This window comes from Polaromonas sp. P1_F8, from assembly GCF_056405635.1.
Genome location: NZ_JBFUBS010000001.1, coordinates 1,799,923 through 1,882,436, shown reverse-complemented (window position 1 = coordinate 1,882,436; position 82,514 = coordinate 1,799,923). Strand labels below are relative to the sequence as shown.

Here is an 82,514-nt window from a genome sequence, read left to right as displayed (position 1 = left end):
TGCTTCGCCAAAAGAAAGTAAGCAAAGAAAAGGCGACCCTGGTTCCTGCGTCCCCTGCGCTTCGCTCCGGGGCAACCTGCGGTGCTCGGTCCAGCCGGGGTCAAAAACAACTCGCTTCGCTCAAACAAGTTTTTGCCCTGATCCGTCTGGCCCTGTGCTCCTCGGCGCATACACAAGGGGGTGGGGGAAGGAATGCCGAACAGCCAACAGCCGAATACCGGGACCCGAACACCTGAAGAAACAAGGACACGCCATGGCGTGTCCTTGTTGGTATTGGTTTCCTGATATTTCGGTATTCGGTTCCCGCACCCGGTTGCCCCTTCTGTCTGCGCCGAGGAGCGCAGGTTCAGGCGGATCAGGGATCGCGATTGTCTGAGCGAAGCGAGTTCGAGCGAGACCCGCCTGGACCGAGCACCGCAGGTTGCCCGTAGCGCAGCGAAGGGGCGCAGACAGCAGGGTCGCCTTTTCTTTTGGCGAAGCAAAAGAAAAGTGAGTAGCCGCCGGGCTACCCCCGGCCAGCAACACTCAGCAAAGAGCGCTAAGGCCGGAGCAAGAACCGTCAACTAAGCCGGTCCCTCGTAGCCGAGAGCATTAAGAAACTCCCTGCGCCACCAATGCACATCGCGTTCCCGGATGGTCTTGAGCAGCTTCTGGTGCCGGGCTTGGCGTTCTTCCAGAGGCATCTGCAATGCCCGCTGTACGGTGTCCGCAGTACCGTCGATGTCGTAGGGATTGACCAGCAACGCGTCTTCCAGTTGCTCAGCGGCCCCCGCAAAGCGGGACAGCACCAGCACCCCGGGGTCGGCCGGGTCTTGCGCGGCAATGAATTCCTTGGCCACCAGGTTCATGCCGTCGCGCAGCGGCGTGACCAGCGCCACCCGCGCCACGCGGTACAAGCCCGGCAGGCGCTTGCGCGCCACGTTGCGGTGGATGTAGCGAACGGGCATCCAGTCGAGCTCGCCGAAATTGCCGTTGATGGCGCCGCACAGGCTTTCCAGTTCCTGCAGCAGATCGGTGTAGGTGCCCATGTCTTCACGGCTGGGCGAGGCGATCTGGATCAGCGTGGCGCTGCGGAGATTTTCCGGGTACTTTTTCAGCAAGGTTTCAAACGTCCGCAGCCGCTGCGGCAAGCCTTTGGAATAGTCGAGCCGCTCTACACCCAGCAGAAGTTTGCGGCGTGAATACTCTTCCTTCATGCGTTCGTACATGTCGCGCGCATCCTGCGCGTGCGTGAGCGCCGCGAACTCGTCCACGTCTATGCCGATGGGAAAAGCGCCGGCGCGCACAGTCCGGTGAAAGGCCCTGAAGCGGTTGTCGCCCAGCGCCACCGCGCCGGCTTCGGCCTGCACATAGCGCGAGAAGTGCAGCAGGTCGTTTTCACTCTGGAAACCGACCAGGTCGTAGGCGAATAGCGCACGCATCAGCCATTCGTGCTGGGGAATGGCCGCCAGCACCTGCTGCGGCGGCAACGGAATGTGCAGGAAAAACCCGATGCGGTTGTTGCAACCCATGGCGCGCAATTCGGCCGCCATGGGGATCAGGTGGTAATCGTGGATCCAGATGATGTCGTCGGGCTGCAGCAGGCTCATGAGCTTGTGCGCAAACAGCCGGTTCACGCGGCGGTAGGCCTCGATGAAGCCCGCGTCAAAACGGGCCAGGTCCAGCCGGTAATGAAATACCGGCCAGAGCACGCCGTTGCTGTAGCCCAGGTAATAGCCCGCATGGTCTTCGGCCGACAGGTCCACCGTGGCCAGCTTGATGTTGCCCGCCTGCTGCACATGCAGCTCGCCTTCACCGGCGGCGCCGCCCTCAACGACCGTGCCGCTCCAGCCGAACCACAGCCCACCAGTAGCGTTCAGCGCGTCCCCGAGTGCCACAGCAAGCCCACCGGCGGCCGCCTTGCGCGGATCCGCCACGCGATTCGAAACAACAACAAGCCGGCTCATGACAAACAGTCCTCTTCACCAGCAGGGGCCGCGGAACCGGCTTCGCCGGGGCGCAGGCGCCGTCCCCTGGAATGGGGAAAGGGGCTATACGCAGTGAGCCACCGACGGGGGTGAGCCATCCTCATACTTGTGACTCCCAGGGGGTTGAGAGCCTTACCGCCGCGTTGATGATCCCCACCATCGAATACGTCTGCGGAAAATTCCCCCACATCTCGCCGGTCACGGGATGCGTGTCTTCCGAGAGCAGGCCCACATGGTTGCGCGCGGCCAGCATGGTGTTGAAAATTTCGCGGGCCTGCTCCTTGCGGCCTATGCGTGCCAGCGCGTCGATGCGCCAGAAGGTGCAGATGTTGAAGGCGGTTTCGGGCTTGCCGAAATCGTCCGGCGCCTCATAGCGGCGCATATAGGGGCCGTCGCACAAATGGGTTTCCAGCGCGTCTACAGTGGCCACAAAGCGCGGGTCTTTGGGGTCGATAAAACCTACCTCAATCATCAGCAGGACGCTGGCGTCGAGGTCGCGCCCGCCAAAGCTTTCGGCAAAGGCCTGGCGTTCTTCGCTCCAGGATTCGCGCAGGATACGTTCCTGCATCACTGCCGCGTGGCTGCGCCAGTAGTCGGCCCTATCCTGCAGCTTGAGCACCAGCGCAATCTTGGCCAGCCGGTCGCAGGCGGCCCAGCACATCAGGGCCGATGAGGTGTGGATGCGTGCACGCGTGCGCAGCTCCCACATGCCGGCATCTGGCTTGTCATAGCTGTGCACGGCCTGCTCGCCAACTTCCTCGAGCCGCTTGAACTCGGCAATGCCGGCGCGGTGCAGCAGGCGATGGTCGTGAAAGGCCTGGGCCGCGCCCAGCACCACATTGCCGTAGACGTCGTGCTGGAAGTGCTCTTGCGCCTGGTTGCCCACGCGCACCGGTCCCATGCCGCGGTACCCGCCCAGGTGCAACATGGTGGATTCGGGCAGCTCGCGCTCCAGGCCTATGCCATACAGCGGCTGGATGTGCCCGCCCTTGGACTGCACCACCACGTTGGCGAGCCAGCGCAGGTAGTCTTCCATGGTGCCGACTTCCGACAGGCTGTTGAGCGCGCGCACCACAAAAAAGGCGTCGCGCAGCCAGCAATAACGGTAGTCCCAGTTGCGCTGGCTGCCGGGTGCCTCGGGAATGCTGGTGGTCATGGCGGCGACGATGGCGCCGGTGTCTTCAAAGAGCGAAAGCTTGAGCGTGATGGCTGCGCGTATCACGGCCTCCTGCCATTCCAGCGGAATGTGCAGGCGCTGGCTCCATTTTTTCCAGTAGGAAATGGTTTCCTGTTCAAACAGGCGCGCCGTGTCGGCAATGCCATCGGGCAGTGACTCGTCGGCGCCGAGCAGAAAATTGTGCTCGCGTGTCAGCACAAAAGGCTGCTTTGACAGCAGGTGTGAAATCGACACGTCGGTGTTCAGGCGCAGCGTCAGCTCGTCGCCCACATAGCGCAGGTGGTTGCTGCCCTGGGTGATCAGCGGCTTGCGCCGGCCCCAGTCGAAGCGGATGTCCAGCGATACGCGGATGCGCGGCGCGCCATGGATGGGCTTGACGCGGCGCACCAGCGTCATGGGCCTGAAAAAGCGCGAGCGGCTGAAAAAACGCGGTGCGAAGTCGGTGATCTCGATGCCCTGGCCGCGTGTGTCAAACAGCTGGGTGCGCAGTACGGCGGTATTGGGCTCATACCACTGCTTGGCCTCGGCGAAATCCTCGATCTCGATGGCGAAGGCGCTGGACTGCGAGTCCTGGATGCCCGGGGCGGTCGCGTCGTCCTGCGCGGGCTGCGGCTCGAGAAGCGCATTAAATACAGGGTCGCCGTCAAACCGCGGCAGGCAACACCAGACGATGCGGCCGCGCACATCAATCAGCGCACTGAAGGCGCAGTTGCCGATGACGCCCATGGCCAGCGAAGGTTGGGCGGGCGGCGCGAAGTGAAGCGAGTCGGCGGCGACGTTCATGGGCGGCTTTCTGGCGCGGCGGCCGGTGCATCGTCGGTCTCCCGCGCCATGCCGCCGAAGGCCGCATGCAGCCATTGGTGCAGCGCCTCGGGCGATGCGCAGCGGTGGCGTGCCTGGGTGGCGCCTTCGCCGACCTTGATGCCTTCACCGCCCAGCAACTGCACGGCCGCGAAGCCGGCTTCGTCGGTGGTGTCGTCGCCGGCGAAAAGGGGCAGGCGGCCGGCAAACGGCGCCTCGGCCATAAAAGCCTTGATGGCCGAGCCCTTGCTGACGTTGGACGGCTTGACTTCAAAAACATACTTGCCGTGCAGCAGTTCGACACCGGGCGTGCGGTCGGCTGCCTCCTGCATGACCTGCTGGCATAGCGATTCCAGTTCGGGTGCGTGGCGATAGTGCAGGGCAACGGCCGCCTGTTTGATTTCCACGCGCAGCCCGTCATGGTGCGCGGCCAGGTCGGTGACGCGGTGGGTGAGCTCCCGCAGGTCCGGTTCTGCCAGGCTGACGACGCGGCCCAGCATATCGCGGCGCTGCGCGCCATGCTCGGTGGCCAGGGGTAGCCGCAAAGGCGCGAGAAAGCCATCGAGGTCGGCCAGCCTGCGGCCCGACACAATCGCCAGCGCGCCGCCCAACTGCGCTGAAAGCCTCGCCAAGGCTGGAATCACGCCTGAAACCAGCTGGACTGCGTCGGGCTCAGGCGCCAGGTCGGCCAACGTTCCGTCAAAGTCCAGAAAAAGGGCAGTCTGCGCGTTGATGGCCGGCAATGACCCGAAAGGCCCGTGAGGAAGTGCGTGCGAAGAGGGCCGGGGCGGCGATGAAGAAGGTGATAAATGCATCGCCATTCACCTTAGCAGAGCCCCTGTTGAATCACTGTAGGCCGGTTTCGCCTTTTTTCACATTTCAGCCAATGGCGGCTGCCCTGTAGCGGTACCGGGGAGGCTGTCCTGCACCGCTTTGACGCGTGCCCTGTGGATGGCCTCACCAATCTGTTTGCCGCCGCGTCCCGCCGCCTGGGCCTCCAGCGCCAGCGGCTGCGTCTGTACCGCCTGGGCTGCGGCCAGGGTATCCAGCAGGCGCGGGCGTTGCGGGTAGGGTGAATCCTGCAGGCCCAGGCGCCCGCGGGCGTCGCATTCGCAGGCCAGCAAAATATCGGCAAAACGCCGGGGCTTGCGAAACGCATCGCAGCGCTCCAGCAGCCGCACCAGGGCCGCGGCGCCCAGGCTTTCGCTGCGGTGCACGTTGCCGTGCTCGCGTGCCACCACGTCGGCAATCTCGCGGCAGTCCACCGGCACGCGCAGGCGCTCGCAGACGTCTTTCAGCAGTTGGGCGCTGCGCTCTTCGTGGCCGATGTGCCGCGGCAAAACATCGGCGGGTGTCGTGCCCTTTCCGAGGTCGTGGCACAGGCAGGCAAAGCGCACGGCCAGAGAGCCCTCAAGCTGCGCCGACATGTCCAGCACCATCATCAGGTGAACGCCGGTGTCGACTTCGGGGTGGTGGCTGGCGGGCTGGGGTACGCCCCAGAGGCGCGCAACCTCTGGCAACAACTTTTGCAGCGCGCCGCATTCGCGCAGTACCTCGAACATGCGTGAAGGCTTGCCCTCCATCAGCCCGCGTGCGAACTCCTGCCACACGCGTTCGGGTACCAGTGCATCGGCTTCGCCTTCGGCCACCATGTCCCGCATCAGCGCCATGGTTTCGGGCGCCACGGAAAAATCCGGAAAACGCGCGGCAAAGCGGGCCAGGCGAAGGATGCGGACGGGGTCCTCGCGGAAGGCATCCGTCACGTGGCGCAATACCTTGTCCCGGATGTCCTGCTGCCCACCGAACGGGTCGATCAGCGCCGAAAAATTGGGGTTAAAACTGGCTGAAGCTGTTTCTGGACGGGCGGGAGCAGCTATTGAATTGATAGTGAGGTCGCGCCGCGCCAGGTCCTGCTCCAGCGTGACGTCGGGCTCGGCGTGCACCACAAACCCGCGGTAGCCCGGCGCGGTTTTGCGTTCAGTGCGGGCCAGGGCGTATTCCTCACGGGTGTCCGGGTGCAGGAACACCGGGAAATCCTTGCCGACCGGCAGGTAGCCTTGTGCCACCAGCGCTTCGGGGGTGGCGCCCACGACGACCCAATCGTGGTCCTGCACGGGCAGGCCCAGCAAGGCATCGCGCACCGCGCCACCAACCATGAATATTTCCATCAGGCCAGTTTAGCGGTTCGCGCCAGCCCCAAAAGCCCGGTCGGCGCCGGATTTTCAGTTCAGGAAAAAACAGGCCGGAAGAAACTGCGCTCGTAGCTGATGATGCAGCCGGTCGTTTCGGCGTATTTGAAAGCCGCCAGGCATTCCTGGTCGGAAAAGGAGTTCTGGCGGTAAATCTCGTAGGCCGCCAGGCTCTCAAAGGTGAACAAGGCCAATGCAATGTTGTTGGCGCCTTCGCTGGGCATGAAGTAGCCATGGTGCGTGCCGCCGAATTTCTCGACCAGCGGAATCCACAGCTTGCCGTAGTGCTCGAACTCCTTGAGTTTGGCGGTGTTCAGCACGTAACGCAGATAGATCGTGACCATGATGTCTCCCGTTCAGCGCTTGACGCGGTAGGGCTCTTCGAATTCGCGGAAATCGTCTTCGGCCAGCGCGTCGTCGATCCAGGCTTTCACGCCGGGCAGCTCCGCAACGCGCTGGATGTAGGCGCCGATCTCTGCAGGCACCGGCAGGGCGTAGCGACTCAGGCGCATGCACACCGGTGCAAAAAAGGCGTCTGCAATGCCGAATTCGCCAAACAGCATGGCCCCTTTGTATTGCTGCAGCAGCTCGGTCCACATCTCGACCAGGCGCTGCACGTCGGCACGCACGGCCGATTTGTCGCGCCAGATCAGCTGGCCCATGTCCGACAGGTCGGCCTCGATGTTCATGGGGCAGGCCGAGCGCAGGGCTCCGAAGCCGCTGTGCATTTCAGCGCACACGCTGCGCGCCCGGGCGCGCGCTTTCACATCCTGCGGCCAGAGCTTTTTCTCGGGAAAGCGTTCCGCGAGATATTCGGCGATGGCCAGCGTGTCCCATACGACAAAGCCGCCGTCGTCCAGCGCCGGCACCCGGCCGGTCGGGTTCACGCCGCCGATTTTTTCCTTGAAGGTCGAGTTGGCATCGAACGAGTCAAAGCGCAGCTTGATTTCTTCAAAGGGAATGCCGGCCTGCTTGAGCAGCACCCAGGGGCGCATGGACCAGGAGGAATAGTTTTTATTGCCGATGTAGAGCTTGAGCATGGTGTCCCCGTATGCTGGTGATAAAGGTGGAAGTCAAAATGAAACGACTTGCGATGCTACAACTCCGCCAGCGCGTCATTGATGCAAAAAAACTCTGAAATTGATGCTACCCCCGCGGCGAATAAGAAGCGCGGAATTCCTCTTCAGGCCAGCTGGGGCCGCGGAACCGGCTTTGCCGGGCCGCAGGCGCAGTCCCCTGCAAGGGGAAAAGGGCTACACGCAGTGAGCCCGATAGGGGTGTGCCAATTTTCGGCTTTGCCGGGCCGCAGGCGGGCGGCCCCCTCGGGGGGCAGGGAGCTACACGAAGTGAGCGACCGTGGGGGCTTTTAGAACCGGCCTGCAGTTTTACGCTTGGCCGTCAGCCCGCTGCGCAAGCCCTGCGCTCCCAGATAAGAAGGCCCCACCGCATCCAGCGAGGCAGGGTGAACACCCAGTGCCTGCAGGCCGGGCAGCTTGCCGGTGGCCACGTTGTCGGTGGCCATGGCATCGAGGTTGTCGCGGCTCAGCAGCGGCTCTCCGGGCGCGAGCTCCATGAGGCGCGCCTGCAGGCGCCCCAGGGAATCCGGCAGGCTGATCACCGGGCGGCCTTTGCCACCGTTGATACCGGCGTAGCGGCCGGCCAGCCCGACCAGCTGGCGCAGCGTGAACACGTCGGGCCCGCAAACTTCATAAATCTGGCCGGCGGTGTCGGGGTCTTGCAGGCAGTGCACGATGGCGTCGGCGACGTCTTCCACCCAGACGGGCTGAAAGCGCGCATCGGCGGCTGCGAGCGGAACCACGGGAAAGATCTGCTGGAGCCGGGCAAAGGTGTTGAGGAATTTGTCTTCAGCGCCAAAGATCACGCTGGGCCGCAGCACAGTCACATCCAGCCCGGTGCTGAGCAGCACGGCTTCACCGCGCGCCTTGCTGCGCTGGTACATCGATGCCGAACCTGGCGAAGCGCCCAGGGCGCTGATGTGAACGATGCGCCTGAGGCCGCTGGCTTCACAGGCCCGGGCCAGCTCCAGCGGCAGTTGCACATGCGCCTTGTCGAACGCGGCCTCTGTGCCGTGAAGGATGGCAATCAGGTTGACCACGGCGTCGTGGCCGGCCAGCAGCGGTGCCAGCGAGGAAGCATCGTGGGCGTCGGCCTCAATCACGTCGACCAGCGGCAGCATTTGCAGGTGGCGGGCGCTGGCCTGCCGACGCGTGACCACGGTGACGCGGCATTGCAGCCGCGCCAGCTTTTCGCAGACGTGCGCGCCGACAAAGCCGGTGCCGCCAAGAAGAAGGATTTTTTTCATAACCCCTAATTTAGCGCTTTTACCGTGCCTTGCGCCCTGTTGGCCCATTCTTTGGCCATTCAGGCCTCCAGGCCATGCTGGATGGGCGAAAGCAGCTATCAAATTAATAGCGATTTTTGGCCTTGCAGGATCCGTCCTTGGCCTACACGCCAAGGCGTGCACCGTCCCCATAATGGTTGAATGAACATTTTTGAAGCACTGCGAACAAGCCATGTCACCCAGCGCGCCCTGGCGGACAACCTCATCAAAACGCAGGGCGACAGCAAGGAAAGAGCCACGCTGTTCAAGGAGCTCAAGCTCGAACTCGCGGCGCATGCCGCGGCGGAAGAGCGCTTTTTTTATGTGCCGCTGATCGCGCACGACATAACACAGGAACCCTCACGCCACGGCATTGCCGAGCACCACCAGATGGACAAACTGGTGGAAACGCTGGAAGCAACCGATTTCAGCTCGCCCGCCTGGCTGGCCACGGCCAAAGAGCTGCACCACAAGATTTATCACCACCTTGAAGACGAGGAGCAGGGTGTGTTCCAGCTGGCGGGCAAGGTGCTCACTGAAGCAGAGAAGCTGTCTCTGGCCAAGGGCTATGAAGGCGAATTCGTCTCGCAGCGCACGAAAAATTAAACCACCACGGCGCCCCTGGACGAGCTTATGAACCGTCCCCGCGCTTGTCGCCGTCAGGCTTGAGCAGCGGTTCGGGCTTTTCCAGAAAACGCACCAGGCGCGGCACCAGCGCCAGGATGCCGAGCGCCAGCAGGGTGCTGAGCACCGCAGTGCTTTCGCGGCCCATGCCGGCCGCCACGCCAATGGCCGCCGTCAGCCAGATGCCGGCGGCGGTGGTCAGGCCCTTGACCTGCTCTTCGTCAGGGTTGCCTTTGATGTGGCCCTTGAGGATGGTGCCCGCGCCCAGAAAGCCGATGCCGGCAATCACGCCCTGAATCACCCGGCTCAAGTCGGCGGTGATCATGCCGGACTGCTGCGACACCAGCACGAACATCGCAGAACCCATGGCCACCAGCATGTGCGTGCGCACGCCGGCGGCCTTGCCCTTTTGCTCGCGCTCTATGCCCAGCAGGCCGCCCAGCAACGCCGCCAGCGTCAGGCGAACCATGACGCGCGTGGCCTGCTCGGCATCGGGCAAATCTGAAAACTCCGAGGCGATGGTTTCACCGACTTGCTGCCACCAGGTGGACGCCATGCGGACTCCTTTTTACGGTTTCGGTTGAGGGATGGGCTCGCCCGATTGACTGTAGCGTGTCTGCCGTACGGCGTCACCGAAAAGGCCCTGTCCACTGTCAGGGATGGATTTTTTCACCCCGCTTGAGCATGTCGGCGAACTTCACCAGCCGGCGCTCGCGTGTTTCGCTCTTCTTGGCGGTTTGCAGCCTGAACAAAATCGCGAAGCGGTTGCGCGAATCCAGTGACTCGAAGAATGCCTTGGCCTTGGCGCTTTTTGCGAGCAATGCCACCAGATCATCCGGTACCGTCATCTTGCTCTGCGCGTCATAAGCCGCGTCCCAGCGGCCATCGGATTTGGCGCGTTCAACTTCGGCCAGGCCCGCCGGCTGCATGTCGCCGGATTCAATCAGTGCCAGGGCCTTGGCGCAGTTGACCTTGGACCAGGTGCTGCGTGCGCGGCGCGGGGTGAACTTTTGCAAAAAATACTGCGCGTCCATGGAATTCCTCTGGCCGTCTATCCAGCCGTGGCAGAGTGCAGCTTCCAGTGCTTCGGCGTGGGTGATGGAGGCGATTCCCGAATCCTTCTTCGCGATCTGCAGCCAGACGCCGGCGCTGTCGGTGTGGTGTTTGGCCAGCCACTTCGTGAAGGCCTGGGTGTCTTTGCAGCGCACGGTGGCAAGCGGGGCGGCGGGAGTCCTGGCAGGCGTTTTGGAAGCGGGTTTGGTGGAGGTGGGCATGACGCATTTTGCGTGACGCGCGGGGTTCAGGGCAAGCCATGGGGGCGATTGATGGAGGGTACGCGCTATTAATTCAGGAGCTGCTTGCGCCCGTATTTAAAGGGCTTCGGCCACCTTTTGCATAAAAAAACCACCCGGAGGTGGTTTTTCGGAGTCGCGGCTGGCTTCACTGCGTGATGTAGTCAGACACCACTTTCCAGCGCGCATCCTGCAACATCGACAGGCGCGACTGGTTGTTGCCCAGGCGCTTTTGCGGGCCAAACTTGCCTTCGGAGCTGCCGAAGATGTCGGCCGGGATCACCATGGTGTCCATGGCCTTGATGAAGCTCTCGGTCGTCAGGTTGGCGCCGGCTTTTTGCGACGCACGGATAAAGCTGTCGACCACCGTATAGCCGTAGACCGAGAACACCGTCGGGTCTTCATTGAAGGCGGTCTTGTACTTGTTGGCCCAGAAGCGGATGGGCTGCGAGGCTTCGTCCAGGTAAGGGTTTTGCACCGTCATGGTGGCGTAGAGGCCGTCCATGGCCTTGCCGCCCAGCTTGTGGATCAGGTCGGTGTAGGCCGCGCTGGAGCCCAGGAAGACCGGGTTATAGCCCAGCTTGCGCGCGGTGCCGATGCCGCCAATGGTTTCGCGGATGATGGTGCCCAGCACCACCAGGTCGCACTCAGAAGCCTTGAGCTTGGCGATCTGCGACGAGAAATCGGTTGCGCCGCGCTTGAAAGAGGTCTTCTCGACCATGGTCATGCCGATGGTCTTGAGACCGTCATCGGCGCCGCGCTGCACTTCGAGGCCAAACTCGTCGTCCTGGTACATCGAGCAGACCTTTTTGGCGTTCTTTTCTTTCACCAGCTTGGGCACGGCCGACTTCATCTGGTCGTAGTAAGTAGCGGCGAAGGAATACTTGAGCTTGTGGAAGGGCTCGTACATTTCGCGGGCGGCCGTCACCGGAAAGAAGTTGATGACATTTTTTTCGAACTGTACCGGCATGGCGGCCAGGTTTTGCGCCGTGCCCAGGTGGCCGACCATAGCGAAGATCTTGTCCTGGTTGACCAGTTTTTGCGCCGCCAGCACCGCCTTCTTCGGGTCGTAGCCCGAGTCTTCAACGATCAGCTTGACCTTGCGGCCGTTGATGCCACCCTGTTCATTCAGTTCGTTGACGCGCAGCGTCATGCCGTTGCGGATCTGCTTGCCGAAGCCCGCGAGCGGCCCCGACAGGTCCTGGATGGAACCCAGAGTGATTTCGGTTTTGCTGACGCCCTGGCTTTGCGCCTGGGCGAGGGGCAGGAAGGCTGCACAGGCCAGCGCGGAAAGAACGGCGGTTGACTTCAGTTTCATGGTTTTGTCTCCTGTAAAGGTTTTTGGCTCTTGTTGACTAGTACATGGCCTCTATTTGCGGGGCGTATTTTTTTTCTACGAGTTTGCGCTTGAGCTTCATGGTCGGCGTGAGTTCTTCGTCCTCCGCCGTGAGCTGCGTGTCGAGCAGGAAGAATTTCTTGATCTGCTCGACCCGCGCAAACTTCTTGTTGACCCGGTCGATCTCCGACTGAATCAATTCTTGCACTTCAGTGGCCCGCGTCAAGCTGGCGTAATTACTGAAGGGTATGTCCGCATCCTGGGCGAATTTCTCGACGTTTTCCTGGTCAATCATGATGATGACCGTGAGATAGGCGCGCTTGTCGCCGATGACCACCGCGTCGGTGACGTAAGGCGAGAACTTGAGTTCGTTTTCCAGCTCGCTGGGCGTCACGTTCTTGCCGCCGGCGGTGATGATGATGTCCTTCATCCGGTCGGTGATCCGGAAAAATCCCTGCTCGTCCATCACGCCCACGTCGCCGGTGTGCAGCCAGCCTTCGGCGTCCAGCGTTTCGGCGGTTTTCCCGGGCTGGTTCAGGTAGCCCATGAAGACATTGGTGCCGCGCACCAGGATTTCTCCGGTGGCCGGGTCCAGCCGCATCTCGTTGTAGCCGGCGGCCGGGCCGATGGAGCCGGGTTTCATGCAACTGGCCGGCACGCCGCTGGCCGCGCCGCAGGTCTCCGTCATGCCCCAGACCTCGAGCATGGGAACGCCCAGCGCCATGTACCACTTCACCAGGTCGGGCGAGATGGGCGCGGCACCGGTGACGCAAAACCGCGCCTTGTGAATGCCGATGAGCTTGCGTGTGTTGTTGAGCGCCAGCCAGCGCGCCAGCGCGAACCGGGCCTTGAGCGATGCGCTGACCGGCTGGCCGGCCAGCACGGTGTCGGTAATGCGCATGCCCACGCCGATGCTCCAGGCATAGGCGGCCTGCTGCAGCCAGCTGGCTTCCTTCAACGCGATCATCACGCCGGAGTAAAACTTTTCCCACACACGCGGTACGGCGGTAAACACCGTGGGTGCGATCTCCCGCACGTTCTCGGGAATGGTTTCGGGGTTTTCGACAAAGTTGAGTTTGGCGCCCGCATACATCGCAAAATATTCGCCGCCCATGCGCTCGGCGATGTGGCACAGCGGCAAAAAGCACATGCGCTCGTCGTCTTCGTTTTGCGCCACCAGCGTGTTGTAGCCGCGCGCGGTAAACACCAGACCCCGCTGGCTGTGCATCGCACCCTTGGGCTTGCCGGTGGTGCCAGAGGTGTAGACCAGGATGGCCAGGTCTTCGGGTTTGCAGGCGGCGGCGCTGTTCTTCACGGCATCGGGGTGGTCGGCCAGGTAGTCGCGGCCCAGCGCGCGAAGTTCGGCCAGGCCCATCACGCCGGCGTCATCCAGGTCGCGCAGGCCTTCGGTGTCAAACACAATGATCTTGCGCAGCAGGGGCAATTGCGGTCGCACTTCCAGCGCCTTGTCGAGCTGCTCGTCGTCTTCGACAAACAGCAGGATGGTGCGGGAGTCTTCACAAAGGTAGTGCACCTGCGATGCGGCGTCGGTGGGGTAGATGCCGCTGCAAACCCCGCCACTACTCAACACAGCCAGGTCGGCCAGCACCCATTCGATCACGGTATTGGAAAGGATGGAGGCGCACTCGCCGCGCGCAAAACCCAGGGCGAGCAGGCCGGCGGCGACTTCGCGCACGGCGTCGCCGGTTTGTGTCCACGTCCAGCTGCGCCAGATGCCGAGCTTTTTCTGCCGCATCCAGGTCTTGTTGGCGCGCTGCTCCACTGCATTCCAGAACACGGCGGGAATGGTTTCGCCCGGCATGACGATGGCATGCTCGGGCTGGATATGGCTTAAGTCCCAAAGATTAGACATAGGCCCCCACGCTTGTCACTTCGTGTACTACGCTGCCCCCCGAGGAGGCGCGAACTTGCTTGAAGCGGTTCTGCGCTGCGTTCATTCAGTCACCTCCAGGTCTTCTTTTTCTTCCAGCGGCGCTCGCCACGCACGCCGTCTTCTTTCATGCCCAGGTAGAACTCCTTGATATCGTCCTTCTCCCGCAGGCGGGCGCAGGTGTCTTCCATGACGATGCGGCCGTTTTCCAGCACATAGCCGTAGTCCGAAGCGTTGAGCGCCATGTTGGCGTTCTGCTCGACCAGCAGGATGGTGGTGCCGCGCTCGCGGTTGATGCGCACCACGATCTCGAAAATTTCCTTGGTGAGCTTGGGTGAAAGCCCCAGGCTGGGTTCGTCGAGCAGGATGAGGTCGGGCGAAGCCATGAGTGCGCGCGAGATCGCCAGCATCTGCTGCTGCCCGCCCGACAGCAGCCCGGCATCCTGCAGGGCCCGCTCTTTCAGGATGGGGAAGTAGCCGTACACCGACTCCATGTCGAGCGCCACGCCGTCGCGGTCCTTGCGGGTGTAGGCCCCCATCAATAGGTTGTCGCGCACGCTCAGCAAAGGAAATACCTCGCGTCCCTCGGGCACATGCGACAAGCCTTGCTGCACGATATGGGCCGGGTCCTGCGCCGTGATGTCCTCGCCCTTGAAGTCGATGGAGCCCTTGCGCGGATCGAGAATGCCCGAGATGGTCTTGAGGATGGTGGATTTGCCCGCGCCGTTGGAGCCCAGCACCGTGGCGATTTCGCTGCGGCGCACCTGCAGGCTGATGCCGCGTATGGCCTTGATCGGGCCGTACGAACTCTCGACGTTGAGGAGCTTCAGGACGGGTTGGTCACTCACCGGTGGGGGAACCGCGCTCATGCCGTTCTCCTTAAAGACGTGACCTCATCCACCGAGCCAAGATAAGCCTCAATCACACCGGGATCGTTCTGCACTTCGCGCGGCGTGCCCATGGCCAGGACTTCGCCCTGGTTCATGGCAAGAACCCGGTCAGACACGCGTGAGACCAGCGACATATCGTGCTCGACCATCAGTACCGTGATGCCCAGCTCATGCTGGATGTCCTGGATCCAGAAGGCCATGTCGCCGGTTTCCTCCACATTGAGGCCGGAAGAGGGTTCGTCAAGCAGCAGCAACTGCGGCTCGGTGCACAGCGCCCGCGCCAGCTCGACCACCTTGCGTACACCGTAGGGCAGGCCTGCGACCATCGAATCGCGGTGATGTTGCAGGTCGAGGAAGTCAATGACCTGCTCGGCTTTTTCGCGTGCCAGAAGTTCGGCCTCGCGCGCCTTGGCGGTGAAGAAAAGGTCGTGCAGCAAACCTGTCTGCCGGTGCGTGTGCCGGCCAATCAGCAGGTTGTGCAGCACGGTGGCGTGTTCAAACAGCTCGATGTTCTGGAAGGTGCGCGCAATGCCCAGTGAGGCAATCTTGTGGGGCGGCTGGTAGGTGAGTTTTTCGCCGCGGTATTCAATCTCGCCGGTGGTGGGCGTGTAGATACGGCTGATCAGATTGAATACCGTGGTCTTGCCCGCGCCGTTGGGGCCGATGAGTGTGAAGACCTCGCCCTGCTTGACGTCAAAGCTCACGTTGTTGACGGCCAGCACGCCGCCGAAGCGAACGCTGAGGTTTTTGGCGGAAAGGAGGGTCGTGCTCATTTCAGGCGATCTGACTTCTGGAATGATTTCTGCCGTTTAAAGAGCCCTTTTCTGTAGAAAGGAAAGAGCTGCAAATAGGTGCGAATCTTCAGCCAGCGGCCATACAGCCCCATCGGCTCAAACAACACAAAGGCAATCAGCACGATGCCGTAGACCGCTGCCTGCAGGCCCGGCGCCTGGCCTATGGTGGCGGGCAAATAGTCTTTGGTGAGGCCAATGATCTGCGGCATGGAGATCAGAAAGATGGCGCCCAGGAAAGCGCCGTGCACCGAACCCACGCCGCCGATCACGATCATCAACAGCAGGTCGATGGATTGCAGGATGTTGAACTGGTCGGGCGAGATGAACTGCAGCTTGTGCGCATAGAGCGCGCCGGCCACACCGGCAAGCGCGGCAGACAGCGCAAACGAAAGTGTCTTGTAACGCGCCAGGTGGATGCCCATGCTCTGCGCGGAAATCTCTGAATCGCGAATCGCCACAAAAGCGCGGCCCGTGGGTGAGCGCAACAGGTTGAGGATGCCCAGCGTGGCCGCCACGGTGATGATGAGGCAGAGGAAATAAAACGACTCACCGCTGGCCAGCTTCCAGCCGAACATGTCGGGCATCTTGATGTGGATGCCTGCATTGCCGCCGGTGACGCTTTCCCAGCGTGCAAACACCTCTTCAACAATGAAGCCGAAGGACAGCGTGGCCATGCCGAGGTAAATGCCCTTCACGCGCAGGGCGGGCAGGCCCACGACCAGGCCCACGGCGGCTGATAGCCCGGCGGCGCACAACAAGGCGATGGGAAAGGGCAGGCCGGCGTTGGTCATCACCGCCTGCGTGTAAGCGCCGACGCCCAGAAAGGCCGCATGCCCCAAAGAGAAGAGGCCGGTAAAGCCTGCCAGCAGCATCAGGCCCAGCCCGGCGATGGAATAAATCATCACGAAGGTGAGCTGCGCCAGCCAGTACTCGGGAAACAGCCAGGGCGCGGCGAGCAGCAGCAACATCAGCGCGCCGTACCAGAACACATGGCCGGCATGTTTGGCGAGTTTGATGTCCTGGCCGTAGTCAGTTTTAAAGATAAAACGCATGGGCAGTCAAACTTTCTTGCGCAGCTTTTCGCCGAACAGGCCGCTGGGTTTGACCATCAGCATGATGAGCACCACCACATAGGCGGCGATGTCCTTGAAGCCGTCGGGCAAATAAAAACCCGAGAACGATTCGACCAGGCCGATGACAAGGCCGCCCACAATTGCGCCTGGCAGGCTGCCGAAACCGCCTACCACCGCAGCCGGGAAAGCCTTGAGCCCGATAAAACCCATGTTGGCATGCACAAAGGTGATGGGCGCGAGCAAGAGCCCGGCAATCGCCGCGACGGCCGAGGCCAGCGCCCACACGAGGCCATTAAGGCGTTTCACGGGAATGCCCATGTAGTACGCAGCCAGCTGGTTTTGCGACGACGCCTGCATGGCGATGCCCAGCTTGCTGTACTTGAACATCGCAAACAGGACGAGGCACAGCGCTGCGGTGGTGACGATGATGGCAACCTGCTCGACATTGATGACCAGCGCGCCCAGGCTCCAAATCTGGTCTTTGTAGGGCACGGGCAGCACATAGGTTTCGGTGCCTATGCCGGGGATCATGGTGATAAGGCCGCGCGCCGTGTAGCCGACACCTATGGTCAGCATCACGATGGAAAACGCGGGCTGGCCGAGGATGGGGCGTATCACGAGGCGCTCCAGCACCATGCCGAAGAGCGCCATGCCGGCAATCGCGCTGATCACTGCCAGCCAGAAGGGAAAGCCCAGCAAGGTCATGCAGGCCAGGCCGCCGAAAGCGCCCAGCATCATCAGCTCGCCCTGCGCAAAGCTGACCGTTTCGGTGGCTTTGTAGATGAGTACGAAGCCCAGCGCGATCAACCCATAAATACAACCTTGGGCAATACCGCTGATGAGCAGCTGCAAGAATTGCACGTCGCGGTCTCCCTTTAGTGAGACTTGGTTATAGCTCTCGCCTATTGCTCTGTCGCTAGGGGTTGTTCCGAATACGTGTCGCCTTGGCGATCAAGCGTAATCCCTAGATGGAACGAAATGTTCGAATCGGCGCTGGCCTGGGCTTCTACGGCGACGCGTGGGAGCCTGTGGCCGCGAGCATCGAGCGCGGCGGTGTGCACTACATCGCAAGTGACCATCTGGCTGAGCTGACGCTGGCCATCTTGCAGAAAGACCGGCAGCGCGACCCTGCACTGGGCTATGCACGCGATGTGGTCCCCATGCTGATGAAGCTGTGGCCGCTGATGCAGGCGCGCGGCGTGAAGTTCATCTGCAACGCGGGCGGGCTCAATCCCGCCGGCGCTGGTGCTGCCTTGCGCGCAGCGTTTTCAGCCAGGGGCTGGAAGGCGCGCATCGCGGTGGTCACGGGTGATGAAGTACTGCCGCAACTGGGGGCGATTGCACCGCCGCACATGTTCAACGGCCAGGGCTTTGAATCCGTGCGCGAGCGCATGGTGTTTGCCAATGCCTATCTGGGCGCGCGGCCCATCGTGTCGGCGTTGCAGCAAGGCGCCGATATTGTGGTGACAGGGCGCGTCGCCGATGCGGCGCTGTTCCTGGCGCCGCTGGTGCATGAATTCAACTGGAAGCTGGAGGACGCAGAGGCGCAGGTAGATCTTGACCGGCTGGCGCAAGGGCTGGCGGTGGGGCACTTGCTCGAATGTTCGGGCCAGGGCAGCGGCGGCAACTTCGGCAGCCAGCAGGCGTGGAAGGCCATTCCCGATCTCGCCCATATCGGCTACCCGATCGCCGAAGTGAGAGAAGACGGCAGCGCGCTCATCACCAAGGCGCCGGGCACCGGCGGCCGCATCAACTTCGATACGGTGCGCCAGCAACTGCTGTATGAAGTGCACGACCCGGGGCACTATGCCTCGCCCGATGTGGTGATGGATTTATCGGCGGTGCGGCTCGAAGACCTGGGCAACGATGCCGTGCGCATGACGGGCGTGCGCGGCCACGCGCGGCCCGCGCAGCTCAAGGTGGTGGGCGGGTTTCGCGACGGCTACAAGGCCGAGGTCACCTGGGGCTTTAGCTGGCCTGATGCGCATGACAAGGCGCTTGCGGCGGTAGAGATGGTGAAGGCGCAACTGGCCGACAAGCGCATGGCACATGACGAACTCTTTGTCGAACTCCCGGGGCTCAACTCGGCACATGGCCCACTGGCGCCACTGCCTGCGCCTGCAGTGCTGGCGGAGCTCAACGAAGTCTGGGTCCGTATGGCGATCAGGACGCAGGACAAAGCGGTGGCCGAAGGTTTTGGCCGGCTCTTTCCGTGGATGGCCTTGAGCGGGCCGGCCTATACCTGCGGCTTTCACGGCCTGAACAACAGCAGTGAGTTGTTGGGCATCTGGCCTGCGCTGATTGACCGGCAAACGGTTGAGGCGGCGGTGCGTGTGGAGGTGTTGCAGTCATGAGGGTGCAATTGGTGAAGCTCGCGCATGCGCGCAGCGGCGACAAGGCCGACTGGGTGGACTTTGGCCTCTTTGCCTGGAACGAAGCGGGTTACCGGATCATGGAGCGCGAGGTGACGGCCGAACGCGTGCAGGCGCACTTTGCGCCCTGGCTGCCGGGCGCGGTGCAATGCTGGCGCTTGCCCAATATCCTGGCCCTCAAGCTGGTATTGCAAGGCGCGCTGCAAGGCGGCGGCGCGCGCAACCTGCGCCTGGACAACCTGGGCAAGGCCATGGCGGCAGCGCTGCTGCGCATGGAGATCGAAGTCAGCGAGGCGGAGCTGGAAGAAGCCCAGGCTGCCCCTCGTGTGGGCTGGTGGGGTGCCTGACGGGGATTGCGTGAAAATTTAAGCAAAAAAGGCCTGTAGGCCTTTTGTATCGGGCGCAAGCAGCTATCAAATAAATAGCATCCGGGTGGCAGGTGAAGGTGCCTGGCACCCGGGCGTCAGGCCTTGGGAATCTTGCGGGGCTTGCCGAAATCGTCAATGGCCACGTAAGTCAGGCTGGCTTCGGTGACCTTGATGTAGCGGCCCTGGGCGCGAAAGCGCTCGGCATAGACCTCAACCTGGACCGTGATGGACGTGGTGCCGATACGGGTCACGCAGGAGAAAAACGACAGGATGTCGCCGACCCGCACGGGCTGCTTGAAAATGAACTGGTTGACGGCCACGGTTGCCATGCGCCCGTCCACGTGGCGGGCCGGTACCACCGAGCCGGCCAGGTCGACCTGCGCCATGACCCAGCCGCCGAAGATGTCGCCGTTGGCATTGCAGTCGGCCGGCATGGGAATGACCTTGAGCACCAGTTCCTTGTCGGTGGGCAACTGGACGTTCAGGGCGTCCTCGGCGTGAATGTCCGTATGGGTGCTTGATTCGGTAGACATAGGCACAATCTGAAAAAGTTATTACAACAACCTACACGATTGTCCCTCATGCGCTCCCGAGCTTCCGCTGTTGATTCTTCCCTGGCTGTGCCTGCCGCCGCGTCAGCGCCGGGCGCCGGCAAGGCGCTCGCGTTCCAGCGCTCGGACCTTGGCACCCTCAAACGCCTTTTCCCCTACCTGTGGGATTACAAATGGCGCGTGCTGGCGGCCCTGAGCTTCATGGTGGGCGCCAAGATGGCCAACGTGGGCGTGCCGCTCTTGCTGAAGAACCTGGTCGACGCCATGAACTTCAAGCCGGGCGACACACAGGCCGTGCTGGTGGTGCCGGTGGCGCTGCTGCTGGCCTACGGCCTGCTGCGCCTGTCGACGACGCTTTTTACCGAACTGCGCGAATTGGTGTTTGCCAAAGCCACCGAAGGCGCGGCGCGGCGGATTTCGCTGGAAGTGTTCAGGCATCTGCATGCGCTCAGCCTGCGTTTTCACCTGGAGCGGCAGACCGGCGGCATGACGCGCGACATCGAGCGCGGAACGCGCGGCGTGCATTCGCTGATCTCGTACTCGCTCTACAGCATCATCCCGACGCTGATTGAAGTAACACTGGTGCTGACGCTGCTGGCCGTCAAGTTCGACGTCTGGTTTGCCGGCATCACGGGCATCGCGCTGGTGTTCTACATCTTCTTCACTGTCACGGTGACCGAGTGGCGCACACAGTTTCGCAAGGCCATGAATGAGCTCGACTCGTCGGCCCACAGCCGCGCCATCGACTCGCTGCTGAACTACGAGACCGTCAAGTACTTCAACAACGAAGAGTTTGAAGCCGCACGCTACGACGAAAACCTGCAGCGTTACCGGCGTGCCGCCATCAAGAGCCAGAACACGCTGAGCCTGCTCAACACCGGGCAGCAGCTCATCATCGCCTTCGGGCTGGTGGCCATGCTCTGGCGCGCGACTCAGGGCGTGGTGGACGGTCGCATGACGCTGGGCGACCTGGTGATGGTCAATGCCTTCATGATCCAGCTCTACATTCCGCTCGGTTTCCTGGGTGTGATTTACCGCGAGATCAAGCAAAGCCTGACCGACCTGGACAAGATGTTTGTGCTGATGGAGCGCGAGCGTGAAATCGCCGATGTGGCGGGTGCCCAGCCTATCGTCATCAAAGGCACGCCGGCGGTGCGTTTTGAGAATGTGAACTTCGCTTACGACCCGGCACGGCCCATCCTGCACAACGTGAGTTTTGAGATCCCGCCGGGCAAGACCGTCGCGGTGGTGGGCTCTTCGGGCGCCGGCAAATCCACGCTGGCGCGCCTGCTCTACCGCTTTTACGATGTCCAGCAGGGCCACATCACCATTGCCGGCCAGGACATCAAGCAGGTCACACAGTCCAGCGTGCGCCAGTCCATCGGCATCGTGCCGCAGGACACCGTGCTGTTCAACGACACGGTGGAATACAACATCGCCTACGGCAAGCCGGGCGCCAGCCATGCCGAGGTGGAAGAAGCCGCGCGCGCGGCCCGCATCCACGGTTTTATTGCCTCGACGCCGCTGGGCTACCAGACCATGGTGGGCGAGCGCGGCCTGAAGCTGTCGGGCGGGGAAAAACAGCGCGTGGCCATTGCCCGCACACTGCTGAAAAACCCGCCGGTGGTGATTTTTGACGAAGCCACTTCGGCGCTGGATTCTGCCAATGAGCGCGCCATCCAGGCCGAGCTGCGCACCGCCGCGCAAAACAAGACCACGCTGGTGATCGCGCACCGGTTGTCTACCGTGGTGGACGCGCATGAGATCCTGGTGATGGACGCCGGGCGCATTGTGGAGCGCGGCACACACGCACAGTTGCTGGCCATGGAGGGCGCTTATGCACGCATGTGGGCGCTTCAGCAGAGTTCGGCAGAGGCTTGAGATTTAAGTGAAATCCAGGTTTTAACCATAACTGACGGGCGCAAGCAGCTATAAAATTAATAGCAGGCTGATGCAGGCACGATTGGCCGGAATTTGCGGTTTCCAGGTAGCCATGGGATTCCCCGTAGGTAGAAAGACTGCCTGAGCTCGCATAATTGGTTCATGGAAACCAAATGGCTGGAAGATTTTGTGAGCCTGGCTGAAACCCGCAGTTTCAGCCGCTCCGCCCAATTGCGTCATGTCACCCAGCCCGCGTTTTCACGGCGTATCCAGGCGCTGGAAGCCTGGGCCGGCACCGACCTGGTGGACCGCAGCTCATATCCCACGCGACTCACCCCTGCCGGAGAAACCCTGTACAGCCAGTCGCTGGAGATGCTGCAGGGCCTGCAGTCGACCCGCGCCATGCTGCGCGGCCACACCTCGGCCGGGCAGGATGTCATCGAGTTTGCGGTGCCGCACACCTTGGCGTTCACCTTTTTCCCGGCCTGGGTCAGCAGCCTGCGCGAGAAGTTCGGCCCCATCAAGAGTCGGCTGATCGCCCTGAATGTGCACGATGCGGTACTGCGCCTTGTCGAGGGCAGTTGCGACCTGCTGATCGCCTATCACCACGACTCCCAGCCCTTCCAGCTGGATCCGGACCGCTATGAAATGGTGTCGCTGGGCCAGGAAGTGCTGGCGCCTTTTGTCAGGGCCAATTCCGCGGGCGAGCCCGAGTTCAGCCTGCCGGGCCGCGCTGGCCAGCCCTTGCCTTATCTGGGCTATGCGCCGGGCGCCTACCTGGGCCGCATGGTCGACATGATCCTCAAGCAGTCCAGCACGGCCATCCACCTGGACCGGGTGTACGAAACCGATATGGCCGAAGGCCTGAAGGCGATGGCGCTGGAAGGCCACGGCATCGCATTTTTGCCGCTCAGCGCCGTCAAGAAGGAATTGCGGGCCAAAAAACTGGTCAGCGCCGGCGGTAATCTGGAAATGACCATGGACGTGCGCGTGTACCGTGAGCGGCCCACCTCCAAGGAGTCTGCCAAAACCCATGCCCAGGCATTGTGGACTTACCTGCAGGCACAAACCGGCGGCAAGGAAAAGGCTGGCGGCCGCGGCGCGGGGACACCGGCATCGCGCTAGCCGACCGGCCGTTGCCGAAGCGGGCTGGCCTTGCGGTCAAATGCTGGCATCAGACTGACGACTAGTAGTAACCCTAAGTGGTTATAAGAAAAATGCATGGAAGATCGTCGAAACAGCATTGGTGTTTTGACACCTCCAAATTTACAGTTCGTGACGTTCAAATTTTGGTGCTTGCCCGTGCTTGTTGATTCATTTGCTGTCTGCGTTGCCTTCCTTACGGCCCTTTGTGCGGCATCGGTCTGCGCAAGGCACGGCGCCATTCGGGTGATCGCCCAGCCTGTGCGGCCACGGGTGCAGGCGGCCTGACGGTCCGCTGGCACAAAGACTGCTTACATCTGCCGTATAGTTCCGGACTTTTAATGCGTGCACCATTTTGGAAAACCCCAGAAATTGCTGTCAATGCTGCGGGTTTGCAAAACCATCAACCCTTTCACGCCGTCCGCTTTCCCCCATTTTTAGAGGCCGGGTAAACCTAGGCGTAGCCCGGGAACCAACTCTCTAGAATAGTTCGCTAATCGTTTCATTCATTACAGGAGATTCCATGAAACTCAAGCTAGTCGCTCTGTCTGTTGCATTGCTCGCCACCGGCGGTGCGTTTGCCGACACCCTTTCCAAAGTCAAGGCTTCAGGCGTTGTGACCATGGGCGTGCGTGACTCCTCCGGTGCACTGTCCTATACCCTCGGTGACGGCAAATACACCGGCTACCACGTCGAAATCTGCCAGCGCATCCTGGCCGGCCTCGAAAAAGCCGCCGAGCGCAAGCTGGAAGTCAAATACCAGCCCGTGACCTCGCAAAACCGCATTCCCCTCGTGCAAAACGGCACAGTCGACATCGAGTGCGGCTCCACCACCAACAACGCGACCCGTCAAAAAGACGTGGCCTTCGTCGTGACCACCTTCGTCGAAGAAGTCCGCATCGCGGTGAAAGCCACCTCCGGCATCACCTCCGTTGCCCAGCTCAGCGGCAAGACCGTGGCCACCACCACGGGTACCACTTCCGTGCAGACGCTGCGCAAGAACAAGCGCGCCACCGGCGTCGAGTTCAAGGAAATCTTCGGCAAGGACCACTCCGACAGCTTCCTGCTGCTCGAATCGGGCCGCGCCGATGCGTTCGTCATGGACGGTTCCATCCTGGCCGGCAACATCGCCACCGCCAAGAAGCCTTCGGACTTCAAGATCGTTGGTGAAGTGTTGAGCGTCGAGCCCATCGCCATCATGATCCGCAAGGATGACCCGCTGCTCAAGCGCCTGGCCGACGACACGGTCAAGGGCATGATCAAGTCGGGCGAGATGAACAAGCTGTGGACCAAATGGTTCCTGTCGCCGATTCCTCCGAAGAACACCAAGGTGGGCCTGGCACTGAGCGCCAGCACCAAGGCTGCCTGGGACAATCCGAACGACAAGCCCATGGAAGAGTACGCCCAGAAGTAATTCGGGTCAGGTAAATTGAGAACCCCGCCGGACATCATGCTCTGGCGGGGTTTCTCGTTTACCGTGGCATGGAAAAACAACACAACAACCCTTTGCTGGAGCCGTGATGACTTGGGATTGGCAGGTATTTCTAAATGACGACGGTAGTGGCCGAACCTACTTGCAATGGATGTTTGACGCATGGGGCTGGACGCTGTCCGTCGCCGGTGCATCCTGGGTGATCGCCATGCTGTTTGGCGCGCTGGTCGGCACACTGCGCACCTTGCCCAACAGCCCGTGGCTTGTCCGCTTTGCCAATGCCTGGGTCGAGCTGTTTCGCAATGTTCCCTTGCTGGTCCAGATTTTCATCTGGTACTTTGTGGTTCCCAAAATTTTCCCCGCCATGAAGGAGCTGCCCAGCTTCATCCTGGTGGTGTTCGCTCTCGGATTTTTCACCTCGGCGCGTATTGCCGAGCAGGTCAGGGCCGGCGTGCAGGCCTTGCCGCGCGGCCAGCGTTATGCCGGTATGGCCATGGGCTTTACCACCGTGCAGACGTACCGCTACGTGATCCTGCCTATGGCTTTTCGCATCATCATTCCGCCGCTCACCAGCGAGTCGATGAACCTCTTGAAAAATTCCTCCGTGGCTTTCGCGGTGTCGATCGCCGAGCTCACCATGTTCGCCATGCAGGCGCAGGAAGAAACTTCGCGCGGCATTGAGATCTACCTTGCGGTGACGGCCCTTTATGCAATCTCTGCCTTCGCGGTCAACCGTGTCATGGCCTTTGTTGAGAAGAAGGTCCAGATCCCCGGCTTCGTTGTAGCCGGCTCAACGGGCGGAGGGCACTGACATGCTTGGACTCGACATGAGCTTCCTGAACTGGGAGATGATTTCCCAGTTCGTCGTCAAGGGCTTTATCTTCAGCATCGAGCTGACCGTCATCGCCACCATAGGCGGCATTATTTTCGGCACCGTGCTTGCGCTGATGCGCCTGTCGGGCAAAAAATTCCTGACGGTTCCCGCGACCATCTACGTCAACGGCATGCGTTCCGTTCCGCTGGTCATGGTGATCCTGTGGTTCTTCCTGCTGGTGCCTGCGTCGTTCTACACGACCTTCGGCGCCTGGGGAGCCAACTACCGCGCCGAGATTTCGGCCATCATCACCTTCGTGGCCTTTGAGGCTGCGTACTTCAGCGAAATCATGCGTGCGGGCATCCAGTCCATCTCGCGTGGGCAGGTCAATGCGGGCCGTGCCCTGGGCATGACCTATTCGCAGAACATGAAGCTGATCATCCTGCCGCAGGCTTTCCGCAACATGGTGCCCATCCTGCTGACCCAGACCATCATCCTGTTCCAGGATACTTCGCTGGTTTACGCCATCGGCGCCTACGACCTGCTCAAGGGCTTCAGCACCGCCGGCAAGATCTTCGGCCGTCCTGAAGAGGCCTACCTGCTGGCCGCCGTGGTTTATTTCGTGATCTGCTTCGGGCTGTCCTTCATGGTCAAACGCCTGAACAGCAGAATCGCCATCATTCGCTGAGATCGCTGTTTCTTAAAACACCCCCTATCTCTCAAAGAGCACACTGGAGAAGAAGATGATTGAGTTGAAAGAAGTTTCCAAATGGTACGGTGAAGTGCAGGTTCTCAATAACTGCACCACCAGCATCAAGAAGGGTGAAGTTGTTGTGGTCTGCGGCCCATCGGGCTCAGGCAAATCCACCCTCATCAAGACCATCAACGCGCTGGAGCCTTTCCAGAAGGGCCAGATCTTTGTCGACGGCAAGGCTGTGCATGACCCCAAGACCGACCTGCCCAAGCTGCGCAGCCGCGTCGGCATGGTGTTCCAGAATTTCGAGCTGTTCCCGCACCTGAGCGTGACCGAGAACCTGACGCTGGCGCAGGTCAAGGTACTGGGCCGCAAGCCCGACGAAGCCAAAAAGCACGGCCTCAAATACCTGGATCGCGTGGGCCTGATGGCGCACAAGGATAAATTCCCCGGCCAGCTCTCCGGTGGCCAGCAGCAGCGTGTGGCGATCGCCCGCGCGCTCAGCATGGACCCGATCGCCATGCTGTTTGACGAACCCACCTCCGCGCTGGACCCGGAAATGGTGGGCGAGGTGCTGGACTGCATGATGGGCCTGGCTGTCGAAGGCATGACCATGATGGTGGTGACCCACGAAATGGGCTTTGCCAAAAAAGTGGGCAGCCGCGTGATTTTCATGGATGTCGGCGGCAAGATTCTGGAAGACTGCTCGAAGGACGAGTTTTTCAGTCACCCGGAAAACCGCCAGGCGCGCACCAAGGATTTCCTCAACAAGATCCTGGCGCACTGAAAGCCATGCGCCCCGGAAAAAAAGCCCCGAACCCCGGGGCTTTTTTCATGGCGGCTCATGATGGTCGGGTGGTGTGACCAGTGCGACAATTCAGGCCATGACTTCAGCCACCCGCACACCCGCCTCCACCCTGACCTCCGCTCTGACAATTACCCGGCCCGACGATTGGCACCTGCATGTGCGCGACGGCGAGGCCCTGCACACCGTGGTGCCGCACACGGCCGCACAGTTTGGCCGTGCCATCATCATGCCCAACCTGCGCCCGCCGGTGACCACGGCCGCCCAGGCGGCGGCGTATCGGGAACGCATCCAGGCCGCTGTGCCGGCCGGCGTGCAGTTCGAGCCATTGATGACGCTCTACCTCACCGACAACCTGCCACCCGATGAGATCAAGCGCGCGAAAGACGCCGGTGTTGTGGCGCTCAAGCTATACCCGGCCGGCGCCACCACCAACAGCGATGCCGGTGTGACCGACCTGCGCAAGACTTACAAGACACTCGAGGCCATGCAAAAGGAAGGGTTGCTGCTGCTGGTGCATGGCGAGGTGACGTCCTCCGACATCGACCTGTTCGACCGGGAAGCGGTATTCATTGACACCCAGTTGATTCCGCTGCGCCGCGATTTCCCTGAGCTCAAGATCGTGTTTGAGCACATCACCACCCGCGAAGCCGCCCATTACGTGCGCGATGCCGGCCAGTTCACGGGTGCGACCGTCACCGCGCACCACCTGCTCTACAACCGCAATGCCATTTTCACGGGCGGCATTCGCCCGCATTACTACTGCCTGCCGGTGCTCAAGCGCGAAACGCATCGTCTGGCATTGGTAGAAGCTGCCACCAGCGGCAACAACCGCTTTTTCCTGGGTACTGACAGCGCACCGCACCCTGCGCACCTCAAGGAGCACGCGACGGGCTGCGCAGGGTGCTACACCGCCCACGCCGCCATGGAGCTTTACGCCGAAGCCTTTGATGCGGCCGGCGCACTGGACAAGCTGGAGGCCTTTGCCAGCTTTAACGGTGCGGATTTTTACGGCCTGCCGCGCAATACCGGCCGCATCACGCTCAAGAAGGAAAGCTGGCACCCGCCCGAGAGCTTTGCCTTCGGCGAGGCCGAGCTCAAGCCTTTGCGCTCGGGTGAAAACCTGCCCTGGAAACTGCACACTTCAGAAAGCACCTGATGGACCACAAGCCGCGTGTTGCCCTGCTCATTGATGCCGACAACTCGCCGGCGTCCAAGATCGACCTGATCCTCAACGAGCTGTCGACCTTCGGCGAAACGAACATCCGCCGCGCCTACGGCAACTGGAAGAAGAATGAACTCAAGGGCTGGGAAGAGGTGTTGCACGAGCATGCCATCCGACCCATGCAGCAGTTCGACTACACCAAAGGCAAGAACGCCAGCGACATGGCCATGGTGATCGACGCGCTGGAGCTGCTCTATACCGACCGGCCCGACGCCTTTGGCATCGTCTCGTCGGACGCCGACTTCACGCCGCTGGTCATGCACCTGCGCGCCAAGGGCGCAGCGGTCTACGGCTTTGGCGCGCAGAAAACGCCGGAGCCTTTTGTCAATGCGTGTTCGAGATTCCTGTTCCTCGACAAGCTGCGCCCCATCGCCGTCAGTGATGCGGCGGGCGGTGCCCACGGAGACAGCCGTGACGATGGCGAGGCGGTTGCCGCCGCGCCCCTCAGGGCAACACCCGCCCAGCTCAAGCAGGACGCCAAGCTGGTCATGCTGCTGCGCAATGCCGTCCAGGCCGCAGCCGACGACGAGGGTTGGGCGCGCGTGGGTGCTGTGGGGACGCAAATCGCCAACCAGGCCTCGTTTGACCATCGCAACTACGGCTATGCCACGCTGACCAAGCTGCTGGTGGCCACCCAGCTGTTTGACATCGCCGACGAAGGCAAGTCGACCGTCGCAGTGCGCGACAGGCGACTGAACAAGTCGGCCCGGGCCTAGGGGGCCTGCAGGTGCGAGTCGCTGCAGCCCTGCAGCCAGCGCCGGCCATGCCGATGCCGGCATGGAACCAGCCCTGGCTGCAACCCTGGCAGGAGCCTGGCGAACGCGTCGCCCAGGCCATTGCGGCGGGCACTGCGCTGCATCAGGCCCTGAATGCCGGGCAGCGTGCCCCGGTGCGCTTTGTTCCCCAAAGTGCATTGCCCGCCGGCGAGGCTTACGAGAGCTTTATTTTCAGGACAGGTGAATGCCCCACGCGCGAAGGTGCCCATGATTTTTTCAATGGCCTGTGCTGGATGCAGTTCCCCGAAACCAAAAAAAGGCTCAATCAACTGCAGGCCGCCGAAATAGCGCAGGCCGGTGTGCAAAAGGTGCGCGGCCCGGTCCGTGACGCGCTGACCCTCTTTGACGAGAACGCTGCTTTCCTGTCGGCGCCGCAACCCTTGTGGGACGCGCTGGCGGCGCGGGACTGGCAGCAGCTCTTTGTGGGTTTGCGCCCACTCTGGCAGCAAGCCCGGCTGGTGCTGTTTGGCCATGCGCTGCTGGAGAAACTGATTTATCCACGAAAACCGATCACAGCCCATGTCTACCGGGCGCAACCAGCTATCAATTCAATAGCAGATCTGGACTGCTGGATTGCTGCCGACCTGAGCGCGGACAAGCTGGCCGGCAAGCCTTTTTCCCCTTTGCCGGTGCTGGGCGTGCCTGGCTGGTGGCCCGGGAACGAGAACTTTTCCTTTTATGATGACTCCCTTGTATTCCGACCGCCACGGCTGCAAAACAACAGATAGAGATCAGCCGTCAATGTGCCCCACAGCTTGAACTGGGCTGGCAAGCCCTCATATCCTGCGCAAGGCGGGCTTTTTTCACCGACCCCACGGAGAACCCATGAAACGTATTTTTCTGTTTGTCCTGACCAACCTTGCTGTCGTGGTGGTGCTGGGCATTGTCGCCAGCCTGCTCGGCGTCAACCGCTTCCTCACGGCCAACGGGCTGAACCTGACTGCGCTGCTCGGCTTTGCACTGATCATGGGCTTCGGCGGCGCCTTTATCTCGCTGCTGATCAGCAAGCCCGTCGCCAAATGGAGCGCCGGGGTGCGGGTGATTGAGTCGCCCCAAAATGCCGACGAGGCCTGGATCGTCGAAACTGTGCGCAAGCTGGCCGACAAGGCCCAGATCGGCATGCCCGAAGTCGGCATCTTTGAAGGCGCGCCCAATGCCTTTGCCACCGGCGCGTTCAAGAATTCGTCGCTGGTGGCCGTGTCCACCGGCCTGCTGCAAGGCATGACCAAGGAAGAAATCGAAGCCGTGCTGGGCCATGAGATTGCCCACGTGGCCAACGGCGACATGGTCACCATGACGCTGATCCAGGGCGTGATGAACACCTTTGTGGTTTTCCTCTCGCGTGTGATCGGCTACGCCGTCGACAGCTTCTTGCGCCGCGGCAGCGACAACAACTCCGGCCCCGGTATCGGCTACTACGTCAGCACCATCGTGCTGGACATCGTGCTGGGTTTTGCCGCCGCCATCGTCGTGGCCTGGTTCTCGCGCCAGCGCGAGTTTCGCGCCGACGCCGGCGCCGCGCAGCTGATGGGCCGCCGCCAGCCCATGATGAATGCGCTGGCCCGCCTGGGCGGCATGCAGCCGGGCGAATTGCCCAAAGCGGTGGAAGCCATGGGTATCACCGGCAGCATCGGCAAGCTGTTTGCCACGCACCCGCCGATTGAAGAGCGCATCGCAGCATTGCAGAACAGCCAGGCTTGAACCATCAAAGGGCGCCCCGCACAGGGCGCCCTTTTTTTCTTCCCATTTTCTTCACAGGAGTGCAGGCATGAAAAGCTGGATCAGGCAGAACCGCAGTTTTCTGGTGTTGCTGTTGTTGTTCGGGCTGTTCCGTACCGCAATCGCGGACTGGAACCCCATTCCCTCAGGTTCCATGCGGCCCAACCTGCTCGAAGGTGACGTGGTCTTCGTCAACCGGCTGGCCTACAACGTCAAGATTCCGCTGACCGATACCGTGCTGGCGCGCACCACCGATCCGCAGCGCGGCGACGTCGTCACTTTTTCCTCGCCGGTGGACGGCGTCCGCCTGATCAAGCGGCTGGTGGCTGTGCCGGGCGACGTCGTGGAAATGCGCGACAAGGTGCTCATCATCAACGGGCAGTCAGCCCGCTATGAGGCGCTGGACACGGTGCTGGAGCCGGCCGGGCCGGTTGGCGTACTGGTGGCCACGCACGTGAAAGAAGCCACTGCCCAGGAGCAACATGAAATCCAGTGGCTGGCCGGTGTGAAGGCCAAGGACAGCTGGGGGCCGATCACGATTCCCGCTGACCAGTACCTGATGCTGGGTGACAACCGCGACAACAGCGCAGATTCGCGCTACATAGGCCTGGTGCCGCGCAACCTGCTGATTGGGCGTGCGGAACGGATCCTGGTGTCGGCGGACATCCTGGAGAAGTGGCAGCCGCGCTTCGAGCGTTTTGGCCGCTCGCTCTACTGATCCATTGATCTGCTGATCGACTGAGGCTGCAGCGGGGAACCTCAGGCCTGGCGGCTTCGCTGTACCCGCTCTATGGCGTGTGTCACTTGCGCGGGGTCCAGTCCATACATCTCGGCAAATTCCGTAGCCGTTTTCCCGCTGGCCTCAAAGGCACGCATCAGTGCTTCGCGTTTGGCGGTTTGCACCGCCATCTCCACAAAAGCCTCGTCCAGCAAGGTGTTCGACACCTCATCCTGCGTGCGGGTGCGTTCTGCGTACTCTTCGCGGCTCAAGCCGGATGCTTCAATGGCCTCGATGAGGCGCATACGCACTTTGGGGCGCAGGTCTTCCTTTGAACGTGCCTGGCGCCGGCGGAACACCTCCATGATCGCGTGGTGCACGTGCTCGGGCGCTACCGGCTCGACGGGCTCGCCCTGCAGGTTGTGGCGCGGGTGGCCAGCCGCCACGCATTCGAGGTAACGCGTGGAACGGGCATGCAGGCCCAGCGCCACTTTCAGTTCGTCGCGCTTGAATGCTTCGGGGTTTTCCGCCAGCAGGTCCTGGAAAGCGCCCAGCTTGAGCGGCAGGAACTGTGCGCCGAACATTTTGGGGTAGAGCTCGAACAGCTTTTCCAGCACGGGATGGACTTCGCGAGAGCGCTGCTGCGGATTAGCCGGGCGCTGCGGGGGGCGGGGGCGTTTGGCACGCGGGGAGGGTGTGGTGGTTTCGGTCATGTGTGTGGGTGAAAAAGATGGTATGGCGGGGTGTTCAGAAAGCTCAGCGAGGTCTGAACATGCGAAAGAGGTTGTCGGGTGTGACGGCGAAGTAATCGGCCGGGCCGCCGCCGCGAAGAATGGGCTCGGCAGCCGCCGTGTCGTAAATGCCGTCTTTGAGCAGATGCCTTGCAATGTACACGCCGACGACTTCGCCCAGCACCAGCCAGGTGGGAACCGGCACGCCGTTGGCGCCTTGCAGCTGCAGGATTTGGGTCAGCTTGCACTCGAAGGAGACCGGGCTTTCCTGTACGCGCGGTACGGCAATGCGTTGCGAGGCCACGGGCGTGAGGCCGGCCAGCTCGAACTCGTTGACCTCGGGCGGCACCATCGCGCAGGAGCGGTTCATGGCCTCGGCCAGCGGCCGCGTCGCCAGGTTCCAGCCGAACTCGCCGGTTTCGCGGATGTTGTGCAGGCTGTCCTTGGCACCGATGCTGGCGAAACCGATGATGGGCGGCGTGTAGTTGAAGGCGTTGAAAAAGCTGTAGGGCGCCAGGTTCATTTGCCCCTTGGCGTCCTGCGAGGAAATCCAGCCAATGGGGCGTGGCCCCACCATGGCATTGAAGGGATCGTGCGGCAGGCCGTGGCCTTTGGCGGGCTCGTAGTAGTGAAAGTCCTGGCCCATCACGCGGCCATCCGCTGTTGTTCGGCGTCCTGCAGCACGCTGCGCGCCAGGGCCTCCGCAACCTTGATGCCATCCACGCCGGCCGACAAAATCCCGCCGGCGTAGCTGGCGCCTTCGCCGGCCGGGTAGAGGCCGCGCACGTTGACGCTTTGCAGGTCTTCGCCGCGGCTGATGCGGATCGGCGAGGAAGTGCGCGTTTCCACCCCGGTCAGCACCGCGTCGTGGGTGTCAAAGCCCTTGATCTTTTTGCCGAATACGGGAAAGGCCTCGCGCATGGCCTCGATCGCATACGCAGGCAGTGCCGACGACAGGTCGCCGATGGTCACGCCCGGCTTGTAGGACGGAGTGATGCTGCCCAGCGCGGTCGAGGGGCGGCCCGCCACGAAGTCACCCACCAGCTGCGCCGGCGCCTGGTAATTGCTGCCGCCCAATACAAACGCGTGTGATTCGAGCTGGCGCTGCAGCGCGATGCCGGCCAGCGCGTCGCCCGCTTCGAAGCCGGGGTAGTCGCGCGGGTCTATGCCCACCACGATGCCGGCATTGGCGTTGCGTTCGTTGCGCGAATACTGGCTCATGCCGTTGGTCACCACGCGGCCGGGCTCCGAGGTGGCGGCCACCACGGTGCCGCCCGGGCACATGCAAAAACTGTAGACCGAGCGGCCGTTGCTGGCGTGGTGCACCAGCTTGTATTCGGCCGCGCCCAGCGACGGGTGGCCGGCATGGCGGCCCCAGCGCGCGCGGTCGATGATGCCCTGCGGGTGTTCGACCCGAAAGCCGATGGAAAAGGGTTTTGCCTCGATGTACACACCGCGCGCATACAGCATGGCGAAGGTGTCGCGCGAGCTGTGGCCCAGCGCCATCACCACCTGGTCGGCACGCATCTCGTGGCTCTGGCCCGTGGCCTGGTCCAGTACCGTGAGGCCGCGCAGCTGTTTGCCTTGCGGGCCGTCCTCGATCAGCACGTCGGTCACGCGCTGCTCGAAGCGGATCTCGCCGCCCAGCGCGACGATTTGCGCGCGCATGTTTTCGACCACCTTCACCAGCTTGAAGGTGCCGATGTGCGGGTGCGCCTCGAACAGGATGTCGGCGGGCGCGCCGGCCTTCACGAACTCGTTCATCACCTTGCGGCCCAGGTGACGCGGGTCCTTGATCTGGCTGTAGAGCTTGCCGTCGGAAAAAGTGCCGGCGCCGCCTTCGCCGAACTGCACGTTGGACTCTGGGTTGAGCACGTTCTTGCGCCACAGGCCCCAGGTGTCCCGGGTGCGCTGGCGCACCGTCTTGCCGCGTTCCAGCACGATGGGCTTGAAGCCCATCTGCGCCAGCAGCAGGGCTGCGAACATGCCGCAAGGGCCAAAGCCGACGACTACCGGTCGCAACGGCAAGCCAGCGGGTGCCTGGCCCACCGTGCGGTAGGCCATGTCCGGTGTGGGAAGGATGTGCGGGTTGCCGGAAAGTTTCGCCAGCAATGCGCTTTCCTGGGTTGCATCGATGAGCGTGACATCGACGATGTAGACCTTGAGCAGGTCTGCCTTGCGGGCATCAAAGCTGCGCTTGTGGATGTGGACGTTCTGCAGGGCGGCCGCAGCGACACCCAGGGTCTGGGCCACCAGGGCGGGCAGGGCGCTTTCCGCGTGGTCCAGCGGAAGTTTGAGTTCGGTCAGGCGAATCATGAGAGGGGCTCGTGTTGATCAAGCAACCTGCATTTTAAAGGACTGGCGGATAATGGGCCCCGTGAAGCACGCCAGACCGCCGCTGGTGCAATCTGGGAAACCAGGCACTGGAGGAACGTCCGGACTGCACAGGACAGCGTAGGAGGTAATACCTCTCCACCGTGAGGTGAGGATCAGAGCAACAGAGACGAGTCGGCCCTGGGGCAACCCCGGGCCGGGTGAAACGGGCAATCTCTACGCGCAGCAATACCAAGTAGGCCAGCGTTGATGTGGTTCCGCAGAGCTGGCGGGTAGGTAGCATTGAGCCGTGGGGGCGACCCCCGGCCCAGATTAATGGCGGTCACGCCGGGCTTTCTCCAAGGGGGCCCGGTGCACAGAATCCGGCTTATCGGCGGGCTTCACACTAATAAAAAAAGCCCCGTTCAGCAATGAACGGGGCTTTGTCTTTTTGGGCCTTGCCGGCCCTGCCTGCGGCGCCTTACTTGGCGGGAGAGGCGGCGGCAGCCGGTGCCGATGCGGTGCCTGCAGCGGCGCTGGCGGCTGGTGCCTTACCAAAGTACTGGGCGAAAATCTTGTCGTAGGTGCCGTCGGCCTTGATGTCGGCCAGGCCCTTGTTCAGTTTTGCGAGCAGCTCGGCGTTGCCCTTTTTCACGGCCAGGCCGTATTGCTCGGGTGCAAAGCTGGCATCGGCGATGGTCTTGAACTTCGAGCCGGTGTTGTTGTTGACGTAGTGTTCCACCACGCCGTTGTCGGCGACCACGGCGTCCACGCCGCCGGCTTCCAGCTCTTTCAGTGCCAGTGGCGTGGCCTCAAAGCGCTTGATGTTGGCGCTGTCCTTGCCCTGCAGCTTGGTGATGACTTCGTCGCCCGTCGTGCCGTTCTGCACGCCGACCTTGAGCTTCTTGAGGTCGTTGAACTTGGCGATCTTCGAATCCTTCTTCACGGCGATCAGTTGCTGCGCGTCAAAGTAAGGGGACGAAAAATCCATGGTCTGCTTGCGCTCGGCCGTGATCGTGATGGCCGAGACCAGCAGGTCGCGGTCGCCCTGGTTCAGGGAGTTAAAGATGCCTTCCCATGGCGTGTTCAGGAACTTGACTTCGATGCCGGCTTTCTGTGCCACGGCCTTGACGACTTCGATGTCGAAACCGACGATCTCGCCTTTGTCGTTCTGGGACTCAAAAGGTACATACGCGGCGTCCGTGCCGACGACGTACACCTTGGCTGCGGGTGCGGGTGCCGAGGCGGCGGGAGCGGGTGCGCTGGCTGCGGGTGCCGGCGGCTCGGTCTTGCTGCAGGCGGCCAGAACGATACCGGCGACCAGGGTGCCGGCGGTTTGCAGGAAACGTCGCGTTGAGATGGAGTAGGAAGACATGAAGTCCCTCAAAAAGGTTGAAATGATGGTGATGCCCGTCAAGCCATGCGGTCAGGCACGGCCTCCGGCATACGAACAAAAAGTATAAACCGCGGCCCTGGGTCAAACACCCCCTTTCAGTAGCCTTGGTGACTGTTCAAGGCCTTAACGCCGGTATATACCCTTACGTACGGTCCAAGGTTTAGCAACTTTCACGCCACAGTAGTGCGGGTACTCAGTGGTGGCTTGCAAAACAATAGCGATGCATGGCGCGTGTGCAGAAATCGTTAATGGACAAGGCCCAGCTCACGCACGCGGTCCACGTGCGCCAGCAGCGAGCGTTTGGCCACCGGCCAGATGCGCGGGTCCACATCGTCGTAGGCGCCCGCGACCCAGTCGTCGATCGTGCCTTCCGGGTGGGCCTGCATCACCCGCATGATTTTGGCCTCGCGTTTGAGGCGATGGGCCTTGAGCCGGGCAATCGCATTCTTTGCGTCCGCCAGCACGTAGCCATGCGCCGGGGCGATGAAGCCGATTTGGTGTTCATCGCAGGCCGCGCTCAGCGCATCCAGGGAGTCCAGGTAGGCACTCATGTCACCGTCGGGCGGGTCAATGACCGTGGTGCTGCCGTTGAGGATGTGGTCGCCGCTGAACAGCAGGCCGTCTTCCACCAGCACCAGGCACACATGGTTGGCGGCATGGCCGGGTGTGTGCAGCACCTTCAGGGTATGGGTAATTTCGCCTTCCGGCCCTTTGCTGGTGAGCGCAAGCAGCTCCTGATTTGATAGCGATCGATCCGGCGAGAAGGCGCTGGCGGCGCGCGCGGTGGGTGCCGAGGGCAGGCCCAGAATCGGCGGCGCAACGCTGCACATGGCCTGCAGCGGTTTGGCGCCGGGTGAATGGTCGGGGTGCGAGTGGGTGCACACAATCATGCGGATGTCGCCGCCGGCCGCCCGCCAGAGGCGCTGCAGGTGCTCGTGATCAGCCGGGCCGGGGTCGATGGCGATGTAGCCGCTGCCAGGGTCGCCGACCAGGTAGCTGTTGGTGCCCGGCCCGGTCATCACGCCGGGGTTGGGCGCCGTCAGGCGCATCACGTTGTGGAGCAGCGCCACGGGCTGTGATGTCTGCCAGTCGAGTGCGTGCACGATCTGCCCGTCCGGGCAGGTCAGCGCCAGCTCACCATAGGGCGCTTCGTGTTCCATATAGCGCGCTTCCTTGCCGGCCAGCAGCCCGGCACGCGGGCAGGAGGTCCAGAGCGGGACTTCGGATGCGCAGGCCGCCAGCACCGAGGCCACGTCGGGATAGTGCTGCAGCCTTTCCAGTGTGCGTATGGTGGGAAAGATGATGAAGAATCCCCCTGCCGCGTGCCGCGCCAGCGCCTCGGCCGGCCGCACCCAGACCGGCTCAAACTGCTCTGCCTCGTCGGCCACCGGGCTTTGCCCTTCGGGCATGCGCGCAACGAGAAAAGGCACGTCAAAGCGGCGCGGCAGGTCGCGGTCGGTGACCCAGTGCGCCAGCACAAACACCTGGTCACCGGCCAGCGTCAAGCCGCGCTCCCGGCATTGCACGGCGAAGGACGCCTTGCGGTCCAGTGCTGCGATGTCGGCGGTCGTGGCATAACTGCCGTCGACGTGGCGCGCCAGCAGCACGCCGAGTTCCTCAAAACTTTCGCGGATAGCCGCGATGGCCTGTGTCAGGTGCAGGTCGCTTTGCGTGGCCCGCCGGGTGGACTGTGCGTGTGCCGCGGCATCCGCCGCGTCGATGCCGCCGCCGGGAAAGACATAAGCCCCCGGGGCGAAGCTGGCGGTCATGGAGCGCCGTGTCATCAGGACTTCGACGCCGTGCGGGGTGTCGCGCAGCAACAGCACGGTGGCCGCCGGACGTACAGGCGCGGGTTCGCGCGAAGGATGGAGCAGTTGGGAAGGACGTGGCATCCGCAAATTATGGCTTCGGGGCTGCGCGGGCGTTGCCGGCGGGATTTGGAGGGTTTTCTGCTGTGCAATGCCCAGGGCAAACCAAGCGTATTGCCCCGAATTCCTTCAAAACAACGGCCGGTGGGCGCGAAATGGCCGATTCACCTCTTTAAGCGCCGCCTTCGCACCGCAGATAATTCCCCCATGCGAATCCGATTCACCAAAATGCAGGGCGCGGGCAATGACTTTGTCATGCTCGACGAAACCCGCGCCCCGCTGGGCCTTTCCACCGCGCAATACCGCTTCCTGGCCGATCGTCACTTCGGCGTGGGCGCCGACCAGATTCTCTCGGTGCGGCCGCCGCCTGCGGATGCGGGGGAGGGCATCGACTTTGAGTACGTGATCCACAACGCCGACGGCGGCGAGGTTGAGCAGTGCGGCAACGGTGCGCGCTGCTTTGTGCGTTTTGTGCGCGAGCAGGGGCTGACGACAAAGGACGTCGTGAGGGTCAAGACCCTGAGCGGCATCATCGAGCCACGCATGCAGGCTGACGGGCGTGTCACGGTCGACATGGGCGCGCCGGTGTTTGACCCGGTGCGCATTCCCTTCGACGCTTCCGGACTCGCGCCTGTGACCCAGGGTTCATGGCAAAAATGGCCACTGGCGCTTGATGGACGGGCGCAAGCAGCTCCTCTTTTGATAGCGGCCTTGTCGATGGGTAACCCACACGCGGTGCAACTGGTGGATGACGTGGACGCTGCGCCGGTGCTGCAAACCGGTCCGCTGATTGAAAACCACGTGCGTTTTCCGCGCCGTGTGAACGCCGGCTTCATGCAGGTGGTTTCGCGCAGCCAGATCCGACTGCGGGTCTTTGAGCGCGGCGCGGGCGAGACGCTGGCCTGCGGCACGGGCGCCTGCGCGGCGGTGGTGGCGGGCATACGCTGGGGCCTGCTGGACACGCGGGTCGACGTGATGACGCGGGGCGGCCAGCTCACCATCGAATGGCCGGGGCGGCTCGATGCGCCTGTCATGATGACCGGGCCGGCTACGACGGTATTCGAGTCCGAGATTAATATCCCCGACGGGATCTGAAGACTGCCTTTCGACGAAAGCGGATGTAACGCGGGCACCCTGCGCCTTTGCGCCCGCCACAAAACTGAGGACAATGCCCGGATGAATCCAACTGAACACCCCATCACCGAAGACGACATCGCCAACTTCCTGGCCAACACGCCCGACTTCTTCGAGCGCCACGCCGAACTGCTGGCTTCGGTGCAACTGTCCAGCGGACACGGCAACCGTGCCGTCAGCCTGCAGGAGCGCCAGGCCTTGATGCTGCGCGAGAAGATCAAGGGGCTCGAAACCCGGATGGTCGACATGATCCGTCACGGGCAGGACAACGTGGCCATTGCCGACAAGATGCAGCGCTGGACACGCAAGCTGCTGCAGGCGACGCAGGCGCGCGACCTGCCGGGCGCCATCGTCGAGGGCATCACCGGCGAATTCCTGATCCCGCAGGCCGCCATCAAGGTCTGGGACGTGAACGGGATTTTTTCGGATGAAAGCTTTGCGACCGATGTGAGCGAGGACGCCAAAACTTTTGCATCGTCATTGAGCGCACCCTACTGCGGCGTCAATTCGGGCTTCGAAGCGGTTAACTGGCTGCCCGAGCCCGCGGTGGCGCTGTCGATCGCGCTGATACCGCTGCGCGCCGCAGCGGGGGCGGAAGTCTCGGGCCTGCTCGTGCTGGCCTCGCCCGACCCGGAACGCTTTCACAGCGGCATGGGCACGGATTTTCTGGAGCGTCTGGGTGAACTGGCCGGCGCGGCGCTGACCCGGCTGCGGCCCCAGCCGGTTGCTGCCGAATAAGCACCGGGGCCATGCACCACGGCCATGATGCAAACGCCGCCTTCAGCCTCTGAATCCGGCGGCGGGCAGCCAGTATTGACGCCTTCCGATCCGCTGGTCGAGCGTTACCTGGAGCATGTGCGCGTGGAAAAGCGCCTGGCCCAGCGCACCGTGGAGCTCTACGCGCTCGACCTGCAGAAGCTTGAAGCCAATGCGCACCAGGCCAGGGTGGCGCTGGTGGCGGTACAAAACGTTCACATGCGGCGCTGGGTGGCGCAAATGCATGGTGCGGGGCGCAGCGGCCGGGGCATTGCACTGATCCTCTCAGGCTGGCGCGGCTTTTACACCTGGCTGGGCCGCGAAGGCCTGATCAGCGGCAACCCCGTGCAGGACGTGCGGGCGCCCAAAGCCGCCAAGCCCCTGCCCAAGGCATTGAGCGTAGACGAAGCCGTGCAGCTCGCGGGCTACCAGGCCGACGCTTCGGATGGTGACCCGCTGCTGGAACTGCGCGACCAATGCATCACCGAGCTGCTGTACGGCTGCGGGCTGCGTATCGGCGAGCTGGTGGGCCTGGATGTGAAGGCCAGTGCGCAGGCGCGCGGCTGGATCGACACGGATGCGGCCGAAGCTTATGTGCTGGGCAAGGGTTCCAAAAGGCGCAGCGTGCCGGTCGGCCGGGCTGCGCTGCAATCACTGCAGCAGTGGCTTGCCGCGCGGGCCGGCTGGGCGCGTGAAGACCATGCGCTTTTTATCAACCAGCGCGGCACCCGCCTGACGCCGCAGCACATCCGGGTGCGGCTGAAGCAGCGCTCGCTGAAAGCGGGGCTGGCCACGCCGGTGCATCCCCACATGCTGCGCCACTCCTTTGCCAGCCATGTGCTGCAGTCGAGCGGTGATTTGCGGGCGGTTCAGGAGCTGCTGGGCCATGCCAACATCACGACCACGCAGGTCTATACCCGGCTGGATTTCCAGCACCTGGCCAAGGTGTATGACGCGGCGCACCCGCGGGCCCTGTCGAAAGCCGGAAAGGCCGGCGCGGGCGCGCCGGCATCGCCAGGAAGCCTGGCGAAGGCGGACAAAGACGCTAAAGACAAAGCCTGAGCCTGGCACCAGCACTGGTGCCGGGCGGCGCTCAGGCTGGACTGGGGCGGTCGCGCCTTGCCGGCCGTATCGGCGGCACTTCCCCGAGCATGAACACCGCCCGCTTGCTGTCAGCCGGGGCGGCGGCCAGGCGCTCTTCAAGTTGGGTCAGCAGGCCCTGGGCGTTGGAGCCCTGGTAGGGCACCAGGGCGTACGCGACATGCACCTGTGCGACGCAGTCCACATGCAGGCCTTTGTAGGGCATGAGGCAGCGCGCCACGATGCGCGGCCCGAGCGTGCCGGCGTCCTCGGCGCTGAAGGGGCCTTCTACCAGCATGCCGAAGCGCCGTTCCGACAGCCGTGCGGCGCTGTCGATTTCACGTGCGGTGGACAGGAGGCGCTCGGCCACGTGCAGCGGCAATTCCTCGGCGGCCTTGCGTCCGAAGTCGCGCTGGATCTGCTCGGAGTTGACCAGGTCGATGATCATCACCGCGCTTTGGTGGCGCAGCCGTTCGGAACGCGCAATCATGCGGATCAGGCGCTCGGCAAACACGTGGCCGTTGATCAGGCCCGTGGCCGGGTCCACCCGGTCCAGGCCCTGGATCCGGCGGATGTTCTCGCGCCGGTGCTGGCTGCGCAGCATCAATACCAGCATGACGATGGGCAGATGCAGCGCCACGCCCAGCTGCATGCCGTGCTGCGTGAAGAAGCCGATGGGCACCAGCTCGGCATTGCGGGCCATGGTCCATCCGGCGGCGGCCAGCACCGGCACATAGGCCAGCATCAGCCAGGGCGCAAACCGGTCGCCGCGGCGCCAGGCCCAGCCCATGACCAGCATGCTGCTGAATTCCAGCAGTGACACGATGGGAATGAACAGGCCCATGCGCGATGCAGATGGCACCAGCGCCAGCACCACAGCCGCCAGCACGCCCAGCGCGGCCTGGCCCGCCATCAGCCAGTGCAGGCGCAATGAGCGTTCGGGCAGGGCCACCACCGCGGAAATGAACAACAACGTGGCCGACACCGCCAGCATGGGCAGCACGGATGTCGAAATGTCGTTCCACCCCGGCCACGCCGGCCACAGGTGCAGCCCCGCGATGCCGGTGACGGTCGCCTGCGTCAGGCCCATCAGGGTCACGCAGAGGGCGTAGTAACCGTACGCGGTGTCGCGCAGTGAAATAGCGCCCAGCGCCGAGATCAGCGCCGCCAGCCCCGTCAGCCCGAAGAAGATACCCAGGATCAGGGAAACACGCTGTTCTGAGTGGCTCAGGCGCCCCTCACTGATGAACTGCAGGGGCGCGCTGAAAGCGTGGCCGTTCTCCAGGCGCAAAAGGTAATGGGTGGGTACCTCGGCCGACAGCGCGATGGGCAGCAGGGGATGGCGGTGCGGCACTGGCCACTTGTCTACCGCCACCAGGTCGCCGGCGCGCTGCTCGTTCCAGCGGCCGACACCGTCCAGGGTATACAGCGAAGCCCGGTCGATGGACGGGTAGGGAACCTCAAGGTACCAGCGCTCTGCGTCCGGCGCCGGCGGCACGTTAAAGCGCACCCACATGGCCTGGCCGCTGGTCACCGGGTAGATCGCATTGCCGTGTGTCGGCTTCCAGGGGAGGTCGGGGGTGGCGGCAACCTGCTCGGGGGTGAACTGGCCGGTTGTGTCTATCCAGTAGTCGCCCCAGTCCTGCAGTGCGACAGGTTCTGTCTGGGTGTCCAGGTCCAGTATGGTGCGTGATCGCGCATCCAGGCTGGTCAGCGCCAGCAACGAGCCCATGAACAGGCTGATAACCAGCCCCAGCAACAGGGTGCGGACGGGTGCGGGCGTGCGCATGGCCGGGCTTGCCAGCGGCCCGTGTTTCTTCCATCGCCGCGAAAATGAGGTCAAAAACATTAACCTGCGATTGTCGCAAAACTTTCACGAAAATTACACCGAGCTGTCAAACCGCTGTCAGCCAGCTCATTTAGCTCATTTGTCAGGGTGGACGCTCCGTGCTCAGGAGGGGTGATGCCACCAGCCGCGACAATAGCGGCATGAAAATAATTCGACTGCGGGACGGCAAGGAGCGCTCATTGCTGCGGCGCCATCCCTGGATTTTTGACGGCGCTATCGCCAAAGGGGGCGGTGACGCAGGCGAGACCCTGCGGGTGGAAAGCCACTCCGGCGAATTTTTGGGCTGGGCAGCGTTCAGCCCGGCCTCCAGGATCCGGGCCCGGGTCTGGAGCTTTGACGAAGCCCAACGCATCGACGCGGCCTTCTTTTCAGCGCGCATCGCCCAGGCCCTGAAAGCACGGGAGCTGTTTGACATCCAGAGCGACGGGCGGCGGCTCATTCACGGCGAATCCGACGGCCTGCCGGGCCTGGTGGTCGACCGCTATGCGGACACGCTGGTGGCGCAGTTTTCCAGCTGCGGCGCAGAAAAATGGAAGAGCGTGATCGTCGAAGCCCTGCTGGCCCAAACCGGCCTTACACGCCTGTATGAGCGCTCCGATGCGAGCTCCCGTGCCCTCGAAGGCCTGCCCGAAGTCACCGGCTGGCTGGCCGGCTCGGGGGAGACCGGCATCACCATCACCGAACACGGCTGGAAGCTCAGCCTGGACGTGGCCGAAGGCCATAAAACCGGCTTTTACCTGGACCAGCGCGACAGCCGGCAGAAGTTTGCCGCCTACACGCGCCGCCTGCAGTTCGGCCAGGTGCTCAACTGCTATTGCTATACCGGCGGCTTTACCGTGGCCGCGCTGGCCGGCGGCGCCGGGCACGTCACGTCGATTGATTCGTCCGGCCCGGCGATCGAGCGGGCCCGGGCCAATGTGGCACTGAACGGCTTTGACGCCAGCCGCACTACCTTGCTGGATGCCGATGTCAACGCCTCGCTGCGCCAGTACCAGAAGGAAGGCCGGATGTTCGACGCCATCGTGCTGGACCCGCCCAAATTCGCGCCCACGGTGACGCATGCCGAGCGTGCCGCCCGTGCCTACAAGGACATCAACCGGCTGGCGTTGTCGATTCTGGCGCCCGGCGGTGTGCTGTTTACCTACTCGTGTTCGGGCGGGGTCAGCGCCGACCTGTTCCACAAGATCGTAGCCTCGGCCGGCATCGATGCGGGGGTGGACGCTTTCATCTCCGAGCGCATGGGCGGCGCACCCGACCATCCCATGACGGTAGCCTTCCCGGAAGGCGAATACCTGAAGGGCCTGGTGCTGGTGAAACGGGTGGGCGGCTGATTTTTATATAAATAGTGGTTCCAGGCCAATAAGGACGAGCGCGAGCAGCTATTAAAAATATAGCAGATGCGAGGCCAAAATTACCAGCCTGCACTGGCTTTTGAGGCCCTGCGCTTGACACGACCTGTAAAGTAACTGCTGGCCAAGGTGGTATTCAGTCCGGCGGCGCGGCGGGCTTGAACCCGCCGCTAAACTCCCCCACCTGTGTGGCTGCGACCTGCTTCGCCCCTCGCGCTACCCCTGCAATTCCTGTTTTTAGGTAACACCATGAGCTTGATCCCCGTCACCATCCTCACCGGCTTCCTGGGCTCCGGCAAAACCACGCTGCTCAAGCGTGTGCTGACCGAGGCGCACGGCCAGAAAATCGCTGTTATCGAGAACGAGTTCGGTGAAGAAAACATCGACAACGAAATCCTGGTCAATGACACCGAAGAAAACATCATCCAGATGAACAACGGCTGCATCTGCTGCTCGATTCGCGAGGACCTGCGCGAAACACTGCAGTTGCTGGCCGCCAAAAAACGCAAAGGCCTGCTCGACTTTGAGCGCGTGGTCATTGAAACCACCGGGCTGGCCGACCCGGGACCGGTGGCGCAGACGTTTTTCATGGACGAAGAAATTGCCGAGCAGTATCTGCTCGATTCGATCCTGACCCTGGTTGACGCCAAACATGCCGCGACCCAGCTCAACGACCGCCAGGAGGCGCGCCGCCAGGTCGGGTTTGCCGACCAGATATTCATCAGCAAAACGGACCTGGTGGCCAAGGACGAAGTTGACGCGCTGATGCACCGCCTGAAGCACATGAACCCGCGCGCGCCCCAGAAAGCGGTGCATTTCGGGGAAGTCGCCATCAAGGACGTGTTTGACCTGCGCGGCTTCAACCTCAATGCCAAGCTGGACATCGACCCCGACTTCCTCAAGGAAGACGACCATGCCGGGCATGACCACGATCATGACCATGAGCACGGGGAGCACTGTGATCACCCTTCACATGCGCACGACGCCAAGGACGGGCATGAGGGCCATGGCCACCATCACCACCACGACGATGACGTCAAGAGCTTTGTGTTCCGGTCGGACAAGGCTTTCAGCCCCGCCAAGCTGGAGGATTTTCTGGGTGCGGTCGTCAATATTTACGGCCCGCGCATGTTGCGCTACAAGGGCGTGCTGAATATGGAAGGCACCGACCGTAAGGTGATTTTCCAGGGGGTGCACCAGCTCATGGGCAGCGACCTGGGGCCCGCCTGGGCCGAGGGTGAGAAGAAAAACAGCAAGATGGTCTTCATCGGCATCGATTTGCCCAAAGATATTTTTCTGCAGGGCCTGGAGCAATGCCTGGTTTGAGGTAGGCTGTCCGCCTGTGGCCTGTAAAAGGCGGAGGGCTTCATGTTTGTCTCGATTCTCCAACGATTTGTTCCAAGGGTGCTACGGCAGGCTGCGCAGCCGCTACAATCGCGCGCCGACCAAAATACCCGGAAAATCGATTCGGGAGGCCAGCCAGGCACAAAATCGGCTACAAAGCGGATTGAAACCCACCCAAGTGTGGTTTTCGAGGCTGGCAGGCGGCAGACAAACCAGGAAATCTGGCAACAGGTAGGGTTGAACTGCGCTGCAGCGGTTTGGCCAGGAAGCCGCCGCGGGGGGCCATGGGCCATTCCGGGGCTGCTTCCCAGAGGAGACACATTGTGAAAGCCCAAGCAAAAAAGACCAAGACACCTGCCAAACCGGCCGTCAAACCTGCATCGAAAGCCAAGCCGGCGCCAAAACCCGCCGCCAAAGCTGTGAAGAAAGCGGCCAAACCTGTTGCCAAAGCCAAGCCGGCACCCAAACCCGTTGCCAAAAAAGCCGCCAAGCCGGCTGTCAAGGCTGCTTCCACGAAAAAGCCTGCTACCGCAGCTGTCAAGAAAACCGCTGCCAAGCCCTTGCCCAAAGCAAAGGCCGTCGCCAAACCCGTCAAGCCCGTGCTCAAATCTCCCCCAAAACCTGCGGCAAAGCCTGTTGCAAAGTCAGCTGCCAAGTCCGTTGCAAAACCGGCCGTAAAACCTGCAAGCAGCGTCAAACCGGCCCCCGCCGCCGTGGTGGTACCCGCCCCGGCACCGGTCAGGGCCGGGCTGATGGCCCCGCCTCCACTGAAACCCGGCAGGCGCAGCTCCGCCCGCGTAGCCACCCAGTCACCCCCTCCCGCACCCATGGTGCCAACCCATGCGCCTGACGCAGCCAAAGCCAGTTACTCCACAATGACCGAACGCGTGATTGCGCCGCCACCCCAGGCGGCGGCCAAAAAAGACCCCAAGCTCGCCAACAACTGGAAGACCAAATCCGCCGAGCAGCTGACCGACGACGAAGTCAAGGCGATGCCGGACTCCGAGTACATGAACGAAAAGCAGCTGGCTTTCTTTCGCCACAAGCTGTCGGTGCTCAAGCAGGACATCCACAACAGCGCCGGTGAAACCACCGAGCATCTGCGGGAAGACACTGTTGTGGTGCCTGACCCGGCGGACCGCGCTACGATTGAGGAAGAACACGCCCTTGAATTGCGCACCCGTGACCGGGAACGCAAGCTGCTCAAGAAGATCGAACAGTCGATTGCCCGCATCGACTCCGGCGACTACGGTTATTGCGATGAAACCGGCGAACCCATCGGCGTAGGCCGGCTGATCGCCCGTCCCACGGCCAATTTGTCCCTGGAAGCGCAGCAACGCCGGGAACTCAAACAGAAGATGTTTGGCGATTGACCCCAGATTACCGGTTGAAGTTTATTTAATCGTCCTGCCATGTCCAAAGAAGATACCGCTTCAGGCTTGCTCTCCAAGATGGTGAAGTTCGTCCGGAATCCGGCCACGAACTGGTCGGATCTGGACGGCGCGCAAACAGACCGCGACGAAGCCATGAGCAAGCAATTGCTCAAGGAAATGATTGAGCGCAAGCGGCAAAACGACTTCGTGCGCAAGCGCGAATTCGACATGCTGCGCAAGATGCGCAAGCGTGAAGCCATGGTAGGTGTGGGCCAGGACCCAGGCGGCCGGCCTTCGTTCTTCCAGAGCAGCATGCCGTCCAAGCCCGACGACAGGGCCACCACGCTCAAGAAGATCGATGAGATCGAAGCGCAGATGTCCATGCAGTGGTGGAAAACCAAGAATGGCGGCATGCCGGACAATTCGGTGCACGCGCCCTTGCATAGCCCATCGACGCAGGCGCCCCCCATGCTGGACAATGCATTGCCCACCGCATACAGGGCCACGGCGCCGGCAGGTTTGCAGCAGCTGAACGCAGCCAGGTTGGCCGCCGAGCAGCAGGCGGCCCGGGAAGCCGCTCACGAGCCCTCCCAGACCCAGCCCGATTCCCTGTCTGTTGCGCTGGCCGCAGCCCGATCTACGCCTCCCGCCCAACCTCCTGCCAAACCTCCTGCAATCGGCGGCCTGGCGGGTATCGGCGGCAGTTACGACAGCGGCGGCGGTTCATCCGGCTTTTCCCCTTCCAAGCTCACTGCGGTGGACGTGGAGGAAGTGGTTGCCCATGACGCAGAGCTGGAGGAGGCCGCTATCCGGTTTGCCAATGGCGACGATGCGGGTGCCGAAGCCGGCCTGCTGGAGATTCTTGCCCCCGGTGCCGTACGCGCGGGCCACCCGGATACCTGGCTGACCTTGTTTGACCTGTACCGGGCCACGGCCCAGCAGGATAAGTTTGAAACGGCAGCCATCCAGTTTGTCGAGCGGTTTGACCGTTCGGCACCGCAGTGGTTCTCCATGCCTGACATGGTGAAAATGCTCAGTGTTCCGGCGGCGGGCAAGGCTGCCACCAATCCGAATGGTCCCGCTGTTGATTGGGTCTGTCCCTCTGTGCTGGGTATACAGACCGTGGCAGCCCTCAAGGCGGCCACCGCCAAGGCACCCATGCCATGGCGCCTGAACTGGAACAACCTCAAAACTATCGAGCCTGATGCTGTCGAGCCTTTGTACAAGGTCTTCAGCGGGTGGGCGACCCAGCCCGTTCAGCTGCGTTTCATGGGTGATACGCAGTTGCAGAAGGTGCTGCAGAACGCCACCCCTTCAGGCAGCCGCGATACCGCCCAGCAATGGTGGCTTTTGCGCATGGAGGCGCTGCGTGTAACGCATCGCCCCGACGACTTCGAATTGGCCGCACTCGACTTTTGCGTCACCTACGAGGTCTCCCCGCCAGCCTGGGACAGTGCACGTTGCGAATACAAGCCGATCGATGCGCAGGGCGGCGTCACGGATGGGCAGGCCATCATTGGCGACGTGTACCGTGATTCCGTGTCCTCCAGTCTGAGCGCCATTGATGGGGACACCCAAATGGATGCACCGAGTTCACAGATGAGCAATGTGCTGTCGGTCGAACTGTCAGGCCAGATCCAGGGTGATGCGATAGCGGTGCTGGACAAACTGGAAGTCAAGCTGATGGGTGCAGACATGATGCTGATCTCCTGTGCCAAGCTCATTCGCGTGGATTTTTCGGCTGCGGGAACGCTGCTGAACTGGGTGTCAGCCCGCGAAGAAGAAAACCGGTCAGTGCAGTTCACGGAAGTCAACCGCCTCGTTGCAGCGTTCTTCAATGTGATCGGCATCACTGAGCATGCAAGGGTCACAGTCCGCATCGACTAGCCTTTTCGGCCTTTCTACTGGCCGATTTGGGTAGTGTTGTCATGCCATTTGGCGTCTATGCCGGGATTGGCCCGTCAAGCCTTCCGGCGTCCTGTGCTTTCTGCACCGTATCCTTCAAAAAACACGCCATTTCTGCGGTCACGCCCACTCTTGTTATGTGGCGGCCGTTACCTGCTATATTTTTTATAGCTACACCATGCTTGCACTGTGCAACAACAGGTCGCTGAGCGTTCGAATGGACGGAAATAGTCCCTCTTTTTTCCGTTTTGGCTGGCGCCCAGTTGCTGGTGCTTAAAGCAATACTTTCAGTGCGCCGCCTAAGTGCTTAATTTAGAACGATTTTTAATATAGACGCTGGATCCGAAGATACTCCTAAGTCCTTGATTTCATTGAAAAAATTTGTTTCAAATCCCTTGTTTGCAAATGGTTTCCTGCTAAAGTGGGGAAAAGTGCAATTTAGTGGTGAAAAGTGTTTTTCAAGGGTTTGTAGCAGTGTTTCAAGGTGCTTCATCGTTAGTTCTCGATACCAAGGGTAGGCTCTCCGTGCCTACCAGGCATCGTGACGTGCTGAGCGCCACAGCTTCCGGCCAACTCACCATCACCAAGCACCCGCACGGTTGCCTCATGATTTTTCCCCGCAACGAGTGGGAAAAATTCCGCGACCGTATCGCTTCGTTGCCGATGCAGGCGCAGTGGTGGAAGCGCATCTTCCTCGGCAACGCAATGGACGTCGACATGGACGCTACCGGCCGTGTGCTGGTGTCGCCCGAATTGCGCGCGGCTGCCGGCATCAGCAAAGACACGGTGCTACTGGGCATGGGTGGCTATTTTGAGCTTTGGGACGCCGCCACCTACGCAGCTCAGGAGGCCGAGCAAATGAAGGGCGAGATGCCCGATGTCTTCAGAGACTTCTCGTTCTGAAAGAAGACGGTGAACGGCACATGGACACACCGCACCGTCTTGTTGAACGAAGCCATAGCGGCGCTTCTTGTCAACCCGGACGGCCACTACGTCGACGCGACCTTCGGGCGCGGCGGGCATTCGCGGTTGTTGCTGTCGCAGCTCTCACCCCAAGGACGGCTTACTGCCTTCGACAAGGATCTCGACGCCATTGCCGAGGCGCGCACCATCACCGACCCGCGGTTTTCCATCCGTCACGAGGGTTTCATGCATCTGGGTCTGTTGCCCGTCGCCAGTGCGGCCGGCGTACTGATGGATCTGGGTGTGAGCTCACCGCAGATCGACAACCCGGTGCGCGGTTTTTCTTTTCGGCAAGAGGGGCCTTTGGACATGCGCATGGACACCACGCGTGGCCAGAGCGTGGCCGAGTGGCTGGTGGATGCATCCATAGAAACCATGGCGGAGGTGATTCGTGAATATGGCGAAGAACGGTTTGCTCAACAGATTGCAAAGGCGATTGATCGTCGCCGACAGGAACGGGGCCCTCTTCGAACCACCGCTGAGCTGGCCGAAGTCGTGGCTGGCGCGGTCAAAACCCGCGAGCCGGGCAAGGACCCTGCAACGCGCACATTTCAGGCTCTTCGGATTTTCATCAACGCCGAGCTTGAAGAGCTGCAACAGGCGCTAGCTGCGTCGCTGAAAGTTCTCCAACCGGGAGGCCGTCTGGTGGTGATCAGTTTTCATTCGCTCGAAGACCGTATCGTCAAGCAGTTCATCGCCGCACATTCGCGCGAGGTGTTCGACCGTCGCGCGCCTTTCGCCGAACCCAAGGCCATGCAGCTCAAGGCGCTTGGCCGCACCAAGCCCAGCGCGGAAGAGGTCGAAGGCAATCCGCGCTCGCGCAGCGCCGTAATGCGCGTCGCCGAACGCACGGGGGTGGCGGCATGAACCCCGTAGTACGCGAAGCGACAAACGTGGGGGACCTACAAAGGGCGACAGGCATTTCATGCCAGCCGGGGCCGCGGAACCGGCTCTGCCGGGCCGCAGGCGCAGCGGCCCCCTCGGGGGGCAGCGCAGTACGCGAAGCGACAAGCGTGGGGGTCATATCATGGCCAGGCTGAACCTCGTGTTGCTTCTCGCCGTGTTGGCCAGCGCGCTTTACCTCGTGCGCACCCAGTACGAGTCGCGACGCCTCTATGTCGAGCTGGAAAAAGCGACGGCCGAAGCCCGCAAAATCGAAATGGACAACGAGCGTTTGCAGGTGGAAAAGCGCGCCCAGGCTACGCCGCTGAAGGTCGAGAAGCTTGCGAAGGACAAGCTGCAGATGCGCACGGTGACACCTGCCATCACGCAATATGTGAGCTACAAGGACGCTCCGGTAACGGCGGCTTCGGCGCCGGAAGGGCCCAGGCCATGAGCCGCAGCGTGCTTTATTCGTCCAGCCCCCTGCTGGCCAGCAAGACTCCGGTCTGGCGCAGCAAATTCATCGTGGCCGGTATCGCGTTGGCTTTTGCCGGGCTAGCGGGCCGTGCGGCCTATATCCAGATTTTTGGCAATGAATTTTTCCAGCGCCAGGGTGAGGTGCGCTTTGCCCGCACACTGGAGTTGCCCGCCAACCGCGGCCGCATCCTGGACCGCAATGGGTTGATCCTCGCATCCAGCGTACCGGCATCCAGCATCTGGGCCATTCCCGAAGACGTCGAAGCCAGCAAGTCGCAACTGGCCGAGCTGGCCGTGCTGCTGGAAATGCCGCTGGTCGAACTCAACAGGAAACTGGGCGAAGAGGACAAGACCTTTGTCTGGCTCAAGCGTCAGGTCGACGAGCCGGTGGCAAAAAAAATCCACGCCATGGGCATCAAGGGCATCTACCAGCGCAAGGAGTACAAGCGTCAATATCCCGAGGGCGAAACCGTGGCCCACGTGGTGGGCTTCACCAACGTTGAGGATCGCGGCCAGGAGGGCATTGAGCTGGCCTTCAACAAGGACCTGGCCGGCAAGGCCGGTTCACGCCGCGTGATCAAGGACCGCCTGGGTCGTGTCGTCGAGGATGTCGGCGAACAGATGCCGCCCGTCGAAGGCAAGGACATCCAGCTGAGCATAGACAGCAAGGTGCAGTTCTTCGCCTACCAGAAGCTGCGCGACGCGGTCATTGCGCGCAAAGCCCGGGCCGGCAGCGTCGTGGTGCTGGACTCCACCACCGGTGAGGTATTGGCACTGGCGAACTATCCCAGCTACGTGCCCGACAGGCGGAAAAATCTGACCGGCGAGCAGTTGCGTAATCGAGCCCTCACCGATACCTTCGAGCCGGGTTCCACGATGAAGCCGATCACGGTGGCCATGGCGCTGGAGGCCGGTCGCATCAAGCCGCAAACCGTCATCGAAACCGGACCCGGCCGTTACAGCATCGGCGGCTTCACCATCAGTGACACCCACAACTACGGCACGTTGACAGTGGAAGGCGTCATCCAGAAATCCAGTAACGTCGGCGCGCTGAAGATCGCACAAAAGATGAGTCCGCAGGAAATGTGGGAGACCTACATGGCACTGGGTTATGGGCAAAAGCCGCAGATCCAGTTCCCAGGCGCGGTCACCGGACGTGTGCGACCCTGGAAGACATGGCGCCCTGTCGAGCAGGCGACCATGGCTTATGGCTACGGGCTGTCGGCCTCGCTGTTCCAGATGGCGCACTCCTACACTGCGTTCGCGCATGACGGTCAGATCATTCCCATCACCATGCTCAGGAGCAGTGAGCCCGCGGTAGGCGTACAGGTCTTTTCGGCAGCGAACGCGCACGCCGTCCGCCGGATGCTGCAAATGGCCGCCGCGCCCGGCGGTACTGGCCCGTTGGCGCAAACGGTGGGTTATTCGGTAGGTGGCAAATCGGGAACGGCGCACAAGCAGGTTGGAAAAGGTTACGCCACCAACAAGTACCGAGCCTGGTTCACCGGCATGGCGCCCATTGAAGCACCGCGCATCGTCGTCGGTGTGATGATCGACGAGCCAAGCGATGGCAACTACTTCGGCGGCGTGGCCGCCGCGCCTGTGTTCAGCGAGGTGGTGCAGCAGACCCTGCGCATGATGGGCGTGCAGCCCGACATGAGCGTCAAGCCGCAAATCAACACCCAGGCCGTGGAGGAGTCGTTTTGAGCGCGCAGCTTCACTCGCCTGAACAAGCCGCCGGCTGGCTGCGCGAGCGCGTGACCGGCGGCCTGTGCACGGACAGCCGCAGGCTGACCCCGGGCGACGGCTTTATCGCCTGGCCCGGCACCGCGACCGACGGGCGCAAGTTTGTGGGCAGCGCGTTGAATGCGGGCGCCACTGCCTGTCTGGTCGAACAGGAAGGCGCGGCCGCCTTCGGTTTCCAGGACGAAAAGATCGCCGAATACGCCGGTCTCAAGGCTGCGACCGGGCCTATCGCCTCCGTCTACTTCAACCAGCCGAGCCGGCAGCTGCGGATATCCGCCGTCACCGGTACCAACGGCAAAACCTCCACCGCCTGGTGGCTGGCGCAGGCTCTGGGTCGGCTGGGTCGCAAATGCGGCGTCATTGGCACGCTGGGCATAGGTGAGCCTGGTGCCATGGTTTCCAACGGCCTGACGACGCCCGACCCGGTGCTGCTGCAACAGGAACTTCGGCGCTTCGCCGACCAGGGTTTCGTCGCCTGCGCGCTGGAGGCCTCCTCCATCGGCGTGGTCGAACACCGCCTGGACGCGACCGCCATTGAGGTCGCGATATTTACCAACTTCACGCAGGACCACCTCGACTACCACGCTTCCATGCAAGCCTATTGGGAGGCCAAGGCCGCGCTGTTCGCTTGGCCGGGCCTGAAGGCGGCGGTCATCAATATTGACGATGCCAAGGGTGCAGAACTGAAGGAGTCGCTCGCGGGGAGCGGCCTGGACCTCTGGACGGTATCCTGTGCGGAACCGGCACGCTTGCAGGCGCGCAAGATCGAGCACGGCACCGAAGCATTGAGTTTTGAGGTGACCGAGGGTGCCGAAAGCCACACGCTGGCTGCCCGGCTGGTGGGCCAGTACAACGTGTCCAACCTGCTCGGTGTGCTCGCAGCCCTGCGCGCCATGGGTGTGTCACTGGCCGATGCGGTGAATGCCTGCTCCGGCCTGCTGCCCGTGCCCGGCCGCACCGAGACGCTGGCCGTCCAGGGACGGCCACTGGTGGTGATTGATTACGCTCACACGCCCGACGCTCTTGAAAAGGTGTTGCTCGCGCTGCGGCCGGCAGCGGCACACCGCAATGGCCAGCTCTGGTGCGTGTTCGGCTGTGGTGGTGACCGCGACACCACCAAGCGTCCGCTGATGGCGGCTGTAGCTGAAAAAAATGCCGACCAGGTGGTAGTGACCAGTGACAACCCGCGTAGCGAAAACCCGCTGGCCATCATTTGTCAGGTCTTGCTTGGCCTGAGCCGCCGCGATGCTGTGCACGTTCAGACCGACCGGTCAGCCGCCATCACGCACGCCTTGAGCCTGGCCCGCCCCGAAGACATTGTGCTGCTGGCAGGCAAGGGCCACGAAAGTTTCCAGGAAGTGGGTGGTGCGAAGCTTCCCTTCTCCGATCGCGAGCATGCGCAGGCCGCGCTCGATGCCCTGGCTTCGCCAATACAGGGAGGCCAGTCATGATGCGCCTGCGGCAAGCCCTGGGCTGGTTGCCCGCCGCTCGTCTTGTGGGCGACGGCAGCGTGCAGGCCTTGCGGGTCAACACCGACACGCGCAGTCTGCAGGCGGGCGACCTCTTTGTGGCGCTCAAGGGCGAGCGCTTCGATGCCCATGATTTCCTCGCACAGGCCAAGGAGCAGGGCGCTGTCGCGGCCATTGCCCACAAAGGCCTGGCGCAAGCCGGCCTGCCGGGGCTGGAAGTGCCCGACACGCGCCTGGCGCTGGGTCAATTGGCCGCCGGTTGGCGCTCGCAGTTCCGTCTGCCGCTGGTGGCGGTGACGGGCAGCAACGGGAAAACCACCGTCACGCAAATGATCGCGGCCATCTTGCGCGCCTGGAAGGCTGACAAGGCCTTCGCCACTGAAGGCAACCTCAACAACGACATCGGTGTGCCGCTCACGCTGCTGCGCCTGTCGGCCGCGCACGAAGTAGGGGTGGTCGAGCTGGGCATGAACCACCCGGGTGAGATCGCCTATCTGGCCGAAATTGCCAGGCCTGCCGTCGCGCTGGTCAACAATGCGCAGCGCGAACATCTGGAATTCATGGCCACGGTGGAAGCGGTGGCGCGCGAAAACGGCTCGGTATTTTTGTCGCTGGATGCGGGCGGCACAGCGGTCTTTCCGGCCGACGACGACTACACCCCGCTGTGGCGTGAACTGGTCGGCACGCGCAAGGTACTGACCTTCGCGCTCTCGGGCGCCGCCGACATCACAGGCACCGCGCAATGGGATGACGGCTGCTGGAAGGTGGTAGCTACGACCCCAGTGGGCAACACTGATTTCTCTCTGCACATCGCGGGCCGGCACAACGTCAAAAACGCCTTGGCCGCCGCGGCCTGCGCGCTGGCGGCGGGCGTTCCCCTGGCATCCATCTCCGTGGGCCTCTCGGCTTTTGTGCCGGTCAAGGGTCGTTCCCGTGCCATCGCCGTGGCACTGCCAGGCCGGGTGTTGACGCTGGTCGACGACAGCTACAACGCCAATCCCGACTCCATGCGCGCCGCGCTGGAGGTCCTCGCCGAACTGCCCGGCCCGCGCCTGATGGTGATGGGCGACATGGGCGAGGTCGGCAACCAGGGGCCGCAGTTCCACGATGAAGCCGGCCGCCATGCGCGCGCGCTGGGTATAGAAAAATTGTTCACATTGGGCGAGCAGTCAAAGCAGGCAGCGGCCGGTTTCGGCGGTGCGCAAATTTTCGGCGGCATGGACGAACTCGCCGCCGCCGTGCTGGCCGAGCTGCCCCACACCGGCAGCATGCTGGTCAAGGGTTCGCGCTTCATGAAGATGGAGCGTGTGGTCCAGGCCATCATGGCCAATGCGCAAGATCAAACACAACATCAACAACATCAGAAGGAAGAGCCCCATGCTGCTTAGTCTGGCCCAGTGGCTCCAGTCAATCTCCCCTGAATTCGGGTCTTTCAGGGTGTTCCAGTACCTGACGTTCCGTGCAGTCATGGCCGCGCTCACAGCACTGCTGATCGGTCTGCTGGCTGGCCCCTTTGTGATCCGGCGGTTGATCTCGCTGAAGATCGGGCAGCCGATTCGGGAATACGCAATGCAGACCCATTTGAGCAAGAGCGGCACGCCCACCATGGGCGGTGTGCTGATTCTGCTGTCCATCGGAATTTCCACATTGCTGTGGTTTGATTTGTCCAACCGTTTCGTCTGGATCGTCCTTATCGTCACGTTGGGCTTTGGCGCCATAGGCTGGGCGGACGACTGGCGTAAGGTCGTACTCAAGGACCCGGAAGGTATGCGTTCACGCGAGAAATATCTGTGGCAGTCCATCATCGGCCTCATCGCGGCGCTGTACCTGGTGTTCAGCATTTCCGAGAGTTCCAACATGCGCGTGCTCGAACTGTTCTTCAGTTGGGTGCAGTCGGGCTTTGACGTGAACCTGCCGCCCAAGGCTGGCCTGCTGGTGCCCTTCGTCAAGGAAATCAGCTACCCGCTGGGCGTGTTCGGCTTCGTGATCCTGACTTACCTAGTGATCGTGGGCTCCAGCAATGCCGTCAACCTGACCGACGGGCTGGACGGCCTGGCCATCATGCCGGTCGTCATGGTGGGCTCGGCGCTCGGTGTGTTTGCCTACGTCACCGGCAGCTCGGTCTACTCCAAATACCTGTTCTTCCCGCACATTCCCGGCTCGGGTGAGCTGCTGATTTTCTGCTCGGCCATGGCAGGCGCTGGCCTGGCCTTTCTGTGGTTCAACACGCACCCGGCCCAGGTCTTCATGGGCGACGTGGGCGCGCTGGCGCTGGGCGCTGCGCTGGGCACCATCGCGGTCATCGTGCGCCAGGAAATCGTGCTGGCCATCATGGGCGGCATCTTTGTCGTCGAGGCGCTCTCCGTCATGATGCAGGTGACCTGGTTCAAGTACACCAAGAAGCGCTACGGCGAAGGCCGCCGCATCCTCAAGATGGCGCCGCTGCACCATCACTTCGAGAAAAGCGGCTGGAAAGAAACGCAGGTGGTCGTGCGTTTCTGGATCATCACCATGCTGCTGTGCCTCATCGGCCTTTCCACCTTGAAGCTCAGGTAACAGGCATGCGGCATTTACAAGACCAAACCGTGTTGATTCTGGGCCTGGGCGCGTCCGGCCTGGCCATGGCGCGCTGGTGCGCACGCCACGGAGCGCACGTGACGGTCGCCGACACGCGCGAAGCGCCACCCTTGCTCGCCACCTTGCGCGAAGAGCTTCCGGGTGTGAAATTTGTGGGCGGTGTCTTCACGCCCGAACTGGTGCAGGGCACGTCCGTACGCGCCGTCTATCGCTCGCCCGGTCTGACGCCCGAGACCATCGCGTCCGTGGCTGATGCCGCGCGCGCCATGGGATTGCCTGTGGGTGGAGAGCTGGATTTGTTCGCGCGGGCTTTGGCGGATCTGCGCGAGCCACCGACCATTGAGGTAGTCGAAGAATCCGACCAAGCTGTTGTAGCTCCCGAGCCAATGGCTGACGTGCCCTTGCCCGATGCGCCCGAAGCTGTTGACGAAGCCGCTGTAGCCGATGCCGCTGATTCACCCGAAGACCAGGCCGCTGTGGCGGCCGACACTTCAGGCGATCTGCAAGAGACGGTCATTGCCGCACCGGATGCCGCAGACGATGCGCCGGTTCCAGATGAAGCCGGTGAAGATGCCACACTGCCCGCGGCCCTGCTGGCCCTGGTGCAGGCCGAACCCGTGCCGGGCTACCGCCCCGCAGTGCTGGCCATCACTGGCACCAATGGCAAAACCACGGTGACCTCACTGCTGGGCCAACTGGTGCAGCGCGCCGGAAAAACCGTGGCCGTGGCCGGCAACATAGGCCCGACGCTGCTCGACACGCTGTCGGCCCATATGGACGCGCAAACCCTGCCGCAAGTCTGGGTGCTGGAGCTGTCCAGCTTCCAGCTGGCCGACGTGCAGGGCTTTGAACCGACGGCCGCGGTAGTGCTCAACATCACGCAGGATCACCTCGACTGGCACGGCGATATGGACGCCTATGCTGCGGCGAAAGCCAAGGTCTTCGGCGCTGCCACTTTCATGCTGCTCAACCGAGACGATGAGCGGGTGATGGCGATGCTGCCGCCGCCCGTCAAGGTGCGGCTGAAGCCGCCGCAAGTTCGTCCTCATGCCACCTTCGGGGCGGGCGAACCGCAACGCCCCGGTGATTACGGGATCGAAACCGTCAATGGCATGACCTGGCTGGTGCGCGCGGCCGAGGCCGACGAAACCATCAAGCGCCGCAAGGACGAAGAGGTAGAGCTGCACGTGCAGCGCCTGATGCCTATCGAAGCCCTGCGCATACGCGGGCGGCACAACGCCACCAACGCCCTGGCCGCGCTGGGTCTGGCTGTGGCTGCGGGCTGCAACCTCGCCCCCATGCTGCACGGCCTGCGCGAATACCGCGGTGAGCCCCATCGCGTGGAGTCGGTGGCTGTCGTCAATGACGTTGAATACTTCGACGACAGCAAAGGCACCAACGTGGGTGCCACCGTGGCGGCCCTGACAGGGTTGGGCCTGGAGCGCAAGCTGGTGCTCATTCTGGGCGGCGAAGGCAAGGGGCAGGACTTCTCACCGCTGGCCGACCCGGTGCAGCGCCACGTCCGGGCCGTGGTGCTGATAGGGCGCGACGCACCCCTCATCAAGGAGGTCTTGCCCCGCAATATTCCAGTGTTCGACGCCGTATCCATGGAGGAAGCGGTCACCCTGGCCGCGCAGCAGGCACAGACCGGTGACGCCGTCCTGATGTCGCCGGCCTGTGCCAGCTTCGACATGTTCGACAACTACGAGCACCGGGCCAAGGTCTTTTGCGAAGCCGTGCAGGCGCTGGCGCAAGAACAGGGGCATGTGCTGTGACGGCTGTCGTGCGCTTTTTCGGCTGGTTTTCCGGTTTCGGCAAGGCCGCGTCGGAAGTCCTTCCCGTGCGGCTTGGCGGACACAGCCGGCCACAGACGCTGGCCGCACCTCCTGTTCGCATGGCCGGTTTTGACCAGGCGCTGCTGTGGGTCACCGTGGCCTTGTTGATGTGGGGCCTTGTGATGGTGTATTCAGCTTCCGTCGCCATGCCTGACAACCCCAAATTCGCGCGCTATGCGCATACCCATTTCCTGCTGCGCCATGTGTTGTCGCTGGTGGTCGCTCTCATCGTCGCCGTCCTGGCATTCCAGGTGCCGCTGGCCACGTGGGAAAAACTGGCCCCCTGGCTGTTTGTCCTCTCCCTGCTGCTGCTGATATTGGTCCTGGTGCCCTTTATCGGAAAAGGTGTGAATGGCGCCCGCCGCTGGATTTCGCTGGGCATCATGAACTTTCAGCCTTCAGAGCTCGCGAAATTCGCGGTGCTTCTCTATGCGGCCGATTACATGGTCCGCAAGATGGAAGTGAAAGAGCGCTTCTTCCGCGCGGTGATGCCCATGGCTGTGGCCATAGCAATTGTCGGATTGTTATTGCTGGCCGAACCCGACATGGGCGCGTTCATGGTGATCTCGGTCATTGCGATGGGCATTCTCTTCCTGGGCGGTGTCAACGCCCGCATGTTCTTTGTCATCGCGGCTGTGGTGGTGGTTGCCTTCAGCTTGATGGTGATGCTCAGCGAATGGCGGCGTGAGCGCATCTTTGCCTACCTCGACCCGTGGAGCGACAAATACTCCATGGGCAAGGGCTACCAGCTCTCCCACTCCCTGATTGCCTTCGGCCGCGGCGAGATTTTCGGTGTGGGTCTGGGCGGCAGCATTGAGAAGCTGCATTGGCTGCCCGAAGCGCACACCGACTTCCTGATGGCCGTGATCGGTGAAGAGTTTGGCTTGGCTGGCGTGCTGGCGGTGATCGGCATGTTCATGTGGATGACCCGTCGCATCATGCACATCGGTCGCCAGTCGATTGCACTGGACCGTCTGTTTGCCGGCCTGGTGGCGCAAGGCGTGGGCATCTGGATAGGTTTCCAGACCTTCATCAACATTGGCGTGAACCTCGGTGCGCTGCCGACCAAGGGCCTCACGCTGCCGTTGATGAGTTATGGCGGTTCGGCGATTCTGATGAACCTGATTTCTTTGGCCGTGGTGCTGAGGATTGACTATGAGAATCGCCTGCTCATGAGAGGAGGCCGCGCATGAGCAAGCAACACTGTGCTTTGGTGATGGCCGGAGGAACGGGCGGGCACATTTTCCCGGGCCTGGCCGTGGCTGAGGCCCTGCGGGAGCGCGGCTGGCGGGTGCACTGGCTGGGCGGGCGTGGCAGCGCAGTCCGACCCAGCATGGAAAGCCAGCTGGTACCGCCACGCGGCTTCCCTTTCGAATCGATTGATTTTTCCGGTGTGCGGGGCAAAGGGCCGGTCACGCTGGCATTCTTGCCCCTGCGCCTGCTCAAGGCGTTTTGGCAAAGCATCCAGGTGGTACGCCGCGTCAAGCCCGATGTGGTGGTCGGCCTGGGCGGCTACATCAGTTTCCCGGCCGGGATGATGAGCGTGCTGTTGGGTAAGCCCCTGGTTCTGCACGAGCAGAATTCGGTGGCGGGTATGGTCAACAAGGTGCTGGCGAGTGTGGCTGACCGCGTCTTCACCGCATTTCCGGGCGTGTTGCCCAAAGCCGAATGGGTAGGCAATCCCCTGCGGCCAGCATTTACCCGGCAGCCCGGCCCGCAAGAGCGTTTTGCCGGACGCAGCGGTCCCCTGAAGCTGCTGGTGGTCGGTGGAAGCCTGGGCGCCCGGGGGTTGAACGAGCTGGTGCCCAAAGCCCTCGCGCTGATCCCTGAGGCAGAACGACCACAGGTTCTCCACCAAAGCGGCGCGCTGCAGATTGAAGAATTGCGCGCCAATTACGCAGCGGCTGGCGTGTCCGCCGAGCTCACGCCATTTATTGAAGACACCGCACAGGCCTTCGCCGACGCCGACCTGGTCATTTGCCGCGCTGGTGCCAGTACGGTCACGGAAATCGCGGCCGTGGGCGCTGCGGCACTGTTCGTGCCTTTTCCCGCTGCGGTCGACGACCACCAGACAGTCAACGCGAAGTTCCTGGTCGACCAGGGAGGCGGATGGTTGGTCCAGCAGCGCGACCTTAGTGTTGGCATGCTGGCAGAGATGCTACAAAAAACAGAGCGGCTTGCGCTCGTCCAGAGAGCCTTACAGGCCAAAACCATGCAAAAAACTGAAGCCACGGCCCGTGTGGTGGCCGCTTGCGAGGAGCTGGCGACATGAAACACGCCATCAAAAACATTCACTTCATCGGTCTGGGCGGCGCCGGCATGTCTGGCATTGCAGAGGTGCTGCACAACCTGGGATACGTCATTTCGGGGTCTGACCTGTCAGACAGCCCAACGCTGCGACGCCTGGGCAAGCTCGGCATCAAGACTTTCGTCGGCCACACCGCCGGCAACCTTGAGATGGTCGACGCCGTGGTGACATCCACCGCCGTACAGGCCGACAACCCCGAGGTGCTGGCGGCGCGTGACAAACGCATTCCCGTGGTGCCGCGCGCGCTGATGCTCGCCGAACTGATGCGCCTGAAGCAGGGCATCGCGATTGCCGGGACGCATGGCAAAACTACCACCACCAGCCTGGTCGCCAGCGTGCTGGCCGAAGGCGGTCTGGACCCGACCTTTGTGATCGGCGGGCGTCTCAACAGCGCCGGCGCCAACGCCAAGCTCGGCTCGGGCGACTACATCGTGGTCGAAGCTGACGAATCGGACGCTTCGTTCCTGAACCTGCTGCCCGTGATGGCGGTCGTCACCAACATCGACGCTGACCACATGGAGACTTACGGCCACGATTTCGGCAACCTCAAGAAAGCTTTTGTCGACTTCCTGCACCGCATGCCTTTTTACGGCACGGCGATCTTGTGCACCGACGACCCGGCTGTGCGCGACATCCTGCCGCAGGTTTCCTGCCCTATTACCAGCTATGGTTTCGGCGAAGATGCGCAGGTGCGCGCCGTCAATGTGCGGCCGGTGGGCGCACAAATGCATTTCACGGCACGGCGCCGCAATGGCGTGACCTTGCCCGACATGGACGTGGTGCTCAACCTGGCCGGCGAGCACAACGTGCTCAATGCCCTGTCGGCCATTGCCATTGCCGTTGAGCTCAACGTGCCCGACGCGGCAGTACAGAAAGCGCTGGCTGAATTCCGGGGCGTCGGACGGCGCTTCCAGAGTTACGGGGACATGCCGGCCAAGGGCGGCGGACATTTCACCGTGATCGAAGACTATGGCCATCACCCGGTGGAAATGGCCGCGACGCTGGCTGCCGCGCGCGGTGCCTTCCCCGGCCGGCGGCTGGTGCTGGCTTTCCAGCCGCACCGCTACACCCGCACGCGTGACTGTTTTGAAGATTTTGTCAAAGTCATCGGCCACGCTGATGCGGTGCTGCTGTCCGAGGTGTATGCCGCCGGTGAAGCGCCCATCGTGGCCGCAGACGGACGCTCGCTGGCGCGGGCTTTACGCGTGGCCGGCAAGGTAGAACCTGTCTTTGTGGATGAGATCGACGCCATGCCGCAGGCCATCCTCGACAACACGCTGGATGGTGACGTCGTGATGTGCATGGGTGCCGGATCCATCGGCATGGTGCCCGCAAGGGTTGCAGAAATGCTGGAGCCGGCAGGGCATGGCGGCACCAGGGAGGCCCGGGCATGAAAGCAGGCATGTTGAATTTTGGAAAAGTCGCCGTCCTGATGGGCGGGCTGTCGGCCGAGCGCGAAGTCTCGCTGATGTCTGGTAACGGGGTACTGAAAGCGCTTCGCTCGCGTGGCGTGGATGCCCACGCCTTCGATCCTGCCGAGCGCGACCTGAGCGAGCTGAAGGAGGACGGGTTCGAGCGTTGCTTCATCGCATTGCATGGACGCTTCGGCGAGGATGGCACGGTGCAAGGCGCGCTCGAATTGCTGGGCATTCCCTACACCGGCTCTGGCGTCATGGCTTCCAGCATGGCCATCGACAAGGTCATGACCAAGCGCGTGATGATCTCCGAAGGATTGCCGACGCCTCAGTACCGTCTGCTGCGCCGTGGCACTTACGGCGCTGCCGACATTGCCGCCCTGCCGGATGCGCTCGGCCTGCCGTTGATCGTCAAGCCGGCACGCGAAGGTTCATCGATCGGGCTGACCAAGGTGACAGAACGCTCCGCCATGGCCGGCGCCGTGGCACAGGCCGAAAAACTCGATGCCGATGTCCTGTGCGAGCAATTCATCAGCGGTGACGAGGTGACCTGCCCGGTGCTGGGTACCGGTTCCGGTGCGCGCGCGCTGCCGGTCATCCGCATAGTAGCGCCGGACGGTAACTACGACTACCAGAACAAATACTTCACCGACAGCACCCAGTACCTGGTCCCCTGCGGGCTGCCCGAGGGCGAAGAGGCGGTCATCCAGCAGCTTGTGCTGGACACCTTTCGCATTCTCAATTGCCGCGGCTGGGCCCGCGCCGACGTGATGATAGACAAGGCCACGCGCAAGCCCTACCTGCTGGAGATCAACACGTCGCCGGGAATGACCGGGCATTCGCTGGTGCCCATGTCCGCCCGTGCGGCCGGAATCTCGTATGAAGACCTTTGCATTGAAGTGCTGAAGACTGCTTCGCTCGACCACCAGAAACACGGAGGAGCCGCCACTTGAGCAGAGCCCTGCCACTGCCGCCTTCCTTGCCGCTGGACGTCAAGCTCATGAACACCTTCTCGGTGGTTCTGGGCCTGGCGTTTGCCGCCATGGTTGCGTCACTGGCCGTGGCGTGGCTCATGCGCCAGTCCCTGTTCAGCCTGAGCGCAATCCGTGTGGAGGGCGACCTTGCGCACAACAACGCGGTAACGCTGCGGGCCAATGTGGCGCCCAGGTTGTCCGGCAATTTTTTCACGGTGAACCTGGGCGCCACGCGCGCGGTGTTCGAGTCCGTTCCCTGGGTACGCAGGGCGCTGGTGCAGCGCGAATTTCCCAACCGGCTGAAGGTGGTGCTGCAGGAACACAAGCCGGTGGCATTCTGGGGGGCCGAGGGCGACGCCCGGCTCGTCAACAGTTTCGGTGAAGTGTTTGAGGCCAACCAGGGCGACGTCGAGGCGGAAGACCTGCCGGTGCTCAATGGGCCGCCGGGTCAGGCGGCGCAGGTACTGCAGGCCTACCAGGCGCTGGCGCCGATGTTCGATGAAACAGATGCCACGCTGGAGCAATTGCAGATGACCGGCCAGGGTGGCTGGCGTGCCCAGCTGGACAGCGGCGCCGTGATCGAGCTCGGGCACGGGTCGCTGGACGAAATACAGGCACGCACCCGCCGCTTTATTGCCACGGTGACGCAGGTGTCATCCCGGTACGGGCGGGACCTCGAGTCCGCCGACCTGCGTTACGGCAATGGTTATGCGATCAGGCTCAGGGGTGTCACCACGGGAAGCCCCGCTGACAAAGACGACGGAAAGAAAAAAAGGTAAACATATGGCCAAGGAATACAAAGATCTGGTGGTCGGGCTGGACATCGGAACCAGCAAGGTCATGGCGGTGGTGGCCGAGGTCATGCCTGGCGGGGAGCTCAAGCTTGCCGGTCTGGGCATCGCGGCGAGCAACGGGCTCAAACGCGGGGTGGTCGTCAATATTGACGCCACGGTGCAAAGCATCCAGCAGGCCCTGAAAGAGGCCGAACTGATGGCCGACTGCAAGATCGCCCGCGTCTACACCGGCATTACCGGCAGCCACATCCGCGGCATCAACTCCAGCGGCATGGTGGCGGTCAAGGACAAGGAAGTTACGCAGGCCGACGTGGCGCGCGTGATCGAGACGGCCAAGGCCATCAACATCTCGACCGACCAGCGTCTGCTGCTGGTGGAGCCGCAGGAGTTCGTGATTGACAGCCAGGACGTGCGCGAGCCCATCGGCATGAGCGGCATACGCCTGGAAGCCAAGGTCCACATCGTGACAGGCGCCCAGAGTGCGGCTGAAAACATCATCAAATGCGTGCGGCGCTGCGGGCTTGAAGTCGATCAGCTCATGCTTAATCCGCTGGCTTCGAGCCTGGCTGTGTTGACGCAGGACGAGCAGGAGCTCGGTGTGGCCATGGTCGATATCGGTGCCGGCACCACCGATGTGGCCATCTTCACCGGTGGCGCCATCCGGCACACCGCGGTGATCCCGATCGCCGGTGACCTGATCACCAGCGACATCGCGATGGCGCTGCGCACGCCCACCAAGGACGCTGAAGATATCAAGGTGGAAAGCGGTTACGCCAAGCAGCTGCTGGCCGACCCCGACACGCAGGTGGAAGTGCCGGGGCTGGGAGACCGGGGACCGCGCATGCTGAGCAAGCAGGCCCTGGCGGGCGTGATCGAGCCGCGCATCGAGGAAATTTTTTCGCTGGTCCAGCAGGTGATCCGCGAATCGGGCTACGAAGAGGTGTTGTCTTCGGGCATCGTCATTACCGGTGGCAGTGCCGTCATGCCCGGCATGGTGGAGCTCGGCGAGGACATCTTCCTCAAGCCCGTGCGACGCGGCATACCGCGCTACAACAGTGCGCTGTCAGACATGGTGGCCCAGGCCCGGGCAGCCACGGTCATGGGCCTGCTCGAAGAAGCCCGGCTTGCGCGCATGCGGGGCTACAAGGTGTCGCAAAAGGCAGGCAGTGTGCACAACGCATTCGGCCGTGTCAAAGACTGGTTTGTGGGGAATTTCTGATGAATACCTATTCCACTTTTATCGGCAGGCCCTCGCGTTGTATGCATTCAGGCGGGGCGGATCCCCCTGCTTAAGCCTGTCATGTCAAACATAAATACAACGTTCTGAAAATTTTGGCAACTGCAGTTTATTGATTAGGAGGCTCCCAATGAGCATCGAAATGATTGAAATCGAAGAATTTAACCAGGGCACACAGATCAAGGTGATCGGTGTGGGCGGCGGCGGCGGCAATGCCGTTGGGCACATGATCGAATGCGGCGTACAAGGCGTCGAATTCATCTGCGCCAATACCGACGCGCAGGCACTCAGCCGTGGCAGTGCGCACAAGACCATCCAGCTGGGTGCCAGCGGCCTGGGCGCGGGCAGCAAGCCCGACAAAGGGCGCGATGCGGCAGAGCTGGCTGTGGACGATATTCGCAGCGCCATTGCTGGCGCGCACATGTTGTTCATCACCGCGGGCATGGGCGGCGGCACCGGTACCGGTGCGGCTCCTGTGATCGCGCGCGTGGCCAAGGAGATGGGCATCCTGACCGTCGGCGTGGTGACCAAGCCGTTTGATTTTGAAGGCGGGCGCCGCATGACCAATGCCGACCTCGGCCTGGCCGAACTCGAAGCCAACGTTGACTCACTGATCGTGGTGCTCAATGAAAAGCTGCTCGAAGTGCTGGGCGACGACGTCACGCAGGATGAGGCTTTTGCCCATGCCAACGACGTGCTGAAAAACGCCGTCGGCGGCATTGCCGAAATCATCAACGTGCCCGGCCACGTCAACGTCGACTTTGAAGACGTGCGCACCGTGATGGGTGAACCCGGCAAGGCCATGATGGGAACGGCCAAGGCCAACGGTCCTGATCGTGCGCGCATCGCCGCCGAACAGGCTGTAGCTTGCCCGCTTCTGGAAGGCATCGACCTGTCGGGCGCCAAAGGCGTGCTGGTGCTGATCACCGCGGCCAAGGGCTCGCTCAAGCTGAGCGAATCCAAGCTGGCGATGAACACCATTCGCGCATACGCTTCCCCCGATGCGCATGTGATCTACGGCACGGCCTACGACGACGAGCTGGGCGACGACATCCGTGTGACTGTGGTCGCAACGGGCTTGTCCCGCCAGGGCGTGCGCCGCCATGCGCCGCCGCTGCAGGTGCTGCGCACGGGTACTGACAACGTGCCGTTCAACGTCCCCACGCTGAACACAACGGCCAATGCCGCCGGCACACCGCAGACGATGGGATCGGCCCAGCCCGACTACGGCAACATGTCGGTGCCCAGCGTGTGGCGCACCAACCGGACCCAGGCGGCCGCAAAAGTCGACGCTCTGGCCTCCGGCGGGATGGACGACTTCGAGATTCCTGCCTTTCTGCGCAAGCAGGCCGATTAATCGATGTAAAGCTACTGCGCGGGCTGATCTTGCACTTGCGGTGCTCGCCGTACCTGAGTACGGCTCCGCTCCTCAGCACAACCTCAGCCCGCTCGCTACGCTTTCCATTCGATTAATCGCCGTTGGGGCGTGGACTGGTTCGGCCACTTTTTTTCCTTGTCGTTTGACAGAATTTCGTCAAAAAAGGTGGAAATGAAAATCCCGGCATTGTGTATCGCCGCCCTGGCCGCTTTTCTTGCGCCGCTCGCGGTCGCCCAGACCGCCAGGCCCGAGGCGGCCGAAAAAGTGAGTTGGCCCAGCATGGTGTGTGCGGGTACTCCCTTTGTCTGCAACAAGCTCCATGCGCAGGGCTACCTGTTCAGCCAGCCCGGTCAGACGAAGATTGTGCTGATCTCGCACGGATCGCAGGGCATCGACAGCCGCATGTTCGACTATGTGGACAGCCTTCAGAAGGAGGGTTTCGCAGCGTTGGTGATCGATCACTGGAAGCCTCGAGGCATCGACGTAACGCACAACGACTATCCGGCGGCGTCGCGCAAAGGCGGTAACGAATTCAATATGGCCATTGACAGCCTCGCAGCTGCCGGCTGGTTGCGCGGCCGTGGTTTCGAGAAGGTCGGCAGCATCGGTGAGTCGCAGGGTGGCGGTGCCGCAGTCATGATGCAGCAGAAATTCGCCCACGCACTGATTGAGCGCAACATGCGGCGCTTGTACGCCGACGACTTCAACCTCAAACCCGTCGATGCGGTGGTGGGTTTGTATGGCTACTGCGGTTACCGCAATGCCCGGCGTGACGCTTATGTGAATTCCCCATTTCTTTTCATCACGGGTGAAGTGGACGACGAAACCCCGAGCCGGTACTGTGAACGCCACGTGGGCTGGATGAACGGGCGCGGCGGCAACGCGAAGATCGTGGTACTGGAAGGCGAGGGCCACAGTTTCGACGCACCTTACAAACGGCAACGCAATGTCTTCGGGCCGCACTATGCCAAATGCGATGTTTTGGTCGACGAATCGGGTGTGACCGAACTTAACAGCGGCATCACCATGCCCGGCGACGACGTCAACGCCATGATGGCCCGATGTGTCAGCAAGGTTTTCCACACGGGCTACTGGAAGAATCGCTTCGTCGCGGTGCCGCACTGGACGGCATTCTTCAGGCAGCACCTGTAACAAGGCAAAACCTGTAGCACTTTGGCTATGGTGGCCATCAAAGACTCCAACTGCGGCAATCGGCTGCAACACTTAAAATCACCCATATGCTTCAGCAACGTACCCTTAAATCCCTGACCAAAGCCGTGGGCGTGGGCCTGCACAGTGGGCAGCGGGTCGAACTCACCTTGCGGCCGGCGGCACCCGATACCGGTATTGTGTTTCGCCGTGTGGATTTGCCTCAGCCGGTGGATATCGTTATTTCCGCGCAGGCGGTGACGGATACGCGGCTGGCGTCGACGATCGCCAGTGGCAGCGCCAAGGTGCACACCGTTGAGCACCTGATGTCGGCCTGCGCGGGCCTGGGCATTGACAACCTGTATGTCGACATCACGGCCGAAGAAGTGCCGATCCTGGACGGTTCAGCTTCGTCGTTTGTTTTTTTACTGCAATCGGCGGGTATCGCGCTGCAGGCCGCTCCCAAGCGGTTTATCCGCGTGATCAAGCCGGTGGAAGTGCGCGAAGGCGAGGGCGCCAACACCAAGTGGGCGCGCTTGAGCCCCTATGAAGGCTACAAGCTCAGTTTTGAAATTAATTTCGACCACCCTGCGGTGGACTCCACCGGCCAGCGCGTGGAGTTCGACATGGGCTCGGGCGCCTACACACGCGACATCGCGAGGGCCCGCACCTTCGGCTTCACCAAGGATGTGGAAATGATGCGCGCCAATGGCCTGGCGCTGGGCGGCGGGCTGGACAACGCCATCGTCATGGACGACTACAAGGTGCTCAACAGCGACGGGCTCCGCTACAACGACGAGTTCGTGAAGCACAAGATCCTCGATGCCATGGGCGACCTCTATTTGCTGGGCAAACCGCTGCTGGCCGCCTACAGCGCGTTCCGCTCCGGCCACGCGATGAACAACAAGCTGCTGCGCGAGCTGCTGTCGCACAAGGACGCCTACGAAGTCGTCACCTTCGAGGACGAGAAAAAAGCACCGCAGGGCTTCGCCACGCTGGCGCGTGCCTGGTAGGGCCGGCGGAACACGCCATGCTGCTGTTTCGCTGGCTCATCCTGCTGTTTTTGCTGGCAGCGGTGGTGTCCTTCATGTTTTACGCCGGCACCGGACAGCCACGGTTCAAGCAGTTCGGGCTCACCATTCTCAAGTGGACGCTGATCGCCGCTTTTGGTTTTTTTGCGGTACTGATACTGGAACGTCTGGCATAGCTTGACCATGGTTCATCGTGACCACAGGATGCCTTCCGGGTTTCTCCTTGCTGCCGAGCTGTCCGGCGACCCCGTTTCAAGAGCTTGAATCCGTGCAGTTATAGTTCGGTCATAACGACTTTCCCTGGCGCTGAAGAGCAACACGGAAGCCACCGGATTCGGTGCTCTGCGGTGTTCAATGACGTAACCACCTGAAAAAACCACCGGAGATTGACCCATGAGCTTCATCAAAATCCTTATCGTGCTGGGTCTTGCTGGTTTTGGATATCAATACTGGACCAAACACCGTGAAGGTCAACCGATGATGGCCTCAACCAGCTCCGCAGGAAGCGCAAGTTCAAATGGATTTGTTTTGCTGCCCGGTACGAGCACTACCGCTTCCAACGCGGTTCAGGTTATTGCCGCGGAGGATTGCCCGGAGGAGGCGGCCCAGCGCGCGAATAGCCTGGCCGAGCAACTTTCGGGCAAGGGGATTCCGGTTACCCGCACCCACAGTATCAGCTTCACCGTGACAAGTGGCGATCCCGCCGACGCCCAGCGCATCTCGTCCATCATGAGCGGCGAACTGCCCATTGTGCTGGTGCGCGGAAAAGCCAGGTCTAACCCCTCATTGGATGAGGTGATCGCTGAATACCGTGGCCGCTAAGGCGCGGATCACCACGATCTAACGGCTTCGTCCGTCCCTGTAGTTTCCTGCGGGTTTTGCGCCGGTTCCCGCTGCCGCAGCCAGCCTCTGCATCGCTGTGCCGACATGGGCGTGGGTAATCGCCAGCCCCAGCGCATCGGCCGCGTCTTTGCCAGGCAGGGAAGGCAGCTTCAGCAGCCGCATCACCATCTCCTGCACCTCGGCCTTGCCCGCCTTGCCATAGCCCGCAACCGCCTTTTTGAGCTGCAACGCCGTGTATTCGGCTACCGTCAGCTGGCGCGAGACCAGGGCCGTGATGCAGGCCCCGCGTGCCTGGCCCAGCAGCAGCGTCGCCTGCGGGTTGACGTTGACAAAGACGATTTCGACAGAGGCCGCATCGGGCTGGTACCGCTCCACCACTTCGCACACACCCTCAAACAGGACTTTCAGCCGGCCCGGCAAATCGCTGCGTTCCATATGCGTGGTCTTGATGGTGCCGCTGGCCACATAACGCAGGTGCTGGCCGTCCATGTCGATCACGCCAAAACCTGCGACCTGCAGACCGGGGTCGATGCCAAGGATTCTCATATGCTATGTATTTGATAGCTGGTCGCGCACGTGTTCATTGGGTTAGAGGCCAAAATACCATCTAACTGAATGAAAAAATATGGGTGCACCAAAGCACAGCGCGTCCACGCGGTCCAGCAGGCCGCTGGCACCGGTGACGCCCACGCCGCGGTTCCCCCAGTTGGGAATGCCGCGGTCACGCTTGAGGGCTTTCATCACCAGGTGCCCGAGCGAGCCTGATACGCAGGCAATGAAAGCCATGGCCACCGCCTGCGCCGGCTTGAAGGGCGTGAGGCCCGCCAACAGACCGCCCAACAGGCTGGCCCCAACGACGGCGATCAACCAGCTGGTCCAGTTAAAGCTTTTGCTGACATTGGGCGCGCTGCCCGGCCGTTGCAGTTTGCGGCCCACCAGGTGCTGGACGATCATGCAGCTTTGCACCACAAACACCAGGAAGAACACCAGAAAGGCGTTTTTGCCCTGGTAGTTGGGAAACTTCAGCAGCAGCAGGGCGGGCACATGGCTGATGCCATAGACGCAGACCATGATGCCCCATTGCAGCTTGGCGTTGCGTTCAAGGAAACGGTGCGGATCGTCGGCCAGCGCGCTGACCACCGGAATCGCCAGGAACACGTAGACCGGAATGAACACGGTCACCAGGTCAAAGTGCCGCGTGATGACCAGCGCAAACTGCACCGGCAGCACCACAAAAAAGGCCAGCACCAGGCTGCGGTGGTCACCTTGCCGGGTCGGTGAGAGCGTGATGAATTCGCGCAGCGCAAAAAAAGCCACCATGCCGAACAGCACGGTCGCCACGGTTTCTCCCAGCGTCCAGCCGATCCAGAACACCGTGGACATGAACCACGAGGTGCGCAGCAGGCCGTTGAATTCTTTCAATTTCTGGGTGTGCAGGTCGTCTTCATGCGTGTCCTTCAGCGACATCACGAAGGCGGCCACACTGATGAGTGTCAGGATGCCGAACACCAGCACGAACAGCAGGCCGACCTGGTGTGAGGGAGAAAGGTTGCGCAAAAAGGTGTTCATCAGGATTCCGGGCCTTGTATCAGGTTTCCCTGAGATCCATGACGGCCTGGCGCGCGCGCGCCAGGAATTCGCCCCGGTCTTCACCGTCGCCCAATGCAATCGGCGCGCCAAAGGTGACCGAACACAAAATGGGCACCGGCACGACTTCGCCCTTGGGCATGACGCGCTGCACATTGTTGATCCAGGCAGGCACCAGCACCACCTGTGGAAATTTGAGTGCCAGGTTGTACAGGCCAGCCTTGAATTTTTGCGGCTCTTCGTGGTTGCCGCGTGTGCCCTCTGGAAACAGGATGATCGAGTCACCGCTGTTCAGGGCATCGATCAGCGGCTCCAGCGGGTCCTGGTCGCCGGTCTTGGCGCGGTCCACGTAAATCGCATTGAAGACCGCCGTGGTGATCCATTTCTTGAAAGGCGTTTTGGTCCAGTAGTCTTTCGCGGCGATCGGCCGCGTGATGCTGCGAAGCTCTTCCGGCAGCGCCGCCCACATCAGCACCAGGTCGGCATGGCTCTGGTGGTTGGCAAAATAAATACGCTGTTCCGCCTTGGGCGGGCAGCCTTGCCAGCGGGCCTGTGCACCGGTCAGCGTGCGGATCAGCCCCAGCAGGAAAAGCCCCATCAGCTTGGCCAGGATGGGAGAAAATTTGTCGTTCATGGGGTTCGGCCCTTTTTGCTGTTCAGCATTCAGGGCAGTTCCACACCGCCCATGCGGGCCGTGATGGTGCTGGCGCGCGAAGCCAGGTAGCCCGAGCCGGGCCGCGTTTCAAAGTATTTGGGGCGCGGCAGCATGACGGCCAGCCGCGCGGATTCATAGGCGCTCAGTTTTGACGCAGGCTTGCGATAGTAATGCTGCGCTGCGGCCTCGGCGCCAAAAATGCCTTCGCCCCACTCCACGCTGTTGAGGTAAATCTCCAGAATGCGCTCCTTGCCGAGCAGGGCTTCGAGCAGCAGCGTCAGCACCAGCTCCTGGCCTTTGCGCAAAAGCGTGCGCTCACCCGACAGGAACAGGTTTTTGGCGAGCTGCTGGGTGATGGTGGAGCCGCCAATGATTTTCACCGGTCTGGCGGGTGCTGCCGCTGCCTTGGCGGGAGCCAGGCGGCTGGCGGACTGTGCGGCGCGCAGCTCGGCCTTGGCGTTTTTGTCCCAGGCCTTCTCAAGTGCCTCCATGTCCACGCCGTCATGCTCGGCGAAGCTGGCGTCTTCCGATGCGATTACCGCACGCTTGAGGTTGTCCGGCAGGTCGTCGTAAGGCACCCATTGCTGCCGCCATTTGAGGGATCCGGTGTTGCGAACTACCAGGTAGGCTTCCGAGCGCTGAAAAGCGGTGGATTCCGGGTCCACCACGGCCATCATGGCGATGCGCGCCACAAAAAACAGTTGCAGCGCCAGGCCTGCCAGCAGCCCGAGGCCGATGAGCCGGAGGAGTGCTTTCATGGCGTGCATGCCTTCATGCCAGCTGCGCCCGCATTTCCTGCAATACCTGGGCAGAGGGCGGACGAACCCCGCGCCACAGTGCGAAGGCCTCGGCGGCTTGCTCCACCAGCATGCCCAGCCCGTCGCGCGGCGTTGCGCCATTTTCCCGGGCCCAGGCCATGAAGCCCGCCGCGGCGGGGCCGTACATCATGTCGCAGGCCAGCGCGCCGGGCTTGAGTACGCTCGCCGGAACCGGCACACCCGCGCCCGCCAGGCTGCTTGCGCTGGCATTGACAATCACATCGAAATAGCCCTGCAGCCCTTGCAGCTCGTGCGCGAGTAGCTCCGTTTTTTGTAGCAAACCTTGCATGGACGAGTGTGCCCGGTGCCGTGCCACCAGCACGTCGGCTTTCGCCCGCGTGCGGTTGACCAGCACCAGACGGCGTGGCCCGGCCCCCAGCAGGGCGGCCAGCGCGCCGGCACCGGCACCCCCCGCTCCGATCAGCAGCACGTCGCGCCCGGCCAGCGAAACACCGGCGTTGTTCTGGATGTCGTTCACCAGGCCCATGCCGTCGGTGTTGTCGGCGTGGATGGCGCTGCCTTGCAGCACCAACGTGTTGGCGGCCTGGGCCAATTGCGCCCTGTCGGTCCGTGTGCTTGCGGCTTCAAAGGCTTGCAGCTTGAAAGGCACGGTGACGTTGCAGCCTTTTACGCCGCCCTGTACCAGTTCAGCCAGTGCGGCGCCGAACGCCTCCAGCGGCACCAGCAGGCGTTCGTATTGCAGGGATTGCCCCGTGAGTTCGGCAAATCGTGCGTGAATCAACGGAGACTTGCTGTGCGCGATCGGGTTGCCCAGGACGCAGTATTTATCCATGGCGGGGCCGGGTGTTCATGTGCGTGGGGCTGAAAGCAGCAGTCGGGGCTAGCGGCTGGTGAGTTTGGTTTCAAGCGTGTCATCGCGCGTGAACTTGAAGCGCGACACCACCACGATCTGGTCCGCCTTGCTGCGCATCGCATCGCTGAACTTGCCGAAAGGCCCGGTGCCGCGCACGATGCTTTGCGCACGCCGGTCCAGCGTCAGGTTGCCCGAGGTCTGTACGACTTCCGTGTCGATCACGCTGCCGTCAAAATTCACCGTCACGATCATCGTGAGTTCACCGTACAGTTTTTTGCCGGCCAGCTCGGGGAAGTTCACCGTCCCCTTCTCTTCAATCTTGCGGCGCAGTTCGTCGTAATAAACGGCGTAGACCTCTTCACGTGTGGCCGGGCTGATGTAGCGCTTTTTCGGCCGTGCGTTTTCTTCGTTGATGCGCCGCTCGATTTCCGCCAGGATCTTGACGAGCTGCTTGCGTTTTTCCTCGCGCTCGGCCTGCGCCGGGTTGTTGGCGGGCTGTGTTGGGTCGGGCGGCGGCATGGAGGCCAGCTGCTTTTTGATTTGCGCGAGCAACTGGGTTTGCTGTTCCTGCAGGGAATCGACCTTGCGCTGGGCGTCTTCGGTGGCGTCGCCCAGCTCCATCAAGGCCGAAGGCGGCAAGGGGGAGGTGGCGCGGCCTTTTTCCATCTCGCCACCACCAGCCAGCGAGGCCTGTGCGATGGCTTTGGCAAAGTCGGGCTTTTCGTTGGACTTGGCATTGACGAGGATCACTTCCAGCGACGTGTCCTGAAAGACACGGTTGAAGCGGTCCGGATCAACAAAACGCGCCGTCAGCAACACCGCATGAAAGGCGATGGAGGCGCCCAGGGCTATTTGCAGTGTGCTTGGTGACTTCACAGGAAGAGATTATCGGTGTTTATGAGCGTATTGCGGTGTTAACCGGCGACCGGAGCCGCCACAGCGGCATCGGTTTGTGGCTCATTGACATCGACTGCAATCGAGATCGGGCCGGCGGCCATCTCGGACTCGCCATCCTCCTCGCCCAGCGGATCAGGAGACTCATCCATCTCCACGTCCAGCCGCTCGACCACTGTGCCGGAAATATCCAGCGTGATCTCGTCGATCTCGCCCAGCTTTATACGCACTTTCGCGCCACGCGGCAGGCCCTGCGCACCAGCGGCTGGCAGCACCAGCGGCAACTCGTCGGCGCGCACCAGGTTGTCCTTGAAGGCAGTGGCGGTCAGCTCTGTGATGTGGTTCTGCTGCAGGTATTTGAGTGTCCAGTAGCGCTCGATCCCGGCCTGGAAACCGTTGTAGGCGCTGTAGGCGGCGTCAAAGCCCGAGATGATGGAAAACAGCTCGGCGTCCTTGGGCTTGAACGGCGCAGCCAGCGCGGCCGTGCGGCCGTGGCGCGCGCAGGCAATGATCTGCCACTGGTTGACCAGGTCGGTATAGCGGCGCAGTGGTGAGGTGCTCCAGGCATAGCTTTTGACGCCGATGCCCGCGTGCGGCAGGGCCTTGGTGCCCATGCGCACTTTCACGCCGGGCGCGAGGCTGGCCTGGCTGCGGTAAATGCCAGGCACGCCGTGCTCGGCCAGCCATTCGCCCCAGGTGCTGTTCGCCAGAATCATGGCCTCGGCCACGATCAAGTCCAGCGGTGCGCCGCGCTGGCGCGTGCTGATGCTGACCGTCTCGTTGCCCTGGGGCTCGCCGCCTGTCGGGTTGTCCAGCCTGAAGTTGTAGTCAGGCCGGTTGAAGTTCTCGGGTTTGCCGCGCACGATTTCGCGCTGGGCCTTCAGGTGTTTGGCCAGCCGGTGCAAAAAGCTCAGTTCCACACCCCATTGAACATCGGTGGGGGGGCTGGTTTGCGCGGCTTCAAAAAAGGCTTCGGTGAACGTGCTGTCCAGCACGTCGTGGCGCAGGTTGCTGACGATGGGCACCTGCTCCAGCCGGGTCACGCTTTCCTTGATCTGCAGCGTGGCCTCATCCAGCGTGAGGTACAGCGACAGAGCCGGGCAGTTGCGGCCCTCCTGCAGCGTGTAGCTTTTGACGATTTCATCCGGCAGCATCGTCAGCTTGTAGCCGGGCATGTACACGGTGGAAAGCCGCGCGCGGCCCACGGTGTCGATCGGGCTGCCGGGCAATACGGCCAGGCCTGGCGCGGCGATGTGGATGCCAAGCGTGACAGTGCCGCTGCCCAGGCCCTGCACGGACAGCGCATCGTCGATCTCGGTGGTGGCTGAGTCGTCGATGGAGAACGCTTTAACGTCAGCCAGCGGCAGCTCGTCCTTGACCTCGGGCGCCTGCAGCGCTGGGAAACCCGTGCCCTTGGGGAAGTTCTCAAACAAAAAGCGCTTCCAGTGGAACTGGTAGGGTGAGGCGATGGCGCCTGCCTTTTGCAGCAAATCGAGCGGCGCGGTGTGCGTGGCGCGTGAGGCTTCGACGACAGCCTTGTATTCAGCGCTGTTCTTGTCGGGTTTGAAAAGAATTTTGTAGAGCTGCTCGCGCACCGGCGCCGGGCATTCGCCGCGGCCCAGCTCTTCGGCCCATGCGGTTATTTGCGCCGCGACCTGCTTTTTCTTTTCGATGGCGGCCAACGCCTGCTGCAGGATTTCCGCCGGTGCCTTCCTGAAGCGGCCCTTGCCGGCACGGCGAAAGTAGTGCGGCGCGTCATACAGGCGAAAGAGCGCGGCGGCCTGTTGCTCCAGCGAGGCGGCCTTGCCGTCGGCGCTGAAGTAGTCGCGCGCCAGGTCGGCAAAGCCGAATTCTTCTTCGCTGGCAAATTCCCAAGCCAGGTCCAGCTCAATATCGTGGCTCAGCTTTTGGCCGGCGGCCACCATCTCGGCAGGGGATGGCTTTTCAAACTTCAGCAGGGCATTAACGCCCTTGACCTTCACACGCTTGCCCGAGTCGAGTTCAACCTGCAGCGACGCATCGCTCTCGGACAAAATGCGGCCGGCCAGGAACTTGCCGGCTTCTTCAAACAATACAAACAAAACGGGATCCCTTTGGTGTCTTTGATGACTTGAGACTAGTGTAATCAGGGCTGCTTCAGAGAGATTTCAGGCCAATGCCAGGAAGTCGAGGATGGCCGGCAGATGCCGGTCAAAGTCGCTCAGTGCATGGTCGCCGCCTTCCAGCAGCCGGATGTGAGCGCCCGCATAACGGGCCGTCATTTCACGCCAGTCCAACACTTCGTCACCCTTGGCAACGATGGCGAGGTAGTTTTGCGGCGATTTCAGCGGCCCGGCATGCTGCGCTTTCAGCTCATCCACAAAGCGGGGCTCGAAGAAAAAGTGCTCTTGCGGGTTGTGCCAGGCCGTTTGCTCGCCGATGTAGCGGGCGAGGTCGCGCGCCGGCTCCACGGCCGGGTTGAGCAGCACGGCCTTGCACGCAGCCTGTTCGGCCACCGCAGTGGCGTAAAAGCCGCCCAGCGAAGAGCCGATCACGCCCATGCTTTGGTAGCCCGGCTTGCCGGGCCAACCGGCAATTTCGTCCTCCACCATCTGCAGCGCGGCGTGCGGCGAAGGCGGCAGCTGCGGGCACCACCAGTGAACGGCGGGATGGCGCTGCTGCACGGCAGCGGCCATTTTCCGGGCCTTGGCGGATTGCGGGGACGAGCGAAATCCGTGGAGATAGAGCAGATGGGTGATGCGCATGCCGCATGTTAGACGGGCAGGCCGCACGCACGTCTTGCCGGAGCCGATTTCCCCGGTTTCGCGGTGTTTCATGCTGATTTTAAGCGAAATAGGGCTTTGAGCCAATCAGGACGGGCGCAAGCAGCTATGTAATTGATAGCGTTGTTCACTTCCGCGGGATGCCCGGCCGCGCGTTTTCGGCTTCAAGGCTGACGGATAATCCGCGCATGGCCGCCGTTTTCGACAAACCCTCCCTTTATCAGCGAACCTTGCCTTTGCTCCAGGGCTTTGATGGCCTGCTGGCGTTTGCGGTGTTTTTGCTGGCCTGCGCGGGCCTCCTGATCATGTATTCGTCGGGCTATGACCACGGCACGCGGTTTATCGACCATGGCCGCAACATGCTGATTGCCGGCGCCATCATGTTTGTGGTGGCCCAGGTTCCACCCCAGCGCCTGATGGCTTTTGCCGTGCCGCTTTACATTGCCGGGGTGGCATTGCTGGTCGCCGTGGCCGTTTTCGGTATCACCAAAAAAGGCGCCCGGCGCTGGCTCAATGTGGGCGTGGTGATCCAGCCCAGTGAAATCCTGAAAATCGCCATGCCGCTGATGCTGGCCTGGTGGTTCCAGAAACGCGAAGGCCAGCTGCGTCCGCTGGACTTCCTGGCCGCAGGGCTGTTGCTGCTCGTTCCGGTCGGGCTGATCATGAAGCAGCCCGACCTGGGAACCTCGCTGCTGGTGCTGGCCGCCGGCCTGGCTGTGATTTTTTTTGCCGGCCTGAGCTGGAAGCTGATTGTTCCGCCCGTGCTGCTCGGCCTGGTGGGTGTGTTCCTCGTGGTATGGTTCGAGCCGCAAATCTGTGCCGACGGCGTGCGCTGGCCCATCCTGCACGATTACCAGCAGCAGCGCATCTGCACGCTGCTCGATCCGTCGCGAGACCCGCTGGGCAAGGGCTTTCACATCATCCAGGGCATGATCGCCATCGGCTCGGGCGGCATCACGGGCAAGGGCTTTATGGCCGGCACCCAGACGCACCTGGAGTTCATTCCCGAGCGCACCACCGACTTCATCTTCGCGGCTTACTCCGAAGAGTTCGGCCTGCTGGGCAACCTGCTGTTGATTGCTGCGTTCATCTTCCTGATTTTGCGCGGGCTGGCCATTGCGCTGGAAGCATCGACCCTGTTTTCGCGCCTGCTGGCCGGTGCGCTAACCATGATTTTTTTCACCTATGCTTTCGTCAATATGGGCATGGTCAGCGGCATCCTGCCCGTGGTGGGGGTGCCGCTGCCTTTCATCAGCTATGGCGGCACGGCCATGGTGACGCTGGGACTGGCCATCGGCATGCTGATGTCTATCGCCAAGGCCAAGCGCTTGGTGCAGTCCTGAAGATCCCGGATTGAAAATGCCGCAAACCGTCACCGTGATTGGTGTGGGCAACATGGGTGGCGGCATGGCGGCCAACCTGCTGGACAAGGGCTGGAGCGTGCAGGTGTGCGACGTCGATCCGGCCAAATCCGTCGGGATGGCGCGATTGGGTGCTGCGGTCATGGCTTCTCCCGCTGATGCCCTGGTGAATTCGCAGGCTTTCATCATCTGCGTGGTAGATGCCGCACAAACCGAAGAGGTGCTGTTTGGCGAGCGGGGTCTTGCACGCATGCTGCAACCCGGCCATACCGTGATGTTGTGCCCAACGATTGCGCCGCAGGATGTCGAGTCTTTCGCCAAACGGTTGGCTGAACGCGGTGTGCACACGCTGGATGCGCCCATGTCGGGCGGGCCTGCGCGGGCGCGCGACGGCTCCATGAGCCTGATGCTGGCTTGTGCGGACGAGGTCTACGCACAGCAAGCCGGCTTGCTGCAAGCCGTGTCGGCCAAGGTGTTTCGCATTAGCGAAAACCCCGGCGACGGCGCCCGCACCAAGCTGGTCAACAACCTGCTGGCGGGGATCAACCTGGTGGGCGCCGCCGAAGCGCTGGCACTGGCCGGCCGGCTGGGACTGGACCTCACCACCACGCTGGACGTGATCGAACAATCGAGCGGCCAGAGCTGGATCGGTTCGGACCGCATGCGCCGCGCGATTGCCGGCGATTACGCCCCGCGCGCGCATGTCACCCTGCTGGAAAAAGACACCCGCCTGGCTGTTGAGGCTGCGCGTGCAGCCGGTTTTGACGGCCCGCTGGGCCTGCGCGCCAGCCAGGTTTTTGCCCAGGCGCACCAGGCCGGTCTGGCCGGCGAGGATGACGCGGCCCTTTTCAAGCATCTCAGGCAGACGGCCGGCAAGCCCTGAATGCTCCGGCGACGCCCCAGGTGCGGCTGCGATATTTGTTACGGTTTTTCCCCGCACAGCGGCGCCCGGCGGAGTACAACCTTGGCTGTCATTCCCGACAACAACAATGTCCACTTCGAAGGAGTTGCGTCATGGCCGGAAAGTTTGAGCTCAAGAAGTCCAAGAACGACAAGTACTTTTTCTCGCTGCTGGCGGGTAACGGGCAGAAGATCCTGGCCAGCGAGATGTACGAAACCAAAGCCAGTGCGACTGGCGGCATTGAATCCGTCAAGAAAAATGCGCCGGACGACAGCCGCTATGACCGTCTGGTGGGCAAGGACGGTTCCCCCTATTTCAACCTTAAGGCCGGTAACGGACAGGTGATTGGGGTCAGCGAAATGTACTCCAGCGTATCGGCACGGGATAACGGCATCGAGTCGTGTAAAACCAACGCGCCGGGCGCTACCACTACCGACACGGCCTGAGCCGCACGGCAAAGCCCATGGGCGGTGCCAGGCGGCGCGGCGAGGCCTGCGCGCCTGGAAGGCAGACTGCCTACAATGGCCCAATGACCTCACTTCGCTCCACCCCCGTCTCCGCCTCCAACAAGTCCACGGTCTCATCGACGGCCCGACCGACTGCGGAGTCGACGTCGGGGCGGTTGGCGATTGCTGAAAAGTTGCTGCTGGCGCCTTTCGGCCTCACGCAGGCGCATCTGAGCCGCGCGCTGGGCGAAATCACCTCCCATGGCGCCGACGACGCCGATCTCTACTTCCAGTACACCCGCAGCGAAGGCTGGAGCCTGGAAGAGGGCATCGTGAAGACTGGTTCCTTCAGCATCGACCAGGGTGTGGGCGTGCGCGCCGTCAGCGGCGAAAAAACCGCTTTTGCCTATTCCGATGACATTTCCGAGGCCTCACTGCTCGACGCGGCGCGCACTGTGCGCAGCATTTCCGCCGGCGGCAAATCAGCCCGCGTGAAGACGCCGGCCCGCCGCATCGCCGGCAGCCGTTCGCTCTACCAGGGACTGGACCCGATCGCCACGCTGGACAGCACCGCCAAGGTCAAGTTGCTGGAGAAGGTGGAAAAACTCGCCAAAGCCAAGGATCCGCGCATCGTGCAGGTCATGGCGGGTCTGGCCAGCGAATACGACGTGGTGATGGTGGCCCGCGCCGACGGCACGCTGGCCGCCGACGTGCGCCCGCTGGTGCGCCTGAGCGTGACGGTGATTGCCGAGCAGAAGGGCCGGCGCGAAGTCGGTTCGGGCGGCGGCGGCGGGCGTTTTGGCCTGGCCTACTTTGACGACGCCCAGATCGCCGAATATGTGAACGATGCTGTGAAAGCGGCATTGACCAACCTGGACGCGCGCCCCGCGCCGGCCGGTGAAATGACTGTGGTGCTGGGTTCGGGCTGGCCCGGCATCCTGTTGCACGAAGCCATCGGCCATGGCCTGGAAGGTGACTTCAACCGCAAGGGCTCCAGTGCGTTTTCCGGCAAGATCGGTCAGCGCGTGGCAGCCAAGGGTGTTACCGTGCTGGACGACGGCACGATTGCCGACCGCCGCGGCTCCCTCAACGTCGACGACGAAGGCAACGCCAGCCAGCGCAATGTGCTGATTGAAGACGGCATCCTGAAGGGCTACATCCAGGATTCGCTGAATGCGCGCCTGATGAAGGTCAAGCCCACGGGCAACGGCCGCCGTGAAAGCTACGCCCATGTGCCCATGCCGCGCATGACCAACACCTACATGCTGGGCGGCGACAAGCAGCCCGAAGAAATCGTGGCCAGCATCAAAAAGGGCCTCTACGCCACCAATTTCGGCGGCGGCCAGGTCGACATCACCTCCGGCAAGTTCGTGTTTTCGGCCAGCGAAGCCTTCTGGGTCGAAAACGGCAAGATTCTGTATCCCGTCAAGGGCGCGACGATTGTGGGCAACGGCCCCGACGCGCTGACCCGCGTCACCATGATGGGCAACGACATGGCGCTGGACAGCGGCGTAGGCACCTGCGGCAAGGAAGGCCAGAGCGTGCCGGTGGGCGTCGGCCAGCCGACGCTGCGCATCGACGGCCTCACGGTGGGCGGAACGGCCTGATTCAGGCCTGAATTAGCCTGTTTTTGACCTGTGCTACATTTCAGCTTATGAATTCGGCCAAGTTTTACTTCGGTTACTTTTGGTTCTCAAGCGCTTCCGGCGGTAGAGAGATCAACGCGTGACCCGATAAAACGCACCGATTCTCCAAAAACCGCCGGCCTCCGGCGGTTTTTTTTTGCCCGTTCAATTTTTCAAATGACCTGATTTGTGACGACCTGATTGATATCCCGAAAGAAAAGGAAAACAGCGATGAATGCCAAGCCCACCTCCGCCAGCGACAACTGGTATGCGACCGTCGAAAAGACCAGCCAGACCGACGACGAACGCATCAAGGACATCACCGTGTTACCCCCTCCCGAGCATCTCATCCGCTTTTTCCCGATCCGCGGCACCGCCGTCGAGACGCTGATCAGCAAAACCCGTAAAAGTATCCACAACATCATCCAGGGCAAGGATGACCGCCTGCTTGTCGTCGTCGGGCCTTGCTCCATCCACGACCCGATGGCCGCGCTGGAATATGCCCGCAAGCTCGTTGAGCAGCGCAAGAAGTTCGAGGGCACGCTGGAAATCGTGATGCGCGTCTACTTCGAAAAGCCACGCACCACGGTCGGCTGGAAGGGGTTGATCAACGACCCCTACCTGGACGAAACCTTCCGCATCGACGAAGGCCTGCGCATCGCGCGCCAGCTGCTGATCGACATCAACCGCCTCGGCCTGCCAGCCGGCAGCGAGTTCCTCGACGTGATCTCGCCGCAGTACATTGGCGACCTGATTTCCTGGGGTGCCATCGGCGCTCGCACCACCGAAAGCCAGGTGCACCGCGAGCTGGCTTCGGGTCTCTCGGCGCCCATCGGCTTCAAGAACGGCACCGACGGCAACATCCGTATCGCGACCGACGCCATCCAGGCGGCGGCGCGCGGCCACCATTTCCTGTCGGTGCACAAAAACGGCCAGGTCGCCATCGTGCAGACCAATGGCAACAAAGACTGCCACGTGATTTTGCGCGGCGGCAAGGCGCCCAACTACGACGCGGCCAGCGTCGGCGCAGCCTGCAAGGAACTCGAAGCCTCCAAGCTGCCGGCCACGCTGATGGTCGACTGCAGTCACGCCAACAGCTCCAAGCAGCACGAAAAGCAGGTCGAAGTGGCGCGCGACATCGCCGGCCAGGTGGCGGGTGGTTCGCGCCATGTGTTCGGCCTGATGGTGGAAAGCCACCTCAACCCCGGCGCGCAGAAATTCACGCCCGGCAAGGACGACTCCAAAGCGCTGGAATACGGCAAAAGCATCACCGACGCCTGCCTGGGCTGGAACGACTCGCTGGATGTGCTGGAAATCCTGTCGACCGCCGTGCAGGCGCGCCGGGCCAAGAAGTAAGGTTTGCCGACGCGCGGGTTTGTGCGAATAGCCGCCGGGCCCGCAAGTCGCCGACCATGAACCCCTGATCAGGAGCCCATCATGCGCAGCGAAGTCAGTGTGACCTTCAAGGGCGTCGCGCCCATCCGGCTGGATCTCAACGAAGTGCAGCCCATGCCGCACGATGTGGCGCGCTGGTGGCTGGACGACCAGTTCACGCAAATGGGCTGTGAGCCGCTTCGGCCCACGGGCAAACTGCTGACCGCC

77 protein-coding genes and 1 other RNA gene (1 of these 78 running past the window's edge) are annotated in these 82,514 nt (G+C 62.3%); 48 read left to right on the top strand and 30 right to left on the bottom strand.

Features of this window, described 5'->3' with window-relative positions; translation table 11 throughout:
• On the top strand, positions 1-236 hold a 236-nt coding region (locus AC1D1J_RS08940; protein ID WP_477694445.1), incomplete at its 5' end, for a hypothetical protein.
• A 327-nt stretch (positions 237-563) separates the two neighbouring features.
• Here AC1D1J_RS08940 and otsA read toward each other — a convergent pair.
• The 7 genes from otsA to AC1D1J_RS08905 form a co-directional block, all read right to left on the bottom strand.
• A complete protein-coding gene (otsA, locus tag AC1D1J_RS08935) occupies positions 564-1,946 on the bottom strand; it encodes an alpha,alpha-trehalose-phosphate synthase (UDP-forming) (protein ID WP_477651238.1) in 1,383 nt (460 codons plus the stop codon).
• Positions 1,947-2,067: 121 nt separating this feature from the next.
• Positions 2,068-3,927: a glycoside hydrolase family 15 protein gene (locus AC1D1J_RS08930; protein WP_477687219.1), complete on the bottom strand. Its 1,860-nt coding sequence runs from the start codon at positions 3,925-3,927 to the stop codon at positions 2,068-2,070.
• Positions 3,924-4,760, bottom strand: coding sequence for a trehalose-phosphatase (gene otsB / locus AC1D1J_RS08925; RefSeq protein ID WP_477694444.1), 837 nt, complete (start codon positions 4,758-4,760; stop codon positions 3,924-3,926). Before otsB ends, AC1D1J_RS08930 begins: the two co-directional genes overlap by 4 nt.
• 57 nt (positions 4,761-4,817) lie before the next feature.
• Positions 4,818-6,113 (bottom strand): multifunctional CCA addition/repair protein, encoded by a 1,296-nt coding sequence (locus tag AC1D1J_RS08920; RefSeq protein ID WP_477694443.1) that lies wholly within the window; start codon positions 6,111-6,113, stop codon positions 4,818-4,820.
• Positions 6,114-6,172: 59 nt separating this feature from the next.
• Entirely contained in the window at positions 6,173-6,478 is a 306-nt protein-coding gene (locus AC1D1J_RS08915) for an NIPSNAP family protein (protein ID WP_477651240.1), read from the bottom strand.
• 12 nt (positions 6,479-6,490) lie between these two features.
• Positions 6,491-7,174: a glutathione S-transferase family protein gene (locus AC1D1J_RS08910; RefSeq protein ID WP_477694442.1), complete on the bottom strand. Its 684-nt coding sequence runs from the start codon at positions 7,172-7,174 to the stop codon at positions 6,491-6,493.
• Between the two features lie 326 nt (positions 7,175-7,500).
• Positions 7,501-8,457, bottom strand: a complete 957-nt coding sequence (locus tag AC1D1J_RS08905) for a complex I NDUFA9 subunit family protein (RefSeq protein ID WP_477694441.1) — start codon at positions 8,455-8,457, stop codon at positions 7,501-7,503.
• Positions 8,458-8,637: 180 nt separating this feature from the next.
• On the opposite strand from AC1D1J_RS08905, the gene AC1D1J_RS08900 reads away from it, so the two are divergent.
• Entirely contained in the window at positions 8,638-9,081 is a 444-nt protein-coding gene (locus AC1D1J_RS08900; RefSeq protein WP_477694440.1) for a hemerythrin domain-containing protein, read from the top strand.
• A gap of 25 nt (positions 9,082-9,106) precedes the next feature.
• Here AC1D1J_RS08900 and AC1D1J_RS08895 read toward each other — a convergent pair whose 3' ends face one another.
• The 8 genes from AC1D1J_RS08895 to AC1D1J_RS08860 all read right to left on the bottom strand — a co-directional run bounded on the left by AC1D1J_RS08895 (position 9,107) and on the right by AC1D1J_RS08860 (position 17,236).
• Complete coding sequence (locus AC1D1J_RS08895) at positions 9,107-9,655, bottom strand: MgtC/SapB family protein (RefSeq protein ID WP_477648640.1); 549 nt, start codon at positions 9,653-9,655, stop codon at positions 9,107-9,109.
• A 97-nt stretch (positions 9,656-9,752) separates the two neighbouring features.
• A complete protein-coding gene (locus AC1D1J_RS08890; protein WP_477687224.1) occupies positions 9,753-10,373 on the bottom strand; it encodes a YdeI/OmpD-associated family protein in 621 nt (206 codons plus the stop codon).
• A 166-nt stretch (positions 10,374-10,539) separates the two neighbouring features.
• Complete coding sequence (locus tag AC1D1J_RS08885; RefSeq protein ID WP_477694439.1) at positions 10,540-11,709, bottom strand: ABC transporter substrate-binding protein; 1,170 nt, start codon at positions 11,707-11,709, stop codon at positions 10,540-10,542.
• 37 nt (positions 11,710-11,746) lie between these two features.
• Positions 11,747-13,600, bottom strand: coding sequence for an AMP-dependent synthetase/ligase (locus AC1D1J_RS08880; RefSeq protein ID WP_477694438.1), 1,854 nt, complete (start codon positions 13,598-13,600; stop codon positions 11,747-11,749).
• 89 nt (positions 13,601-13,689) lie between these two features.
• On the bottom strand, positions 13,690-14,487 hold the full coding sequence (locus tag AC1D1J_RS08875; RefSeq protein WP_477687227.1) for an ABC transporter ATP-binding protein: 798 nt from the start codon (positions 14,485-14,487) through the stop codon (positions 13,690-13,692).
• Positions 14,484-15,281: an ABC transporter ATP-binding protein gene (locus AC1D1J_RS08870; RefSeq protein WP_477687228.1), complete on the bottom strand. Its 798-nt coding sequence runs from the start codon at positions 15,279-15,281 to the stop codon at positions 14,484-14,486. Before AC1D1J_RS08870 ends, AC1D1J_RS08875 begins: the two co-directional genes overlap by 4 nt.
• Entirely contained in the window at positions 15,278-16,354 is a 1,077-nt protein-coding gene (locus AC1D1J_RS08865; protein ID WP_477687229.1) for a branched-chain amino acid ABC transporter permease, read from the bottom strand. Before AC1D1J_RS08865 ends, AC1D1J_RS08870 begins: the two co-directional genes overlap by 4 nt.
• Positions 16,355-16,360: 6 nt before the next feature.
• The gene (locus AC1D1J_RS08860; RefSeq protein WP_457281134.1) at positions 16,361-17,236 is read right to left on the bottom strand and encodes a branched-chain amino acid ABC transporter permease; all 876 of its coding nucleotides are present in this window, start codon (positions 17,234-17,236) and stop codon (positions 16,361-16,363) included.
• 107 nt (positions 17,237-17,343) lie between these two features.
• Here AC1D1J_RS08860 and AC1D1J_RS08855 point away from each other — a divergent pair, with 107 nt between their 5' ends.
• Positions 17,344-18,729, top strand: coding sequence for an acyclic terpene utilization AtuA family protein (locus AC1D1J_RS08855; RefSeq protein WP_477694437.1), 1,386 nt, complete (start codon positions 17,344-17,346; stop codon positions 18,727-18,729).
• Entirely contained in the window at positions 18,726-19,094 is a 369-nt protein-coding gene (locus AC1D1J_RS08850) for an AtuA-related protein (RefSeq protein WP_477694436.1), read from the top strand. Before AC1D1J_RS08855 ends, AC1D1J_RS08850 begins: the two co-directional genes overlap by 4 nt.
• A 116-nt stretch (positions 19,095-19,210) precedes the next feature.
• On the opposite strand, the gene AC1D1J_RS08845 is transcribed toward AC1D1J_RS08850, so the two are convergent.
• Positions 19,211-19,648 (bottom strand): acyl-CoA thioesterase, encoded by a 438-nt coding sequence (locus tag AC1D1J_RS08845; RefSeq protein ID WP_457281131.1) that lies wholly within the window; start codon positions 19,646-19,648, stop codon positions 19,211-19,213.
• A gap of 48 nt (positions 19,649-19,696) precedes the next feature.
• Here AC1D1J_RS08845 and AC1D1J_RS08840 point away from each other — a divergent pair, with 48 nt between their 5' ends.
• From AC1D1J_RS08840 to lepB, 11 genes are all read left to right on the top strand, one after another.
• Positions 19,697-21,547 carry an ABCB family ABC transporter ATP-binding protein/permease gene (locus AC1D1J_RS08840; RefSeq protein WP_477687231.1) on the top strand — a complete coding sequence of 617 codons (1,851 nt, stop codon included), beginning with the start codon at positions 19,697-19,699 and terminating at the stop codon, positions 21,545-21,547.
• A gap of 162 nt (positions 21,548-21,709) precedes the next feature.
• A complete protein-coding gene (locus AC1D1J_RS08835) occupies positions 21,710-22,672 on the top strand; it encodes a LysR substrate-binding domain-containing protein (RefSeq protein WP_477694435.1) in 963 nt (320 codons plus the stop codon).
• Positions 22,673-23,213: 541 nt separating this feature from the next.
• The gene (locus tag AC1D1J_RS08830) at positions 23,214-24,104 is read left to right on the top strand and encodes a transporter substrate-binding domain-containing protein (protein ID WP_457281128.1); all 891 of its coding nucleotides are present in this window, start codon (positions 23,214-23,216) and stop codon (positions 24,102-24,104) included.
• A 106-nt stretch (positions 24,105-24,210) separates the two neighbouring features.
• Positions 24,211-24,933 carry an amino acid ABC transporter permease gene (locus tag AC1D1J_RS08825; protein WP_457281127.1) on the top strand — a complete coding sequence of 241 codons (723 nt, stop codon included), beginning with the start codon at positions 24,211-24,213 and terminating at the stop codon, positions 24,931-24,933.
• 1 nt (position 24,934) lies between these two features.
• Complete coding sequence (locus AC1D1J_RS08820; RefSeq protein ID WP_457281126.1) at positions 24,935-25,624, top strand: amino acid ABC transporter permease; 690 nt, start codon at positions 24,935-24,937, stop codon at positions 25,622-25,624.
• 55 nt (positions 25,625-25,679) lie between these two features.
• A complete protein-coding gene (locus AC1D1J_RS08815; RefSeq protein ID WP_457281125.1) occupies positions 25,680-26,417 on the top strand; it encodes an amino acid ABC transporter ATP-binding protein in 738 nt (245 codons plus the stop codon).
• 97 nt (positions 26,418-26,514) lie between these two features.
• Positions 26,515-27,594 (top strand): dihydroorotase, encoded by a 1,080-nt coding sequence (pyrC, locus tag AC1D1J_RS08810; RefSeq protein WP_477694434.1) that lies wholly within the window; start codon positions 26,515-26,517, stop codon positions 27,592-27,594.
• Positions 27,594-28,376: an NYN domain-containing protein gene (locus tag AC1D1J_RS08805; RefSeq protein ID WP_477687235.1), complete on the top strand. Its 783-nt coding sequence runs from the start codon at positions 27,594-27,596 to the stop codon at positions 28,374-28,376. The genes pyrC and AC1D1J_RS08805 overlap by 1 nt, the downstream gene beginning before the upstream one ends.
• Positions 28,377-28,423: 47 nt before the next feature.
• Complete coding sequence (locus tag AC1D1J_RS08800; RefSeq protein WP_477694496.1) at positions 28,424-29,164, top strand: DUF3025 domain-containing protein; 741 nt, start codon at positions 28,424-28,426, stop codon at positions 29,162-29,164.
• A gap of 97 nt (positions 29,165-29,261) precedes the next feature.
• Entirely contained in the window at positions 29,262-30,137 is an 876-nt protein-coding gene (htpX, locus tag AC1D1J_RS08795) for a protease HtpX (RefSeq protein ID WP_477656648.1), read from the top strand.
• Between the two features lie 67 nt (positions 30,138-30,204).
• On the top strand, positions 30,205-30,873 hold the full coding sequence (lepB, locus tag AC1D1J_RS08790) for a signal peptidase I (protein WP_477687237.1): 669 nt from the start codon (positions 30,205-30,207) through the stop codon (positions 30,871-30,873).
• Between the two features lie 41 nt (positions 30,874-30,914).
• On the opposite strand, the gene AC1D1J_RS08785 is transcribed toward lepB, so the two are convergent.
• Genes AC1D1J_RS08785 through AC1D1J_RS08775 form a run of 3 tightly spaced genes read right to left on the bottom strand, consistent with a single transcriptional unit; the run spans position 30,915 to position 33,920 of the window.
• A complete protein-coding gene (locus tag AC1D1J_RS08785) occupies positions 30,915-31,586 on the bottom strand; it encodes a ProQ/FINO family protein (RefSeq protein WP_477694433.1) in 672 nt (223 codons plus the stop codon).
• A 43-nt stretch (positions 31,587-31,629) separates the two neighbouring features.
• The gene (locus AC1D1J_RS08780; protein ID WP_477694495.1) at positions 31,630-32,250 is read right to left on the bottom strand and encodes a flavin reductase family protein; all 621 of its coding nucleotides are present in this window, start codon (positions 32,248-32,250) and stop codon (positions 31,630-31,632) included.
• Positions 32,250-33,920: an NAD(P)/FAD-dependent oxidoreductase gene (locus tag AC1D1J_RS08775; RefSeq protein ID WP_477694432.1), complete on the bottom strand. Its 1,671-nt coding sequence runs from the start codon at positions 33,918-33,920 to the stop codon at positions 32,250-32,252. Before AC1D1J_RS08775 ends, AC1D1J_RS08780 begins: the two co-directional genes overlap by 1 nt.
• Positions 33,921-33,983: 63 nt before the next feature.
• Here AC1D1J_RS08775 and rnpB point away from each other — a divergent pair.
• An RNA gene (rnpB, locus tag AC1D1J_RS08770) (RNase P RNA component class A) lies at positions 33,984-34,324 on the top strand.
• 74 nt (positions 34,325-34,398) lie between these two features.
• Here rnpB and AC1D1J_RS08765 read toward each other — a convergent pair.
• Both AC1D1J_RS08765 and AC1D1J_RS08760 read right to left on the bottom strand, forming a co-directional pair.
• Entirely contained in the window at positions 34,399-35,292 is an 894-nt protein-coding gene (locus AC1D1J_RS08765) for a basic amino acid ABC transporter substrate-binding protein (RefSeq protein WP_477694431.1), read from the bottom strand.
• Positions 35,293-35,558: 266 nt separating this feature from the next.
• The gene (locus AC1D1J_RS08760; protein WP_477694430.1) at positions 35,559-37,205 is read right to left on the bottom strand and encodes an MBL fold metallo-hydrolase; all 1,647 of its coding nucleotides are present in this window, start codon (positions 37,203-37,205) and stop codon (positions 35,559-35,561) included.
• A gap of 183 nt (positions 37,206-37,388) precedes the next feature.
• Between AC1D1J_RS08760 and dapF the strand changes: the two genes are divergently transcribed.
• From dapF to AC1D1J_RS08745, 3 genes are all read left to right on the top strand, one after another.
• Positions 37,389-38,276: a diaminopimelate epimerase gene (gene dapF / locus AC1D1J_RS08755; protein ID WP_477687242.1), complete on the top strand. Its 888-nt coding sequence runs from the start codon at positions 37,389-37,391 to the stop codon at positions 38,274-38,276.
• Positions 38,277-38,357: 81 nt separating this feature from the next.
• Positions 38,358-39,053 carry a DUF484 family protein gene (locus AC1D1J_RS08750; protein ID WP_477687243.1) on the top strand — a complete coding sequence of 232 codons (696 nt, stop codon included), beginning with the start codon at positions 38,358-38,360 and terminating at the stop codon, positions 39,051-39,053.
• 24 nt (positions 39,054-39,077) lie between these two features.
• Positions 39,078-40,133, top strand: coding sequence for a tyrosine recombinase XerC (locus AC1D1J_RS08745; protein WP_477694429.1), 1,056 nt, complete (start codon positions 39,078-39,080; stop codon positions 40,131-40,133).
• 31 nt (positions 40,134-40,164) lie between these two features.
• Here the strand turns inward: AC1D1J_RS08745 and AC1D1J_RS08740 are convergent, their stop codons facing one another.
• Positions 40,165-41,940, bottom strand: a complete 1,776-nt coding sequence (locus AC1D1J_RS08740) for a sensor domain-containing diguanylate cyclase (RefSeq protein ID WP_477694428.1) — start codon at positions 41,938-41,940, stop codon at positions 40,165-40,167.
• Between the two features lie 200 nt (positions 41,941-42,140).
• Here AC1D1J_RS08740 and AC1D1J_RS08735 point away from each other — a divergent pair, with 200 nt between their 5' ends.
• The 23 genes from AC1D1J_RS08735 (at position 42,141) to AC1D1J_RS08625 (ending at position 69,028) form a co-directional block, all read left to right on the top strand.
• Positions 42,141-43,331, top strand: a complete 1,191-nt coding sequence (locus tag AC1D1J_RS08735; protein WP_477694427.1) for a class I SAM-dependent rRNA methyltransferase — start codon at positions 42,141-42,143, stop codon at positions 43,329-43,331.
• Positions 43,332-43,598: 267 nt separating this feature from the next.
• Positions 43,599-44,675 carry a CobW family GTP-binding protein gene (locus tag AC1D1J_RS08730; RefSeq protein ID WP_457281110.1) on the top strand — a complete coding sequence of 359 codons (1,077 nt, stop codon included), beginning with the start codon at positions 43,599-43,601 and terminating at the stop codon, positions 44,673-44,675.
• A 341-nt stretch (positions 44,676-45,016) separates the two neighbouring features.
• Complete coding sequence (gene dksA / locus AC1D1J_RS08725) at positions 45,017-46,066, top strand: RNA polymerase-binding protein DksA (protein ID WP_477694426.1); 1,050 nt, start codon at positions 45,017-45,019, stop codon at positions 46,064-46,066.
• Between the two features lie 39 nt (positions 46,067-46,105).
• Positions 46,106-47,953: an STAS domain-containing protein gene (locus AC1D1J_RS08720; protein ID WP_477694425.1), complete on the top strand. Its 1,848-nt coding sequence runs from the start codon at positions 46,106-46,108 to the stop codon at positions 47,951-47,953.
• A 492-nt stretch (positions 47,954-48,445) separates the two neighbouring features.
• Positions 48,446-48,874 carry a division/cell wall cluster transcriptional repressor MraZ gene (mraZ, locus tag AC1D1J_RS08715; RefSeq protein WP_457281642.1) on the top strand — a complete coding sequence of 143 codons (429 nt, stop codon included), beginning with the start codon at positions 48,446-48,448 and terminating at the stop codon, positions 48,872-48,874.
• Positions 48,875-48,883: 9 nt separating this feature from the next.
• Positions 48,884-49,801, top strand: coding sequence for a 16S rRNA (cytosine(1402)-N(4))-methyltransferase RsmH (rsmH, locus tag AC1D1J_RS08710; protein WP_477687249.1), 918 nt, complete (start codon positions 48,884-48,886; stop codon positions 49,799-49,801).
• A gap of 160 nt (positions 49,802-49,961) precedes the next feature.
• Entirely contained in the window at positions 49,962-50,270 is a 309-nt protein-coding gene (gene ftsL, locus AC1D1J_RS08705; RefSeq protein WP_457281106.1) for a cell division protein FtsL, read from the top strand.
• On the top strand, positions 50,267-52,000 hold the full coding sequence (locus AC1D1J_RS08700; protein ID WP_477694424.1) for a peptidoglycan D,D-transpeptidase FtsI family protein: 1,734 nt from the start codon (positions 50,267-50,269) through the stop codon (positions 51,998-52,000). Before ftsL ends, AC1D1J_RS08700 begins: the two co-directional genes overlap by 4 nt.
• Positions 51,997-53,490 carry a UDP-N-acetylmuramoyl-L-alanyl-D-glutamate--2,6-diaminopimelate ligase gene (locus AC1D1J_RS08695; RefSeq protein ID WP_477694423.1) on the top strand — a complete coding sequence of 498 codons (1,494 nt, stop codon included), beginning with the start codon at positions 51,997-51,999 and terminating at the stop codon, positions 53,488-53,490. Before AC1D1J_RS08700 ends, AC1D1J_RS08695 begins: the two co-directional genes overlap by 4 nt.
• Positions 53,487-54,896 carry a UDP-N-acetylmuramoyl-tripeptide--D-alanyl-D-alanine ligase gene (locus AC1D1J_RS08690; protein ID WP_477694422.1) on the top strand — a complete coding sequence of 470 codons (1,410 nt, stop codon included), beginning with the start codon at positions 53,487-53,489 and terminating at the stop codon, positions 54,894-54,896. The genes AC1D1J_RS08695 and AC1D1J_RS08690 overlap by 4 nt, the downstream gene beginning before the upstream one ends.
• Positions 54,886-56,064: a phospho-N-acetylmuramoyl-pentapeptide-transferase gene (gene mraY / locus AC1D1J_RS08685; protein ID WP_457281102.1), complete on the top strand. Its 1,179-nt coding sequence runs from the start codon at positions 54,886-54,888 to the stop codon at positions 56,062-56,064. The genes AC1D1J_RS08690 and mraY overlap by 11 nt, the downstream gene beginning before the upstream one ends.
• A gap of 5 nt (positions 56,065-56,069) precedes the next feature.
• Positions 56,070-57,860, top strand: coding sequence for a UDP-N-acetylmuramoyl-L-alanine--D-glutamate ligase (gene murD, locus AC1D1J_RS08680; protein WP_477694421.1), 1,791 nt, complete (start codon positions 56,070-56,072; stop codon positions 57,858-57,860).
• Entirely contained in the window at positions 57,857-59,113 is a 1,257-nt protein-coding gene (gene ftsW, locus AC1D1J_RS08675) for a putative lipid II flippase FtsW (RefSeq protein ID WP_477687255.1), read from the top strand. Before murD ends, ftsW begins: the two co-directional genes overlap by 4 nt.
• The gene (murG, locus tag AC1D1J_RS08670; protein ID WP_477687256.1) at positions 59,110-60,192 is read left to right on the top strand and encodes an undecaprenyldiphospho-muramoylpentapeptide beta-N-acetylglucosaminyltransferase; all 1,083 of its coding nucleotides are present in this window, start codon (positions 59,110-59,112) and stop codon (positions 60,190-60,192) included. The genes ftsW and murG overlap by 4 nt, the downstream gene beginning before the upstream one ends.
• The gene (murC, locus tag AC1D1J_RS08665) at positions 60,189-61,622 is read left to right on the top strand and encodes a UDP-N-acetylmuramate--L-alanine ligase (protein ID WP_477687257.1); all 1,434 of its coding nucleotides are present in this window, start codon (positions 60,189-60,191) and stop codon (positions 61,620-61,622) included. Before murG ends, murC begins: the two co-directional genes overlap by 4 nt.
• A gap of 8 nt (positions 61,623-61,630) precedes the next feature.
• Entirely contained in the window at positions 61,631-62,596 is a 966-nt protein-coding gene (locus AC1D1J_RS08660) for a D-alanine--D-alanine ligase (RefSeq protein WP_477694420.1), read from the top strand.
• Positions 62,593-63,396 carry a cell division protein FtsQ/DivIB gene (locus tag AC1D1J_RS08655; RefSeq protein ID WP_457281096.1) on the top strand — a complete coding sequence of 268 codons (804 nt, stop codon included), beginning with the start codon at positions 62,593-62,595 and terminating at the stop codon, positions 63,394-63,396. The genes AC1D1J_RS08660 and AC1D1J_RS08655 overlap by 4 nt, the downstream gene beginning before the upstream one ends.
• Before the next feature lie 4 nt (positions 63,397-63,400).
• Entirely contained in the window at positions 63,401-64,630 is a 1,230-nt protein-coding gene (gene ftsA, locus AC1D1J_RS08650; RefSeq protein ID WP_477694419.1) for a cell division protein FtsA, read from the top strand.
• Positions 64,631-64,778: 148 nt separating this feature from the next.
• A complete protein-coding gene (ftsZ, locus tag AC1D1J_RS08645; RefSeq protein WP_477687259.1) occupies positions 64,779-66,005 on the top strand; it encodes a cell division protein FtsZ in 1,227 nt (408 codons plus the stop codon).
• 192 nt (positions 66,006-66,197) lie between these two features.
• Positions 66,198-67,178: a dienelactone hydrolase family protein gene (locus AC1D1J_RS08640; RefSeq protein WP_477687260.1), complete on the top strand. Its 981-nt coding sequence runs from the start codon at positions 66,198-66,200 to the stop codon at positions 67,176-67,178.
• 86 nt (positions 67,179-67,264) lie between these two features.
• Positions 67,265-68,188 carry a UDP-3-O-acyl-N-acetylglucosamine deacetylase gene (lpxC, locus tag AC1D1J_RS08635; protein ID WP_477694418.1) on the top strand — a complete coding sequence of 308 codons (924 nt, stop codon included), beginning with the start codon at positions 67,265-67,267 and terminating at the stop codon, positions 68,186-68,188.
• 17 nt (positions 68,189-68,205) lie between these two features.
• Complete coding sequence (locus AC1D1J_RS08630; protein ID WP_477694417.1) at positions 68,206-68,382, top strand: hypothetical protein; 177 nt, start codon at positions 68,206-68,208, stop codon at positions 68,380-68,382.
• 217 nt (positions 68,383-68,599) lie between these two features.
• A complete protein-coding gene (locus AC1D1J_RS08625) occupies positions 68,600-69,028 on the top strand; it encodes a hypothetical protein (RefSeq protein ID WP_477694416.1) in 429 nt (142 codons plus the stop codon).
• Between the two features lie 18 nt (positions 69,029-69,046).
• On the opposite strand, the gene ruvC is transcribed toward AC1D1J_RS08625, so the two are convergent.
• The 8 genes from ruvC to AC1D1J_RS08585 form a co-directional block, all read right to left on the bottom strand.
• Positions 69,047-69,595, bottom strand: coding sequence for a crossover junction endodeoxyribonuclease RuvC (gene ruvC / locus AC1D1J_RS08620; protein ID WP_477694415.1), 549 nt, complete (start codon positions 69,593-69,595; stop codon positions 69,047-69,049).
• A 42-nt stretch (positions 69,596-69,637) separates the two neighbouring features.
• On the bottom strand, positions 69,638-70,618 hold the full coding sequence (locus AC1D1J_RS08615; RefSeq protein WP_457281089.1) for a phosphatidate cytidylyltransferase: 981 nt from the start codon (positions 70,616-70,618) through the stop codon (positions 69,638-69,640).
• 19 nt (positions 70,619-70,637) lie between these two features.
• On the bottom strand, positions 70,638-71,270 hold the full coding sequence (locus tag AC1D1J_RS08610) for a lysophospholipid acyltransferase family protein (RefSeq protein ID WP_477694414.1): 633 nt from the start codon (positions 71,268-71,270) through the stop codon (positions 70,638-70,640).
• 29 nt (positions 71,271-71,299) lie between these two features.
• Positions 71,300-72,049: a transglycosylase domain-containing protein gene (locus tag AC1D1J_RS08605; RefSeq protein ID WP_477694413.1), complete on the bottom strand. Its 750-nt coding sequence runs from the start codon at positions 72,047-72,049 to the stop codon at positions 71,300-71,302.
• 13 nt (positions 72,050-72,062) lie between these two features.
• On the bottom strand, positions 72,063-72,902 hold the full coding sequence (gene aroE / locus AC1D1J_RS08600) for a shikimate dehydrogenase (protein ID WP_477694412.1): 840 nt from the start codon (positions 72,900-72,902) through the stop codon (positions 72,063-72,065).
• A 48-nt stretch (positions 72,903-72,950) separates the two neighbouring features.
• A complete protein-coding gene (locus tag AC1D1J_RS08595) occupies positions 72,951-73,799 on the bottom strand; it encodes an energy transducer TonB (RefSeq protein ID WP_477694411.1) in 849 nt (282 codons plus the stop codon).
• A 38-nt stretch (positions 73,800-73,837) separates the two neighbouring features.
• A complete protein-coding gene (locus AC1D1J_RS08590) occupies positions 73,838-75,898 on the bottom strand; it encodes a ribonuclease catalytic domain-containing protein (protein WP_477694410.1) in 2,061 nt (686 codons plus the stop codon).
• 66 nt (positions 75,899-75,964) lie between these two features.
• Positions 75,965-76,561, bottom strand: coding sequence for a YqiA/YcfP family alpha/beta fold hydrolase (locus AC1D1J_RS08585; protein ID WP_477694494.1), 597 nt, complete (start codon positions 76,559-76,561; stop codon positions 75,965-75,967).
• A 206-nt stretch (positions 76,562-76,767) separates the two neighbouring features.
• Here AC1D1J_RS08585 and rodA point away from each other — a divergent pair, with 206 nt between their 5' ends.
• From rodA to AC1D1J_RS08555, 6 genes are all read left to right on the top strand, one after another.
• Positions 76,768-77,922, top strand: a complete 1,155-nt coding sequence (rodA, locus tag AC1D1J_RS08580) for a rod shape-determining protein RodA (RefSeq protein WP_477687270.1) — start codon at positions 76,768-76,770, stop codon at positions 77,920-77,922.
• A 16-nt stretch (positions 77,923-77,938) separates the two neighbouring features.
• Entirely contained in the window at positions 77,939-78,823 is an 885-nt protein-coding gene (locus tag AC1D1J_RS08575) for an NAD(P)-dependent oxidoreductase (protein ID WP_477694409.1), read from the top strand.
• A gap of 131 nt (positions 78,824-78,954) precedes the next feature.
• Positions 78,955-79,287 carry a YegP family protein gene (locus tag AC1D1J_RS08570; RefSeq protein ID WP_477687272.1) on the top strand — a complete coding sequence of 111 codons (333 nt, stop codon included), beginning with the start codon at positions 78,955-78,957 and terminating at the stop codon, positions 79,285-79,287.
• A gap of 83 nt (positions 79,288-79,370) precedes the next feature.
• Positions 79,371-80,894: a metalloprotease TldD gene (gene tldD, locus AC1D1J_RS08565; protein ID WP_477694408.1), complete on the top strand. Its 1,524-nt coding sequence runs from the start codon at positions 79,371-79,373 to the stop codon at positions 80,892-80,894.
• Positions 80,895-81,143: 249 nt separating this feature from the next.
• A complete protein-coding gene (locus AC1D1J_RS08560) occupies positions 81,144-82,268 on the top strand; it encodes a 3-deoxy-7-phosphoheptulonate synthase (RefSeq protein ID WP_477694407.1) in 1,125 nt (374 codons plus the stop codon).
• 81 nt (positions 82,269-82,349) lie between these two features.
• On the top strand, positions 82,350-82,514 hold the 5' portion of the coding sequence (locus tag AC1D1J_RS08555) for a hypothetical protein (RefSeq protein WP_477687275.1). 147 nt of this gene lie beyond the right edge of the window; the window shows 165 of its 312 coding nt (coding positions 1-165); the start codon lies at positions 82,350-82,352; the stop codon falls past the right edge of the window.

What these genes read in the sequence shown, in the direction of transcription:
- AC1D1J_RS08895 (WP_477648640.1), bottom strand. Translation starts at nt 9,655, where the DNA reads ATGGCGTCCACCTGGTGGCAGCAAGTCGGTGAAACCATCGCCTCGGAG.
- AC1D1J_RS08840 (WP_477687231.1), top strand. Translation starts at nt 19,697, where the DNA reads ATGCGCTCCCGAGCTTCCGCTGTTGATTCTTCCCTGGCTGTGCCTGCC.
- dapF (WP_477687242.1), top strand. Translation starts at nt 37,389, where the DNA reads ATGCGAATCCGATTCACCAAAATGCAGGGCGCGGGCAATGACTTTGTC.
- AC1D1J_RS08830 (WP_457281128.1), top strand. Translation starts at nt 23,214, where the DNA reads ATGAAACTCAAGCTAGTCGCTCTGTCTGTTGCATTGCTCGCCACCGGC.
- AC1D1J_RS08660 (WP_477694420.1), top strand. Translation starts at nt 61,631, where the DNA reads ATGTTGAATTTTGGAAAAGTCGCCGTCCTGATGGGCGGGCTGTCGGCC.
- AC1D1J_RS08585 (WP_477694494.1), bottom strand. Translation starts at nt 76,561, where the DNA reads ATGCGCATCACCCATCTGCTCTATCTCCACGGATTTCGCTCGTCCCCG.
- AC1D1J_RS08920 (WP_477694443.1), bottom strand. Translation starts at nt 6,113, where the DNA reads ATGGAAATATTCATGGTTGGTGGCGCGGTGCGCGATGCCTTGCTGGGC.
- murC (WP_477687257.1), top strand. Translation starts at nt 60,189, where the DNA reads ATGAAACACGCCATCAAAAACATTCACTTCATCGGTCTGGGCGGCGCC.
- tldD (WP_477694408.1), top strand. Translation starts at nt 79,371, where the DNA reads ATGACCTCACTTCGCTCCACCCCCGTCTCCGCCTCCAACAAGTCCACG.
- AC1D1J_RS08570 (WP_477687272.1), top strand. Translation starts at nt 78,955, where the DNA reads ATGGCCGGAAAGTTTGAGCTCAAGAAGTCCAAGAACGACAAGTACTTT.
- AC1D1J_RS08815 (WP_457281125.1), top strand. Translation starts at nt 25,680, where the DNA reads ATGATTGAGTTGAAAGAAGTTTCCAAATGGTACGGTGAAGTGCAGGTT.
- AC1D1J_RS08785 (WP_477694433.1), bottom strand. Translation starts at nt 31,586, where the DNA reads ATGACCGAAACCACCACACCCTCCCCGCGTGCCAAACGCCCCCGCCCC.
- AC1D1J_RS08745 (WP_477694429.1), top strand. Translation starts at nt 39,078, where the DNA reads ATGATGCAAACGCCGCCTTCAGCCTCTGAATCCGGCGGCGGGCAGCCA.
- AC1D1J_RS08865 (WP_477687229.1), bottom strand. Translation starts at nt 16,354, where the DNA reads ATGCGTTTTATCTTTAAAACTGACTACGGCCAGGACATCAAACTCGCC.
- AC1D1J_RS08850 (WP_477694436.1), top strand. Translation starts at nt 18,726, where the DNA reads ATGAGGGTGCAATTGGTGAAGCTCGCGCATGCGCGCAGCGGCGACAAG.
- ftsA (WP_477694419.1), top strand. Translation starts at nt 63,401, where the DNA reads ATGGCCAAGGAATACAAAGATCTGGTGGTCGGGCTGGACATCGGAACC.
- murG (WP_477687256.1), top strand. Translation starts at nt 59,110, where the DNA reads ATGAGCAAGCAACACTGTGCTTTGGTGATGGCCGGAGGAACGGGCGGG.
- AC1D1J_RS08730 (WP_457281110.1), top strand. Translation starts at nt 43,599, where the DNA reads ATGAGCTTGATCCCCGTCACCATCCTCACCGGCTTCCTGGGCTCCGGC.
- AC1D1J_RS08560 (WP_477694407.1), top strand. Translation starts at nt 81,144, where the DNA reads ATGAATGCCAAGCCCACCTCCGCCAGCGACAACTGGTATGCGACCGTC.
- AC1D1J_RS08930 (WP_477687219.1), bottom strand. Translation starts at nt 3,927, where the DNA reads ATGAACGTCGCCGCCGACTCGCTTCACTTCGCGCCGCCCGCCCAACCT.
- rodA (WP_477687270.1), top strand. Translation starts at nt 76,768, where the DNA reads ATGGCCGCCGTTTTCGACAAACCCTCCCTTTATCAGCGAACCTTGCCT.
- htpX (WP_477656648.1), top strand. Translation starts at nt 29,262, where the DNA reads ATGAAACGTATTTTTCTGTTTGTCCTGACCAACCTTGCTGTCGTGGTG.
- AC1D1J_RS08615 (WP_457281089.1), bottom strand. Translation starts at nt 70,618, where the DNA reads ATGAACACCTTTTTGCGCAACCTTTCTCCCTCACACCAGGTCGGCCTG.
- AC1D1J_RS08775 (WP_477694432.1), bottom strand. Translation starts at nt 33,920, where the DNA reads ATGATTCGCCTGACCGAACTCAAACTTCCGCTGGACCACGCGGAAAGC.
- AC1D1J_RS08910 (WP_477694442.1), bottom strand. Translation starts at nt 7,174, where the DNA reads ATGCTCAAGCTCTACATCGGCAATAAAAACTATTCCTCCTGGTCCATG.
- lpxC (WP_477694418.1), top strand. Translation starts at nt 67,265, where the DNA reads ATGCTTCAGCAACGTACCCTTAAATCCCTGACCAAAGCCGTGGGCGTG.
- AC1D1J_RS08875 (WP_477687227.1), bottom strand. Translation starts at nt 14,487, where the DNA reads ATGAGCGCGGTTCCCCCACCGGTGAGTGACCAACCCGTCCTGAAGCTC.
- AC1D1J_RS08625 (WP_477694416.1), top strand. Translation starts at nt 68,600, where the DNA reads ATGAGCTTCATCAAAATCCTTATCGTGCTGGGTCTTGCTGGTTTTGGA.
- AC1D1J_RS08760 (WP_477694430.1), bottom strand. Translation starts at nt 37,205, where the DNA reads ATGCCACGTCCTTCCCAACTGCTCCATCCTTCGCGCGAACCCGCGCCT.
- AC1D1J_RS08765 (WP_477694431.1), bottom strand. Translation starts at nt 35,292, where the DNA reads ATGTCTTCCTACTCCATCTCAACGCGACGTTTCCTGCAAACCGCCGGC.
- lepB (WP_477687237.1), top strand. Translation starts at nt 30,205, where the DNA reads ATGAAAAGCTGGATCAGGCAGAACCGCAGTTTTCTGGTGTTGCTGTTG.
- AC1D1J_RS08900 (WP_477694440.1), top strand. Translation starts at nt 8,638, where the DNA reads ATGAACATTTTTGAAGCACTGCGAACAAGCCATGTCACCCAGCGCGCC.
- otsA (WP_477651238.1), bottom strand. Translation starts at nt 1,946, where the DNA reads ATGAGCCGGCTTGTTGTTGTTTCGAATCGCGTGGCGGATCCGCGCAAG.
- AC1D1J_RS08825 (WP_457281127.1), top strand. Translation starts at nt 24,211, where the DNA reads ATGACTTGGGATTGGCAGGTATTTCTAAATGACGACGGTAGTGGCCGA.
- AC1D1J_RS08835 (WP_477694435.1), top strand. Translation starts at nt 21,710, where the DNA reads ATGGAAACCAAATGGCTGGAAGATTTTGTGAGCCTGGCTGAAACCCGC.
- ftsL (WP_457281106.1), top strand. Translation starts at nt 49,962, where the DNA reads ATGGCCAGGCTGAACCTCGTGTTGCTTCTCGCCGTGTTGGCCAGCGCG.
- AC1D1J_RS08735 (WP_477694427.1), top strand. Translation starts at nt 42,141, where the DNA reads ATGAAAATAATTCGACTGCGGGACGGCAAGGAGCGCTCATTGCTGCGG.
- AC1D1J_RS08750 (WP_477687243.1), top strand. Translation starts at nt 38,358, where the DNA reads ATGAATCCAACTGAACACCCCATCACCGAAGACGACATCGCCAACTTC.
- AC1D1J_RS08870 (WP_477687228.1), bottom strand. Translation starts at nt 15,281, where the DNA reads ATGAGCACGACCCTCCTTTCCGCCAAAAACCTCAGCGTTCGCTTCGGC.
- AC1D1J_RS08880 (WP_477694438.1), bottom strand. Translation starts at nt 13,600, where the DNA reads ATGTCTAATCTTTGGGACTTAAGCCATATCCAGCCCGAGCATGCCATC.
- AC1D1J_RS08700 (WP_477694424.1), top strand. Translation starts at nt 50,267, where the DNA reads ATGAGCCGCAGCGTGCTTTATTCGTCCAGCCCCCTGCTGGCCAGCAAG.
- AC1D1J_RS08915 (WP_477651240.1), bottom strand. Translation starts at nt 6,478, where the DNA reads ATGGTCACGATCTATCTGCGTTACGTGCTGAACACCGCCAAACTCAAG.
- mraY (WP_457281102.1), top strand. Translation starts at nt 54,886, where the DNA reads ATGCTGCTTAGTCTGGCCCAGTGGCTCCAGTCAATCTCCCCTGAATTC.
- AC1D1J_RS08800 (WP_477694496.1), top strand. Translation starts at nt 28,424, where the DNA reads ATGCCGATGCCGGCATGGAACCAGCCCTGGCTGCAACCCTGGCAGGAG.
- AC1D1J_RS08780 (WP_477694495.1), bottom strand. Translation starts at nt 32,250, where the DNA reads ATGGGCCAGGACTTTCACTACTACGAGCCCGCCAAAGGCCACGGCCTG.
- murD (WP_477694421.1), top strand. Translation starts at nt 56,070, where the DNA reads ATGCGGCATTTACAAGACCAAACCGTGTTGATTCTGGGCCTGGGCGCG.
- AC1D1J_RS08640 (WP_477687260.1), top strand. Translation starts at nt 66,198, where the DNA reads ATGAAAATCCCGGCATTGTGTATCGCCGCCCTGGCCGCTTTTCTTGCG.
- aroE (WP_477694412.1), bottom strand. Translation starts at nt 72,902, where the DNA reads ATGGATAAATACTGCGTCCTGGGCAACCCGATCGCGCACAGCAAGTCT.
- AC1D1J_RS08885 (WP_477694439.1), bottom strand. Translation starts at nt 11,709, where the DNA reads ATGAAACTGAAGTCAACCGCCGTTCTTTCCGCGCTGGCCTGTGCAGCC.
- ruvC (WP_477694415.1), bottom strand. Translation starts at nt 69,595, where the DNA reads ATGAGAATCCTTGGCATCGACCCCGGTCTGCAGGTCGCAGGTTTTGGC.
- AC1D1J_RS08820 (WP_457281126.1), top strand. Translation starts at nt 24,935, where the DNA reads ATGCTTGGACTCGACATGAGCTTCCTGAACTGGGAGATGATTTCCCAG.
- AC1D1J_RS08690 (WP_477694422.1), top strand. Translation starts at nt 53,487, where the DNA reads ATGATGCGCCTGCGGCAAGCCCTGGGCTGGTTGCCCGCCGCTCGTCTT.
- pyrC (WP_477694434.1), top strand. Translation starts at nt 26,515, where the DNA reads ATGACTTCAGCCACCCGCACACCCGCCTCCACCCTGACCTCCGCTCTG.
- otsB (WP_477694444.1), bottom strand. Translation starts at nt 4,760, where the DNA reads ATGCATTTATCACCTTCTTCATCGCCGCCCCGGCCCTCTTCGCACGCA.
- AC1D1J_RS08610 (WP_477694414.1), bottom strand. Translation starts at nt 71,270, where the DNA reads ATGAACGACAAATTTTCTCCCATCCTGGCCAAGCTGATGGGGCTTTTC.
- AC1D1J_RS08805 (WP_477687235.1), top strand. Translation starts at nt 27,594, where the DNA reads ATGGACCACAAGCCGCGTGTTGCCCTGCTCATTGATGCCGACAACTCG.
- AC1D1J_RS08845 (WP_457281131.1), bottom strand. Translation starts at nt 19,648, where the DNA reads ATGTCTACCGAATCAAGCACCCATACGGACATTCACGCCGAGGACGCC.
- AC1D1J_RS08605 (WP_477694413.1), bottom strand. Translation starts at nt 72,049, where the DNA reads ATGAAAGCACTCCTCCGGCTCATCGGCCTCGGGCTGCTGGCAGGCCTG.
- AC1D1J_RS08855 (WP_477694437.1), top strand. Translation starts at nt 17,344, where the DNA reads ATGGAACGAAATGTTCGAATCGGCGCTGGCCTGGGCTTCTACGGCGAC.
- AC1D1J_RS08905 (WP_477694441.1), bottom strand. Translation starts at nt 8,457, where the DNA reads ATGAAAAAAATCCTTCTTCTTGGCGGCACCGGCTTTGTCGGCGCGCAC.
- ftsZ (WP_477687259.1), top strand. Translation starts at nt 64,779, where the DNA reads ATGAGCATCGAAATGATTGAAATCGAAGAATTTAACCAGGGCACACAG.
- AC1D1J_RS08575 (WP_477694409.1), top strand. Translation starts at nt 77,939, where the DNA reads ATGCCGCAAACCGTCACCGTGATTGGTGTGGGCAACATGGGTGGCGGC.
- AC1D1J_RS08740 (WP_477694428.1), bottom strand. Translation starts at nt 41,940, where the DNA reads ATGCGCACGCCCGCACCCGTCCGCACCCTGTTGCTGGGGCTGGTTATC.
- AC1D1J_RS08720 (WP_477694425.1), top strand. Translation starts at nt 46,106, where the DNA reads ATGTCCAAAGAAGATACCGCTTCAGGCTTGCTCTCCAAGATGGTGAAG.
- AC1D1J_RS08630 (WP_477694417.1), top strand. Translation starts at nt 68,206, where the DNA reads ATGCTGCTGTTTCGCTGGCTCATCCTGCTGTTTTTGCTGGCAGCGGTG.
- AC1D1J_RS08890 (WP_477687224.1), bottom strand. Translation starts at nt 10,373, where the DNA reads ATGCCCACCTCCACCAAACCCGCTTCCAAAACGCCTGCCAGGACTCCC.